We start from the raw sequence: 110,093 nt of genomic DNA on the forward strand, positions 1-110,093 counted from the left end.
CCAGCGTGGCGTCCCAGTCGATCGCGGCGGGCGCGCCCGGCACGTTGTCGCCGTGCGGGTCGGCCACCACGTGGGCGGCGGCGAACGCGACCCGCGAGGTGTAGGGCGACGGATGCGCGGCCCATGCCCGCGGCTCGTTCAGCTCGATCTCGCGCCACCCGCCGGCGGTCGGCAGCGCGAGGCGGGTGCCGGTGCCCGTGCCCGTGCCGGCGCTGCTGCCGGCACTCACGAGCGTCACGACGACACCGCCTGGATCTCGACGCGACGCCCCTCGTTCGACGACTGCAGCCCGGCGTCCACGAGCTGCAGCCCGCGCACGCCGGCAGCCAGGTCGTAGGGGTGCGGGCGGCCGGCGGCGACGTCCTGCAGGAACTGCTCCCACTGCGCCCGGAAGCCGTTGGTGAACTCCTGGTTGTCGGGGATCTGCGTCCACTGCGAGGGGAAGTCCTGGTCGGTCGGCAGGTCGGGGTTCCAGACCGGCTTCGGGGTGTTCACCCGCGGCTGCACCTTGCAGCCGAAGAGGCCGGCGACCGCCGAGCCGAGGGTGCCGTCGACCTGGAACTCGACCAGCTCGCCGCGGTCGACCCGCACCGCCCAGCTCGAGTTGATCTGCGCGATGATGTCGCCCTCGAGCTCGAAGATGCCGTAGGCGGCGTCGTCGGCGGTGGCCTCGTAGCGGTTGCCCTGCTCGTCCCAGCGCTCGTGGATGTGGGTGACGGCCTTGGAGGAGACCGCCTCGACGCGGCCGAAGAGGTTCTCGAGCACGTAGTTCCAGTGGCAGTACATGTCGAGGGTCATGCCCCCGCCGTCCTCCTCGCGGTAGTTCCAGGAGGGGCGCTGCGCGGGCAGGAAGTCGCCCTCGAAGACCCAGTACCCGAACTCGCCGCGCACGCTCAGGATGCGCCCGAAGAAGCCCGAGTCGATCAGGCGCTTGAGCTTCAAGAGGCCCGGCAGGTAGAGCTTGTCGTGCACGACGCCGTTGATGACGCCGGCCTGCTCGGCCGCGGCGACGAGCTCGAGGCCGTCGGCGACCGTGTTCGCGATCGGCTTCTCGGTGTAGATGTGCTTGCCGGCGGCGATGGCCTGCAGGATGGCGTCCTTGCGGGCACTGGTGACCTGGGCGTCGAAGTAGATGGTCGCGGTCTCGTCGGCGAGGGCGGCGGCCAGATCGGTGGTGTACTCGGCGACGCCGTGCAGGGCGGCCAGCTCGGCCAGCTTCTCGGCGCTGCGGCCGACCAGGACGGGCTCGACCGTGAGCCGGTCGCCGTTCGGCAGCAGGATGCCGCCGTCGTCGCGGATGGCGAGGATCGAGCGCACCAGGTGCTGGCGGTAGCCCATGCGCCCGGTGACGCCGTTCATGATGATGCGAAGCGTCTGCGTCGACACGTCGTTTCCGTTCTCTCGGGCTCTCCGTGCGGAAAGCGCTTTCCAGGTAATTCGACTCTGCCAGACGGGTCCGGCGTTGTCCAGTGGGAGTGGGTGTCAGCCCGCCGCCGGCGTTCCGGCCACGACCGCGTTGTGCAACCGGTCGACGTCGAGCCCCAGCCGCGACGGGCCGGCGATGTTCGTCAGCAGCACGAACGCGACGCCGAGCTCGGGATAGATCCAGAACTCGGTGCCGGCCCAGCCGCCGTGGCCGTAGGTGCGCTGCTCGAGCAGCCCGGGGGCCGCGAAGCGCAGGTTCCAGCCCAGGCCCCAGTCCTGGCCGCGCTCGGCCGGGTAGGGCTCGAGGCGCGGCAGCCCGGTGGTCTGCGGGCGCAGCATCGCGGCGACGGTCGACGGATGCACGACCCGCCCACCGCCGGCCAGCAGCGCCGATCCCAGCGCCAGCAGGTCGGACGCGGTGCCGTACAGCCCCGCCCCCGGATGCGCGAGCCGCTGCAGTGCCGGATAGTCCAGCCCCTGCTCGGCCGCGTCGAACACCGGGTGCGGATCGCAGTCGGCGTCGAACGTCAGCCCGGGCATCCCGGCGTCGTCGGCGAGGCCGTCGAGCTCGTGCCGCAGCGACTCGCCCGTCGCGTGCTCCACCAGCGCCTGCACGCCCGCGAACGCGATGCTCGAGTAGCGCGAGACGGTGCCGGCGGCGAAGTCGGCGTCCGCGCCGAGGAGCGAGGCCTCCAGTCCGAGCGGCGTGTGCAGCGGCGGTTCGGCGATGCCCGAGGTGTGGCTGAGCAGGTGGCGCAGCCGCACGGTGTCGGAGCGGCGGGCCCCGAAGGCCGGACGGGCATCCTGAAGCGGTGTCTGCGGCGTGAGCAGCCCGCGCTCGACGGCCCGCAACGCGGTCAGCGCGACGATCGGCTTCGTGATCGAGAACAGCGGGTAGTGGTCGCCCACCGCGGCCTGCCGCGGCCCGCTCGCGCCGAACGCCTCGAGCTCGAGCACGCCGCCCGCGTCGGCGATGCCGAGCACCGCGGTGGGCAGGATCCCCTCGTCGACCTGGCGTCGGGCCCAGCTCAGCGCGTGCCCGTAGCCGCTCATGCCGTCTCCTCCTCTGCGCCGCCGGGCAGCGCGAACACGCGCACCGGTCCGTCGGCCTCCACGATCGCACGCGGGTCGTCCACCACGACGACCAGGCCGCCCGGGCTCCGCCATGCGCGCCACCACGGGTCGTCCAGCCGGTCGGCGGAGGCGCCCGGCACGGTCACACGGATGCCCGCCCGCCCGGCCATCGACCGCCCCACGGTCGCGGGCTTCACCTCGGCCAGCCACGGCGCGACGCCGTCGAGGGTGCGCCGCTGCGCATCCGGGATCTCGCCCGCCGCCGTCGGCCCCACGTTCAGCAGCAGGCGGCCCCCGCGCGACACGACGTCGGCGTAGAGGCGCGCCAGCTCACGCGGCGTCAGGGTCAGGGCCTCGTCCTCGACGGCGTTGTAGCCGAATGAGAAGCCGAGGCCACGGCAGTGCTCCCAGCCGGTGTCGGTCTCGTTGCCGGTGTCGTGGTCGTACTCGCTGGTTCGGTAGTCGCCGACCGGCGCGCCCCAGCGGTCGTTCACGATGCCCTCGGGCGCCGCCGCGCGGAAGCGTGCCAGCAGCTCCTCGATCGAGGTCGGCCCGGGCTCCTTGCCGGCGTCGGGCCAGTCGATGTCGTTCCAGAGCACCTCGGGCGCGTACCGGTCGATCAGGTCGGCCACCTGCGCGAAGGCGTAGTCGTTGTAGTCGGCGCCGACCGGTCGCAGCCGGCTCACGTCGTCGCTCGAGGTGAGCGGCGGATGCTCCGCGAACGCCCAGTCGAGACCGCCCGAGTAGTAGACGCCGAAACGCATCCCGGCCTCGCGCACCGCGGCCGCGAGGGGGCCGATCAGGTCGCGGCGGGGCCCGCGGGCCACCGTGCTGAGCTCCCCGGCGCCCGGAGCGTCCCAGAGCGCGATCCCGTCGTGGTGCTTCGTGGTCGGCACGACGTAGTCGGCGCCGATCGACGCGAACAGCCGCGCCCACTCGGCGGGGTCGTAGCGCTCGGCCGTCCAGTCGTCGAGGAAGACGGCGTAGGGCGCCCCGCCGTGCACCTCGAGGTGCCGCGCGGCTGCCGGTGAGCCGGCGATCCGGATCGTGTTGGCGTACCACTCGGCATAGGCGTTGTGGGCGAACCACTCCTCGTCGGGCACGGCGCCGAGGGCACCGCTCGGCTCGGCCCAGGCCGGCACCGAGTAGGCGCCCCAGTGCACGAAGACGCCGAGTGTGGCGTCACGCGCCCAGGCGGGCAGGGGGCGGGAGAGCACGCTCGTGGTGACGCTGTCGCGGACGGCGGTGGTCGTGCCGTCGCTCACCGCGTCTCCTCCGGGCCCAGCACGTCGTCGTCCCGGTCCGCGCGCCGCGGACGCTCCGGGATGGCCACCATCGCCAGCACGACGCAGCCGAGCGCCGGCACGGCGAGCGGCAGCAGCTGCCACGTCACGACCACCGCGAAGGCCGCCGTCGCGACCGTGTAGCCCGCGCCCGCAGGGTCGCCGCCGAGAGCCGACGGCACCGCCTTGAAGGCGGCGCGCCAGCCGGTATCCGGAGACCATCGACCGCACGCCGTGAGCAGCAGCAGCGCGACCGCCGCGAGCCCCACCCAGCCGACGAGCCCGACCAGCGGGCCGCCGGGCAACGCGCCCGAGCCGGCCAGGTCGATGTCGAGCAGCAGCACGAGCACGAGCGCCGCCGCGCCGAGGGCCACGATCGCTCCCCCGAGGAACGCGGCCTTGAACTCGGCCCAGGCGACGGCGAAGGTCGACTCCTCGGCCCGCAGGAAGCGGCGCATGTGCCCGGCCCCGGCGGCGAGGGCCGCTGGCAGGGTCACGAGCGGCAGCGACACCAGCGTCACCAGGATGCCCACCGTCAGCACCTCGCCGAGCAGCGCGAAGCGGTTGCGCGCGCCCGGGAACCGCGCGGGCGGCCCCTCCTCGCGAACCGGCCCGCTGCCCGAGTCGGCGGCGCGGCGGGCGGCCCGATCCGAGCGGCGGTGCTGTCTGTCGGTCACGGTCATCAGCCCCCGAGACATCAACCCTTGAGCCCCTGCGTGGCCACCCCGTCGACGAGGAAGCGCTGGAACACGATGAAGAAGATCAGGATCGGCAGGAGCGCGAGGAACGACACCGCGACCGTGGCCCCGTAGTCGGAGGTGCTGGTGGCGTCGTTGTAGAGGCGCAGCGCGATCGGCAGCGGGTATTTCTCGGGCGAATTCACGTAGAGCAGCGGGCCGAGGAAGTCGTTCCAGGTCCAGATGAACGCGAAGATCGCGCTGGTGATCAGGGCGGGCCTGATCAGGGGCAGGATGATCGAGAAGAAGATCCGGGTGTGACCGGCGCCGTCGATGCGGGCCGCCTCGTCCATGTCGCGGGGGATGTTGCGGATGAACTGCACCATCAGGAAGACGAAGAACGCCTCCGTCGCGAGGAACTTCGGCAGGATCAGCGGCACGTAGGTGTCCACCAGCTCGAGCTTCTGGAACATGATGTACTGCGGGATGATGATGACGTGGAACGGCAGCAGCAGCGTTCCGATCATCGCGGCGAAGAGCACGCCGACACCCTTGAACTTGATCCGGGCGAAGGCGTAGGCCGCCAGCGCCGACGAGGCCAGGATGCCGACGACCGCGCTCACCGCGATCAGCAGCGAGTTGCCGAAGAACCGCCAGAGCGGTGTGCCGGCGATGCCGTCGAACACCTTGAGGTAGTTGTCGATGGTCGGGTTCTCGGGGATGAGACCGGGGTTCTGGCCGAACTCGCTCGAGGGCTTGAAGGTCGAGAAGACCAGCCAGACAAGCGGGTACAGGATGATCGCGGTGAGCGCGAGGAGCACCACGAACCAGATGACCGTGTTGACCGTCTTGCGCTTGGGGCGGCGGCGGCGCGGCTGCGGCTCGATCTGACCCTCGAGGAAGGCGGCGCGGTCGACTTCGATGGTGCTCATTTGTTCTCTCCCGCGTAGTGGACCCACGACTTCGAGGTGCGGAACAGGATGAAGGCGATGATCGCGACGACGATCACCAGCACCCAGGCCATCGCCGCGGCGTAGCCCATCTGCCCGTCGGCGAAGCCGCGCTTGTAGAGGTAGAGGGTGTAGAAGTTCGTCATGCCGGCCGGGCCGCCCGAGCCGTTCGAGATGATGTACGCCGAGGCGAACACCTGGAAGGCGTTGATGGTCTCCAGCAGCAGGTTGAAGAAGATGACGCTCGAGAGCATCGGGATCGTGACCGAGTGGAACTTGCGCACCGGACCGGCCCCGTCGACCTCGGCGGCCTCGTAGAGCTCGCGCGGGATCTGCTTGAGGCCCGCGAGGAAGATCACCATCGGGGCGCCGAACTGCCACACCGCCAGCAGGATCATCATCGGGATGACGAGCGAGACGTTGCCGACCCAGCCGCCGATGTTGATCCCGAACAGGCTGAGCGAGGAGTCGACCGGCCCGTTCGAGGAGAACATGGCGCGCCAGACGATGGCGACCGAGACGGAGGCGCCGATCAGCGACGGGGCGTAGAAGGAGGAGCGGAAGAAGCCGGTGCCGCGGTTGCGGTAGTTCAGCAGCATCGCGATGCCGAGGGCCGCGGCGAGCTTCACCGGCGTGCCGACGAGCACATAGACCAGCGTGATCTGCACGGACTGCAGGAACTGCGGGTCCTCGGTGAACATGCGCACGTAGTTGTCGAACCCGACGAACTTCGGGTCGGCGAACAGGTTGTACTTCGTGAAGGAGAGGTACAGGGAGTAGATCATCGGCCCGAGCGTGAGGCCCAGGAAGCCGATCAGCCACGGCAGCAGGAAGGTGTAGCCCGCCACGTTCTCGCGGCGGTTGGCCCGTCGCCGCCCCGGCTTCAGCGCCGGGGTCTTCGGCCGACCGGCGCCCTTCGAGGGGCCGCCTGCTCCGGCGCGGGTGGGCTGCCCTGCGGCAGCCTCTTTCGTGATCGTCACGCGATTTCTCCGATCCCTGTGACGCACTCCGGGCCCGGACACGAGGTCCGGGCCCGGAAGGCGTGGGTGGTTACTGGTTGAGGACGACGTCCATCTCGTTGAAGAACTGGTCGACTGCCTCGTCGACCGTCAGGGTGCCGAAGCCGAGTTCCTGGCCGATCTGGCGGAACTTCTCCTCCAGGGTGCCGGCGCCGACGATCGGCACGGGGGGCGCGTCGCCGAGGCGGTCCTGGATGGACTCCTCGTAGTCGCGGATCTGGGCGTCGAGACCGCCGAGGTCGGCGCCCTCGAGCTGGGTCTCCGAGGCGGGCAGGCCGCGGTTGGTGCCGAAGATGGCGCCGACCTCGGGCGAGTTCACCAGGAAGTTCACGAGCGTGGCCGCGGCCTCGGGGTGATCGGTCTTGGCCGAGATGGTGTGCAGCATGGAGGGCTTCAGGTAGAGGTCCTTCGCGCCTTCCTTGGTGATGGGCGGGGCGACCAGGCCGAGCTCGGTGTAGCCCTCACCCAGGTTGCCCAGGTAGCCGGCACCGAAGTTGTCCCAGGTCAGCTCGCTCGCGGTCTGCGCCGCGTCGAAGCCCGACAGCGGGTAGATCTCCTCGAGCCGCTGCTGCGGGATGGTGATGGCCGGGTCGCGCACCTCGGCGCCCTGCTCCCAGAACTCGGCGAGGCGGGCCTTGTCGAAGCCGGGCTCGCCGTCCTCGCTGAACAGCTCGGCGCCCTCGGCGCGCAGCTGGATCTCGAAGTTCTGGATGCGGCCGGTCCAGTCAGTGCCGCCCGAGATGCCCTGGGCGCTTCCGGCGGTGGTGACCTGCTTCATCCAGTCGGCGTAGTCGTCCCAGCTGCCGCCGCCCTCGTAGCCGGCGACGCCGACCTGCTCGAGCAGCTTGGGGTTGGTGTAGAGGCCCCAGGCGTTGGTGGAGGTCGCGATGCCGGTGGTGGTGCCGTCGACGACCCCGATGCCGAGGATGTTGTCGGCGATCGCGTCGGTCTCGATCGTCGACCCGAGGTAGGGGTCGAGGTCGAGCAGCAGCCCGTTCTCGGAGTACTGGCGGAGGTAGGAGTAGTCGAACTGCATGACGTCGGGCAGACCGCCGCCGGCCGCCTCGGTCTGACGCTTCTCCCAGAACTCGGGGAAGCCCAGGAAGGAGCTGTTCACCGTGATGTTCGGGTACTCCTCGTTGAAGGCGGCGAACGCCTGGTCGTAGAGGTCGGCGCGGACGTCGTTGCCCCAGAAGGCGAAGTTCAGCGTCACCTTCTCGTTCGGGTCGTAGGTCGCGGCCGGCTCGGAGCCCCCGCCGGCGCAGCCCGTGAGCGCGAGTGCGGCGCTGACACCGATCGCCGCTGCGGCGACCGCCGTTCGGCGCTTACGAATTTCGAACATCTTTGTCCTCCTGGAAACGTCTGTGTCTACCCGGTGCTGCGCTCTGTCGGAAGGTTGCCTAGAAAGCGCTTTCCGCAACTGTAACGGAGCACCCGGCGTCGGTCAACACGGAACGGAAAAACGTTTCAAGGCCCTGACCTCGCTAGCTGCGGCGGCCCGACGCCTTCACCTTCGCGGCCAGAGCTGCCGCACCCGCACCCGCCGTCGCGAGGCCGCCGGCGATCGCGGCGATCGGACCGGCGTCGAGGCCGGTGGCGGCGAGGGCACCGTTGGCGCCCCCGCTCCCCGCGGCGGGCGCCGGCACCGGCGCGGGCACCGGAGGCAGCGGAGGGACGGGCGGCACCGGCGGGGCCGGAGGCGTCGGCGCGTGGGCGAAGACCTGATCGAGCCAGGCGTAGACGACCTCGTTGCGCACCTGCGGGGCCATCGGGGCGCAGTGGAACTGCGCGCCCTCGGCTTCGCTGAAGAAGTGGGTGCCGACCGAGGCGGCACCGGTCATCCAGCCCTTCACCGTCGCATCCTGACCCGTGAAGAAGGTGTCGTACTCGTAGCTGAGCAGCAGGGAATGCGCGGTGATCTTGCCGAACAGGGCAGCATCACCGGTGTAGCTGCCGATCGCCGCCAGCAGGCCGATGATGTCCTGCATGACCACTCCGGTGAGGGCCTGTGCGTGGAAGGCCTCCCCGAAGATCTCGCCGCGCTTGTTGAGCAGGAAGCGGTAGTAGGCCTGGCTCATGATCGGCCGCTCGAGGCCGTAGGCGGGGAGGCTGCTGTAGAAGTAGCCCCAGTCCTCGTTGCTCGGCACCTGCTTCAGGGCTTCGTAGGGGGTCGTCGGGTCGTAGAACACCGGGTCGGCGACCACGGCCTTGATCCGGTGCTCGTAGGCGGCGGCCCGCATGACGAGCAGGCCGCCGAAGCTCCACCCGGTCAGCGCGATCGCCTCGGGGTCGGTCTCGGGCTGGGCCAGCACGAAGTCGACCAGCGGGGTGATGACGTCCTCCCAGTACGGCGTGAACGGGATGTCCTGCTCGAACAGCAGCGACCCCTGGCCCGGGCCCTCGAACATCAGCGCGTTGTAGCCGCGCTCCAGCGCGGCGGCGCCCCCGAAGGCATAGGTGTCGACGAGTTGGGCATCGCTGCCGTTGTTGACGATCACGGTGGGCTTCGGCCCGTCGCCGGCCGCGCGGGCCCAGTAGGCGGGCACGGTGACGGTGCGGGCCACCGGGGCGCCCGTGGAGTCGGGGAAGCGCACGGTCATCGGGATCTCGACGCGGGTCCAGACCGGCTCGAGCAGGGTGGCGGCCTCCGCCCAGCAGCGCTGCATGGCCGCGTAGATCTCCGGCTCGCGCGTGGGGGTGCCGGTGCCGAGCACGAAGAAGAGCACGCCGGTGTAGTAGCCGGCCGCGCGCAGGTACTTCGACCGGGCGCTGACGTAGCGGCCTGCCGCCCTGTCGGCATCCGCCTCGCCCGCCAGGCGCGCGGCGAGCGCCTCGAAGGTCGCGTTGTAGGGCTCGTAGACCGGGACGGGCTGCCCGTCGAGGGCGGCCATCGCCGCGTTGACGTCGAAGACGCCGGCGGCGACCTCGCCGACCTCGGCCGCCCCGTACGCGGCCTCGCCGTAGTTGAACTGGGCCTGGAAGTTCAGGTCGGGCTGCTGCGGGAACGGGGTGAGGCCCGAGATCTCCGTCGGGGCCGGTGCGACGGCGGCGGGCGCCGCTGCGCCGAACGCCCCGGCCTGCACGGCCGAAGCAGTCGTCACGGTCGTCGCGGCCGAGGCGGCGGTCGTGGCCTGCGACGCCAGCACCGCACCGCCACCGACGCCGAGAGCGGCCAGCCCGAGGAGGTTGCGGCGGCTCAGGCCCCCGGTCGTCGGCGCCTCGTCCGCCCCGGTCGTCTCGTTCGTCGTCGCGCGCACGCTCATCGTCTACCGCCCCATCGTGGTCATCGCGCGCGCGGGGTCCCGGCTCGCTCCGGGAATCCGCAACCGGCCCCGTGAAGAAACCTAGCGGGTCCCGAAGGCGCGTGTCGGTGGTGTGCGGGAGGATCGGTAGAGCGATCGGGAGGAGGGGGGCTTGCCGCCGATCCTGCACGCCGACGCCGACTCGTTCTTCGCGTCGGTGGTGCTGCGCTCGCATCCCGCCCTGCGTTCGGCGCCCGTGGCGGTGGTGGTGCACGGCTTCGTCGCCAGCTCGAACTATCCGGCGCGCGCCCGCGACGTCATGGGCGGCATGCGGGTGACGGATGCGCTGCGGCGCTGCCCCGAGCTGGCAATGTTCGACGTCCCGCAGGGCGAGGTGGAGGAGACCGCCGACGCGCTGTTCGATCTGTTCGCCGCGTCGGCTGCGGCGGTCGAGCCCGGCTCGATGGAGGAGGCGTTCGTCGACGTCGGGGCGGCCGACGACCGAGCGGCGGTGCGGGCGGCCGCCGAGCTCCGCCGGCTTGCCTGGCAGGAGCTGCGCATCCCCGTGAGCGTGGGGGTGGGCCGCACGAAGCTGATGGCGAAGCTCGCCTCGCGGGCCGCGAAGCCCGACGGACTGCACGTGATCGATGCGGAGACGGAGCGGGGGCTGCGGTCGACGCTGCCCGTCGCGAAGGTCTGGGGGGTGGGCCGGCAGACGCTCGAGCGCCTCGAAGGGCTCGGCGTGCGACGGCTCGCCGACCTAGACGTGGTGCTGCCGGAGCGGCTGCTCGACGCCTGCGGAACGATGATGACGCGGCGGCTGCTCGGCATCCGCGACGGCAGCGACGACGCGACGGTGCGCCCGGTGTCGGGCCGCACCGTGCTCAGCTCGGAGGGGGCGATCGCGGGGTACGCGCGCCGCGACTGGACGGTGGACGAGCTGGTGGAGACGTGCATCCGCCGGGTCTGCAAGCGGGCGATGCGGGCGGGGCTGGCGGCGACCGGGCTGACGATCGTGCTGCGCGGGGAGACCGCGGAGCTCGCGACGGTTCAGGCGATGGGGAAGGCAGTGGTGCTCGCGACGGTGAAGGCGGTGGTGCCGACTCCGACGCCGGCCGACGACCCGTCGCTCTGGATGCGGCTCGCCCGGGCAGAGCTCGCCGCGCTGTCGGAGCAGGCTGTCGCGGACGCCGGCTCCGTGAAGGCGAGCCTGACGGGGCTGCGGCCGCTGGCGGGCATCCCGCCCACCCTGTTCTGAGTCGCGCTCGTCGCCGGATGACGACGTGAGCCCGGCCGAGGAAACGGCCGGGCTCAGGATGGCTGCGCCCGGGGTGCGGTGACCCCGGCGATCAGCGGCTACGCGCTGCGGCGGCGGCGCAGGGTCGCGGCGACGACCAGGATGCCGGCTCCGAGCACGAGGACGACCCCGGCACTCACGGCCACCATCACCGGCAGGCTGCCGGTTCCGGTCAGCGCCAGCGAGCCGCCGCCCGCGGAGTCATCGGGCCCTGACGGCCCGGACGGCGCGACCGGTGTCGCACTCGCCGTGTTCGACGGCAGCGGGGTCTCGGGTACCGCGGGCGTGTTGCTCTCCGGCGGATTGGTCACCGGCGGGTTCGTCACCGGCGGGTTCGTCACCGGCGGATTGGTGACCGGCGGGTTCGTCACGGGCGGATTGGTCACCGGCGGATTGGTCACCGGCGGATTCGTCACCGGCGGGTTCGTCACCGGCGGGTTCGTCACCGGGGGGTTGGTCACCGGCGGATTCGTCACCGGCGGATTCGTCACCGGCGGATTCGTCACCGGCGGGTTCGTCACCGGCGGGTTCGTCACCGGCGGATTCGTCACCGGCGGGTTCGTCACCGGCGGATTCGTCACCGGCGGATTCGTCACCGGCGGATTCGTCACCGGCGGATTCGTCACCGGCGGATTCGTCACCGGCGGATTCGTGACCGGCGGATTCGTCACGGGCGGATTCGTCACGGGCGGATTCGTCACGGGCGGATTCGTCACCGGCGGATTCGTCACCGGCGGATTCGTCACCGGCGGATTCGTCACCGGCGGGTTGGTAACCGGGGGGTTCGTCACAGGCGGGTTAGTAACCGGCGGATTGGTCACCGGAGGGTTGGTCACCGGCGGATTCGTCACCGGTGGGTTCGTCACGGGCGGATTGGTCACAGGCGGGTTCGACGTCGGCGTCGCCGTGTCGCAGTCGCTGCGGGTGAAGACCGTGTTGATCAGCGTCACCGCGCCGGTACGGGCGAGCGCCCGGCCGTCGATCGTGGTGCCCGACTGGGTGCCGATCGACACGAGTGCCATGATGTTCCCGACGAAGACGGTGCTCGTGCCCAGCGTGGCCGAGCTCCCCACCTGCCAGAACACGTTGCAGGCCTGGGCCCCGTTGATCGGGACGACGCTCGACGCCGTCGCGGTCGTCAGGGTCGTCCCGATCTGGAAGATGAAGACCGCGCCCGGGTCGCCCTCCGCGTCGAGGGTCACCGGCCCGGTCAGCCCGACCGAGCTGCTCGCGGTGTACACGCCGGGTTTGAACGTCTGCCCGCCGAGCTCGCCGCCGACGTCCCCGTCGCTGGCCTGGCCGGCGGCCGATTCGTACGCGATGCCGAGGTCGCTCTGCGCCTGGGCGGCTGCGGCGTCACCGGCGTGGGTCTGTCCGCCCACGAGACCGGGCGGGAATCCGTCGATCGCCTCTTTCGGGCTGACACCCAGGCTGTCCGACAGCACGGATGGCCCGGTGTTGGTCACCGCCGAGGCGGCGAGCACCGAGTAGGCGCCGGCGGTGCCGAGATCCGGCTTCGTGGCCACGGCACTGGCCGACTGAGCCCCGAGGACGGCGACCGACACCACACCCGCGACGAGGACAGCGCCGAGAACGGCCGACCTCCGGCTCGTGCCCGTAGTGGAAATCGATGGTCGGCGATGAACGTTGTGGCCTCGCATGAAGCCCCCCTGAATCCCCGACTGCTCCGGGGCATGAATCACACGATGTGAGTGCGCTTGACATTAGCTCTGATCAGGCATTCTCCGAGCGATCCAGGCGTGTTCCCAGCCGTAGACGCGGGTATCAATCCGGCCTGTCCCCTGGCTACGAATATGTTCAATCTGGGGTCGGTTCAGGATGGTCGAAATCGGGTCGGTGACGCGCGTCGGAGGAACTGCCGTCGCGACCTCCGGGTGGCCGAGGTCGAGGGGGCTCTACGCGCCGACGGTCAGCGTGAGGTCGACGACGTCGCCGAGCTCGACGCCCTCGCGGTCGCGCAGGGCCTTCTTCAGCGGCACCACGTAGAGGCCGTCCTTCGGCCAGAGCGCGGTCGGCACCGTCGTGCCGCCGAGGCTGACCGTGACCGGGATCATGCCCCACCCGTAGCTGACCCCCGGCGCCAGCTCGGCGATCAGCTCGCTCGCCTCGGCGGGCACCGTCACGAAGTGGAACGGCGCCGGCCCGCGCCACCACCACACCTCGCCCCGCACCGCGACCTCCATCCCCTCACGATAGAGCGCCCGCACCCCCGACGAGAAGGGTGCCGGCGCGGACGGTGAGGGGCGCCGCCTCGAGCCAGGTCACGCGGGAGGCGCGGGTGGGGGCGGAGTCGATCTCGGTGCCCGTCCAGTGCGGGTGGGTGAAGTGGTAGAGGGTGGCGGCGTCGCCCTCGACGACCACGTCGCCGTGTCGGCCGACGGGCCCGGGACCGTCAATGCCGGCGCCGAGGAGCACCGCGTCCGGGCCGCCCTGGCGCGTCCACGAGACGGCGTCGGTGGAGCGGTAGGCCGCGAATCCGCGCCACTCGTCGACGAGCATCCACCACCACCCGCCGAGCTCGAAGACGTTGGGGCCCTCGTGCGGGCGGCCGCCCACGGCCTCGCCATCGACGCGCCACTCGTGCTCATCGCCGAGGTCGGGGCTCGAGGCGACCCAGGTGGTCGAGTCGCGCGCCTCGTCCTTGTACCAGAGCCGCCAGAGGCCGTCGGGGCAGCGGGCGACGCAGGCGTCGATGACGCGATCCGACGAGAGGGGCAGCGAGCGGATGCGCGTCCAGCGCTCGAGGTCGGGGCTCTGGTACTCGACGATGTGCCGCGCGTGCCCCTCCCACCGATCGGGCACGCCCTCGATGAACGACAGGTACATGCGGTAGCGGGTGCCGTCGTGGATGACCTCGGGCGCCCAGTGCGTGTTCGGTCCCGCGTCCGGGTCGACCTCCGTCGCGGCGTCGGCGCGGGTGGGCGCGCCGACAGCCGGGTCGAGGCCCGGCACGCGTGCGCCGCGGGTGGGCGTGCCGGCTGCCGGGTCGAGGCCCGGCACGCGTGCGCCGCGGGTGGGCGTGCCGGCTGCCGGGTCGAGGCCCGGCACGCGTGCGCCGCGGGTGGGCGTGCCGGCTGCCGGGTCGAGGCCCTCGACCACGCCCGCCGCGCGCCAGTGCCATCCGTCGTGCGACCGCGCCACGCCGATGCGCGAGCCGTGCACCCACGTCACCCCGGGGCCGGTGTCGGCCGGGCGACGGCGGGTGTAGAACATCCACCACTCCCCCGTCTCGTGGTGGCGGATGACCGTCGGATCGGCCGCCCCGTCGGTCACCGGGTCGCGGAACAGCGGGGACGGCCATCCGCTCGGCGAGCCCAGCGCACCGCTCATGGGCGGAGGTCGGTGACGGGGCTCTCGAGCGAGCGGAGGCGCGCCGCGTCGTCGCGCAGGGTCGCCGGGGTCACGGTGCGACCGGTCGCCGCCGACGAGTACAGCGCCGTCACGATCTCGAGCGAGCGGGCCGGGGCCGCGGCGACCGCCGGCAGGGGCGATCCCGAACGCAGGGCGTCGTAGACCTCCCGCACGAGCGGCACGTGCCCACTCCCCTCCTCCATGGCCGGCAGCTCCCACTCCGGCCGCGGCTCCACCCCGGGCGCCGGCGTGATGCGCCAGTGCTCGTGCCCGTGCCCGTAGAGGTGGTCGACGGTGACGGTGGCGAGCTCGGTGTCGATGCGCACCGAGCTGACCTCGCGCGGCGACAGCGCACTCGTGATCACCGACGCCACGACCCCGTTCGCGAACGTCAGCACGGCCGTCGAGACGTCCTCGGTCTCGGTCTCGCGCCCCAGCCGCCAGAGCTGCCCCGACACGCTCGCCCAGTCGCCGAGCAGGTGCGCGAGCAGGTCGATCTGATGGATGCCGTGCCCCAGCGTCGGCCCGCCGCCCTCGCTCGCCCAGGTTCCGCGCCAGGGCACGTCGAAGTAGCTCTGCGGGCGGTACCAGAGGGTCTGGCAGGTGGCCACGAGGGGGCGGCCGAGCGCGCCGTCGGCGAGCAGGGCGCGCACGTGCGCGGCGGCGGTGCCCGTGCGCTGCTGGAAGACGATCGCGAGCTGCCGGCCGGCCGCGGCCGCCGCGTCCGTCATCGTCTCGAGCTCGTCGAGCGAGAGGGCGGCGGGCTTCTCGCAGACCACGTGCACCCCGGCCGCGAAGGCGGCGAGGGCCTGCTCGGCGTGCACCGCGGGAGGCGTGCAGACGTGCAGCACGTCGAGTCCGAGGGCGAGCAGGGCGTCGAGGTCGACGACCGGCTCGACGACGGGTCCGGATGCGCGGCTCCACCGCTCGGCGAAGGCCCTCGCCCGCTCGGGGTCGAGATCGGCGACGCCCACGAGCTCGGCGCCGTCGACGGCGGCGAGGGCCTGGGCGTGCAGCTCGGAGATGCCGCCGGTGCCGACGATGCCGGCGCGGAGCGGGCGGGCCGTCTCGTCGTCGCCGCTGGCGGCGGGGATGGGGTGGGTCACGGGGACTCCTTCGTCGCGAGGGTCAGGGCGTGGGCGGCGAGGCGGGCGGCGCCCTCCGGGTCGAGGGCGCCGTCGGCGATGACGACGGCGTAGCGCGCGCGGAGTTCGGCGCCGGCCGCGACCTCCCACTCCTCGTCGAAGAACGGGGCGGGGCAGAGCCCGGCGTACTCCTCGCTGCGTGCGAACCAGGGCGTCGGATGCCGCGGGTTGCCGGGCAGGTCGACAATCACGATCGTCGAGGAACGGGCATCCGGATGCTCGCCCACGAAGCCGAGCCACGGCGACCTCGTGCCGCGGAGCTCGTCGCCGCCCGCACCGCCGTCGCCGCCCGGGCCGCCCTCGTCGCCCGTGCTGCCCGGGGCGTGCGGCGCCAGGATGCGGCCGCCCGTGAAGGAGGCGGGGCCTCGCCAGAAGAGGCCGCCGTAGCCGGCGTTCGGGCGGCCCTCGGTGGTGGGCGAGCCGAGGGCGACGGACGCGGCGGTGCGATTGGTCATGACCGTGTCGAACACGAGCAGCCAGGCGGTGTCGTCGATCGTCTCGACGGTGAGGTGGCGGGTCTCGTCGAAGAGGGTCTCGCCGTTCTCGGCGAGCCAGTCGAGGCGTTCGGTGATGTGGGCGCGCTGGCCGCTGTCGAGGCGGTCGAAGGCGAGGTGGCGCTGGCGGCCGTTGTTCGGCAGCTGCACGTAGCCCTCGCCGCGGCGGAAGCTGGGGCCGCCCCAGAAGTTCTCGTCGCCGACGACGGGCAGCGACCAGGACAGGCCCTTGTGCCAGACGTGGTCGGCGGGGCGGAGGTCGGTGACGACGTCGCCTCCGCGGGTGCGGAGCGGGGCGAAGTACGGGCGCGGCGACTCGAGCTGCGGGTCGGCGGGACGCATCACGTACTCGGCGAGCACGATCGGGCCGCCCGCGGCGGGCTCGGCGGTCTGGGCGTGTGCGGCGGCGGTGGCTGTGGCTGTGGCGGGAATCGTCGCGGTTCCGGCGCCGGCCGGTGCGGATGGGGGTGCGGCGGCGGTCAGGATGAGGCGGTCGGCGGCCTCGGTGATCGTGATGTCGGTCACCGCGTCTCCTGTCATCGTCGGTCAGGTGTCGTCGTCGGTCAGGCGTCGTTGCCGGTCAGGCGTCGTCGTCGGTCAGGCGTCGTTGTCGGTCAGGCGTCGTTGTCGGTCAGGTCGTCCGACCAGTTGGAAAGCGCTATCCGGGATCGAATGTACACGATCAGCGGCGGAGCGCCACCGGTCGCCACCGGCCGGCGACCTCGACGACCGGCCACCGTGCGTCGACCGTGAGGGGCTCGATGCCCGTGGCGGTGACGAGCACCGTATCCTCCACCTTGGCACCCGGGACGCTCGGGTTCCAGGCGAAGGCGTGGTTCGTCTGCACGACGTCCTCGACGCCGGACGAGGCGCGGGGGTCGCGGCCGGCGTAGCCTGTGGGGCCGCCCTGATGGTGCCGCCGCCACTCCTCCGCGTCGAAGCCCACGCTCGCGTAGGCGGCGGCCCCCGCGGCGAACACCTCCCCCACGGTCGCACCCGGCACGGTCGCGTCGAAGAACGCCGCCTCGACCTCGAGCACCCCCCGATCCGCCTCCCCACCCGCACCCTCCCAGTCCACCCACCGCGTCGCGTTCGCGATCAGCCCGTGCCGCCGCCCGCACACGACGAGCATCGCCCGCTCCCCCAGCGGCCCGTCGGTGGGTAGCGGATGCCGGTGCCGCACCCGCGCGGCCCCGCTCACCAGCACCACCACCGGGTCGATGCCCCGCCCCACGAGGGTGCCCGCGAGCATCGCGGCCGCCTCCCGCTCGCTGCTCGCCGGCGTCACCGCCTCCGCCACGTCGGTCAGCACCTCCGCCACCTCGGCACCCAGCCTCCGGTACCGGCCCAGCTCGCCCGGCAGCAGCGACGCCCGCGCGGCCCGCAGCTCGGCGGCGACGTCGCCCTCCCGAAGCAGCCCGCGCTCGGACCTGCGGCCGGGAGGGTGGGTCGGCATGTGGGCTGCTAGCCCCGCGGGCAGCAACGGCTCGTGCCAGGGCACCCGCGTCACGTGGGCGGCGTCGTCGGGATGCAGCTCCTCGGCGAGCATCCGCTCGGCCTCGTTCTCGAACACCCGGATCTCGTCGCCACCCGGCCGCACCATCACCGCCGCGACCGGGTCGCCCATCAGCGACACGTGCGTGCGCGCACCGTCGAGGTACCACGTCACCGCCGCGTGCGAGCTCAGCAGCAGCCCCTCGGCGCCCTGCCCCTCGAGCAGCGCGAGCACTCGCTCCCGCTTCGCGGCCCGGTCGGCCGCGCGCACCACGGCCCTCACGCCGGCACCTCCGACTCGGCAGGAAGGGCTTCACGCACGCCAGTCAAACGCCGAGCCGCCGGCGGCGGCGCCGTGCTCGCGCGGTGCTCGAGGCGGGGGCGGAAGAGCAGCGCGTGCTCCGACGGCTCCCCCGCGATCAGCGCGCGCAGCCGCGACCAGACCTGCGCGCCGAGCTCGCTCCGTGGCACCGACATGCTCGTCAGCGGCGGTGTCGCATACCGCGCGAGCGGCACGTCGTCGAACCCGGCGACCGAGACGTCGTCGGGGATGCGCAGCCCGAGCTCCGCGAGCCGCGGCATCAGCCCCAGCGCCACGAGGTCGTTGAACGCGATGACCGCGGTGGTTCCGGCGCGCACCGCGGCGGCGACCGCCTCGCCGGAGCGGTAGCCGTCGTCCAGGCGGGATCCGCACGGGAGCGTGTCGACGCTCACCCCGGGGAGGGCGGTGACGGCGTCGCGGAGGCCGCGCATCCGCTCGGCCTGCGACGAGCTCGCGTCGGGCCCCGCGAGGAAGACCAGGCGCCGGTGACCCAGGGCGGCCAGGTGCTCGACCAGGTCGCGCATGCCGCGGGCGTAGTCGACGCCGACGGTCGGCACCGCCGGGTCGTCGAGACTGCGGTTGACCACGACGGCCGGCGCCAGCAGGGGGGCGAGGGCGCGCAGCTGGGAGGCGGGCATCCGCGGGGCGCAGAGCACGATGGCGTCGCAGCGGTGACGGGCCTCGCGCGCGATGGCTGCCTCCTCGCCGGCCTGCTCGGCGGTGTCGGCGACCAGCACGCGGTAGCCGTCGGCCGCGGCGGCGAGGCTGAGCCCCTTCAGGATGCCCTGGAAGAGCGGATTCTCGAGGTCGGGAACCACCATGGCGACCGTGTCGTTGCGGCCGTGCACGAGGCTGCGGGCGGCGATGCTCGGGGTGTAGCCGAGGGCCGAGACGGCGTCGTGCACGCGGGCGGCGATGGCGGGGTCGACGTTCTGCTTGCCGTTCAGCACCCGCGACACGGAGGCCTGGGAGACGCCGGCGCGCAGGGCGACGTCGGCGATGGTCGTGGCTCTGGTTCTGTCGGCCATCTGTCCTCCGTCTCGAGTCGCCGTCCGGCTCGGAAATCGCTTACTCACTGTAGTGGCGCGGTTGCCGCGGCGGCCAGTGCTCGCCTAGGCTCGGGTGAGAAAGCGGTTTCCCAAGCCCGCCCGGTCGCCGAGCCTGGCGGGTCGTGCGGGTCGTGCGGTTCGAGCGGGTCGCCGAGCCTGGCGGGTCGAGCCGCCGCCTCACCGTCGAAGCAGAAGGAGCAGCGGATGCACGTGGTCGTCACCGGATCGTCGGGCCGCCTCGGCCGCAGCGTCGTCGCGGGCCTCCTCGCCCACGGCCACCGCGTCACGGGCCTCGACCGCGCGCCCGCAGCCCCACCCGTCGCCACTCCGGCGAGCGCCGCACACGACACCCCGGAGACCGCCGCCGCGCCCGACACCACCACGGCGGCGAGCGCGCAGCCCGCCGCCGCGCTCGACACCACCACCGCGGCGAGCGCGCAGCCCGCCCCCGCGCCCTACGCCGAGCACCACCTCGACCTCCGCGACGCCGACGCCCTCGACGCCCTCTTCGCCGAGCTGCGCCCCGACGCCGTCGTGCACCTCGCCGCCATCGCGGTGCCGTTCAGCGCCCCCGAGCTCGAGATCCTCGGCACCAACACGACCCTCGCCTACACCGTCTGCGCCGCCGCCGACCGCGCCGGCGTCGCCCGCACCCTGGTCGCCAGCAGCCCCACCGTGCTCGGCTACACCCTCCCCACCTGGCGCCCCCGCACCCTCCCGCTCGACGAAGACAGCCCGGTCGAACCGGCCCACGCCTACGCCCTGTCGAAGGCCGTCCTCGAGGAGGAGGTGCGGATGTTCGCCCGCACCTCCCCGCACGTCTTCGGCTCGTTCCGCCCCTGCTACGTCATCTCGCCCGAGGAATGGGCCGGCGCCCCCACCCAGCAGGGACACACCGTGATCGACCGCCTGCGCGACCCGGCCCTGGCCGCCGTGAGCCTCTTCAACTACGTCGACGCCCGCGACGCCGCGGACTTCGTCGACGTGTGGCTGCGCGCCGACCCCGCCGCGATCGACGGCGAGTGCTTCTTCGTGGGTGCCGCCGACGCCCTCGCTGTCGAACCGGTCGCGTCCCTCTGGCGCGAGCACGCCCCGACCCTCGGCGAGGCGGCCGACGCGCTCGGCCCGGGCGCCCCCGTCTTCTCCGTCGCCAAGGCAGAGCGGATGCTCGGCTGGCGCCCCTCGCGCACCTGGCGCACCGAGCTCCCGAACCCGCCGGCGGCCCTTGCCGCGCATCCATCGACCACCGAAGGCCCCGGCCCGACCTCCAGCCCGACCATCGAAGAGAGAGCAGCGCGATCATGAGCGACGCCGACGCCCCCACCACCGCCGACACCGGCGCCGTCACGACGCCGGCAGCCCCCGCACCCGCGCTCGCGTTCGACGGCGTGCTGTTCTTCCCCGTCACCCCGTTCGGCGCCGACGGCGGCATCGACCACGGGATGCTCGCCGACCACGTCACGAGCCGCCTGCCCTTCGGGCCCGGCGCGGTCTTCCCCGCGTGCGGCACGGGCGAGTTCCACGCCCTGGGTGCTCGCGAGGTGGAAGACGTCGTGCGCACCACCGTCACCGCCGTCGCCGGGCGGGTGCCGGTGCTCTCGGGCGCCGGCGGGCCCCTCGGCCACGCGATCGACAACGCCCGGAGCGCCGAGGCCGCCGGGGCCGACGGCCTGCTGCTCCTGCCTCCCTACCTCGTCTCAGGCACCACCGACGGGCTCGTCGCCTACGTCGAGGCGGTGCTCGCCGCCACCTCGCTGCCCGTCGTGCTGTACCACCGGGGCACCGCCCGCTACACGCCGGACGCCGTGCGGCGCCTGGCCGCGCATCCTCAGGTCGTCGGGTTCAAGGACGGCACGGGCGACATCGGCGCGACCCAGGAAATCGTGCTGGCCGCCCGTGCCACGGGCCGCGAGCTGCAGTTCTTCAACGGGCTGCTGACGGCGGAGCTGACGCAGGGGGCGTTCCGCGGGATCGGCGTGCCGCTGTACTCGTCGGCGGCGTTCGCGATGATCCCCGAGCTGGCTGCGCTGCACTACGCCGCCTACACCGCGGGCGACGAGGAGACGCGACTGCGGCTGCTGGAGGAGTTCTACGTGCCGCTCGTGCGGCTGCGCGACGAGACGCCCGGGTTCGGGGTGTCGCTGATCAAGGCAGGGCTGCGCATCCGAGGGCTCGCGGTCGGCTCGGTGCGGCCGCCGCTCGTCGACCCGACGGCCGAGCAGGAGTCGCGGCTGGCGATCCTCCTCGACGCGGGCCTCGCTCTCGCCGCCGAGCTCGCACCCCCGGCCGCGATCGCCCCGGCCGGGGGTGCGACGACCGCCGCGGCCGCTCCCGTCGCCACCGCGTCCGTCGACACCCCGCGATGACCGCTCGCATCGAGAGCCTCGCCACGCGGCTCATCCGGGTGCCGCTGCAGCGGCCGTGGGGCCCCGACGTGACGTCGATCTCGATCGTCGAGACCGTCGTGCGCGACACCGGCGGCGCCCGGGGCTACGGATTCTCGTGGACGCCCTCCATCGGCGCCGAAGCCGCCCGGGCCCTCCTCGACAACGACATCGCCCGTTTCGCCGTCGGCCGCGACACCGACCCCGGGGCCCTCTGGCCCGAGCTCTGGGCGCACCTGCACGAGGCCGGATCCGGCGGGCTCACCACGATCGCCATGGCCGGCCTCGACCTCGCCCTGTGGGACCTCGCGGGTCGCCGAGCCGGCCGCTCCCTCACCGCCCTCCTGACCGACGGGCCGCCGGCCGAGCCCGAGGTCTACGGCAGCGGCGTCAACCTGCACTACCCGCTCGCGGAGCTCGTCGCCCAGGCCGAGCGCTGGGTCGCCGCGGGCTTCCGCGCCGTGAAGATGAAGGTCGGCAGCCCCGAGCTCGCCGACGACATCGCCCGCGTGCGGGCCGTGCGCGAGGTGATCGGCCCCGACCGCCGCCTGATGATCGACGCGAACCAGCGCTGGGACCTCGAGCGGGCCGTCCGCGCCCTCGACGCCCTCGCCGAGTTCGACCTCCGCTGGATCGAGGAGCCCCTCCGCGCCGACGATCTCCCCGCCCACGAGGCCCTCCGCGCCCGCACCTCCGTGCCGATCGCCCTCGGCGAGAACGTGCACACGCGCTACCGCGTCGAGGAGTTCCTGCGCGCCGGCGTCGTCGACGTGCTGCAGCCCAACGCGGTGCGGGTCGGCGGAGTGACCCCCTTCCAGCGGATCGCCGCCCTCGCCCGGTCGCGCGGCGTCGAGGTCGCCCCGCACCTCCTGCTCGAGCTCTCGGGCCAGCTCGCCGCCGCCTTCCCGCCCGCCGCCTCCCGCCCCCTCGTCGAAGCGGTCGAAGACGCCGGCTTCGCGCACCTCGGCATCCTCGCCGGGCCCTCCCCCGTCGTCGTCGACGGCGACCGGATGCGCGTGACCGACCATCCGGGCCTCGGCCTCCGCTTCACCGCCGAGCCGGCCCACGCCACCTCCACGGCCGCCCCCACGGCCGAACCCACCCTCACCCCGCGAACGGACACCCCATGACCCTCGTCCACGAGCCCACCACCTCCGCCGCCGAGCTCGACGCGATCGCCGAACGGGCCCGCCGCGCATCCGTCGCCCTCGTCGCCACCCCGGCTGCCGACCGTGCCCGCTGGCTCCGCGCCGCCGCCGACGCCCTCGACGCCGCCGCCGACGAGCTGGTCGAGCTCGCCGACCGCGAGACCGCCCTCGGCCGCCCCCGCCTGCCGGGCGAGCTCGCCCGAACCACCGCGCAGCTGCGCCTGTTCGCCGACGCGATCGTCGAGGGCTCCTGGCTCGAGGCCGCGATCGACCACGCCGACCCCACCGCGGTGCCGCCGCACGGCGACCTCCGCCGGATGCTCCGCCCCCTCGGCCCGGTGGGCGTCTTCGGCGCCTCGAACTTCCCCTTCGCCTTCTCGATCGCCGGGGGCGACACCGCGTCGGCGCTGGCCGCCGGATGCCCGGTGATCGTGAAGGCGCACCCCGCGCATCCGCTGCTCTCGCACCGCACCGCCGAGATCGTCGACGCCGCCCTCACCGCGGCCGGCGCCCCCGAGGGCACGTTCGCGCTGATCGAGGGGCGCGACGCCGGCACCGCGCTCGTGACCCATCCCGCCGTACGCGCCGTCGGCTTCACCGGATCGCTGCACGGCGGCCGCGCGCTGTTCGACCTGGCGGCGGCGCGCCCCGACCCGATCCCGTTCTACGGAGAGCTCAGCGCCCTCAACCCCGTGCTCATCACGGCCGCCGCGCTCGAAGTGCGCGCCACCGAGCTCGCCGAGGGCCTCGCGGGCTCGTTCACCCTCGGCGCCGGCCAGTTCTGCACCAAACCCGGCGTCGTGCTCGTGCCCCGCGGCTCGGGTTTCGCCGACCGCGTGGCCGAGGTGCTGGGTGCCGGCGCCGGCGAAGGCACCCGGATGCTCTCGGCCGCCATCGCCACAGGCTTCAGCGACGGTGTGCGGGCCCTCGCTGCCCACCCGTCGGTGCGGGTCGTCGTGGGCGGCGAGGCGGCGTCGGTGGCGGCGGCGGAGAGCGGCCGCGCATCCGTCGCCGTGTTCGAGACGACGGCCGCGACCGTGCTAGCCGACCCGGAGGCGCTGCTGGTCGAGTGCTTCGGGCCGGCCACGCTCGTGATCGAGTACGACGACCGCGACGAGGCGCTCGCCCTGCTCGCCGCGATCGGCGGGAGCCTCACGGCGACCCTGCACGCCGAGCCCGGCGAGCCGGTCGACGATCTCGTCGCGGCGATGACCGCGGTCGCGGGGCGCGTGCTGTTCGCCGGCTGGCCGACGGGGGTCGCCGTGACGTGGTCGCAGCAGCACGGGGGGCCGTGGCCGGCGACGACGTCTCTTCACACGTCGGTGGGGGTGACGGCGCTGCGGCGCTTCCTGCGGCCGGTCGCGTACCAGGACGCCCCCGATCCCCTGCTGCCGCCGGAGCTGCGCGAGTCGAACCCGCTCGGCATCCCCCGCCGGGTCGACGGGGTGCTGACGCTCGCCTGAGCCCCGCGCTCTCGGCAGACGCCTTCCCCTGGGCCGCCCGCGCGCCTAGGGTGTCGGCATGGATGCGCGGCCGGTCGACGTGGTGTTCGTCCACGGTGCCGGCGAGGGGGCTTTCGACGCCGACTCGCTGCTCGCTGACAGCCTGGCCCGCCGCCTCGGCGCCGGCTACTCCGTCACGATGCCGCGTCTGCCCGCCGACGACGACTCCGACGACAGCGGCTGGCTCCGGATGATCGACCAGGCCATCGCGGCGGCCCACCCGCCCGTGGTGCTCGTGGGCCACTCGGCGGGCGGCTACCTGCTGCTCAAGGCACTGGCCCGACGGGCGCCCGGCGCATCCGCCCTCGACGAGCCCCGCGCGCCCGTCACCGACGTGCCCGGCGCCTCCGCCCTCGACGAGTCCCGTGCGCCCGTCACCGACGCGCCCGTCACCGACGCGCCCGCCTCCGTCGCTCTCGTCGCCGTGATCGCGGCCCCCTACCCGGGCGGCGACCCCGACTGGACCTTCGACGGCTTCGACCTGCCGGCCGACCTCGCGACGCGACTGCCGCGCTCAGCCGAGATCCTGCTCTACGCGAGCGAGGACGACGAGGTCGTGCCCGTCGCCCACCGCGACCTCTACGCGGCCGCGCTCCCCCGCGCCGTCACCCGCACCACGACGGGCGGCCACCAGCTGGGCGACGACCTGTCGCTCGTGGCCGCCGACATCCGTGCCCGCGTGCCCCGCCGCCGCCCGCGCCACCCCTCCCCGGGCCGCACCCTCCGCTGATCCCTGCCCACGCCGCAGACGGCGCCGAAGCCGCCGCACCCGCCGCAGCCGCTGCCGCTGCTCGTGCCCCTCGGCCTACCCGCCGCGACCCGCCGCCGCTTATCGGGTCACCGCGCCGGGTCGGAGCACCGGCGTCAGCTGCTCCGCCGCAGCAGGTAGGTGTGCTCCCCCGCCAGCACGACCTCCGACCGCTGGTTGTGCACCGTCACCCGCGCCGTGACCACCCCGTTCGGGCCGTCGGGCGTGAGCGCCGTGATCTCGAGCTGCGAGTAGAGGGTGTCGCCCGCGTGCACCTCGCCGAGGAACTGCGCCGACACCCCCGTGAAGGCGATGAACACCTCCCCGATCACGTGCGGGAACAGCGTCGCCCCGGGCGCGGTGAACGCCAGCACCTGCAGCCCGTGCACGACAGGGGCCGGGTGCCCGTGGGCCTTCGCCCAGACCTCGTCGTAGTGCACGGGATGGTTGTCGGCCGAGACCGCCTGGAAGGCCGAGGCATGGGCGTCGGTGAGGGTGCGGCTCGGCGCCCGGAACACCTCGCCGATCACGAGCTGCTCGAAGGTGCGGGGCGGCACGATGGCGAAGTCGAGCGGGTCGAAGGCGGTGTCGGTCATGGTGTCTCCTCTTTGGTCGATGGAACGGTCGGTGTCGGCCGATCGGGTGCTATCGGTGGAACTGGCGCTGTCGGCGGAACGGGTGCTGTCGGTGGCGCGGTGACGGACGGATGCGGGTGCCGGGGCACGGCGATCGAGACGAGGTGGTCGACCGCGGGCGCCGACCTCGACAGCGCCCGGGCGGCGTCGCTGATCTCGGTGTCGTAGCCGGTGGTGCGCGAGCGGTGCTGGCTGAGGTGCTCGCGCCACGAGCCGACCGTGAAGGCCTCGACGATGAATCCCGGATGCTCGCGGTCGTCGTAAAGGGTCCAGGTGCGTGCCCCGGTGCGGCGCCGGCTCTGCTCGACCCGGCGCATCAGCTCGAGGAAACGGGGGCGATCGGTGTCGGCGATCTCGTAGCGCACGATCACGAGCGTGCTGCCGTCGGGATCGAGCGGCGGCCGATCGCCCGGAGCATCCGGGACAGCCTCAGCATCGTCGGGCCCGGCCGGCAGCTCGACCGGCGGCACGTCGGTGAGCGGCATCGGCGCGAGCGCCCGGCTCTTGCCGGTGGTCGGCAGCAGCGGACGGAACAGCAGCCACACCGCGGTGAGCACCACCACCCCGCCCGCCCCGGCGACGGTCACGGCGACCCCGATCGACGTCCCGAGCGCACCGGCGACGGTCGCCCCGAGCGCGGTACCGCCGAAGAGCACGAGCTGGTACACCGACAGCCCCCGCGTGCGCACCCAGGCCGGCAGGAACGACTGCACGGTGCCGTTCAGCGTCGCGATCACGCCGATCCAGGCGAGGCCCACCAGCACGAGCACCGGCAGGGTGATCAGCAGGGTGTCCGACAGCGCGACCCCGGCGATGCCGAGCCCGTAGAGGGCGCTCGTCGCGGCGATCAGCCGGCTGGTGCCCCACGCGTCCCGCAGCTTCGGGATGAGGAACGCCCCGCCGATCGACCCGACGCCGAGGGCGGCGAGCAGGAGGCCGTAGCCGTTCGAGTCGAGGTTCAGCCGAGCATCCGCCAGCACCGGCAGGAGGGCCCAGAGCGCGTTAGCCGGCACGATGAACAGCAGCAGCTGCAGGTAGAGGCGGCGCACGACGCCGGCGTGCGCGACGTAGCGGAGGCCGGCCCGGGTGGCCGAGAAGAACGGCTCGCGATCGGCCTTCGGCGGCCGGTACCCGCGCCACAGCACGAGCACCAGCAGCAGGCCCGCGAAGCTCGCGGCGTTCAGCGCGAACACGAACGGGATGCCGAGCGACGCGATCGTCAGCCCCGCCAGCGCCGGCCCGATCGCCCGCGCCACGTTCACGCCGATCGACGACAGCGAGGCGGCGTTCGCGATGAGCTTGGTCGGCACGATCTCGGGCACGATCGCCTGGTAGGCCGGCAGCTGCACGGCCGAGGCGGTGCCGAGTGCGAAGGTGAGCGCGAGCAGCAGCACGGGGGTCATCGCGCCGGCGGCGGTGAGCAGCGCCAGCGCGAGGGCGGTCAGGGCCTGGATGCTCTGCACCCCGATCAGCAGCAGCCGCCGGTTCGCGAACTCACCCAGCACACCGGCGGGGATGCCGAACAGCAGCACCGGGGCCGCCGACGCCGTCGAGACGAGCGCGATGACCGCAGGCGAGGCGTGCTGCTCGACCAGGAACCACTGGGCGCCAACCGTCTGCATCCAGCCACCGATGTTGCTGATCAACCCGGCGATCCACAGCCAGCGGAAGATCCGCACGCCGAGCGGCGCGAGCGCCCCCACCCGCGCGGCGCCGCCCGCCGCCTGCGCTGCCGCGCCGCCCGTCGCCACCGCGCCGGCCGCCGCCCTCGCAGCGCCGCCCGCCCGCGCCGCCATCAGCCCGCGCTCCCCTCCGGCCCGGTCAGCTCACCGCCGCGAAGGCCGTCTCGATGACGTCGACGACCTCGTCGGGCTTCGCGATCATCGCGAGGTGCGGTGCCGCGAGCTCGGTCACCGCGCGCATCCCGGCGCGCTCGTAGCCGAAGCGCTCCACGTCGGGGTTGATGGTGTGGTCGTCGGCCGAGACGATTCCCCACGCGGGCGTCGTCTTCCACGCCGCGACCGGAGCCGCGTCACCGAAGGCCGCGGCGGCGAGCGGCCGCTGCGAGACGGCGAGCACCTGCGCGGTCTCGAGCGGGATGCCCCCGGCGAACACGGCCGGGAAGGCGTCGATCTTCACCGAGACGTCGGTGCCCGGCTCGGCCGCACCGCTCGGGAACGGCGTGTACACGAGGTTCGCGGCGAGGTCGGAGTCGGGGAAGCGCCCCTGCAGCTCGCCGAGGCTCTCGCCCTCGTCGAGCGCGTAGCCCGCCACGTAGACGAGGCCGACGACGTTCTCGGCCGCGCCGGCGACGGTGATCACGGCCCCGCCGTAGGAGTGGCCGACGAGCAGCACCGGCCCGTCGATCTGCTCGACGAAGGCGCGGATGTACTCCGAGTCGCCGATCAGGCTGCGGTTCGGCACGGCGGGCACGAGCACCGCGCGGCCCTTGTCGAGCAGCCGCCGGGTCACGGGGGCCCAGCTGGCGGCGTCGGCGAAGGCGCCGTGGATGAGGACGATGGTGGGTTCGCTGGTCATGGTTCTGCCTTCTCTGCGAGCACGCGGGCGCGCCGCCGCACGGGCGACGGGTCCCGTGGTGCTGGTCCGGTGGGATCCGGCCGGCGCGTCGACGCCCGGCCGTGGCACCGACCCTACGATCGCTCCGGCCCCCGGCGCCTGTCCCTGCCATTACCACTCAGCGCCCACAGGGCAGGGAGCACCGGCGACGGCCCCCGTCGGCCGAGAAGTCCGGCGCCGGTCAGCCGAGGAGGCGGAGGTCGGGGATGCGGACGGGCTCGCCCGTGGCGAGCGAGAGGTTGCCCGCGATGCCGACCGAGACCGCCTTGACGCCGTCGGCGAAGCCGGCGACGCGGCCGAGCGGCTCGTCGACCGCGACCCGGTGGAAGAGGTGGTCGAGCAGGTAGGCGTCGCCGCCGCCGTGCCCGCCGATGCCCTCGGGGATGTCGACGACCCGCGCGCCCTCCCAGTGCCGCTGCACGACGAGACGCTCCGAGTCGGGGCGCACGTCGTCCTCGGGCGAGTAGCCCGGGTTCGCGCTCGGGTCGACGACGACGCGGCCGTCCTCCCCGATCAGCACCGCACCGCGTTCGACGACCTCGAGCTCGGCCCGGCCCTCGGTGCCGCTGACCGAGACGCGGTAGCCCTCCCAGGGCGAGTGCGCGTTCAGCGAGTAGCTCAGGGTGGCACCGGAGTCGTAGTCGACGAGAGCGGCGAGGTTGTCCTCGATGGTGATGCCCGGGTCGAAGACGTCCCGGTCGCGCAGGTAGCCGTCGTGGTGCTCGTTGTCGAGGTAGAGCTCCTTCATGCGGGCGTCGGCCGTGAGGTCGAGGGCGAACGGGTCGCCGGTGACCCCGGTGCCGCGGGCGGGCCGCTCGCCTAGGCCGCGGGCGGCGGCGTTCGCGGCGCCGTAGAAGCGCAGGCCGCCGCTCGCGAACACGCGCACGGGAGTCGCCGCGATCCACCAGTTCACCAGGTCGAAGTGGTGCGAGGCCTTGTGCACGAACAGCCCGCCCGAGTTCGTCTTGTCGCGGTGCCAGCGCCGGAAGTAGTCGGCCCCGTGCACCGTGTCGAGCGCCCACTCGAAGTGCACCGCGGTGACCCGCCCGATGGTGCCGTCGGCGATCACCGAGCGCAGCGCGCTGTTGCGCGGCGAGTAGCGGTAGTTGAACGTCGTGATGACCTCACGGCCGGTCGCCTCGATCGCCGCGGCGATGCGGCGCACGCTCTCGACGTCGATCGTCAGCGGCTTCTCCACGACCACGTCGGCGCCCGCCTGGAGCGCCCGCACCACGTAGTCGGCGTGGGTGAAGTCGGGCGTGGTGACGATCACGCGGTCGATGCGCTCGTCCACGATCATCCGCTCGAGCTGGTCGGGCGTGTAGCGCTTCGGTGCCCGGATGCCCGCCGCCGTCACCTGGCGCTCGTAGACGTCGAGGCGGCCGGGGTTCACATCGCTCCACGCGACGAGCTCGGCGACGTCGGCGTGCGGGCCGGTGAGGCCCCGCACGTAGAGGTCGGCCCGGCCGCCGGTGCCGATGAGTGCATATCGTTCGGTCTGGGCCATGGCGCTCTTCCTGGTTCTGGCGCCTGCGCGCCGTCGCGTTCGAGAAAGCGCTTGCCGAGCATCCGTCGCCCGTCCGGGGTCAGAGCGTCAGTACTGCGAGAAAGCGCTATCCCAAGTTGTACCAGGGGCACGCTGAGACGGCAAACGTCCCCGACATCGCGGCCCGGGGGCGATAGCATCGGGAACGCTCGGGCAACGACCCGCCCGGGCCATCCGGCACCGGAGGAACGCATGACCGGGAACACCCCCGACGGCCCCACGGCACCCCCGCTCGACGCGGGCGCGCGCCGCAGCTCGCCCGCGACGCTCGAAGACGTCGCGCGAGCGGCCGGAGTCTCGCTGGCCACCGCCTCCCGCTCGCTGAACGGCAGCAGCCGCACGGTGAACGCCGCCTACCGCAGCAAGGTGCTCGACGCGGCGGCGCGGCTGAACTACTCCCCCAACCTCTCGGCGCAGGCCGTGGCCCGCGGCAGCACGATGACCGTGGCGCTCGTGGTCGCCGACATCACCGACCCGTACTTCTCCTCGATCGCGGCCGGGGTCGTGGCCGAGGCCGACCAGGGGCGCCTGATCGTCACCATGGCCGCCACGGAGCGGGACTCCGAGCGCGAGCTCGAGATCGTGCGGACGCTCCGGGGGCAGCGGCCGAAGGTCATCATCCTGGCCGGGTCGAGGCGCGAGGGTGACCCGTCGCAGGCCGCGCTGAAGAGCGAGCTCGAGGACTACGAGCGCGCCGGCGGGCGGGTCGTGCTGATCAGCCGCAACGAGCTCGGCTTCCGCACGGTGCAGATCGACAACGCCTCGGGGGCGTCCGCTCTGGCCGCGTCGTTGGTCGAGCTCGGCTACCGCCGCTTCTCGGTGCTGACCGGCAATCGCGAGCTGAAGACGGCCGCCGACCGGCTCGACGGGTTCACGACCGGGCTGGAGCGGGCGGGCATCCGGGTCGAGGCCGGACGCGTGATCCAGAGCGCATTCACGCGTGACGGCGGCTACGAGGGCATGCAGGCGCTGATCGCCGCCGGGGTGCAGCCCGACGAAGCGGTGTTCGCGGTGAACGACGTGATGGCGGTCGGCGCGCTGTCGGCGCTTCGGGATGCAGGGCTCACGCCGGGCGCCGATGTCGCGGTCGCCGGGTTCGACGACATCCCGACGGTGCAGGACGTGTGGCCGACGCTGACGACGGTGCGCGTGCCGCTCGTCGAGGTGGGGCGCACGGCGCTGAGGCTGGCGCTGGAGGAGACGGACGCGGCCGCCGTGTCGTCCGCCTCCCCCGTCGCCACCTCGGTCGTGGTGCGCGACAGCACGCCGCGCCGCCCCTGACGCGGCCCTACGCCGACTGCACGCGGTGCAGCTCCGCGTAGCGGCCCCCGGCCGCGAGCAGCTCGTCGTGCGAGCCGACCTCGACGATCCGGCCCCGCTCGAGCACCACGATGCGATCCGCCGAGCGGATGGTCGACAGCCGGTGCGCCACCACCAGCGTGGTGCGCCCCTGCATCAGCCGCGCCAGCGCCTCCTTGACAGCGGCCTCCGACTCGGGGTCGAGCGCGCTCGTCGCCTCGTCCAGCAGCAGCACCCGCGGGTCGCGCACCAGCGCGCGGGCGATCGCGATGCGCTGCCGCTGACCACCCGAGAGCCGGGCGCCGCGCTCGCCGACGACCGTGTCCCAGCCCTCGGGCTGCGACGCCACGATCTCCAGCGCGTTCGCGTCGCGGAGCGCCGCCCGCACCGTCTCGTCGGGCACGGGCCCCAGCCCGTAGGCCACGTTCTCCCGGATCGACCCCTCGAACAGCACCGACTCCTGCGGCACCACCGACACGAACCGCCGGAACGACCGGAGGTCGAGCGTCTCCATGTCGACCCCGTCGAGCAGCACCCGCCCCGACGCCGGCCTGAGGAACCCCAGCACCAGGTTCAGCATCGTCGACTTGCCCGACCCGCTCGAGCCGACGAACGCGATGGTCTCCCCCGGATGCACGTGCAGCCCGATCCCGCTCAGCGAGTCCGTCTCGGCACCGGGGTACCGGAACGACACGTCGTCGAGCTCCAGCTCGCCCCCCACCCGCGCGACGGCGACCTTCCCCTCGTTGTGCTCCAGATCCGGATCCTGCAGCACCTCCGCCATCGACCGGATCGACTCCGTGCCCCGCGCCACGATCGGCAGCAGCATCAGCAGGTTCGTCATGCTGCTCGTCAGCAGCGCGAAGTACGAGCTCAGCAGCACCACCTGCCCGGCGGTGATCGGCAGCCAGCCGCTGATCGACACCCATGCCGCGAGCACGAGACAGCCCACCCCGAGCAGCTGCAGGCTCACCCACGACAGCGACGCGAACCGCCCGTTCAGCAGGTCGAGGCTGAACCCTGCGGTGCGCACCCCCTCGGCCCCGTCGGCCACCCGCCGCACCGCCGTGCCCTCGACGCCGTGCGCCCGGGTGATGGGCATCAGCGTCGCCATCTCGCCGACCCGCGACGAGAAGTGCTCCATCTCGCGCCGGAACGTCTCGTTCCGCCGCGCCGAGCGCTTGCCGAGCACGTACCGCAGCATCACCGCGATCGGGATGGTCAGCGCGTACACCGGCAGGAACGCCGGCACGTTGATCGCCGTCATCGTCACGGCTCCCGCGAGCACCATCACCGACGAGAGCAGCGGATGCGCGGTCTGCTGCAGCATCAGCTCGACGTTCTCGACGTCCCGCACCACCTTGGTCTGCACCACCGACGAGCTGGCCCGCGAGTGGAAGCCGATCGACAGGTTCTGCAGCCGGGAGGCGAGCCCGTTGCGGAGATCGGCGCCGATCTGGCGCACCGCGGTCATGAACAGCTTCGTGTACATGACGTGGTTCGGGTAGTTCTGCAGCAGCGCCACGAGCGCGACGGCCGTCCAGATCGCGAGTGAGCTCATCGGCCCGCCGTCGACCACGATGTCGATCACGGCGCCGGTGATGACGGGCAGCAGCCAGAGCGGGATGTCCTTCAGCACGAAGAACAGCACGGCGACGGTCACGCGGCGGCGGTGCATCCCGAGCAGGCGCAGCACGGTGCGGCCCGGATGCGCGCCGTCGACGATCCCGTCGATTCCGTGCCCGGTAAGCGCTTTCTTGGCCATGGCCTCATCCTCCCATCCGTCGCCCCGTCGCCGCACCCCCGGCAGACGCACGGATTCCCGCCGCCGAGCCCGTGGAGGCGTCGGCGGCGGGAATCCGTGCGTGAAGGCTGCCGCTACTTGCAGCTCAGCGCTGCGTGGGGAACCGAGTAGCTCGAGTGGTACCCCACCCCGTCGACGAACGAGTACGCCGTGACGCTCGCCGTGCCGGCCGGGACGCTCACCGCGCCCGAGCCGACCAGCGAGTACGCCGCCTTGCCGGCCGCGACCGCGGTCACCTTCTTGTCCGTGCCGAGCACCGAGAGCCGCACATCCGCCGGCCGACCGGAGTCGTTGTAGGCGTAGACGGCCACGTGCGCCGTGCCGTTGACGCACTGCGACTTGGCGTTGACGGCGAGGCGCACCGGCTGGGATCCGGTGACGACCGCGGTCGCCGACGGCGCCGAGACCGCCGACGGGCCGATGTCGCTGAGCGCCACCACGCCGGCCGTGTACGAGCCGGCCGGCACCGAGGCGGCGGCGAAGGAGGCTCGCAGAGCATCCGCCCCCACCGTGGTCTCGATCGGGGAGCCCGCCCCGTCGACCGGGGTCAGCGTCACCCGGTACCCCGTGAGCGCGGAGGTGCCGGGCGAGGCCGGCGCCTTCCAGGTCACGTTCACCCCGGCGCTGTCGACGCCGATGCCCGGCGCCGCGACCGGCATCGGCGGCGCCGAGAGCGGCACGTTCGAGAACGCTATGTCGGAGGCGAGGTAGAACGAGGTGTAGCTCGGCTGGTTGTAGGTGGTGTTCTGGCGCGCGACCTCGACCCGGTACTGCGGGTCGTGCATCAGCGTGTACAGCTTGTGCGAGGTCACCTCGGTGCTGACGTGGATGTTCAGCGCGCTCGAGTCGGCCGAGCGCAGGATCAGCTCCTCGCGCCAGTCGCCGAACACGTCGGCGACCAGGTTCGCCGTGCCCTTGGTGCCGTTGTTCGTGCGCTCGCCGGTGGCGGTGAGCAGACGGCCGCGGGTCCAGTCGTCGATCGTCGGGGTCGCGTCACCGCTGCCGTTCACGAGCTGTGTGGTGAGGTCGCCCGCCCAGCGGATCGACTGGTTCGTGCCCGGGATCGCCGTGCCGAGGCTCTCGCCCGACGCCGAGCGGAGGCGCGTGGCCCAGGTCTCGAGCCCGGGCACGGCGGGGTCGACGTCGCCGACCATGCCGCGGCCGGTGTCCTTGCCGCTGTACTCGCCGTAGATCAGCTCACCGGTGGCGGCGTCGCGCAGCGCGTAGCCGTGCGGCGCGTAAGCCGCTCCCTCGTGCACGGTGAAGATCTCCAGGCCCGGTCGCGCCGGGTCGATGTCGGCCACGTGCATCGCGTCGCCATGGCCGAGCTTGGCCTCGGTACCGGGCGCCGCACTGCCCTCGGGCAGCGTGTCGTAGGAGCTGTAGAGCAGGCTGCCGTCGTCGTCGAGCGTCGCCGATCCGTAGACGATCTCCTGCCTGCCGTCACCGTCGACGTCGGCCGCGCTCAGCGAGTGGAAGCCCTGCGTCGTCAGCCGGCCCCACTCCGGGCTCGTGCCCTCGCGGCCGTGCGGCGAGTCGTTGAACGGGTTCGACATCGGCACGAAGCCGCTGTCGACGAGGAAGCGCTGGGCGAGGTTCTCGCCGTCCCAGTCCCAGGCCGCGACGGTCGCGCGGGTGTAGTAGCCCCGGGCGAACACGGCGGACGGATGCTCGCCGTCGAGATACGCGACACCCGCCAGGAAGCGGTCCACCCGGTTGCCGGGCTCGATCCGCGACATGGCGTAGTCGCCCCAGAGCAGCCCGTCGTCGGTGCGTCCGGGGGTGTACGGCACGGTCTGCAGCTCGGCACCGGTGGCTCCGTCGAAGACCGTGAGGTACTCGGGGCCGTCGAGGATGAAGCCCTCGAAGTTCCGCAGGGCGTTGCGGGCGCTGCGGGAGGGCGCGTAGACGTCGATGAAATGATCGACGAGTTCGCGCGCATCCGCTTCGCTGAGGGGGTAGTCGTGCGTGACGGGGATGCCGAAGGCCTCCTCGAGCGTGGCCGGCCAGGTGCCGTCGACGACCTCGGGGCGGGTCGACCAGCCCTGGAAGACCTCGACGAGGTGGTCGGCGTACTCGGCTGCGCTGAGCCGGTAGTCGTCGTCGTTGCCGTAGCCCGCCGCCACGTCGGACTCGGGGAGGGTGACGAAGGCGTCGTTCGTGACGGTACCGCCCTCTCCGTAGCCCGTCGACTTCGTGCCGGGCGCGGTCTTCGTCATGAGCTCGGCGCGGCCGTCGCCGTCGAAGTCGTAGACCATGAACTCGGTGTAGTGGGCACCGGCGCGGATGTTCACGCCGAGGTCGATGCGGTTCAGCAGCGTGCCGTCGAGCTCGTAGGTGTCGAGGAAGACGGTGCCGGTGTAGCCGACCTGGGAGACGTCCTTGGCGTTCGACGGATCCCACTTCACGATGAACTCGTAGGCGCCGTCGCCGTCGACGTCGGCCACCGAGGTGTCGCTCGCGGAGTAGGTGTAGGCCTCGCCGGCGGGGGTGACGCCGTCGGCGGGCTTGGTGAGCGGGATGCTCGTGACGGCGTCGCTCGTGCCGCTGGTGCTGCCCGCCAGTGCTGTCGCCGTCCTGCTCTGGGCGCCCTCCTGTCCGCCGAGCACGGGGGCGACGGTGTAGCCGCTGTCGGCCGTGCCCTCGGGGTCGTGGAAGTTGGTGCTGTCGGTGACGTCGGCGATCTTCGCGCCGTCGCGGTAGACGGCGAAGTCGGCGCCGGTGAGGCCGGTGTTGTTCGCGCCGTAGGCCTCGCTCTTCAGCAGGCGCCAGCTGAGGAAGACGCCGTCGCTCGTGGGGGCGGCGACGAGGCCGCGGTCGAGCGCCTCGAGCTTCGGGGTGCCGGGGGTGGCTGCCGCCGCCGCCGCTGCGGTTGCCGGTGCTGCTGATGCTGCGCCTGCCGTCCCAGCCGTTGTTCCGGTCGCCGGTGCCGTCCCGGCCGGTGTCGCGGCGAACGCGGCCGGCGCGGCCGTCAGAGCGAGAGCGGCGGCGGTCACCCCGACCAGTCCCGCGCGTCCTGCGCGTCCCGCAAGTCCTGCGCGTCCCGCACGTTTGAATCGATTCATCATTGAACCCCTATCACCGGAAAGCCCTTTCCCGATTGCGGGCCAAACTACCACCCCCCTTTGGGGGAGGTCAACGGTCTGGACTCACCTCGTCCGCGACGTCATCCGCGACGCCGGGCGACCGCGTCGGCGATCGCGGCCACCGCGAGCAGCACCCCGTTCCACAGGGCCGCCCCGACGAGCGCGGCGATCGGCAGGATGACGATCCCGTACTGCTGCTCGCTCCACAGCGCCGACAGCGCGAGCACGGCGAACCCGATCGTCCCGACCCCGGCGACCACCCGCGCCACCGCCGCCACGACGCGCGCGGGCCCGGCCGGCCCCGCCGTCCGCCGCCGCGCCCCGCGCACGCCCACCCACATCGTCGCCGCGCCCGCCACCAGCAGCACGACCGGCACGACGAACAGCAGGGCGGCGGCTCCGGACATGGCGCGAGCCTATCGCCGCCCCCGCCATCCGTCACCGATCGACAGCGCCGACGCGCCACGCACTGCCGAGCCGAGCCACCGAAGCCGCTGGCCGACAGCGCCGACAGCGCCGACGCGCCACGCACTCCCGAGCCGAGCCACCGCACGGGGACCACCGGCCGATAGCGTGGAGCCCATGGAAGCGAGAGCAGTCACCGTCGGCGTCCCCGTGCGAGACCTCGAGCGGGCGATCGAGTGGTACCGGGCGGCGTTCGGGCTGGGCGAGCCCGATCTGGTGCCGATGGAGGGTCTCGCCGAGTTCGACCTCGGCGCGTTCTGGCTGCAGCTGGCCGCCGCGCCCGAACGCGCGGGCCGCGAGGGCCTGACGGTGAACATCAGCGTGGCGGATGCCGGCGGCCTCCGCGACGACCTCGCCGGCAAGGGGCTCGAGGTCTCCGAGCTGCAGCGCTTCGAGGGCGTCGTCGAGTTCTTCGCCCTGACCGACCCCGACGGCAACACGATCGGCTTCGTCACCGAGCTCGCCTGACCGGCGACGAGGCCCCCGCGTCGACGGCGCAATCCCCGCGTCGACGGCGCAGGCCAGCCGCCTAGTGCTGCTCCGGCCCCGCCGGCCCCCCATGACCCGGGTCGTCGTCGGGCGTCTGCCGCCAGGCGTGCCGTGTGCCCCAGAAGACCATCGCCACGGCCAGGATCGCGAACGGCACCCCGACCAGCCAGTTGTCCATCGTCAGCCACAGCGCCGCGGCGAGGACGAAGAACACGACCCCGGTCGCGACGTGCTGCTGCGAGGTGCTGTCCGACGATCCGCTCATGCCTCCACGCTACGAAGACCCGGCCGGCCGCGCATCCCCCGCGCGACGGATTCACCCCTCCGGCGGCTGCTCGATCAGCGTCAGCTGCGTTCCGTCAGGATCGATCAGATACCCGGCCCGCATTCCCCAGTCCTGCCGCCGCACCGGGTGCAGCCGCGGCATCCCGACCGTTGCCTCAGGCACACCGGATGCCCGGATCGCCGCATAGAGCTCGTCGACGTCGCCCACCCGAACGGTGCACATCGCGCTGCTCGAGTGCGGATCGAGACCCGGCGCGGCGTAGAACTCGAGCTGCACCGACCCGCGGGCCAGGATCATCCACCCCTCGTCCCGGAACACCCGCCCGAACCGGAAGGCCCCGTAGAACGCCTCGGTGCGGGCGAAGTCCCGCGACGGCAGATTCGGCACGGCCCGATCGATTCCCGCTGTCATGCGCCCATGCTGTCACGGCACGCGGCGGCCGTCACCTCCGCCGGACCCGCCCGTGCCGTCAGAACCACGAAGCCGCTAGAGCCACCCGTTCTGCTCGGCGATCCGCGCCGCATCCGCCCGGTTGCGCGCCCCCGTCTTGCCGATCACCGCCGAGAGGTGGTTCCGCACCGTCCCCTGCGACAGGTGCAGGATGCGCGCCAGATCCGCGATGGACCCGCCCGTGCGCGCGGCCGCCAGTACGTCGGTCTCGCGCTCGGTCAGCGGCGAGTCGCCCTGCGCGAGCGACTCCGCCGCGAGCGAGGGATCGACCACCCGGAAGCCGTTCGCGACCCGCCGCACGGCGTCTGCGAGCTGCGCCGACGGGGTGTCCTTCACGACGAACCCCGACGCCCCCGCCTGCATGGCCCGCACGAGGTAGCCGGGCCGGCCGAACGTCGTGACGATCAGCACCCGGCAGGAGGGCAGCGCCGCCCGCAGCCCGGCGGCCGCGGCGATGCCGTCCAGCCCGGGCATCTCGATGTCGAGCAGGGCGACGTCGGCCTCCGCCGAGCGGGCCGCGGCCAGCACCTCGTCACCGCGCCCGACTTCCGCCACCACCTCGATGTCCGACTCGAGCGAGAGCAGCGCGGCGAGCGCCCCGCGCACGAGCGCCTGGTCATCGGCGATCAGCAGCCTGATCACGAGCGGATGCCCGCCCGCGCCCGAGGCAGCGTCACCGTCAGCGCGAAGCCCCCGAGCTCCCCCCGCCCCACCTCGAGCGTCCCCCCGACGGATTCGACGCGCTCGCGCAACCCCCGCAGCCCCGTGGACGGCGCGGCCGACGGTCCACCGACCGCCGTCACGACCGGGCCCGTGCCGTCGTCGTCGATCGTGACGGAGTCCTCGGCGATGCGGATCCGGCACCGGCTCGCACCCGCGTGCCGGACGACGTTGGTCACCCCCTCGCGGATCACCCAGCCCACGAGCTCCCGCTGCGCGGCGGGAACGACGTCGGTCGACGAGGGCAGCTCGGCCCGCACTCCCGCGGCGTCGAGGGCGCCCCGGGCGGCGGCGAGTTCGCCGCTCGCGGTGGTGCCGCGCACGCCCGACACGGTGGCCCGCACGTCGGCGAGCGCACCCCGGGCGATCGTCTCGACGTCCTGGATCTCGGCCCGCGCTCGGCCCGGGTCGACGTCCAGCAGCCTCGCGGCGAGCTCCGACTTCACCGTGATCACGGTCAGCGAGTGACCGAGGATGTCGTGGATGTCCCGCGCCACCCGTCCGCGCTCGCGCTCGGCGGTCACCGCCTCCAGTTCGGCCTGCGTCGCACGCAGTTCGTTCACCACGGCGATGGTGCGCGCGAACGCCGACATCATCAGCGAGATCGACAGGATGATGACGGGCTGCACCAGCAGGGCATCCGACCACGGCTCGGTCAGCACCCGCACGACCAGCGCGCCGAGCGTGAGCGCCAGGATCGCGGCGATGGTGCGGGGCCACGAGAAGACGCACATGCCGACGGTCACGCCGACGTAGGTCCAGAGCCCCACGACGTCGGGCCCCAGCCAGGGCACGAACAGCAGCGTGAGGGCGAGCACGGCGAGGCAGACGACGACCCTCCCGCGCGTGCCGAAGGTCCACGCCACCGGCGGGGCGGCCAGGAAGCAGACACTGAACAGCAGCACCAGCGCGATGCCCGTGGCGTTCTCGAGCGGCGCCCCCGGCTCCCGGAGGATGGCGGGGACGGTCGAGAAGACCCAGAACAGCGAGAACGTCGCCCCGAGGTACCAGCTGAAGGCCCGCCGGGACGCGAGCGCCCCGGGAAGAGCGGTGGTGGGGTCGGGGCCGGCCCCGGCCGGGCGGATCGGCCACCCCGGCCCGAAGCGGCGCGGCTCACGGATCTTCGTCACGCGCCCACCCTAGAGGGCCGGCCGCGCATCCTCAGACCCGCTTCGTGTCAGGGCGGAAGAACACGACCGTGCCGACCAGGAACACCGCGAACCAGACCAGCGCGTTCACGAGCGCGCCGAGGTCGAAGCCGTCACCGGTCAGCGGTGCCCGCGCCAGCTCGCTGATGCCGTACACCGGGGTGAAGGCGGCGATCGTCTGCATGAAGTCGGGCATGCTGCTGACCGGATAGAACAGGCCTCCGATGAACGCGAGAAGCACGATCGCGAGACTCGTCACCTGCGCCGCGTTCTCACCCGGCACGAGGTAGCCGACCATCAGACCGAGGGTCGTGAACACCGCGCTGGCGAGCAGCCAGCCGACGAGGCCCGTCGCGATCCACTGCACGGGGGTGAGCTGGATGCCGCTGATCGCGCCGACCAGGTAGGTGGCCACCACGGCGACCAGCCCGAGCAGCATGCCGGCGATCATCTTGATCACGACGTTGACCAGGGGGTTCAGCGGCGTGAGCCGCAGCTGCCGGCTCCAGCCCTGTGCCCGCTCGACCGCGACTGAGGCACCGGTCTGCGTGGCGGACATCATCGCGCCGTACATGGCCATCGAGACCATGATGAACGCGGCGACGGACGGGCCGCCGTCGGCGATCGCGGTGCCGGTGAGCGGGGTGTCGCGAAGGGGATAGCCGATGATCAGGAACATCATCACGGGGAAGATCAGGGTGAAGATGAGCGTGCGCTTGTTGCGGAGCTTGCGGGTCAGCTCGATGCGCAGGTAGGTCAGGGTGAAGCCGCCGAGCGGTGGCACGCGGCGGTCGAGGCGCACGGGGTCGACTGCGGCGGCTGACGCTCGGGCTTCGGTGGTGGTGGCAGCCGAGGCGGCGTCGGTCATGCGGATGCTCCTTCTGAGGTGAGGGCGAGGAAGACGCTCTCGAGGTTCTGAGCCGTGATCTCCAGGTCATGGGCGGCCGTGCGGGTGAGCAGGTGGCGGGCCAGGGCGTCGGAGTCGCTCGTGTGCAGGGTGACGCGGTCGCCCTGTACCGTCACGTCGTCGACGGCGGGCAATGCGGCGAGCATCCGGAGGTCGGCATCAGGCAGGGTGACCTGCACGATGCGTCCCGAGACGAGGTTCTTGATCGCGGCGGTGGCGCCGTCGGCCACGATCGCGCCCCGGCTCATCAGTACGATGCGGTCGGCGTACTCGTCGGCCTCGTCGAGGTAATGCGTCGCGAAGAGCACCGTGCGACCGCGGTCGGCGTCGGCGCGGATGGCGCTCCAGAACGCCCGCCGCCCCTCGACGTCCATCCCCGTGGTGGGCTCGTCGAGGATGAGCAGGCCGGGGTCGCTGAGGAGCGCCATGGCGAAGCGCAGCCGCTGCTGCTGGCCGCCCGAGCACAGGCCCACGCGGCGCCCCGCGATCTCGCTGATGCCCGCGCGCTCGAGCACCTCGGCGACGGGGCGGGTCTCGGCGAACAGGCTGGCGGTGAGGTCGAGGGTCTCGCGCACGGTGAGATCCTTCAGCAGGCCGCCGGTCTGCAGCACGGCCGAGACGAGCCCCCGCGCGATGGCGGTGCGGGGGGCGAGCCCGAAGACCCGTACCTCACCGCCGTCGGGGTTCGTCAGGCCGAGCAGCATGTCGATGGTGGTCGTCTTCCCGGCGCCGTTCGGGCCGAGGAACGCGACGATCTCGCCGGGGCGCACGGTGAGGTCGACGCCGGTGACGGCGCGCACTCCACCGAAGCTCTTCGAGAGGGAGGCCGCCTCGATGGCGGCGACGGAAGGGGAGGTCATGCCTCCACCCTGCCGACCCGGCCGCCCGGATGCGCCTGCGGACTGTCACGCCCCACCCATGACATCCGTCACTCGCCCCGCGGCACCGTGGCGGACGCGGCGGCTATGACGGGGTCGGCGGCTGCAGGGATTGGGCGAGCATGACGATGATGCCGCTGGGGCCGCGGAGGTAGGTCAGCCGGTACCGGTCGAGGTAGGTGGCGACGCCGCGCAGAGGGTGGCAGCCATGACGGGCGGCGACGGCCAGCGCCTCGTCGATGTCGTCGACCGAGAACGCGACCCGGTGCATCCCGATCTCGTTGGGGAGGGTGGGCGAGGTCTCGATCGCGTCGGGATGCAGGTACTCGAAGAGCTCGAGCTGGCCGGCGCCGTCGGGAGTGACGAGGATCGCAATCTTCGCGTGGTTGCCGTCGAGGCCCACGGCCATGTCGGCCCACTCGCCGCTGATCGTGTCGCGGCCGGCCACGGTGAGGCCGAGGTCGGTGAAGAACGCGATCGCCTCGTCGATGTCCCGCACCGCGATGCCCACGTTCTCGAGCCTGATCGCCATGGCCCCACGCTACGAGCCCCAGCGCCCGAGCGCCAGGGCCCGAGCCCCAGGGCCCGAGCCCCAGGGCCCGAGGCCCAGCGCCCGAGCGCCAGCACTGGTCCCATCACCGGCACCCCGCGCATCCGGTCGAGCCCCGCGGGGGACGGACGAGCCCGGCTCAGCCCAGGTTGATCGCGACGACGAGCCCCACGAAGCACAGCGTCACGAACCCCACGACGAGGATCGTGCCCGCGCTCCACGAGGTGCGCAGCCTCCCCCTCCCCGAGTCGACGTGCCGCGCCCCGCCGTCGGTGACCGCCGCGCCGATACCCGGCTCGCCTCGCGCGACCCGCTCGTCGCGCCACCGCCCCCAGCGCTCGATCCGGTCGTCGAGCGCGTCGACGGCCGCGGCGAGCGCCTCCCACCGCTCGGCCCGGTCGGTGACGAGGTCGCGGGCGCTGATCAGGAACATCCAGTCGTCGACGATCTCGACGTCGAGGCCGCGCAGGTGGTCGACGAGCCGGGCCATCACGTCGGGCGTGAACAGGTACAGCGCATCCCGCTCATACCCCTCGGGGCTGTACAGCCGGAAGTACCGGTCGAAGTCCCCCTCGAGCTGGAGCACCTGCGTCTCCCGCAGCGCCGCCGAGGTGTGCAGCGGCCGCCGCGGCCCCTCCTCGCTCTGCAGCAGGATGTTCGGCAGCGCCACCGGCAGCCGCAACGCGCAGTACCCGCCGAACTGCGGCGCCGTGTTCTCCATGGTCGAGTTGATCAGCTCGTAGTTCGCGAACTCGACCCCGCGCTCACCCGGCGTGCGCAGCACGCGGTACAGGTTAAGGGCGCCGCGCCGCCGGAACGGCGAGCCGAGAGCGGCCTTCGTCGGCCCCGGGCTGTACGTCATGCCGTTCGCCGCGGCGAAGCCCATAAGCCTATGGTGCACGCGCGGCCGGGGGCGACGCCGCCGCAGGCGAACCCACGCCCATCCGCAGATCACCCCGGCGAAGAGCATCAGCCCGCCGATCACACTCTGCACCATCACCGCCTGCACGACGTCGGGGCCGCCCTCGCCGATCGTTGCGACGACGACCAGAACGAACGCCAGCAGCCCGATCGGGGCCGTGACGGTGGCGAACCCGAGGACGAATCGACGGAACACACCCGCGAGGTCGCGCGCCTCCGGGTGCGCAGCGACGAGGGCGCGCCACGAGCGGCCCACGTCACGGCGGTGCACCGGTTCGGCGAGTGCGGTCGTGTCGATGGGTGTGGTCAACGCCCGCGCGGTCGTCCGGCCCCCGTTCGCGTGAGAATGCGCCACCAGACGATAGTGACCCGAACGACGGCGGCCCGCCAGGCGGCCGGCACGGTCATCCGCCCTACTGGTCGAAGAGAGGGTCGGCGGCCAGGTCGCGGAAGGCCTACCGGGCATCGGGCGGGCAGATGCTGCTGCTGCTGTCGGGGTGCTGCGGTCGCCCGGCTGCGATCAGCGGGCCGCGGCGGCCTCGCGCAGCCAGTGCTGGGCCCGCCCGATCAGGGCCTCCGCCACCGGCGTCTCCTTGGCCCAGTTCTCGAAGCCGTGCGGCGCCCCCTCGACGATGTCGCTGGTCACCGGCACCCCGGCACGCGCGAGCGCCTCGGCGTAGGCGCGGTCTTCGGCGGCGAACAGTTCGATGTCGCCCCAGGTGAGGAACGCCGGCGGCAGCCCCGCGAGGTCGGTGCGACGTCCGGGTGCCGCGTACGGAGGCACCGTCTCGGCACCGACCGGGCCGCCGAAGTAGCCCGACCAGCCCTCCCGGTTCGCGGCGTTGTCCCAGACGAAGTGCTGCTCGGCGTCCAGCTCGGGGCGGGCGGCGGTGCGGTCGTCGAGCATCGGGGCGAAGAGCCACTGCGCGCACGGCTGCACTCCTCCGTCGTCGGCGAGGCGCTGCACGAGGGCGGCGGCGAGACCCGCCCCAGCGCTCTCGCCGCCCACCGCGAGGCGCCTCGGGTCGATGCCGAGCGAGGCGGCGTGGTCGAGCATCCACCCCCACGCGGCCCGCACGTCGTCGTGGGCCGCGGGGAACGGATGCTCGGGAGCGAAGCGGTAGTTCGCCGAGACGATCACCATGCCGAGCCGTTCGGCGGTCGAAAGGCAGAGCGCCTCGTCCTGCCGGGCGTCGCCGAAGAGGAGGCCGCCGCCGTGGATCCAGAGCAGCCCCGCCCCGCTCAGCGACCCCTGCGGCCGGTAGACCCTCAGCCGCACCGCGCCGGCCCGCGCTCGCTCGACCTGCACCGCCTCGGACTTGGGCACCGGCATCAGCCGCACCGCAGTGCGTACGAGCCACCGTGGCGCGGACACCTGCGCCCGCTTCATCGGCTCCCGCAGCTCGGGCAGCACCCGCTCGACGTCCATCGCCGCTCCTCTCGCTCGCGTTCCCAACCTAGCCCTTCCGGACACTCTTGTCCGGAAGCCTCAGCGAGCAACCGCGCCGGTCAGGCGATGAGCACCAACGCGAACGCGAACAGCGTGAGCGCCCACAGCACCAGCACCCCCGACGCCACGGTGCTGTGAACCGCCACTCCCCCACCTCCGAGAGCCGCGGATGCCCCCATCGCCCGCACCCCGAACACCAGCCCCGCAACACCGAACCCGACGCAGCAGAGCAGCATCGACACGAAACCGCCGACGACCGTACCGGTCAGCGCCACCCCGGCGGCGGTCGCCCAGATCGACGTGGCCATCACGACGAAAAGCAGCACTAAACCAATGCGCAGCAGAAGCAGCGCCCGTCTGGCCAGGGCATTCGCTCCTGGCCAGAACGCGCGCGCATGCGCCTCGCCGAACAGTCCGGGCTTGGCAGCACGGTGGTCGAACTTCGTCCAGCTCGCGCCCGACCACCAGCGCTCGCGCGCCGGGTCTTGCGGGTCGGCGTACCAGCCGGGCGGAAGCAGCACGCCCTCGGTCTGATCGCTCATCGCCAGCCTCCTCCACTGACGCCATCGCCGGGCGCCTCCGCGATTGTGGCATGGCCCTCCCGGCCGCCGCGTACGCTCCCGACGAATAATCGGGGGTACGGCGACCATAGTGGCGGCGGTACCCCCGATTATTCGTCCGGAGCGTACAGACGGGTGCCGCGGTCAGCGCCAGTGGGCGAGTTCGATCGCCAGGAGGGCGCGGGCGCGCGCGATCATGCCGCGGACCGTCGAGACCGGGAGGCTGAGGCGTCGGGCGATCTCGTCGTAGCTGAGGTCGTCGAGCTGGCGGAGGTGCCAGCAGCGCCGTTGCGCGTCCGGCATGGCGTCGAGCACCCGCCGGGCGTCGGCCGCGAGCGAGGAGCGGCGCGCCGAGTCGTCGGGGTCGGGCTGGTCGGCGGCGAGCATCCGGTGCTCGAAGGGGTCGCCGTCTCGGGTGCGCACCGCCGCCGTGCGGAGGCGGTCGTAGCTGCGGCGGCGGGCGGTGGTGACGAGCCAGCCGGCGATGGACTCGCCGTCGATGACGCTGTCGGCATGGGTCCAGGCGGCGAGGAAGGTCTCCTGCACCACGTCATCGATGTCATCTGTGCTTCCGAGGGCGCGGTACGCGACCTGGCGGAGCAGGCCGGAGTAGCGCGTGACGATCAGCGCGAAAGCCCGGTCGTCGCCGGAGGCCGCCCGCACGACGAGCACACGGTCCGAGTCCCACGAGAGGTCGTCGAGCGGACTCGGCGGCGCGACCGACGGACGACGGGTGACGATCGGGGCACTGGTTCTGGGTGACATGCGAACTCCGGACATTTGATCAATACGTGTGCATGATTCGTCGCGAGTCGACCGCCCGCTTGGCCCGCCCGTGCCCCCAGTAGAGGGGAGGCCGACCGAGGGGCGCCTTGACCTGGAGCGCGGTCCAGGATGCACCATGGCTGCATGGCCTCCATCCCGCTCCCCACGCTCGACGCCGACATCCCCGACGAGGGCCTGTCGATCGGCGCCGTCGCCGAGGTCACCGGCCTCAGCATCGACACCCTGCGCTACTACGAACGCGCCGGGCTCCTGCTCGACCCCGCACCCCGCGACCCGGGCGGCCGCCGGCGCTACCGCCGGAACGACCTCGACTGGATCGCCGGCCTGATCATGCTCCGCGAGACCGGCATGAGCATCGCCGACGTGCGCCGCATGGCCGAGCTCAGCCGCGTCGCGGGCACCGAGGCCGAGCGGCTGGTCGTGCTCGGAGAGCACCGGATGCACGTGCTCGACGAACTCGCCCGCACCCGCGCCCATCTCGCCGCCCTCGAGTCGAAGATCGCGGCCTACACCGAAGCCGTCTCCCGGAAGGACACCGAATGACCACCCCCATCCCTGCCACCCCTCCCACCTCCCTCGTTCCGCTGGGCGACGGACTGACCGTCTCGCCGATCGGCCTCGGCGCGATGGGCATGAGCGCCTACTACGGTCCGAGCGACGAGGCCGAGTCGATCGCCACCCTGCGCCACGCCCTCGACCTGGGCGTCACCTTCATCGACACCGCCGAGGCCTACGGTCCGTTCGAGAACGAGAAGCTCATCGCCCGCGCACTCGGCGACCGCCGCGACGAGGTCACCATCGCGACCAAGGCCTCGACCGAGACCGACGACGACGGCACCACCCACGGCCGCAACGGTACGCCCGCCTACCTCCGCAAGGCCGCCGAGCGTTCGCTCCGCCACCTCGGGACCGACCGCATCGACCTCTACTACCTGCATCGCGTCGACCCCGATGTGCCCATCGAGGAGAGCGTCGGCGCCCTGTCCGAGCTCGTCGCCGAGGGCAAGGTGCGGCACATCGGGCTCTCGGAGGCCTCGGCGTCGACGATCCGCCGGGCGCACGCCGTGCATCCGCTCGCCGCCGTGCAGTCGGAGTTCTCGCTCTTCGCGCGCGATGTGCTGCACAACGACGAGAAGGCGACCATCGACGAGCTCGGCATCGGCTTCGTGGCCTTCTCGCCGCTCGGCCGCGGGTTCCTGACGGGTGGCATCCGTTCGGTGGACGACCTCGACCCGGCGGATGCGCGGCTGACCCTGCCTCGCTTCCAGCCCGCCGCCATCGCTGCGAACCTGACCCTGGTCGAGCGAGTGGAGACGATCGCGGCCGAGAAGGGGGCGACGTCGGCGCAGATCGCGCTGGCGTGGCTGATGGCGCAAGGGGTCGTGCCGATCCCCGGTACACGGCGGCGCAGCCGCCTGGACGAGAACGCCGGGGCCATGGCGGTGAGGCTCGATGCGGCCGACCTCGCGCGGCTCAGCGAGTCGCTGCCGGAGGACGAGATCGTGGGAACGCGCGACTACGTGGCGCATGCCCCGGGCGTCGATCGCTGAGGCGATGCTCGGCGGCGGCTGCGGTCGCTGAGGCGGGCTTTTCGGCAACGTGGACTCGGCGGGATGGCGGGAGTAGCCTCCCGGCATGTGCAGGAACATCCGCGTGCTCCACAATTTCCAGCCGCCCACGACCGATGACGAGGTGCGGGAGGCGGCCCTGCAGTTCGTGCGCAAGGTGAGCGGCTCGACGCATCCGTCGCGGGCGAACACGGCGGCCTTCGACCGGGCCATCGACGAGATCGCGGCCGCCACCCGCCGCATGCTCGACGAGCTCGTCACGAACGCGCCGCCGAAGAACCGCGAGGATGAGGCGATCAAGGGCCGCGAACGCCACGAGAAGCGCATGGAGCGCGAGGTGCGCATCCGCACCGCGGCGGTCTGACGGGCCGCCGAGGACGCGGGGGGCGCGGGGGGCGGGCCTAGCGGCCTAGGGGCGAAGGGCCGACGAGGGTGCTCGGGCCCAGCGGCGTAGGGCCGACGAGGGCGCGCGGGCCTAGCGGCGCAGGGGCGAAGGGCCTCCGCGCAGGGGCGGGGGCGGGCGCCCAGAACGGCGGGGCGCCGAGAACTCTGGGGCGCCTAGAACGGCGGAGCGTCTGGGAGGTGGATCGGGCCGCCCGGCGAGCGCGGGCGCTGGTGCGCTCGGGGTTGCGGGGCGGGTGGGGAGTGGTCGGGCGGGCGGGTGGTGTGTCGGGCGCCCGACGGGGAGGTCCAGTGCAGCGCCCGGGCCTCGCCCGCCTTCACCTCCCACCCCGTCTGGTGCTTCACGGTGTGGTGCCGGCGGCAGAGGGCGGCGAGGTTGTCGAGGCTGGTCTCGCCGCCGTGGGCCCAGTCGGTGGTGTGGTCGACGTCGCAGCGGTCGGCACGGCGGGCGCAGCCCGGGAAGCGGCAGGTCTCGTCGTCGAGCACGACGGCGGCCCGCAGATCGGCCGGCACCTTGTAGCGGTCACGACCGACCGAGAGGCGCTGCCCGGTGACGGGGTCGGTCAGGATGCGCAGGAACGACGGCGCCCCCGCAGCCAGCCGCCGTGCGGTCTCGAGCGGGATCGGCCCATAGCCCCGCAGCTCGCCGCCCTCGTCGGAGCGACCCAGCAACGACAGGGCCGGCACGGTCACGACGATGTTCGCGGTGATCCCGCGAGCACGCGCGGAGGTGTCACCGTCGCGGTGCAGAAGCAGTTCGACGAGACCGTCGGCCCGCAGCTGGGCATGCGTGCGCGTCTCGTCGGGCGAGCGCAGGGCGCGCCCGAGCTGGTCGAGCGTGTCGTCGATGGCGAACGCGGCGACGGCCGGCAGATGACAGACCACCGTCGCCATGCCGTCGCGCTCCTTCTCGACCCACACCGCCCGCTCCTCGCGCGCTTCACGGTGGCGCACGTCGATCGACTCGGGGTGCATCCGCTCTCGCACGGCCCGCGCATGGGTGGCCAGCTGGGAGGGCGTCTGCGTCTCGGCCTTCGCGGTCGCCGCCACATCGAACTCGCCCCGCGCCGCCTCGGGCAGCGTTCGCGCCTGCCGCACGACCGCCTGCGCGTGCTGGTAGCTGATGGCACCGCGGGCCAGCGCATCGAGGGTGTGCGGCAGGAACTCCTCGAGCGCCTCGGCCTCGTCGATGCGCTGCGCCGCGGTCGCCTCGGGCAGGCGCAGCGTGGTCGCGATCTCGGCCACCAGCGACCGCCGCGCGTGCTCGAGCGACCCGCCCTCCAGCCCCGCGAGCCAGTGCGCCTTGCGCGCGGCGGCCGCGAGCAGCACAACCGCCTCGGCCTCGAGCACGGCCTGCCGAGCCCGGATCTCGGCCACCGCATCGGCGTCAGCCCCGATCCCCCGCAGCAGCGACTCCCGCGTCTCCAGAACCGAGGCGCCGGCGACAACAGGCCCAGCGGCGAGGGCGGATGCAGAGGCGAAGGAAGGTTTCATGAGCTTGCTTCAATTCTAGTGACAGCGAAGCCCTCCAGCAAGCGATTCCCCAGATCACGCAACAATTGATCCCATCCCGACCACACCCTTCGAGGGCAAGCGCGAAGCGCGCGGCAGCACTTGACGAACTGCCGCGCGCTCCGCGCTTGCCCACCAGATGATCGGGTCGCCTCCCCGATAAACTCACGCCCATGGTCGACCAGGTCACCACGGCTTACTCCCAGAGATCAGCCGAGTACACCGAGCTCTTCGGGTCGATGCGGCACGTGCATCCGTCAGACCTCGCCCTCGTCACCACCTGGGCCGCGAGCGTCGACGGCCCGGTCATCGATGCCGGCTGCGGGCCCGGCCAGTGGACGGCCTTCCTCACCGAACGAGGCCTGTCAGCCCGCGGCGTCGACCGGGTGCCCGAGTTCGTCGCCCGCGCGCGCCGCAGCTACCCCGGCGTGCCCTTCGCGCTCGGCAGCCTCGACGCGCTCGACGCCGCCACGGGTTCGAGCGGGGGTGTGCTCGCGTGGTACTCGCTCATCCACCGCGAGCCGTCGACGATCCAGGATGCTCTGCAGGAGTTCCACCGCGTGCTGAAGCCGGGCGGCGCCCTCCTGATCGGCTTCTTCGAGGGTGCCGCGCTCGAGCCCTTCGACCACGCCGTCGTGACGGCCCACCGCTGGCCCGTCGACCGCCTCGCGGCCGAACTCGAGCTCGCCGGGTTCGGCGTGCACGAGAAGCACGTGCGCGTCACCGCGGGTGAGCGCCCCCAGGCCGCGATCTGGGCGCGGGCCTGAAGGCGGGCGGGGGTCAGCCCGCGCCCCACCTTGGGATCGCAGCTCGGTAAGCGGATGGACCGCCGGCGCTCGGTCACGTCGAGGGGGTCGGCTCCTCCCTGCGGCGGGACTGTGCGACGAAGCGGCGGAGCGCCGAGTAGCGGAACTCCTGATAGAGGCCGTGCAGGACGGCGAGCAGCGCCGCCGTTCCCAGACCGATCAGGATGGACGGGGTCGTCTGCGAGGTGGACTGGACGACGAGGATCGCGACGCCGGCACCCGCCACCATCGAGTTCACGATGGCGATCACGGTCGCCGTCGGGAAGAACACGCCCACCCACGACTGCCGGCGACCGATGGGCAGCATCTCGTTCGGGCCGTGCGGGCCGGTCGGGCGCGGGAAGTACCGCGCCGCTCCCGGCAGCGTCGTGGCGTAGACCGCTCGGATGCGCTGGATCGCCTCGAGGGCGGCGACATCCTCGAGCGAGATCTCGACGAGCCGCTCGTACGAGAAGAGACCGAGGAGGAAGATCACCGGGATGACGACCATGAGGAACCCCAGCGCGTAGTCGGTCTGTGCCAGGAACCCGAACGCGACGAGACTGCTGGAGAGAGTCGTGAGGTACAGGGCCGCACGACTGCTGGCCTCGCTCACGGTGATGCCTCGGGCGGATTCGAGCACGAAGTGCTCGTTCATCAGGGCGCTGTAGAAGGCCCCTGCCCGGTCGGACAGCGCCTCGATGGCCTGGTCGGCGGTCGGGAGATCGCCGACCGCCGCCGGCTGGGGACTGGAGCGAGCTTGTCCGTCAGTCACCGGCCGCGGCCTCTCGCACGGAGAAGAGGTTGCCGAACGGGTCGAGCAGCTGACACAGCCGCTCCCCCGTGAACACGGTCTTGGGCCCCCGGTGCGCGACGGCGCCGTGAGCGGTCCACTCCTCGACGAAGGCGTCGACGTCGGGAACGGTCCAGTACGGGCTGGTGCCCGCCGGGCCGGGCGCGTTGAGCTCGTCCCTCCGGTGCAGCGTCAACCGCGTCCCGTCGAGGTCGAAGGCCACGAGCGCCCCTCCTCGCACCACGGGCTCACGATCGAGTCGTGCCGTGTACCAGTCGACCGCCTCGTCCAGGTCGTCGACGAAGTAGAAGACGTTGCCGACGCCCGCGAACTCCACCCGGGTCACGCCCGGACCGCCGAGAAGACGTCGTGGAGGAAGGCCAGGGACGGACCGATGGCCGCCTCCGTGTACCCCTCCGCATGGTGGGTGCCGGGAATGAGCTGGAGCGTACTGGCGACCCCTACCTCCGCCAGTGCCGCCTGCATCGCACGAGCGTCGCTCACCGGCACGAACTCGCCCAGCGAGTTGGCCAGGAACACCGGGCCGCCCGTGGGCGAGGCATGGCGGGCGGTCGACGCCTTCGTCAGCAGGCTGCGGTCGCCGCCGACCTCGTCGAGGATCGTCCAGCGCAGGAACGCGTCGTTCCGGCCCGTCTGGTTGATGTCGGCGCTCTTCATGGCATTGAGATCCTGCGTGGTCGGCGTGGCGGGAAGATCGTCGGTCTGCTCGACGATCGCGAGGAGGTCGAACATCCCCGACCAGCTGACCGCAGGCCTCCCGGTGGCGATGCTCGCCTCGACCACGAGGTTTCCGCCGGCCGAGCCGCCGAAGAAGGCGAGCTTGGTGCGATCGAAGGCCCGGTCAGACGCGAGAGCCCACTGCGCGGCGGTGAGGACGTCCTCCTTGCTCGCAGGGAACGTGTGTTCCGGGGCCTCACGGTAGTTCGGCGCGAAGACGATGTAACCGGCGTCGACGAGCTTCGTCGCGAGCGACACCTCTTTGCTCTTGTCACCGCGGAACCAGCCACCGCCGTGAACCAGCACGATCGCGGCTCGATCCGAGTCGGCCTCCGCCGAGACGTCCCTGCTGTAGATGTCCATCAGCAGCGAGACCTGCCCGACTGCTCCGTACTCGACATCGAGAACCACCGACTGCTCGTCCGACACGGGGACCCCTTCCCGAGCTGCGGCGGATGCCGCGCTCGAGCCAGAGCCTAGAGGCCCGTGCGGCGCCGAGGGTCACCCTGCGAGGGCCACCAAGACGCACGACCGCGTGCCGCAGACCCACGCGGCCGGGAAACACGAAAGGCCCGGAAGACCGGGCCTAGCTTGCTGGGGTACCTGGACTCGAACCAAGAACAACTGAACCAGAATCAGCCGTGTTGCCAATTACACCATACCCCAATGGCCTTCACCGGAGTTCGGGCCGTCGTCTACCCTAGCCTATCCGCGGCCGGGCGCCAAAAGCACCGCGAGCGTCCCACGCACCGGGCTCAGAGTGCCCCGCCCACCGGGCTCAGAGCGGCGCGATCACCGCGTTCCGCACGTGCTCGTAGACCACCGAGGTGCGCACGTCGGCCACCTCCGGCCGCTCGGTGAGCCGGTCGATCACGAACCCGTAGAGGGCCTCGTTGTCGGGCACCGCCACGTGCACGAGGAAGTCCTCACTGCCCGAGGTCACGAACACCCCGATCGTCTCCGGCAGCTCGCTCACCCACGACCGGAACCCCTCGATGTTCTTCCGGGACGGCGGCCGGATGCGCACCGCGATCATCGCCTGCACCCCGCGTCCGAGCGCGGCGAGGTCGACGGCGACGGTCGATCCGGTGATGACACCGCGGTCGCGCAGGGCCCGCACACGGTCGAGTGCGGTGGTCGGCGCCACCCCGACCGAGGCGGCGAGGTCGCGATTGGTGCGCCGTGCATCCGTCTGCAATTCGCGCAGGATGGCCGTGTCGAGTGCATCCAGCGAAGTCATTCGGCCCCTTTCTCCGTACGATGTACGGCATGATTGCGTGAGTGTCGTTCGGGTGAATACTATCGCCGCAGTCGGCCGTGTGGGCCGGCAGCACATCGAGCACTGAGCACGGAGAGAACGACGGATGCCCGCGACCCCCGCCTACCGCCCCGAGGAGATCCTCGCCCACGAGTCGACCCGTTCGGCGCGACTGAAGTGGGTGGTGGTGGTCGACACGGCCCTCGAACCCGGACGCCTCGCCAACGCCGTGGCCTGCGTCGCCGCGGCCACCGGGGAGGCGGTGCGGGGGCTGCAGGGGCCGGGTGGTCCTGACGCGAGCGGGGCCGAGCATCCGGGACTCGCCTGGGCCGGCTGCACGGTGCTCGGCGCCGGGGCCGAGCAGCTCGCGACCGTGCGCGCCAAGGCCGTGGCGGCGGCCGCCTCGGCGGAGACGGATGACGATGCCGTCTGGATCGCGGACATGCCGCTCGCGGCGCAGACGACCCGGGTCTACGACGAGTACCTCGCCGAGCTCGCACGCACCGCACCCGAGCAGCTGCAGTCGCTCGCGCTCAGCATCGTGGGCCCGCGGGCCACCGTCGACCGCATCGTGAAGAAGCTCAAGCTCCTCTGAGCGTGGTGGATGCCCGTTCCGAGCGCTAGGCGCTGAGCGCGATCTCGGCGCCGGCGCCGGTCTCGCCGCCGGCGGCCAGGCCGTAGGCGCTCTGCAGGATCCACGCCAGCGCTGACCCGTGACGCGGGTCGAACCGCGCCGCCCGGCGCCACACGTCGACGAAGACCTCGAACGCCACGTCCTCGGCCTCCTGGGGATCGGCGACGAACCGGCGGATGAATCCGAGCAGGCGCGGGGCCACGCGATCGTAGAGGTCGGCGAAAGCGTCCGCGTCCCCGCTCGCCGTGCGCACCAGCAGCCCATCCAGCGACGGAATGCTCGGGAGGCCTGCCTGGTCCGGGGTCACGCTCCACTGTGACATGACGCCGAACTCGATGCATCCGTATCGACCGGGAACCTGGCGATCGTCGCTCTGCGGCACCGGACGCCGTCGTGGTGCGGACGGTAGGCTCGGCGCCATGGATGCTGCGCCGCTGCTCGTGAAGGTCTGCGGGCTCCGCACCGAGGCCGCGATCGACACCGCGGTGGCCGCCGGGGCGGACGCGGTGGGGTTTGTCGTCGCCGCGGGGAGCCCCCGGTTCGTCGACGCCGCCACCGCGCGACGGCTGGTCGAGCACACCGCCGGCCGCGTCACCACCGTGCTGGTGACGAAGGGGCTGACGCCGGAGGACGCCGCGGTGGCGGCTCGCGCGGCGGGCGTCGACGTTCTGCAGGTGCACGGATTCGATCGGGGGGAGGTGGGCCGGGCATCCGCTCTGTTCCCCCGCGTGTGGCGGGCGACGTCGTCGCTCGGCGCGGACGACCTGGGGTCGTGGGGCGAGGAGCTGCTGCTGATCGACTCGCCGCGGCCCGGATCGGGTGAGCGCTGGGACCTCGGCGCGCTTCAGGTGCGGAGGCCCGAGGGGGCGTGGCTGCTCGCGGGCGGGCTGGACCCGACGAACGTGGGCCAGGCGATCGCGGAGGCCGCGCCGAGCGGGGTCGACGTCTCGAGCGGGGTCGAGTCGGCTCCGGGCGTCAAGGACCACGATCTGATCGAGCGCTTCGTCGCGGCAGCCCGGGCGACACCGTGAAGACCGTCGAGGAGTTCATCGCCGCGCTCGACCCCGGGCAGCGCGAGCAGGTGGTCGAGCTGCGGCGCGTCATCCTGGCCCTGCCGGTCGAGCTCGACGAGCACATCAAGTGGAACTCCCCCAGCTACGTGCACGACGGCATCGACCGCATCACGATGAACGTGCGGAACAAGGCGGGGGCGGTGCAGCTGATCCTGCACTTCGACACCGCGCGGCCCGAGGTGCGGAACGCGCCGCCGGTGATGGCCGACGAGACCGGGCTGGTGCGGTGGCTGTCCGACATCCGCGGGGTGATCACGGTGCCGCCCGGCACCGCGGTGAGTGCGCTGGAGCCCGGACTCTCCTCGGCGCTCGAGGGCTGGCTGCGCATCCGCTGACCCGCTCGGAGGCGTTCGTTCCGACGCTGGTCGCACGCGGGGCGGTGCAGAACTGAACAGCTGTCGGAACATCCGGGATCGCGCTCTCAGCGGCCATTTCGTGGCGTTATGGTGGAGCCACTCTTCACCCCCCGAAGAGCGGGAACACTGAACGCGGAGGTCGATCATGCCGTTTGTGACCACGGACGATGGCGCAGAAATCTACTACAAGGACTGGGGCGACCCCGACGCCCAGCCCATCATGTTCCACCACGGCTGGCCCCTGTCGTCGGACGACTGGGACGCCCAGATGCTCTTCTTCCTGGCCGAGGGCTACCGCGTGATCGCGAGCGACCGCCGTGGCCACGGCCGGAGCAGCCAGATCGGCACCGGCCACGACATGGACCACTACGCCAGCGACGCCTCGGCCGTCGTCGAGCACCTCGACCTCCGGAACGCCATCCACATCGGTCACTCGACCGGTGGCGGCCAGGTCGCCCGCTACGTCGCGCAGTACGGAGAGCCCCAGGGCCGCGTGGCCAAGGCCGTGCTCGTCTCCTCCGTTCCGCCGCTGATGGTGCAGACCGACGCCAACCCCGAGGGCACCCCGATCTCGGTCTTCGACGGGTTCCGCAGCGCGCTGGCCGCGAACCGCGCCGAGTTCTACCAGGCCGTCGCCTCCGGCCCGTTCTACGGCTTCAACCGCCCGGGTGCCACGCTGTCCGAGCCCGTCGTCGCCAACTGGTGGCGCCAGGGCATGACCGGCAGCGCGATCGCCCACTACGAGGGCATCAAGGCCTTCTCGGAGACCGACCAGACCGAGGACCTCAAGGCCATCTCGGTGCCCGTGCTCGTCACCCAGGGCGACGACGACCAGGTCGTGCCCTACAAGGACGCCTCGCTGAAGCAGCACGAGCTCCTGCAGAACTCGACCCTGAAGATCTACGAGGGCTACCCGCACGGCATGCTGACGACCCACGCCGACGTGATCAACCCCGACCTGCTCGCCTTCATCAAGTCGTAGCAGCTCGGCCGTTCGAAGAGGTGCACCACCGGCTCGCCGGGGTGCACCTCTTCTGCGTTCGGGCACCCCTCAGCCTGCGAGGATGGGCGGGTGCAGCACAGCGAGGCGCCCCGGCGGGCCGACGTGACGACGGTCGAGATCGTGGGCGGGCCTGAGCGGCTCACGGTGGGGTTGCACGAGTACGACCCCGGGTGGGCGACCGTCTTCGAGACCAACCGGCGTCGAATTCAGGATGCTCTCGCCGGGGCCCGCGCCGGCAGCGAGCCCGTCGTGATCGAGCACATCGGGTCAACCTCGGTGCCGGGGCTCGCGGCGAAGCCGATCGTCGACATCGTCGTGGCGGTCGGCGACATCACCGCCGAGGAGGACTACCTCGACCCGCTCCTCGCGGCCGGCTACGTGCTCCGCGTGCGGGAGCCGGGCCACCGCCTCGTGCGCACGCCCGAGCGCGACGTGCACGTGCATGTCTATCAGCTGGGCGACCCCGCGATCGCGGGGTACCTGCTCCTCCGCGACCACCTGCGCGCCGACCCCGCCGATCGCGCCCTCTACGAGGGCACCAAGCGCGCCCTGATGGCGCGGAGCTGGGCCGACATGAACGCCTACTCCGACGCGAAGACCGAGGTCATCGTCGCCATCAAGGAGCGGGCGCGGCGGGCCGCCGGGCTCAGCGACCGACCCGCGTGAAGAGGCCGGGGTAGTCGGTGACGAAGCCCTCGTCGTCGACCTCGACGTCGCGCACGAAGCTGCCGTCGAGGGACTCGTAGCGGTAGGTCGAGGGCGCGATCCGCGTGTAGCGCTGGCGGTCGGCCGAGACGTGCAGCGACGGGATGTCGATGTACGCCGTGGTGATCTCGGCGCTCTGGCCGAGGGCCAGCCCGAGCCGGCGGATCGGCAGGGTGTTGCTGAAGGGGGTGGCGCTCAGATCGACGTCGACGGCGTCGAGGAGGTGCACGAGCATCCGCCCGTCGTCGCCCTGCCAGTGACCGTCGCCCGTCGACCACAGTTCGAGCGAGCGGCTCGTCGCGGTGTCGGCGACCGTGACGTAACGGGTGCGCCAGGCCTCGTCGCATTCGATGCGGTAGAACACGTCGAAGCCTCGGGGATCGGTCTCCGAGGGTTCGGCGGTGATGTGGCCGACCGCGGTGGCACCCGTGGGGGTCAGGGTGAGGGTGAGCCCCTCGAAGCCCGGCCTGGCTGCCGGCACCCAGGCGAGGGAGCGGGTGACGATGTGCACGACGGACCTCCTCGCGCTCGAACCTACTCCCCTGCCGGTCCGCTCGCCGGGCCCGTCGCCGCGCCGCGCGCCGCGCGGCGCTGGCGGAGGTAGGCGATCAGCGCCGACCCGACGGTGAGCACAACGATGCCGATCAGCACCCATTCCATGTACTGCTGCACGACCTCGGCCACCTCGGGGATGCCGCCGAGCGCGTAGCCGAGCCCGATGATCGCGGACGACCAGATCAGGGCGCCGAGGGCGTTGTAGGCCGAGAAGTGCGAGCGCTTCATCCGGCCGACACCGGCGGCGACCGGCGCGAAGGTGCGCACGACGCCGATGAACCGTGCGATCGTGACGGCCCAGCCGCCGAAGCGGTCGAAGAAGGCCTGGGTGCGGTCGACGTTCTTGCGGCTGAAGAAGCCCGAGTCGCGCCGCTCGAAGATGCCGGGGCCGGCGCGCTTGCCGATGGTGTAGCCGAGCTGGTCGCCGAGGAAGGCCGCCGCGAAGACGGCGAGGATGACGACCGGCAGGGGCAGCGGGATCGTGCCCGTGAAGGTCAGCAGACCGGCGAAGAACAGCAGGGTGTCGCCCGGCAGGAAGAAGCCGATCAGCAGCCCGGTCTCGGCGAACACGATCACGCACACCAGCAGCAGACCCCACAGTCCGGCGCCCTGGATGGCGTCCTGGAACCCGAAGATGTCTCCGGGCGCCATGGCCGGGCTCACAGGGGGCCGAGGAGGTGGCGGGCGACGGCCGCGGCCGTGCGGGCGCCGGCTCCGGCGGCGACGATGAGCTGCTGCGGGCCCGGGGGTGTGAGGTCGCCGGCCGCGTAGAGGCCCGGCACCGAGGTGGCGCCCACGGCGTCGACCACGAGATGGCCGTCGGCGTCGCGCTCGAGGCCGGTGAGCTCGGCGAGGTGGGCGTCGGGGACGGTCCAGGTGGGGCGCACGAAGCCGCCGGTGCGCGGGATGATGGTCCCGTCGGCCAGACGCACGCCGGTCAGGCCCGACCGGTCGCCCTCGAGGTCGTCGATCGGCCGGCGCTCGACCACGATGCCGCGGGCGGCGAGGGCCGCCTCCTCGGCCTCGGTCACCGCGTCGCTGGCACCGTTCGTGAAGACGATCAGGTCGTCGGTGACCTGCGAGACGATCAGGGCCCGCTCGGCGAGGTCGGTCGCGGTGCCGATCAGCGCCAGCGGCTGGTCGCTCTTCTCGAACAGGTCGCAGGCGAGGCAGCTGTGCAGGGCGGTGCCGTAGTAGGCGCGGATGCTCGGCAGCGCCGGCAGCGTCTCGGCCAGCCCGTGGGTCAGCACCACGACCGGCGCGGTGACCACCCGGTCGGCCGAGCCGCGCACACCGCGGGAGGTGACGGTGAACCCGCCCTCCCCCGGCGTGATCGTGCCGACGAGCCCCTGGTGGAACTCGGCGGTGGGGTAGGCAGCGAACTCCTCGCGCCCGAGGGCCCGCAGCTCGAGCGGCGAGACGCCGTCTCGGGTGATGAAGCCGTGCGAGATGAGGGTGGCCGAGTGGCGGGGCCGATTGCTGTCGAGGATCAGCACGCGGCGCCGGGCGCGCACGAGGTTGAGGCCGACGGACAGGCCGGCGGGGCCGCCGCCGATCACGATGACCTCGTAGCGGTCGCCGTCGAAGCCGCGCACGGCCTCGGCGGGGCCCGCGGCGGCCGCGGCCGCGCCCGAGACGCCCGCAGGCGCGCTCGTCACAGCGCCGCCACCAGCGCCTCGAGCCGCGCGATCGTCTCGGCCTTGCCGAGGATCTGCATCGACTCGAACAGCGGCGGCGAGATGCGCCGCCCCGAGAGAGCGACACGCAGCGGCCCGTAGGCCGCGCGCGGCTTCAGGCCCAGCCCGTCGATCAGCGCCGCGGCGAGCGCGGACTGGATGGCCTCGTGCTCCCACTCCGACTCCGGCACGTCGAGGAGCCCGGCGATGGCCGCGTTCAGCACGAGCCCGGCGTTCTCGGGCAGCGACTTGCGCGCGTCCTCGTCGTAGGCGAGCGACGCGGCCGGCACGAAGAACGACGCCATCAGTGCGGGCGCCTCGCCGAGCAGCTGCATGCGCGTCTGCACGAGCGGGGCGACCTGCTCGAGCACGTGCTGCTGCGCATCCGTCAACGGAACCGTCACGATGCCCGCCGCCTCGAGGTAGGGCACGAGACGCGACGCGAAGTCGGCGGGTGCGAGCAGCCGGATGTGGTCGCCGTCGATCGACTCGGCCTTCTTCAGGTCGAAGCGGGCCGGGTTCGGCAGCACGTCGACCACGTCGAACGCCGCCACCATCTCCTCGAGCGAGAACACGTCGCGGTCGGGCGCGAGCGACCAGCCGAGCAGCGCGAGGTAGTTCACGAGGCCCTCGGGGATGAAGCCGCGCTCGCGGTGCAAGAACAGGTTCGACTCGGGGTCTCGCTTCGACAGCTTCTTGTTGCCGTCGCCCATCACGTAGGGCAGGTGGCCGAAGCGGGGCACGAAGGTGGTCACGCCGATGTCGATCAGCGCGTGGTACAGGGCGATCTGGCGTGGCGTCGACGAGAGCAGGTCCTCTCCGCGCAGCACGTGGGTGACGCCCATCAGCGCGTCGTCGAGCGGGTTCACGAGCGTGTAGAGCGGATGCCCGTTGGGCCGCACGATCACGAAGTCGGTGAACGACCCCGCCGGGAACGTGATCTCGCCGCGCACGAGGTCGTCGAACGACAGGTCGGTGTCGGGCACCCGCAGGCGGAGCGCCGGCTCGCGGCCCTCGGCGCGGAAGGCCGCCTTCTGCTCGTCGCTGAGCGTGCGGTCGCCGTTGTCGTAGCCCAGCTGCTTCGCGCGGCCGGCGGCCTCGTTGCGGGCGTCGATCTCCTCGGCGTTCGAGAAGCTCTCGTAGACGTGGCCCGACTCGAGCAGCCGCGCGATGACGTCGCGGTAGATGTCGTAGCGCTCCGACTGCCGGTAGGGGGCGTGCGGCCCGCCGATGCCGGGCCCCTCGTCCCAGTTCAGGCCGAGCCAGGTGAGCGCGTCGACGAGCTGCTCGTAGCTCTCCTCTGAGTCGCGGTTGGCGTCGGTGTCCTCGATGCGGAAGATCATCTTCCCGCCCGTGTGGCGCGCGTAGGCCCAGTTGAACAGGGCGGTGCGCACGAGGCCCACGTGGGGCGTGCCGGTGGGGCTCGGGCAGAAACGCACGCGCACGTCGGCGCCCGTGGCGGTGGAGAACGGATGCTCGGAGGACTGTGCTGGTGACGATGCGCTCATGACCCGCCGATTCTATCGGGGGTGGCAGGCTGGAGGGATGTCCCCCACCGCGAAGAGCGCCGCTCGCGACGTCAGCCGCAACCCGGTGTTCCGCGTGGTGGCGCGAAGCGGTTTCGCCGTGAACGGCATGCTGCACATCCTGATCGGGCTGATCGCGATCGGCGTCGCGCTGCCGGGTGTGGGAGGCGGCGAGGCCGACCAGTCAGGGGCGCTCCGCCAGCTGGCCGAGACCCCCGGTGGGCTCTTCGTGCTCTGGGCGTCGGTCGTCGCGCTGTTCACCCTGGGGCTGTTCCAGATCGTGTCGCTGCCGCTCGTGCACGCAGGAGGCACGGCCAAGACCTGGGGTCGCCGGTTCAACGAGGCCGCCAAGTCGGTCGTCTACGTCGTGCTGGGCGCCACGGCGCTGATCTTCGCACTGGGCGGCTCGACCAGCGGCTCCGACACCAGCCAGACGCTGAGCGCCCGGCTGCTCGCGACCCCCGGCGGGGTCTTCCTCCTCGTCGCCGTGGGTCTCACGGTGGGCGGCTTCGGCATCGGCTTCGTGGCGATCGCGGTGCGCCGCGGCTTCCGCAAGCTGATCGTCGTGCCGGGCGGCGCGGCCGGGCGGGTGGTGCTCGGCCTCGGGGTCGCGGGCTACGCCTCCCAGGGCATCGCCCTCGTGGTGGTCGGGGTGCTCTTCGTGGTCGCGGCGGTCAGCTCCGACTCGGCCACCGCCTCGGGCCTCGACGGAGCGCTCAAGGTGCTGGCCGAGCTGCCGTTCGGCGTCGTGCTGCTCGTGGCCGTCGGCATCGGCTTCCTGGCCTACGGGCTGTTCCTGATCGCCCGGGCGAGGCTCGCGAAGCTCTGAGGGATGCGCGGGGCTGAGCGGTTGCGCTACGCCGCCGAGCGCAGCGACTTCAGCCGCGCGAGCACCTCGGGCGCCGAGCGGTCGAGCAGCGAGCCTCCCCAGCGCAGCCCCAGCACGAGCAGCCCGCCACCGAGGCCGAGGCCCACCGCGAGGGTGAGCCAGCCGAACAGGGCGGAGTCCAGTGCGAGGCTGAGCACCGCGAGCACCACAGCGGGGATCGTGAGCAGCAGGACGATCCCCCAGGTCGCGAAGCCCGAGAGGGCGGTCGTGAAACCGGCGCCGGGTGCGGACTTAAAGGGGTTGTCCCCCGCCTGCGGCACCGGGATCACGATGCGCGCCGAGGAGACGCTGACGACGGCGAAGCCGCTGAGCAGCGCGGCGGCCGACAGCCCGAGCAGCATCGGCAGCCGGTCCCAGGCACCGATGACACCCACCGGGATGACCGTGCCGAGCAGCACCAGCGGCACCGAGATGAGCGCCAGCGCCCCGATCCGGCCGAGCCGGTCGTCGAGCCCGCGCACGCCGTCGGCGACATGGGTGGCGAAGGCCGTGCCGTCGAAGGAGATGTCCGCGTAGAGCGCGATGCCGAGGAAGAAGGCGATGATCGGGCCGGTGAGGGTGAAGACCCACTCCCCGGAGCCGTTCGCCGAGTAGAACCAGAGCAGCACCGGCACGAGCGGCACGGTGATGAGCTGGCGGGCGTACCGCGGGTCGCGGCGCCAGTAGGTGAGGGCGCGGGCGGCCACGGCACCGGCCGGCGTCGCGGGCAGCAGGCCGAACATCCCGGTCTTCCCCTTGGCGACGCGCCTGGCCCCGGACGCCGGCGGGGTCACCAGGGCCGCGGCGAGCGCCGCCCGCCAGACCACGAGCAGCACGGCCAGGGTCGCGAGGGCGATCACGAGCTTCACCAGGGCGGGCCCCCAGTCGCCGATGGCGACGTCGGCGGCGATCGCCCACGGGGCGCCGAACGGCGTCCAGCCGACCACGCGGGCGATCTCGGGCAGCTGCTCTGCCGAGACGGCGAGGGTGCGGCCGAGTCCGATGATGATGGGCCCGAGCAGGATGATCGGGATGAACACCAGCACGCCGCCGAGCTCGCGGAACCGCCGCTTGGACTGCAGCGTCGTCGACAGGGCGGCCACGGCCCGCGAGCCGACCACGCAGATCAGCAGCGCGATAAGGCCGCCGATCACGGCGGCGACCGCGGCGAGCGGGGAACGGATCCAGCTCGCGGCCGTCGCGACCGCGGCGATGGCGGTCACGATGCCGGGCACGCCCAGCACCCCGGAGAGCGTGAGCCCCGCCAGCAGGGTGTTCAGCGGCACAGGGAAGACCGAGAGCCGCGCCGGGTCGAGGGTCTGGTCGATGCCGAACGCGAACAACGGCACGACGATCCAGCCGAGCACCACGACGGCGCCGACGAGTACGAGCACGGTCGAGGTCAGTTCGACCGGCGCGAAGGCGAGCGCGATCAGCCCGGCGACGACGCCGAGCAGCAGTCCGAGCCCGTAGAGGCCGCCGATGATCACGGCGACGAGCTGCCAGGGGCTGCGCTTCAGCGAGTTGCGGAGGACGAGCAGCCGCAGCCTTACGAGCGTCGCAACCATTCCGGCCCCTCCGCGTGCGTGCGGCCGCCGACGAGCTCGACGAACCGGTCCTCCAGGGTCGAGTCGCCGCGCACCTCGTCGACGGTGCCCGCGACGAGCACCCTGCCGTTCGCGACGACGGCGACGTGGTCGCACATGCGCTGCACCAGGTCCATCACGTGGCTGGAGACGATGACCGTGCCGCCGTTCTGCACGTAGCCGGCCAGGATGTCGCGGATGTTCGCGGCCGACACCGGGTCGACCGACTCGAACGGCTCGTCGAGCACCAGCAGGCGCGGGGCGTGCACGAGCGCGCACGCGAGCGCGATCTTCTTCGTCATGCCGGCCGAGTAGTCGACCACGAGGGTGCCGGCGGCCTGCTCGAGGTCGAGCAGCTTCAGCAGGTCGGCGACGCGCTCGGCCACCTCGGCGCGCTCGAGGCCGAAGAGCAGTCCGTTGTAGGTGACGAGCTGCTCGCCCGTGAGCCGGTCGAAGAGCTTGACGCCGTCGCTGAGGTTGCCGATCAGGGCCTTGGCCTTCAACGGTTCGCGCCACAGGTCGACGCCGTGCACGAGCGACTGCCCCGCATCCGGCCGGAGGAGGCCCGTGGCCATCGAGAGCGTCGTGGTCTTGCCTGCGCCGTTCGGGCCGACGAGGCCGTAGAACGAGCCGGTCGGGACCGTGAGGCTCAGGTCGTCGACGGCGAGCTTGTCGCCGAAGCGCTTGCTGAGACCGTTCAGCTGCAGCGCCGGTGCTGATGGATCGGACAAGGCATCCCCCAGATGTCGTCGTATCGGTACCCCCAACTCTGGCCGAACTCGCAGGCTGCGACAAATGCCCACGCCCAGAGGCGGCATACGCTCGGAGGATGGCCACCCCGCGCAGCTCCGAACGGCGGGACCGCTGGCGCTCGCACCTGCTCTCCACCCTCTCGGGGCAGAGCGACGGCCGGCCGGCCTGGGTGCAGGCCATCGCCGAGGGCGACGACGTCGGCTACTTCGGCCCCGGCTCCGCGTCCTGGGCGGTGCACGGCGGCATGGCGACGATGGTGGCGGGCATCCGGGCCCTGCTCATGCAGACGCTGCACCCGGGCGCGATGGCGGGGGTGCACGACTGGTCGCGCTACAAGGAGGACCCGCTCGGCCGCCTCACGGGCACCATCCGCTGGCTCGTCACCGTGACCTTCGCCGACACGGTCGTGGCCGACCGCGAGTCGGGCCGGGTCGCCCACTTCCACGAGCGGGTGCGCGGCGAATACGTCGACAACCACGGCGAGACGGTGCCCTACACGGCCGGCGACCCCGAGCTGCTGTCGTGGGTGCACGTGGTCTTCACCGACGCCTTCCTCGCCAGCCACACCCTCTGGGACGCCCCGATCCCCGGTGGCGCCGATCAGTACGTGCGCGAGTGGTCGAAGGCGGGCGAGCTCATCGGTGTGCAGGATGCTCCGCGGAGCGAGCGCGAGCTCCGCGCCCAGCTCGAGGCGTTCCGGGCCTCCGGGGTGCTGAAGAGCGACGAGCGTGTGCGCGAGGCGGTGCGGTTCATCCGCCGCCCGCCGCTCGCGAAGGGCTTCCTGCCCGCCTACCGCGTCATGTTCGCCGGCGCCGTGGCGTCGCTGCCCAAGGAGTACCGGCGGATGCTCGGCCTCCGCCGCTCGCCCCTGCCGGTGATCTGGGCCACCGGCCGCGTGCTCGCCGTGGTGCGGCGCGTGATGGGCAGCGAATCGTCGTCGGAGGAGGCCGCGCTGTCGCGCATCCGTCGACTGGAGCGGGAAGCGGCCTTGTAGTCTTCGGCAATGGCGATCACCCTGCACGACGTCGCGCGCCGCGCCGGGGTGTCGATCAAGACGGTGTCGAACGTCATCAACGACTTCCCGCACATCCGTCCCGAGACCCGGGCGAGGGTGCTGGCCGCGATCGAGGAGCTGGACTACCGCCCCAATCTCACGGCTCGCGGTCTGCGATCGGGTCGCAGCGGAGCGATCGGCCTCATCATCCCCGACCTCCGGAACGCGTACTTCGCCGAGCTGGCCGGGGCCGTGATGACGGCAGCGCATCAGCGCGGCCTGTACGTGCTGATCGAGCAGATCAGCGGCTACGACAAGGAGTCGGAACTGGCCGTCCTGCGAGGTCCGCGCATGCAGATGGTCGACGGGATCCTGCACAGCGTGCTCACCCTCGACGACGAGGACGCCGGGATGCTCGACATCCCGACCCCGCTGGTGCTGCTCGGCGACCGCATCTACGGCGGACCGACCGACCATGTGACCATGCCGAACGTCGCCGGGGCCCGAGCCGCGACGCAGCACCTGATCGGGCTCGGCTGCCGGCGTGTCCTGGCGTTCGGGGCGCACCAGGACGAGGTCGCCGGTTCCGCCGCCCTCCGTCTCCGCGGATACCTCGAAGCCATCGAGGCCGCGGGGCTGCCGGTGCGGCCGGAGCTCATCGTCGACGTGCACGACTGGCACCGCTTCGACGGCGCGGAGGCCATGCGGGCGGTCATCGCCTCCGGTCTCGACTTCGACGGAGTCGTGGCCTTCAACGATCCGCTGGCCCTGGGAGCGCTGCGCGTCGTGCAGGAGGCCGGGCTCCGGGTGCCCGACGATGTCGCGATCATCGGCTTCGACGACATCGACGAGACGCGGTACTCGCTGCCGACGCTCTCGACGATCGATCCCGGCCGTGACGAGATCGCAGAGGTCGCCGTCGGGTGGCTCGTCGAGCGCATCGAGGCTCCGCGGGGATCGATCGCACCGCGTGAGCACGAGACGCAGGTGCGGCTCCTGAAGCGGGAGTCGACGACTCGCTCCTGAGAGGCCCTTGACGGCGCCGAAGGCAACGGGCCAGGATCGTTTACAACGTTTACCCGACAGCGCTGTCGCTGTCGCCTCTCGCGCCCGCCCGTCTTCCGAAGGACAGCCATGGTCACCGCACGACTCACCATCGACCCCCACTTCACCGTCGGCTTCGTCAACCGGCGCCTGTTCGGCTCGTTCGTCGAGCACCTCGGCCGCTGCGTGTACGACGGCCTCTACGAGCCCGGCCACCCCACGGCCGACGCGGAGGGCTTCCGGCAGGACGTGATCGAGCTCGTCAAGGAGCTCGGCGTCTCGACCATCCGCTACCCCGGTGGCAACTTCGTCTCGGGCTTCCGCTGGGAGGACAGCGTCGGACCGGTCGCCGAGCGGCCCCGCCGGCTCGACCTCGCCTGGCACTCCACCGAGACCAACGAGGTCGGTCTGCACGAGTTCTCGAGCTGGCTCGACAAGGTCGGGAGCGATCTCATGCTCGCCGTGAACCTCGGCACCCGCGGCACCCTCGAGGCGCTCGACCTGCTCGAGTACTCCAATCTGCCCGGCGGCACGACGCTCAGTCAGCAGCGCATCGACAACGGCCGCACCGACGCGTTCGGCGTGCAGATGTGGTGCCTCGGCAACGAGATGGACGGACCGTGGCAGCTCGGCCACCGCTCGGCCGAGGACTACGGCAAGCTCGCCTCGCAGACCGCGAAGGCGATGCGGCAGCTCGACCCCTCGGTCGAGCTCGTCGCCTGCGGCTCCTCGAGCGCCCACATGCCGACGTTCGGCGAGTGGGAGCGGGTCGTCCTGACCCACACCTACGACGACGTCGACTACATCTCCTGCCACGCCTACTACCAGGAGAAGAACGGCGACCTCGGCAGCTTCCTCGCCTCGGCGGTCGACATGGACCACTTCATCGACTCCGTCGTCGCCACCGCCGACCACGTGAAGGCCGTGCTCGGCTCCTCGAAGACCGTGAACATCTCCTTCGACGAGTGGAACGTCTGGTACCTCGACCGCTACGAGAACGTCGACAAGATCGAGGGCCTCGACAACTGGCCGGTCGCCCCGCGGCTGCTGGAGGACGCCTACTCGGTCGCCGACGCGGTCGTGTTCGGCAACCTGCTGATCTCGCTGCTGCGCCACGCCGACCGGGTCACCAGCGCGTCGCTCGCGCAGCTCGTGAACGTGATCGCTCCGATCATGACCGAGCCCGGCGGGCCGGCCTGGAAGCAGACCACCTACTTCCCGTTCGCACTGACCTCCCGGCTCGCCACGGGCGAGGCGCTCGACGTGAAGCTCGAGGCCGACAGCTACGACACCGAGGTGTACGGCACCGTGCCGCTCGTCGACGCCGTGGCGACCCATGACGCCGCGGCCGGCACCACCTCGGTGTTCCTGGTGAACCGCAGCCAGAGCGACCCGGCGACGGTGAGCATCGACACCGCCGCCCTCGGCGCGGTGACCGTGCGCGAGGCGCAGACGCTGGCAGACGCGGACACCTCGGCGAAGAACGTGCTGGACGACCCGGAGCGCGTCGGCCTGTCGGCGACCGAGGGCATCGAGGTGCGGGACGGCGGTCTGACGCTCACCCTGCCCCCCGTGTCGTGGACGGCGATCTCGTTGGGCTGAGCGACCCGGTAGAGTCGAGGGGAACCGCGGCCGTCGGACGCCGCGATCGGAATGAGGAGATCGAACGTGACGACCGTGGTCCTGCCGCCGAAGCCGCGAACGCTGCTGGCCGCCCCTGTGAAGGGCATCGTCGCCGTGGTGCTCTGGGTCATCGCGATCGCCCTCTGGGTCATCGCCCCGAACATGACCGACCCGCGCTGGGGCGCGTTCCTCATCGACATCGGCATCGTGCTGGCCTCGGTCGGCTTCGCCGCTCCGACGCTCACGTACTCCACGCCGCTCCGCAACACCCTCATCGCGGGTGTCGCCGCCATCGCGCTGTTCGCGCTGGGCGACCTCGGCGAGATCCTCGTGATCAGCTACATGCTGCGCATCCTGGTGCCCCTGCTGGCGCTGTTCTCGGCGCTGTACGCCGTCGTCGGCCGCGTGCGGGTCTGGTACAACTAGCGCCTGCCCGCCCGTAACGCACTCGTTCGGGCGCCGAAACACGGCCGTCACACACGCGCCCTAGATTCGAGCCATGAGGTCGTCGCACGAGTCACTGGGGTTCTGCCAGTGGTTCTGCCTGCGCCGGCAGAGCGGTCACCACAACACCGCCGTCTACTCGTTCAACTCCTGACCGCGCCCCGCGTCGAGGCACCGGTCCGCCCATCGGGCGGCTGATCCTCCGCGGGACTGCTCCGTCCCCCGCAGGGCCTCCAGCCCTGTCAGGGACCCCTGCGCGCCCAGTGAACGATTCCTCCAGACGGGGTACACCCATGCGACTCGACGACGTCTGCATCGTGAACAGCGATGTGACCGCCTCCGACGACTTCTACCGCGACACGCTCGGCCTCGAGCGGCGGATGCGCAACGTGCGCTTCGCCGATTTCGTGTTCGACAGCGGGCCGCGGCTGGCCATGTGGCTGCGGCCGAGCATCGCCGAGACGGTGGGCCCGGCCTATCCGTCCCGGGCGGGGCTGCCGTTCCGCGTGGTGCTCGAGGTCCCGGATGCCCGGCCCGGCCCGGTCGCGGACCCCGACGGGTTCGTGCTGACGCTCGCGCCCTCGGTCGCGGGCGGCACCGGGGGCGGCACCAGCCGTCTCGCCGAGGTCGAGCTCGCGGTGTCCGACCCGGAGGTGACGGGCGGGTTCCTCGAGACCCTCGGGTTCTCGAGGGCATCCGGAGACCCGCTGCGCTACGACGGAGGCGACGGCACCGTCATCGCCCTCGTCGCGGCCGCCTCGCTCGCCGCGGCCGCCTCGATCGACGGGTCGCCCCGGCTCGCGGAGTTCGCGCAGAACGGCGGGCACGTGATGCTCGCCGTCGAGTTGGACACCGGCGAGCAGGTCGACGCCCTCTACGAATCGCTCACCGCACGCGGCCTCGCCGCCTCCGGGCCCCCCGCCGTCTACAAGTGGGGCGCCCGGTCGACGTACTTCGTCGATCCCGACGGGTACATCTGGGAGATCTACGCATGGGTCGAGACCCCGCGCTGATCCCCGTAACTCCCCCTGCACCACATCATCTGCACCACTCCCATCCAAGGAGCACACTCATGATCCGATCCACTTCGTCCACCTCGTTCATCGGCGGGGCCCGGGCCACCCGGTTCGGCGCCCTCGGCGCACTCACCGCCACGGCCGCCCTCGTTCTGGCGGGCTGCGCCTCCGCCCCGAGCGACGCGGGCGGCGCATCCGGAACCGCCTCGTCGGGCGAGACCGAGGCCCTTCCCTGCATCGTCAGCGACCAGGGCGGCTTCGACGACCAGTCGTTCAACCAGCTCGGCCTCGAGGGCGTCACCATGGCGGCCGAGGCGCTCGGCACCGAGCACATCGACGTCCAGTCGGAGACCGAGAGCGACTACGCGCCGAACATCGCGAGCCTCGTCGACCAGGGCTGCACCACCATCGTCACCATGGGCTATCTGCTCGCGGCGGCCACCGAGGAGGCGGCGACGGCGAACCCCGACGTGCACTTCATCATGGTCGACGACAACACCATCGCCGCCGACAACGTCAAGCCCGTGGTCTGGGACACCTCGCAGGCCGGCTTCCTCGTCGGCTACGCCGCGGCCGACTACACGACGACCGGCAAGGTCGGCACCTACGGCGGGGCGCAGATCCCGCCCGTGACGCTCTACATGGACGGCTTCGCCCGCGGCGTCGAGTACCACAACACCCAGAAGGGCACCGACGTGCAGGTCGTCGGCTGGAACCCCGACACCCAGGAGGGCCAGTTCACCGGCAACTTCAGTGACATCAACGCGGCGAAGGTGCTCTCGCAGGGCATCCTCGAGCAGGGTGTCGACGTGATCGTGCCGGTCGGCGGGCCGATCTACCAGGGGGCGGCGCAGGCCATCCGCGAGTCGACGACGCCGGTGGCGCTCGTGGGCGTCGACACCGACATGTATCTCAGCGACCCCGAGTACGACGACATCTGGTTCTCGTCGATCGCCCGGGACATGCCGAAGTCGATCTCCGAGGTCATCCAGGCGTCGGCGACGGGTGACTTCTCGAACGAGCCCTACGTGGGCACGCTCGAGAACGGTGGCGTGCTGATGAGCCCGTTCCACGACTTCGAGTCGAAGGTGGCGCCGACCCTGCAGGGCGAGCTCGACACCATCGAGGCGGGCATCGTCGCGGGCGACATCACCATCGACACCCCCTCGGCCCCGTAGGCGATCGTGCACGAGCTGATCTGCATCACCGACCCGGGGCAGGAGCAGGCCGTCGCGCTGCTCGCGATCCTCGCCTCGCCCGAGGACTTCCACGTGCAGGCGATCGTCGCCGGCGCCGGCAACACGACCCTCGAGAACACCGTCGAGAACGTGTTCAAAGTGCTCGAGCTGGCGGGGCCCGGGACGGATGCTCCGCAGATCCCCGTGCACCGCGGCGTCGCCCGGCCCCTCCTCCGCCCCCTCGTCACGGCCGCGCACGTGCACGGCGAGACCGGACTGGACGGCTATGCCTTCCCGCCCGTGCAGGGGCGGGCGTCGGAGGAGCCGGGGGTCGCCGCGATCATCCGCCTCTGCCGCGCGGCTCCTCCGGGCGGCATCACCATCGCGCAGTTCTGCAGCATGACCACCCTCGCCGTCGCCCTGACGGAGGCGCCCGACATCGCGGAGCACATCGACCAGGTCGTGATGATGGCGGGCGCCTACTTCGAGGTGGGCAACATCACGCCCGCGGCGGAGTTCAACGTCTTCGTCGACCCGCACGCCGCCGCCATCGTGCTCGGGTCGGGCATCCGTCTGGTGATGCTGCCGCTCGACGTCACCCACCAGTTGCGGAACACCCGCGAGCGGCTCGACGCGTTCTCGGCCCTCGGCACCCGCTGCGGGCGCGCGGTCGACGAGCTGCTGACCTTCTCGCAGGTCTTCGACCTCGAGAAGTACGGCTGGGACGGCGCCCCGCTGCACGGCCCCGTCGTGCCGCTGTACCTGCTGCGGCCCGAGCTCTTCCACGGGCGTTCGATCAACGCACGGGTCGAGACGGGCAGCGAGCTGACGATGGGGATGCTCGTCGCCGACTGGTGGGGCGTCACGGGCCTCCCGCCGAACGTGTTCTACGCCCGCGACGTCGACGCCGAGCCGTTCTACGCCGAGCTCACCGCCCGCATCGCGCGGCTGCCGTAGTGGAGCGGGCTACGGTCGAACCCATGCGCACGCCCCCACTCCCGCAGACGCTGTGGCGGAACGCCCTCGTCATCGCGCTCGACGAGGCGCACGGGGCGACCCCCTTCCGGGCCGACGTGCTGGTCGAGGGCGCCGACATCCGGGCGGTCGCCGACGTGTCGCTGCCCGGCCGCCCGGTGCCCTCACCCGGCACCACCGTCGTCGACGCGAGCGGGCTGCTGCTGACGCCCGGGCTGGTGAACGCGCACACGCACTCGTGGGAGATCCTGCTGCGGGGCACGAGCGCACCGCTGCCGCTCGAGGTGTGGACGCTGCTCAGCTACCCGCCCACCGGGGTCGCGCCGGTGCCGTCGCGGCTCGTGCATCTCCGCACGGTGGTCGCCGCGCTCGAGTCGCTGCGGGGCGGCGCCACCACGCTGCTCGACGACACCGGCGAGCTGCCCGGCCAGACGCCGGCCGGCATCGCGGAGGTCTTCCGGGCGTACGACGCCACGGGCATCCGCGCCACCTGCACCGGAACCGGGATCGACGTGCCCATCGTCGACCGCCTGCCCTTCGCCGACGAGGTGCTGCCCGCCGAGGTGCTGGCCGCGAGCCGCGACTCGATGCCGCCGAGCGCCGTGGTGCAGGAGGCGTTCTTCGCGTTCTCGGCCGAGGCGCGGATGCTCGCCCGGCCGTACCCCCGCATCCGCTACGCCCTCTCGCCGAGCGCCCCGCAGCGCGTCACCGACGAGTTCCTGGTGCGGGCGGCGGACCAGGCCCGCGAGCACGGCGAGGTGCTGCACACGCACCTGCTCGAGACGAAGCTGCAGCAGACCCTCGCACGCGGCCGCTATCCCGGCCGCACGATCGTCGAGCACCTCGACGCACTCGGCGTGCTCGGCCCGAACCTCACCGCCGCCCACGGCATCTGGCTCACCCCGCACGACCTCGAGCTGCTGGCGGCCTCGGGCGCGACCGTCGCCCACAACCCGATCTCGAACCTCAAGCTCGGCTCGGGCACGCTGCCCTGGCGGGCGATGCACGACGCGGGCGTGCGGGTGGCGCTCGGCTCCGACGGGGCCTCGAGCAACGACACGATGCGGATGCTCGACGTGCTGAAGCAGACCGCGCTCGCCCACACCCTGGGCGACCCCGACTACCGGCGGTGGCCGCTCGTCTCCGAGGTGCTGCACGCCGGAACGGTCGCCGGCGCCCGCGCCGCCGGCTGGAGCGACCGCACCGGATCGCTCACCCCCGGACTCGCCGCCGACATCGTGGTCTACGACCTCGCCGCGACGACCGCGTTCACCCCGCTGAACGACGCTGCACAGCAGCTCGTGTTCGCCGAGAACGGCGCCTCGATCGCCGAGGTGTGGGTCGACGGACGGTGCGTGCTGCGGGGCGGCCGCAGCACGCTGGTCGACGAGGACGCGCTGCTGGCGGAGTTCCGCGCGGAGGCGTCGGCGTACCTCGAGGCGCAGCTGCCCGAGTGGCGGCGGCTGCAGGAGTCGCTCGAACCCGCGATCCGGGAGGCCTACTTACGAGCCTGGTCTCCGGCGGGGTAGGCTGTCGGTCTGACCAACCCCCGTTGGTGTGGTCGGTCCCCTTCCCTCGTGCCCCCGGGCTGCGCTGTGCGCCCGCGGGCCCCGCGCTCCCCGGTGCGCGGCAGGGCGTGGCCGATCCGAGGCTGAAAACCTCCGGCATCCCCGCATCCGCATCGAAGCCCGGAGGTCACCTCTATGTCCCGAACCGTCTCATCCGCCCGAACCCCGAACCGGTGGTGGGCCCTCGTCGTGCTCGCACTCACCCAGCTCGTGGTCGTGCTCGACGGCACCATCGTCAACATCGCCCTGCCCCAGGCGCAGGAGCAGCTCGGCCTCAGCGACGTCGAGCGCCAGTGGGTCGTCACGGCCTACGCGCTCGCGTTCGGCGCACTGCTGCTGCTCGGCGGCCGCATCGCCGACTACTGGGGCCGCAAGCGCACCTACCTCGTCGGCATGCTCGGCTTCGGCGTCGCCTCCGCCTTCGGCGGACTGGCGCAGAACGGCACCGAGCTCATCCTCGCTCGCGGGCTGCAGGGCGTCTTCGCCGCGCTGCTCGCCCCCGCCGCGCTGGCCCTGCTGACCGTCACCTTCCCCGGCGGCCGCGAGCGCAACACCGCCTTCGCCGTGTTCGGCACGGTCGCGGGTGCGGGCGCCGCCGTCGGCCTCGTGCTCGGCGGCGTGCTCACCGAGTTCGCCGACTGGCGCTGGTGCCTGCTCGTCAACGTCTTCTTCGTGATCGTCGGGCTGATCGGCGGCATGCTGCTGGTCAAGGAGTCCAAGGCCGAGGGCGACAACCGCTACGACGTGCTCGGCGCCATCACGGTCACGCTCGGGCTCGGCTCGCTGGTCTACGGCTTCAGCCTGGCCGAGGGCGGCTGGGGCGAACTCGACACGATCGGCTTCCTCGCGCTCGGCGTCGGCCTCCTGGTGCTCTTCGTCGTGATCGAGCGCCGCGTGGCGCAGCCGCTGCTGCCGCTCCGGATCGTCACCAACCGCGTGCGCGGCGGCGCCTTCCTCGTGCAGGCGATCGTCGGCAGCGTGATGATCGGCGCGATGCTGTACCTGGCGTTCCACCTGCAGATCGTGCTCGGGCTCGACCCGCTGCCCGCCGGGCTCGCCAGCCTGCCGATGACCGCGGTGATCATGGTCGTCGCGCCCATCGCCACCAAGCTGCTGCCCGCGATCGGACCGCGCCCGCTGATGATCGGCGGCCCTCTCATCGCCGCCGCCGGCCTGGTCTACCTCAGCTTCATCACGGCCGACGGCTCGTACCTCGTGCAGGTGCTGCCCGCGCTGATCGTGATCGGCGTCGGCATGGCGATGGTCTTCGTGCCGCTGCAGAACCTCGCGCTCTCGGGCGTCGCCCCGCACGACGCGGGAGCCGCCTCGGCCACCGCGAACTCGGCGATGCAGATCGGCGGCTCGATCGGCCTGTCGGTGTTCACCGCGATCTACGCCTCGGCCGTGTCGGGCTTCTCGCCCGCCGCCGGCACCGCGGCCGGGGTCGCGCAGCTGCAGGCCTTCACGAGCGGCTACTCGGCGGCGTTCCTCGCCTCGGCCGTGGGCCTCGTGCTGGCGTCGATCATCGCGGCCGCGCTCATCCGCGGCTCGAAGGAGGAGCTGCTCCCCCAGGCAGCCGACCCCTCGTCGGCCGCGCTGCCCGTGCACTGACCCTCGGGCCCGCACGGGCATCCGATCGACTCGGCCCTAGCCGTCGTCAACCCTCGGGTTCTCGAACGGCTAGGGCCGAGTCGATTTCCGCGCTACGCGCTCGTCGCGTCGGAGACCTCGCCGACGAGCTCCTCGATGATGTCCTCGAGGAAGAGCACGCCCGTGACCTCGCCCGCGGCGGTCAGCGAGCGGGCCACGTGCGAGCCGCGGCGGCGCATGCCCTCGAGGGCGTCCTCGAGATCGGCGTCGCGCGCCACCGAGGTCAGGCGACGGATGCGCTTCCCGGGCACGGGCGCGTCGAAGGCGTCGCCCGCCAGATCCATCACGTCCTTCAGGTGCAGGTACCCCTCGGGCTCCCCCGCCGCATCCGTGAGGATGTAGCGCGAGAAGCCGTGCGACGCGACCGCCCGCTGGATGTCCCGCGGGGTCGCCCCAGCGGGCAGCAGCACCATCTCGGCGATCGGCACCTCGACGTCGCGCACCTTCTTCGTCGTGAACTCGAACGCGGCGGTGAGAGTGCCCGACGCATCCGTCAGCACCCCCTCGCGGGTCGACTGCTCCACGATCGACGCGACCTCGTCGAGGGTGTACGAGCTCGTCGCCTCGTCTTTCGGCGTGACCCGGAAGGCGCGCAGGATGAGGTTGGCCAGCCCGTTCAGCGTCCAGATCACCGGGCGCACGACCTTCGACACGAACACCAGCGGCGGCGCGAGGATGAGCGCGGCGCGGTCGGGCACCGAGAAGCTGAGGTTCTTCGGCACCATCTCGCCGAACACGACGTGCAGGAAGGTCACGAGCACCAGCGCGATCACGAACGCGACGCCGCCGATCAGCTCGGGGCTGAGCGGCGTGAGCGCGAGCGGGTACTCGAGCAGGTGGTGGATGGCCGGTTCCGACACGTTCAGGATGACCAGCGAGCACACCGTGATGCCGAGCTGGCTGGTGGCCAGCATGAGCGTGGCGTGCTCCATTGCCCAGAGCGTCGTCTTCGCGGCCTTGCTGCCGGCCTCGGCGCGCGGCTCGATCTGCGAGCGGCGGGCCGAGATCACGGCGAACTCGGCGCCGACGAAGAAGGCGTTGACGACGAGCAGCACGACGAGCCACACGATTCCGGGAACGATGTCGTTCATCGCTGCTCCTCCAGTCGGGCGTCGAGAAGGGTGGCGGGGGCGCCTTCGGCGGGTGTGCCCTCGGCCGGGCTCGCGGTCGCGGCGTCGGCGGGCAGCTCTTCGGGGATGAAGCGCAGCCGGTCGAGCCGCAGCCCGTCGACGCGTTCGACCCGCAGCACGCCGCCCTCGATTCCGATCTCGTCGCCGAGCTCGGGCAGGCGGTCGAGCTCGTCGATCACGTAGCCGGCGACGGTCTCGTGGTCGTCCTCGGTGGGCACACGGATGCCCGTGCGGGCCTGCAGCTCGTCGGGCCTGAGGCTCGCGTCGAACGTGATCGAGCGTCCCGTGCGCACGATGCCCGCACGGAGGCGGTCGTGCTCGTCCTCGAGCTCGCCGACGAGCTCTTCGACCAGGTCCTCGAGGGTGACGATGCCGGCCGTACCGCCGTGCTCGTCGGTCGCGATCGCGATCTGGAAGCCGTTGCGGCGCAGGAGGCCGAGCAGCGTGTCGATGCCCATCGATTCGGGCACGAAGAGCGGGTCGACCATGAGCTCGGCGACGGGGACGGCCTGCCGGGCATCCGGATCGATGCCGAAGCCCTGCTTGACGTGCACGACGCCGACGATGTCGTCGACGCTCGTGCCCGTGACCGGGAAGCGGGAGAATCCGGTGCGCTGCGCGAGCGCCACGACGTCGGCCGCGGTGTTGTCGGGGGTGACGCTCGCCATGCGCACGCGCGGGGTCATGACGTCGGCGGTCTCGCGTTCGGAGAACGTGAGGGTGCGGCCGAGCAGCGTCGCGTGGTCGGTGTCGAGCATGCCCTCCAGGGCGGAGCGGCGCACGAGCGAGCCGAGCTCCTCAGCCGAGCGGGCGCCCGAGAGCTCCTCCTTCGGCTCGATGCCCATCGCGCGGATGAGCGCGTTGGCCGTGTTGTTGAACAGCAGGATGACCGGCTTGAAGACCGTCGTGAAGAGCACCTGGAACGGCACCACGACCTTCGCGGTCTGCCGGGGCAGCGCCAGCGCGAAGTTCTTCGGCACGAGCTCGCCGATGACCATCGAGAACAGGGTGGCGATCAGGATGCCCAGCACCGCCCCGATGCCGGGGACCACCGTCTCGGGGATGCCGACGCCGGTCAGGGGCTCACGCAGGAGCGAGGAGATGGCCGGCTCGAAGGTGTACCCCGTGAGCAGGGTGGTGAGGGTGATGCCGAGCTGCGCGCCCGAGAGGTGGGTCGAGGTGATGCGCAGGGCGGAGATGGTCGATCCGAGCCGCTTCTCGCCGCGCGCCTGGCGCTGCTCGAGGTCGTGGCGGTCGAGGTTGACCAGGGCGAACTCGCTGGCGACGAAGAACCCGGTGCCGATGGTCAGCACGAGGCCGATCGCGAGCATGATCAGCTCAGACAAGGGTGGGCCCCCTGCGAATGAGCGCGCGGGCTACACCTATCGGGTGAGCGCCGTGGTTCCGGTCGGCAAGGGGCACGGGTCTGTGATGGGGAGGGTCGTCCATGCCGTCCAGCGTAGTGGGGGCGGCTGGAAAAGCGCCCGGACGGCGGTGGGCGCGGGCTCGGACGGGGTGAGCGGGCGGGGTGGCGGGCGGGCGGGGTGCCGGGCGGGCGAGCGGCGTCGGTGTGCGGGCGGCTCTCAGCGCGCATCCGGGATCATGGAGGGGTGAACGTCTTCCACCCGCCGTGCGGGCCCGTCCAGGGGCGGCGTGACGGCGACGTCGTGCGGGTGCAGGGCGTGCCGTACGCGCACGCCGAGAGGTTCGAACGGCCCGTGCCGGTCGAGGCCTGGACGGATGTGCGGCCCGCCGTCGAGCCCGCGCCCGCGTGCCCTCAGCCGCCGAACGCGTTCCTCGACGAGGTGCTCGGCACCCGCTGGGGCGAGCTCGCGGCCGACGAGCACTGCCAGCGGCTGACGATCACGCTGCCCGGCGATCTCGGCGAGGGCGAGCGGGTGCCGGTGATGGTGTGGATCCACGGCGGCTCGTACACCTCGGGCGCCGGCGACCTCGCGATCATGGATCCGGCCCCGCTCGTGCGCGAGCAGCGCGTGATCGTGGTCGCGGTGACCTACCGCCTCGGCCTCTTCGGCTACCTCGCCTCGGGCGAGCGGCCGGCGAACCTCGGCCTCCTCGATCAGCTCGAGGCGTTCCGCTGGGTGCAGCGCAACATCGCCGCCTTCGGGGGCGACCCGCGCCGGGTCACGGCGTTCGGCGAGTCGGCGGGCGGTGACGCGGTGGCGCATCTGATGACGCTCCCGGAGGCACCCCGGCTCTTCACGCGGGCCGTCGTCCAGAGCGCGCCGCTCGGCATCGCGCGTGGCCGGGCCCGGATGAGCGAGGCGATGGGTCGGGTGGCAGCCGCGGTCACGCCCACGATGGACGCCTCCGAGGTGGTCGCCCTGCAGGAGCGGGTCGCCGCCCCCGCCAAGCGCTTCGGGCTGCTCGCCGGGATGCCGTTCGGCACGCAGTACGGGCACGATCCGCTGCCGCCCGAGCCGCTCGTCGAGGCGGCGTGGCGGGCGGTGGCGCCGTCGATCGAGGTGCTCGTCGGCAACACGGCCGAGGAGGCGCGATTGTTCGTGGCGCGGGTTCCGGCGGTGAAGCGGCTGGCCGCTCTCCCCGTCGTGGGCCGGGGCGTGCAGCGGATGCTCGTCGCCCTCGTCACCAGCATCGTCTACGGTCGCCCGGCGGCACTGTTCGCGCGGCGGCACGCACGGGCCGGCGGCGTCGCCCACCGCTACGTGATCTCCTGGGCGGCCCCCGGAAACCCGTACGGCGCCTGCCACACGATCGACCTCCCGCTGCTCTTCGGCACCTGGGACACCTGGTCGCGCGCGGCGCTCGTGGCGGGCGCGACGCCGGACGCTCTGGCCGCGGCCGCCCGCGAGGTGCGGCGGGTGTGGGGCGACTTCGCGTACGGCCGCCTCGCCGCCGCGGGCGCGGTGCCGGGCGCCCTGCGCCACTGGCGCGTCTGACGCAGCCCCGGCCGTTCGGGCGGAAGGCGGACCGGGCAGGTCTCTTCAGGTGAGCAGCGTCAGGCCGGTCGCGTCACGGCCGGCGGTCGCGCGGGAGGCCCGCCACCACGAGGTCGTAGGAGTTGACGATCAGGTCGAACACGAGCTCGCCGTCGGTCTCGGGGCCGAGCGTGACTGTCACCCAGTGCCGCTTGTTCATGTGGTACCCGGGCCGGATGTACGAGTGGTCGCGCACGAGCGCCTCGGCGTGCGCCGGAGCCGCCTTGAGCGTGACGGTCTCGACCTCGGAGTCGAGGTCGGTGAGCGCGAACACCTTGCCCACGACCTTGGCGACCGCGGTCTGGGGCCCGAACGGACGCTCGTCGGTGGTCGCGGGCAGCGCGGCACAGGCGTCGAGCACGTCGGCGCGAGAGGTGATGGCCATGGAGGGAGGCTAGCGCGAACCCCCGACACGAGCATCCGCCCCGCAATTCGACACCTGTGCGAGGATGGCCCCACGACCGAAGGAGGCGCCCGTGCCGATGCCACCCGGTCGCAGGCTGCTCGGGTTCACCCTGGCCTTCTCCGCGGTGATGCTGACGGGATGCACGTCGGCAGCGAACTCGCTGGCCGCGCTCGAGGCCTACCAGCGTGACCGTGTCGACACCGACGTCCTGCCCGACGAGCTGGTGACCCTCTTCGCCGACTCGATCGATCCCGAGTCGACCCGGCTGCTGTTCGAGGATGACCGCGTCACCCTCTACGCCGCGTCCGCGGCCGACGAGGCCGAACCGATGAGCGGCACGTCCGCCTGTCTCGTCGTGGCGGGCGACGACCCGGTCGCCGGCTGCTCGCTCAGGCCGGGAGCACGTCCCGACGGGCGAGGGCGCCCGGGCAGGGCACGGCCACGAGGTCGCCCACCGCGAGGTCGGCGGGGAGCGCCAGCACGGCGCCGCCCGGGAGAGTGAGGTCGCGGGTGCGGCACGCCGAGGCCCGGCCGATCAGGCGCGCCTCGGACAGCACAGCCGGAACCCGCTCGACGTCGGCGTCGAGCTCCAGCCGCCCGCCCGTGACCGCCAGCACGGTGGCCACCACGACCGAGCTCTGCGCCAGATCGGACGGGCGGCCGTGGGTGCCCGGCACCACCGCCGCCGCCACGTGCACGCACGGGCTGCCGCAGACCTCGACGAGGCGGCGCAGCGAGACCCCCGAGACGACGACGTCGGTGATGGTCGGCACGGTCCACTCGGGCCACCGGCCGATCGCGAACGGGTCGGGGATGCTGAGGCGGAGCGTGGGGAGGATCGACGTGAGGGTCATGTGACAGGTCTACGCCGGGCGGATGAGCGTGCCGGCGCTCCTCACGCGATCCTGACGCCGCGCCCGCCGATCCTCACGCGCCGCTCACACGACGGCGCCCCGGCGGTGGGATGCGGTTGGATGGGGCCATGTCGACGACGATGCCAGCCCTGACCGATCTCGAGTGGAGCCGCGGGCCCGGGGAGGCGGCCGTCGACGGCGGCACCCTCACCCTGACCGCCGCGGCCGGCACCGACTGGACCAACGACGCCGGCGGAGCCGAGCCCCAGCACCGCGCCACGAGCCTCGGCTTCGTGCCCGAGGGCGACTTCCGGCTCTCGGCCCGGGTGCGCGTCGAGGGCGAGCGCACCACCTTCGACGCCGGCGTGCTCGCCGTCTGGATCGACGAGGCGCACTGGGCCAAGATCTGCTTCGAGTGGTCGCCGCAGGGCACCGCGATGGTGGTCAGCGTCGTGACGAACGACTTCTCCGACGACGTGAACTCGACCGACGTCGACGGCGACTCCGTGTTCCTCCGGGTGTCACGGGTGGGGCCGGCGTGGGCGTTCCACTCCTCGTCCGACGGGGCCGAGTGGCGTTTCGTGCGCGTGTTCCGGCTGGCGGGCGAGGGGCCGGTGCACGTCGGCTTCCTGGCCCAGGCGCCGATGGGCGAGAGCTGCACGGCGGTGTTCGACGAGATCGCGTTCGTGCCCGAGACGCTCGACGAGCTGCGCGACGGGTCGTAGCGGCCACGACCCCCGCCGTTCATCCGCTGTTCGCCGACGCCCGCTACGGTGCCGACGTGACGCTGTTCAACGGCTGGGCCGTTCCCGCCGACCTCGACGACCTGCTCAAGCACTCGGTGCTCGACGACGATGACGACGACCCGGTGCTCCTCGGCACCGACGGCGCCCCCGTCGACACCTGGCGCGAGGGCTACCCCTACGACGAGCGCCTCGACCGCGCCGACTACGAGGCGGGCAAGCGCCTGCTGCAGATCGAGCTGCTGAAGCTGCAGAACTGGATCAAGCTGCACGGCCGCCGCCTCGTGATCGTGTTCGAGGGCCGCGACGCCGCCGGCAAGGGCGGCACGATCAAGCGCTTCACCGAGCACCTGAACCCGCGCGGCGCCCGGGTCGTGGCGCTCGAGAAGCCGACGGAGCGGGAGTCGTCGCAGTGGTACTTCCAGCGTTACGTGCAGCACCTGCCGGCCGCCGGCGAGATGGTGCTGTTCGACCGCTCCTGGTACAACCGGGCGGGCGTCGAGCGCGTGATGGGCTTCTGCACCGACGAGCAGTACGACGAGTTCATGCGCCAGGCCCCGCTGTTCGAGAGCATGCTCACGGGCGACGGCATCGATCTCGTGAAGCTCTGGTTCTCGGTCTCGGCCGACGAGCAGCGCACCCGCTTCGCCATCCGCATGGTCGACCCGGTGCGGCAGTGGAAGCTCTCGCCGATGGACCTCGAGTCGCTCGACAAGTGGCAGCGCTACACCGCCGCGAAGGAGGCCATGTTCGCCGCCACCGACACCGCCGACGCGCCCTGGACGGTGGTCAAGAGCAACGACAAGAAGCGCGCCAGGCTCGAGGCGATGCGGCACGTGCTGAGCCTCTACGACTACGACGGCAAGGACGAGTCGATCGTGGGGCGGCCCGATCCGCTGATCGTGGGGTCGGCCGCCGACGTCTACGAACGCGGCGAGAACGAGGCGGCGACGCCGGCACCGGGCGACGGCGCGGATGCGACGCCGGGCGGGCCGTCGTGGTGACCCCGCAGGTGCACGTGCGCTGGGTGCCGCTGCCGGCATCCGATGCCGAGGTTCCCGACGTGGCCGCCCTGCTGCCCCTGCTCAGCGACGAAGAGCGGATGCGCGCCGCCAGCACCCCCGACCCCGACGTCGCGGCGCGATTCGTGCTCGGGCGCGTCGCCGTGCGGCACCTCGCGGCCGAGCTCGCGCGCCCCGCCCCGGGTGCCGTGGCGCCGACGCCGGACGAGGTCACCGTCTGGGCGCTCTGCCCCGACTGCGGCGGACCGCACGGCCGCCCCCACGTCGACGTGCGGAAGCCCAAGGGCCGCCCCCTCAGCATCAGCATCGCGCACTGCGCGGCCGGTGTCGCGGTCGCGGCGAGCTGGTCGGGCGCTGTCGGCATCGACGTCGAGCTCGCCGACTCCCCGGTCGAGGCCATGGCCGCGATCGCCGCGCTGGTGCCGCCGGCCGCCCGTCCCTCGGGCCGCTCCTGGGACCCGGTGCAGCACTGGACGCGCATCGAGGCCGTGCTGAAGGCCGACGGACGCGCCCTCCGCGTCGACCCCTCGGCCGTGCTGCTCCGCCGAGACGCGGGCGCCCTCACGGCCACCGTCGCCGGAGACCCGCCGCGCCCCGACGGCGAGGCCGCGCCGGTCTACGCCGTGGCCGACCTGCGCCTGGACGACGCGGTACGGGCATCCGTGGCCATCCTCCCCCGCAAGCCCTCGGCCAAGCCCACGGTGCCCGTGGTCACCTGGCGCCCGCTGCTGCTCGCGGCCCCCCTCCCCGCCTGACCGGCCTCACCCGCCTCCCCCGTCGGGTGAGTCGCGGCGAAGTGCGACCTTTTGCCGCGACTCGCGCCGATTCGCGACACTCTGCCGCGACTCAGCGGCCCTCGCCTGGCGTCAGGGCAGGGGCGGGAGGGGCGTGGCGTGCAGCCACGCCGCGAACAGGGGCGCCAGGGGGCGGCCCGCGACCGCGGCCGCGTGCGCCGTGAAGGCCGCGGTGTCGGCGCTGCCGTGGCGGTGGGCCGCCGTCCATGTGCGCAGCACCTCGAAGAACGCCGCGTCGCCGATCGTCAGGCGCAGGGCGTGCAGCGTCAGCGCCCCGCGCTTGTAGACGCGGTCGTCGAACATCGCGACCGGTCCGGGGTCGGCGACCACGAGGTCCTGCGGGGCGGCCGCGAGCATCCGGTGGTGCTCGCGGGCCAGCGCATCCGCCGAGGGGCCGCCCCGCTCCTCCGACCACAGCCACTCGGCGTAGCAGGCGAAGCCCTCGTTCAGCCAGATGTCGCGCCAGGCCTTCACACCCACGCTGTTGCCGAACCACTGGTGCGCGAGCTCGTGCGCGATCAGCCGGTCGCTGCCGTGCCGACCGTCGACGTGGTTCGCCCCGAAGATCGCCATCGCCTGCGCCTCGAGCGGGATCTCGAGCTCGTCCTCGGTCACGACCACGGCGTAGCGGGAGAACGGGTACGGCCCGAACACCCGCGCGAAGAAGCCGATCATGTCGGGCAGCCGGGCGAAGTCCTCGTCGACCCGCGCCCTGAGCTCGGCCGGGTGGTACCGGTCGACGGGCACGGGGCCCCGGCTCGACCGCACCGTGTAGTGCCCGATCTGCACGGTCGCGAGGTAGGCCGAGGTCGGAGCATCCTGTTCGTAGAGCCAGCTGCTGCGGCCGCTGCGACTGGTGCGCTCGATGAGCCGCCCGCTCGCGGCCACGGTGTAGCCCTCCTCCACGGCGACCCGGATGCGGTAGGCCGCCTTGTCCTCCGGCCGGTCGTTGCAGGGGAACCACGTCGACGAGCCGATCGGCTGCGACGCCGTGAGCACGCCGTCGGCGAGCTCCTCCCAGCCGAGCGGCCCCCAGGTGCTGCGGCGCGGACCCGGCCGACCGCCGTACTCGACCCGCACCGTGAAGCGCTGCCCGGCGGGGATCGGTGAGGGCGGCCGAACCGACAGCACGTGCGAGCTCTGCGACACCCGGGCAGGGCGGGCGCCGTCGACCTTCACCTTCGAGGCCTTGAGCTTGGAGAGCCCGAGGTCGATGCGGTCGAGGTCGACCACCGCCACGGCCGTGATCACGGCGACCCCGTCGAGCCGGTTCGTCTCGACCCGGTAGTCGAGGTCGAGGTCGTAGAGCTCGACCCGGTACGACCAGGTGCCGACGCCCGGCGTGTAGGGGTCGCCCGAGAAGGCGACGCCGCGGCCGGTCACGAGCCGCCCTGCGCCGAGAGCGAGTCAGATCCAGGCCCAGACCCAGACCCAGGCGCAGCCGGCGCCGCGCCGGCACCCCGCCCCGCCAGTGCCGCCCACCGGTACTCGGCCGTCCGCACCTCGCGCCAGGGCCCGATCGGGTTCCCGCTCCAGCGGCTGCCGGCCGGCACGGTGTCGCCGCGCATCACGAGCGACGCGGGCCCCACGGTGCCGTCGGCGGCGATCCGCGCCGCCGGCAGGATGACGCTGTGCGGGCCGAGGGTCGCCCCCCGGTCGAGGTCAACGGTATCGAGGCTCATGATCCGATCATGGAACAGATGCGTCTGAACCACACATCCCCGGTTCACCGTCGACGCATCGGCGAGGGTGACGAGGTCGGCCTCGGGCAGCCAGTACGTCTCGCACCAGACGCCCTCGCCGATCCGCGCGCCGAGGCTCCGCAGCCACCAGACCAGCGCGGGGGTTCCGGTCGCGGCCTGCGCGAACCAGGGCGCCGCGACCATCTCGGTGAAGGTGTCGGCGACCTCGCTGCGCCAGACGAAGCTCGACCAGAGCGGATGCTCGCCCCGCCGGATCCGCCCGATCAGAACCCATTTCGCCGCCGTGCTGACCCCCGCGGCCACCGCTCCGGCGACCAGCAGCACGACCCCGCTCAGCACCACCGCGAGCCACAGCCCCACGGAGGCGAGCGCGGCGAGCGCGAACACGGCCGCCAGCCCGATCGCGCAGGTGACGATCACGGGCACCACTCGCAGCAGCTCACACAGGATGCGCGCGACCCGCAGCCGCGCGGGCGGCGCGAAGGTGCGGCTGAGATCGCCCTCCGCGGCCGTGCGGCGCAGCCGCACCGGCGGCGAGCCGAGCCACGACGAGCCGTTCTTGGCCTTCCGCGGCGCCGACGAGAGCACGGCGACGAGGCCGTCGCGCGGCACCCGGTGCCCCGGCGCCGCCATGCCGGAGTTGCCGAGGAAGGCGCGTTCGCCGATCTCGGCGCGGGCCACGTGCATCCAGCCCCCGCCGAGCTCGTAGGAGGCCACGAGGGTGTCGTCGGCGAGGAACGCCCCGTCGCGCACCGTCGTCATCGCCGGGATCAGCAGCACCGTCGACGCCTCGACGTCCCGCCCGATGCGCGCACCGAGCAGCCGCAGCCAGACAGGGGTGAACAGCCCCGAGTAGAGCGGGAAGAGCAGCGTGCGGGCGAGGTCGAGCAGTCGCTCGGTCGACCAGATCTGCCAGCCCACGCGCCCGCGCACCGCGTGCACGCCCTCGGCGACCCCGAGGCCGAGCAGCCGCGTGATGCCGACGACGAGCACGGCCAGCACGACGCCGGCGACGAGGGTGCCGGGCACCACCGCGGCGAGGCTCCGGATGGCCGCGTCGCCGAGACCGCCCGCTCCCCGAGCGGCCGCCAGCACCACGAGGGCCCCGGCCGCGAAGGCGACGACGGGCACCAGCGCGAGCACCAGCGACGAGACGCCGTAGGCGATCAGCCACGCGGGCCGGCGGGCCGGCCGCTCCTCGGGCCACCAGCCACGCGCCTTCCCGACCCGGGCGGCGGGCGAGCCGGCCCAGCGCTGACCCGACGGCACCCGGCCGAACACCGACGAGCCCGGCTCGATCTCGGCCCGCTTGCCGATGCGGGTGCCGGGCAGCAGCGTGCTGCGGGCCCCGATGCTGGATCCGGCCCCGATGCGCACCGCGCCGACGCGGAGCACGTCGCCGTCGACCCAGTACCCCGAGAGGTCGACCTCGGGCTCGACGGCGGCGCCCCGGCCGATGGTGAGGAAGCCGGTGACGGGCGGCAGGGCGTGCAGGTCGACGTCGTCGGCGATGCGGGCGCCGAGCGCACGGGCGTAGAGCGCGATCCAGGGAGCCCCGGCGAGGCTGACGGCCCCCACCTGATGGGCGATCTGCTCCGCGAGCCAGAGCCGCAGGTGCCAGGAGCCGCCCCGGGGATGATCACCCGGCTGAAGCCCGCGCAGCAGCAGCCGTGACGCCACGACCGAGATGCCCATCCGGCCGAACGGCGTGGCGAACAGCGCGAGCCCGACGATCAGCGCCCAGAGCGGCACGGTCGGCAGCCAGTCGAAGCCACCGAACGGCACCAGGATCGCGGAGGCCGTGAAGAGGTAGACCAGCCAGCGCAGCCCGGCGAGCACGAACAACGGGATGCCGAGCACGGTCTGCAGCACCTGCATGCGGCGCGGGGTGGGCGCGACCGGCTCGCGGCCCGGCCCGGCCGGGGTACCCGCGGCATCCGCTTCGTCGGAGCGCGAGCGCAGCTCGTCGGCCATCGCACCGAGCCGCGGGTGCGCGTAGACGTCGGCGACGGTGAACTCGGGGTCGATCTCGCGCACTCCGGCGACGAGCTGCGCCGCGGCCAGCGAGCCGCCGCCGAGGTCGAAGAAGTTCGACCGCTCGTCGGTGACGGATGCTCCGAGCACACCCGTCCACAGGGCCGCGAGGCGCGCCGTGAAGGGGTCGTCGATCCCGGGGGCGTCTCCCGCGCCGATCGGCGCGGCACCCGGGAGCGGCCACGGCAGCGCCTTCTTGTCGACCTTGCCCGAGACCCGAACGGGCAGCTCGTCGAGCACGGCGATCAGCGGCACGAGCGCCGCGGGCAGCTCCTCGCGCAGGCGCGCGACGGCGGCCTCGCGGTCGAAACCCGGGGCCACGACGTAGCCGACGAGCATCGCGGTGCCCGCCGCCGTCTGCTGCACGGTGACGGCGGCGCCCGCGACCCCCGGCAGCGCCTGCAGCGCGGCCTCGATCTCGCCGAGCTCGATCCGCCGGCCGCCGACCTTCACCTGGTCGTCGGCCCGGCCCTGGAAGACGAGCCCCTCGGGGTCGTAGCGCACGAGGTCGCCCGAGCGGTAGGCGCGCTCCCAGCCGAGCGACGGCATCGGCGCGTACTTCTCGGCGTCCTTGGCGGGGTCGAGGTAGCGGGCGAGCCCCACTCCCCCGATGATCAGCTCTCCGGATGCTCCGGGCGCGACCGGCTCGCCGTTCTCGTTCACCACCGCCAGCTCCCAGCCGTCCAGCGGCAGACCGATCCGCACGGGGCCGTCGCCGCCGAGAGGGGCGGCGCAGGCGACGACGGTGGCCTCGGTGGGGCCGTAGGTGTTCCAGACCTCGCGGCCCGGGGTGGCGAGGCGCTGGCCGAGCTCGGCCGGTACCGCCTCGCCGCCGAAGATCAGCAGGCGCACGTTCTCGAGCGACTCCGCCGGCCAGAGTGCGGCGAGCGTCGGAACGGTCGAGACGACCGAGATGCCGCGGGCGGTGAGCCAGGGCCCGAGGTCCATACCGCTGCGGACGAGCGAGCGCGGGGCGGGCACGAGGCAGGCGCCGTGCGCCCAGGCGAGCCACATCTCCTCGCAGGAGGCGTCGAACGCCACCGACAGCCCCGCCAGCACCCGGTCGCCCGGGCCGAGCGGCTCGTCGACGACGAACAGGCGCGACTCGGCGTCGACGAAGGCCGCGGCCGAGCGGTGGCTGACGGCGACGCCCTTCGGGGTGCCGGTCGATCCCGAGGTGAAGATGATCCAGGCGTCGTCGGCCGGGGTGGGCGGCGAGAGCACGGGCAGGCTCGCCGTGCTCGGGTGGGGGTCCCGGGCATCCGCGTCGACGAGCGCGACCTCGGCGGCGGGCGCCGTGCGGGGGCGGTAGCGCAGCGAGCCGGTGAGCACCCCCACCACGTCGGCCTCGCCGAAGACCAGCTCGGCGCGCTCCTCGGGGTCGTCGACGTCGACCGGCACGTACGCCGCCCCCGCCGCGAGCACCGCGAGGATGCCGACGTACAGCTCGCGGTGGCCCGAGGCCATCCGCACGCCCACCCGGTCACCCCGCCGCACACCGGCGGCGTGCAGCTCGGCCGCGACGGAGATCACCCGCGCCATCAGCTCGCGGTAGCTCAGCGCGCCGTCGCCGTCGTCGAGGGCCGAGGCCTCGGGATGCGCGGCGACGGTCTCCCGCAGGATGTCGACGAGCGTGCGGGCCGGAGCGGCCAGCGCGCTCCGGTCGAGCGTGGGCTGCGCGGTGGTCATGCGCCCATGGTGGCGACGTCAGGTGAACAGCAGGAGACGATCGGTGAACGCCGCACCGTCAGCTGCCGAAGGCCCAGGGTTCACGGTCGCCGCGGAGGCGCGAGGCGAGGGCGGTCGCCTGCTCGTCGGTGAGCGAGGCGACGTAGTCCAGGATGCCGCGGGCCCGCCCGAAGCGCGCCAGGGCCACGGGGTCGGTCGTCGGGCGGCCGGCACCCCGACCCCCGGCACCCGGGGCGTCGGCGTCCTCGGGCAGCCACTCGGGAGCATCCGCCCGCAACCGGAAGTACCCGTCGGTCGCGAGCTCCACGAAGTCGAGCAGCTTCTGCGGAGCGCGGGCACCGTCGCGCGGGTCGTCGAGCCAGGAGTCGAGCTCGGTGACGAGGGTGTCGAGCACCCGCGCCTGGCCGCGCTGGTAGGTGGCGAAGTCGGGGCGGTCGATCACGAAGCGGGTGTGCACGAACTTCAGCACGGTCACGTCGTGCCAGGCGTCGGGCAGGAGGGACACATGGCCCGAGCGCACGTTCGGGTCGGCGAGCACGAGCACCGAGCGCTGCAGGCGGCCGATCCACGACGACACGAACGACTCGATCGCCCGCTCGGTCTGGCTGGAGCCGTCGAAGGGCACGGCCAGGAGGCCCTCCACGAGCTCGGTCGCGACGCGCTGCACCGAGGCGCGGAAGGTCTCGTCGCTGGCGATCCAGGGGTCGCGGGAGACGATGCGGCGGCGCAGCAGCTCGAGGGAGTGCCCGGGCGTGCGGTTCCACAGCTCGTCGGCGTCGAGGGCGGCGAGCGCCGTCTGATCGCGCAGGAAGGTGCGGAACTCCACGGCGACTGCGGCCTGCTGCAGCACCCCGGCGCGGTAGAAGTCGTCGAGGTCGTGCAAGGAGTAGGCGATGTCGTCGGCGACGTCCATCACCGAGCACTCGACCGTCTGCTGCCAGGGAGCGATCGCGTCGAAGCCACGGCGGGCGTCGAGCAGGTCGGCGAGGTCGAGGCTGTAGGCCGAGAACTTCGGCGGGGCGGTCTCCCAGCGACTCACGGTCGATCCGCGCGGCAGGAGAGTGGGATCGTCGGAGTCGATCTCGGGTCGGCAGAGGGTGCGGCCCCACGGGTACTTCAGCACCGCGGCGCGGGAGGCGGCGGTGAGGTTCAGCCCCTCCTCGACGGTCTCGCAGACGTCGAGCACCGAGAGGATGCGGAACGACTGCGCGTTGCCCTCGAAGCCCTCGGCCAGGCCGAGGCGGTCGCGGGCGAGCCGGTCGAGCACCTGCTCACCGAGGTGCCCGAACGGCGGGTGGCCGAGGTCATGGGCGCTGGCGGCCGCCTGCACCACGACCGGGTCGCAGCCGCCGAGGCGGTCGACGAGCTCGCGCTGGGCGGCATCCGTCGTGGTCAGCTGCATCGCGATGGCGCGGGCGACCGCGGTGACCTTGATCGAGTGGGTGAGCCGGTTGTGCACGACCTGGCCGACGCCCGACGGCGAGATGACCTGGGTCACGGCCGACAGCCGGGCGAAGTAGGGCGAGAAGCGGATGCGCTCGAGGTCGACCCGGTACTCGGGGAACTCCTCGCCGGTGGCGAAGCGGTCGACGGGTTCGGCGATGCGTCGCCGGCGGCGGTTCTCGTCCATCCGCCCAGCCTATTGCGCGGGCCCGATCCGGAAGCGCGGGCGCTATTGCGCGGGCCGGATCGGGCCGCGCGGGCGCCGTCCGGAAAAAGATCGCCCGAGGTGCATCCGAATCGCAGCGACCGCGGGAAGAGCCTTTCGTAAGCAGTTTTCTCTCGGCCCCCCGGGGCTCGACCAGGAGGTACTCATGCAGAAGAAGAAGATCCCCGCCGCCATCGCTGCCGGCGCGCTCATCGCCCTCGGCGGTTCGCTCGCCGGAGCACTGCCCGCCTCGGCCGCCGACGGCGACGCCAAGCTGTCGGTGCTGCACGCCGTCCCCGGCCTCACCGTCGACGTCTACGTCAACGACGCGCTGACGCTCGACGACTTCACCCCGGGCAGCCTCGCGGGCCCGCTCGACCTGCCGGCCGGCACCTACTCCGTGGCCATCACGGCGGCGGACGCGGCCGACGCCTCCGCCCCCGCCATCGGCCCGGTCGACCTGCAGCTGGCCGCCGGCGGCAACTACACCGCGGTCGCGCACCTCACCACGGCCGGTGAGCCGACGGCGACGCTCTACACCAACGACACCTTGACGCTCGCCGCGGGCGAGGGCCGACTGACCGTGCGTCACGACGCCGCGGCTCCCGCGGTCGACGTGCTCGCGGGCGGCAGCGCCGTGGTGAGCAACCTGTCGAACCCCGACGAGAAGGTGCTGAACCTCCCGGCCGGCACCGTCTCGGCCTCGGTCGCGGCGACCGGCACCACCACCCCCGTGATCGGCCCGGCCGACGTGAACGTCGCTGAAGGCGTCAACACGATCGTCTACGCCTGGGGCAGCCTGGAGGACGGCAACCTCGCGCTGGCCGTGCAGACCATCGACGGCCTGCACTCCGACCCGAGCGGCGTACCCGCCGGATCGGCCGGTCTCGTGGCCACCAACCGCCCGGCCGACCCGACCGGGCTCGCGATCGGCGCATCCGCTCTGCTGGTGCTCGCCGCCGGCGCGGGTGTCGCGCTCCGCCGCCGCAGCGTCGCGAAGGCAGCGCGCTGACGCGGTCGGGCACCCGACGGGCCGTGGCGCGGGCGGGTGCACCCCTCGCCCTCGCCGCGGCCCTCGTCGCCGGGGTGGTGACCGGATGCTCTGCACCGGCGTCCACAGCCGTCACCGCCCCGGCGACCTCCCCCGACGGCTCCCCGGCGGCGGTCGCACCGACCGCCGCCCCCGCGCCCGCCTCCTCGCCCGCTGCCGTGGCGCCGGCCGTGCCCGAGGTGCCCCGCACCGACGCTGCGCTCCCCGCCTCGATCCCCGCCGTGCCCGAACCGGCGCGGGTCGAGGTGCCGGCACTCGGCATCGACGTGTCGGTGCTGCCCGAGGGCATCGACGACGCCGGAGCCCTGGCCCTGCCCGAGGACCCGGGGGTGGCCTCGTGGTACCGCTACGGTCCGTCGCCGTTCGGCGACGCGGGATCGTCGGTGATCGCGGCGCACGTCGACTCGCTCGAGTACGGGCTCGGAGACTTCGCCTCGCTGGCCGGTGCGGCACCGGGAACCGAGGTCGTGGTGAGCGCCGTCGACGGCTCGACCACCGCGTTCGCCGTGGTCTCCGTCGAGACGGCCGACAAGACCGGAGTGCCCTGGGCCACCGTGTTCGACCGCACCGGAGAACCCCGGCTGACCCTGATCACCTGCGGAGGCGAGTTCGACTACGGCACGGGTCACTACCTCAGCAACGTCATCGTCACGGCGGCACCGGTCACGTGAGGCGGCGGCGACACTATGCTCGGACACACGACGGCCGTCGCGCCCACCGTGCCCGCTCGGCACGAGCTGCCCCCAGCCGCAGCAGAGCGGCGCGACGAGGCACCGCGACGACGAAGGCGATCCTCTGACGTGAGTGAGCAGCACCCCGACGGCCGGGCACCCGCCCGGCTCTCCGCGGTGCCCTCGGGCGGGGCGGTGCCGGCGGGCGGGGCGGTGCCGGCGGGCGGGGCGGTGCCCTCAGGCGGGGCGGTGCCGGCGGGCGGGGCGGGGCCGGCGGGCGGGGCTTCGCCGGAAGGCGCCCACGCGCATCCGGAGCCGCTCGACGACGAGGCCCTGCTCGCGGGTCGCTTCGCCGCGGGCGACGAAAATGCCCTGGCCGAGGTCTACACGCGCTGGTCGCGGCTCGTCTTCACGCTCGCGCTGCGCTCGCTCGGCGACCATGCCGAGGCCGAGGACGTCGCCCAGAAGGTGTTCGTCGCCGCCTGGCGCGGGCGCTCGGGCTTCGACGCCGGGCGCTCGGGGCTCGCCGCGTGGCTCGTCGGCATCACCCGGCACTGCATCGCCGACGCGCACGAGGCCCGCTCGCGGCGGCTGCGCACCGAGGAGGCCCTCGTCGGCGGCGCCGTGCTCACCGCCCTGGTGCGCGAGCGCGACGACGAGACGGCGGCGGTCGCCGAGCGGCTGATGATCGCCGAGGAGCTCGAGCGTCTCGAGCCCCTGCCCCAGCGGGTGATGCGACTGGCCTTCTTCGACGACCTCACGCACACCCAGATCGCCGATACCCTCGGTCTGCCGCTCGGAACGGTGAAGAGCCACATCCGTCGTTCCCTGGTTCGGCTACGAACACGTTTGGAGGTGAGTGATGAGCCATATCGATCCTGACACGCTGGCGCTGCTGGCGATGTCGGAGCTGGAGCCGAACCCGGTCGAGCGCCGGCACCTGATGGAGTGCGACGAGTGCGCGTCCGAGCTCGCCTCGCTCGCCCGCACGGCGTCGGTGGGGCGCGCCTCGGCGGGGATGTCGTCGGTGGCGCCGTCGCCCGAGCTGTGGCAGCGCATCCGGGCCGAGCTCGGGCTCGACGGGGCTGCTGCCGGTGGCGGTGGCGGTGGCGATGACTCTGCCGGCGGAGCTGCCGGTGCCGGTGGAGCTGCCGGTGCCGGTGGAACTGACGGTAGCGGTGCCGTGGCCGGGCCTGTCGGGCCTGCCGCACGGTCGGGCGAGTCCGCGGCGTCGATCACCCCGATCGCGCCGGTCGCCCCCGCCACATCCCCGCGCGAACCGCAGCTGCCGTTCGAGCTGCGGGAGCCGGTCGAGCTGCACACCGAGCGCGGCCGCCGGCGGGGCGGGCGGCGCTGGCTGCCTGTGGTCGCCGCGGCGGCGATCGTCGGGCTGGTCGGCGGCCTCGGGATCGGCGCCTGGATCGGCACGACGTCGACCCCCTCGGGCGCGGTCATCGCGCGAGCCGTGCTCGACCCCTTCCCGGGGTGGCCGGATGCGCGGGGCAGCGCCGTGGTCGAGGAGCTGCCCGACGGCAGCCGCCAGGTCGTGGTCGACGTGGACCGGGCGGTGACGACCGCGTCGGGCGCCGACCCGTTGCGCGAGGTGTGGCTGATCGCGGGCGACGCCTCGGGGCTCGTCAGCATCGGCTTCCTCGATGGCACCTCCGGCCGCTTCGCGGTGCCGGACGGCCTCGATCTCGCGGTCTACTCGCAGGTCGACGTCTCGGCCGAGCCCGACAACGGCGACCCGGCCCACTCGGGCGACTCGATCGTCCGCGGCCCGCTCCGCCAGGGCTGACGCCCGCTTCCGACGGCGGTCAGGCCATCAGGCCGGGTTGATCAGGTCGGTGTGGCTCATCAGGCTGTCGTCCGCGCCCACGGCGAACGCCTCCACCGCCTCGAGCGCGAGCACGGCGTCGATCAGGGCGCGGCTGCCCGCCACGATCGTGGAGTCCCAGTCGATCTCCGAGGCCAGCACCCAGGCGTGGTCCCCCGGCCAGATCAGCTGCGGCATCGGACCTTCGAACGGCGGCCTCCACCCGATCTCCGCATCCCACGGCCACTCCGGGTCGGACAGCTCGGCGAGAGGCCCCTCGAACAGCCCGTACGCACGCCCGGGCAGCTCGAACCGGGCACCCGCGAAGACGACACCGGTGCCCCAGCCCTCCCACACGGCGAGCGTGACGGCATCCGTCGTCGTGGCCGCGGCGAGCGCCGGCACCAGTGCGGCGAGCAGCCGGGGGTCGAGCCGCCCGGTCGGCGGTGCGGTCACCCGCCGCCCGCCGAGCTCCACGTCACCCCGCAGCTCGTCGACCGCCGCGACCCGGTGCCACTGAGCGAGCGGATGCACGACCCGCCCCGTGCGCGCCGCGACCTCCGCCCAGCCCCACGACCCCACGGGCGCGCCAGCGGCGTCATCGACCTCCACCGGATGCAGCACCCGCGCGTACGCCTCGAACTTCCGCCCGGCGACGCCGCCGACGCTCCCCCACCCGCCGAGCCGCGGTTCGAGCCAGGCTCCGGGGTCACCGCTCTCGACTGCTCGCATGCCTCATCTTCCCGTGCCAGCGCGCACGGAGGCCAGTACCCAGGCGCGGCTCACGCGATGTCGATCGCGACCACATGGGCGCGGCGTGCGCGCGGACCGCTCAGACGGTGTCGCCCGCGACGGCGTCGTCTCCGCCGGCGGCGCTGCGGGTGCCCGCCTGGCGTTCGGACGCGTCGGCGCCCGGCGCGACGACCTCCTCGGGCCCGTCGCCCGCCAGCTCCGCGGCGACCTGCTGCGGCGAGCGGGGCTCGGTGAGCTCACCCGCGTCCTGGTCGTGGATGCTGTAGCCCTGCTCGTCCGGCAGCTCCGGAGACCCGCCCTGGCCGACGCCGGGGGCGATGCCGGCGCGGCTCAGCTCCTCGGTGGAGGGCAGCTCCTCGCGCCGCCCGTTGCCCGCATCGGTGATCCGAGTGTTCTGCTCGTCGGTGTTTCGCTCGTCGGTGTTTCGCTCGTCGGTGCTCTGCTCATCGGTGTCCATGCCGAGCAACCTACGCCGAAGCGGGCAGCCCGCCACCCGCACCGAGGCGCCGGCCGAGCTCCCGCCCCAGCGCATCGCCCGAGGCCCACGCGGTCGACACCGAGGAGCGCTCGCCCCAGGCGTCTCCGCACACCCCGACCGCCCCGAACAGCCCGAACGGCTCGGCGTGCTGGCGCGAGGGGTTCGCGAACGTCCACCGGTGCACGACGGCCGACACCGGCGCGACCTCCAGCTCCAGCAGCGCGCGCACGGCCTCGACCACGGCGCCGGCGGCGGTCTCCGGATGCTCGAGATGCTCCCGCGCGAAGTCCCCCGTCGTGTGCGCCACGAGCACCGGCGCCCCGTCGCCCTGCCGGTCGCCGTCGTCGGCGACGAACGCCAGCACGGGCGACCCGTCGACGAACGCCCCGTGCAGCTCCGACGGCCAGCGCCGCTCGTCGTACGTCAGCACCACGGACAGCGTGGGCTCCCACGCGTCGGCACCCGAGAGCTCCTCGCGCGCGGGCGACCCCGGCGAGAGCATCCGCCCCGCCTGCGGATCGGGCACGGCGAGCACGACGGCCTCGAACTCAGACCCGTCGACCACCACCCCGCGGCCGGCCACCCCGGCCGCACCGGCCGCACCGACCGCGCCGGCCGCACCGACCGCGGCAGTCGCATCGGTCGCACCAGTCGAGTCAGCCGCCTCGGCCACCTCGACCGCACTCACCTCGTGCGTCAGCTCGATCGCGACACCGTCGGACTCGAGCGCGGCGGCCAGGTCGGCCGCGAGCGAGCGCAGCCCGGCGGTGGCCGCGTAGCGCATCGGCCCCGTCTTGAGCTCGCGGGACACCACGGCGCCCGAGTCGCCGACGGTGAGCGCCGAGAAGGTGTCGGTCCACTCGCGCACCAGTCCGCGCCGGCGCCACGAGGTCACGAGCGCCTCGAACGCCGAGTCCTCGGGCACGGTGAAGTACCGGGCGCCGATGTCGGCCGGCCGGCCCTCGACCCGCTTGGTGGCGAGGCGCCCCCCGGGCACGCGCCCGCGGTCGACGACCCTCACGGCGATGCCCGCGTCGTGCAGCGTCCGCGCACAGGCGAGCCCCGAGATGCCGGCCCCCACGACGAGCACCTCCCGCCCGGCGTCGGTCGAGGCGGACGCGGACTCGGGTGCGGAGCTCATCCCCCCATCCTGGCCCGGGGATGCCGGATGCGCGCCAGGGAGGGAGAGTGGAGCATGACCGAGAAGAACGAGACCGAACGCGACGACGCGAAGAAGGAGTTCGACGAGGCGGTCACGATGACCGCGGGCGAGCTCGAGGAATGGCTGGACACCGACGAGTCGAAGTCGGTGGGCCAGAAGGAAGGCGGCGGGAGCGGTGAATCGGTCGGCCACCACTCCGGCCGCCGCATCATCGAGATCCTGCACACGAAGAAGGCCGACCTCAGCGACGACGACGTCGCCCACATGAAGAAGGTCGTCGGCTACGTGCACCGCCACCTCGCCCAGCGCCCCGACGGCGACGTCACCGACACCCCGTGGCGCTGGTCGCTGATGAACTGGGGCCACGACCCGCTGAAGAAGGCGAAGAAGAAGTAGCAGGAGCACCACCTGCCCCGAACGCACGAACGCGCCGCCCCTCCGAGGAGGCAACGGCGCGTTCGGCGGGGGACGACTAGTTCTTGAAGGCGTCCTTGACGTTCTCGCCGGCCTGCTTGACGTCGGACTTGGTCTGGTCGGCCTTGCCCTCGGCGACGAGCTCGTCGTTGTTGGTGACCTTGCCGACGGCCTCCTTGGCCTTGCCGGCCAGGTCCTCGGCGGCGTTCTTGATCTTGTCTGCTGCGCTCATGATGGGTTCTCCTTCTGTTCGTGATGTGGGGCCCGGCGGATGCCGGGCCCGGTGGGGGTGTGGCTAGCGGCGGGTCAGCTTCCTGGCCGCGTGCTTCGCGGCTTCGGCCCTGGTTCCCGCGATGTAGGCGGTGATGCCCACGGCGACGACGATGACCCAGTGGATCGGCTTCGACATGTCTGTTCCTTCCTGCCCCGAGGGGCGCCTGCCGGTGACCGGTGGGGACGGCCTGCGGCTACTGCAGCCGCGTCGAGCCGCTGACCCGGGCCCGGAAGCCGCCGCTGATCTGCACGAGAGCGGGCAGCTCCCGGCCGAGCAGCTGGTCGAGGGCCCGCAGGCTCGATTCCACGATCGCGGAGGCGTCGGCCGGCGACACCCCGCGGCGGCAGGTCACGGAGACCTTCAGCGTGGGGGTGCGCTTGACCCGGTAGGTCGACACGTGGGAGGTGACGAACTCGGGACGGGCGGACAGGGCATCCTGGATCGCGTCTTCGGCGACCTTCGACGAGATCACGGTCTGCCCGTGCTCGCCCACGGTCTCGTCGACGACGGTGCCCGTGCGGCCGTGACCCTGCCGCAGTGCGAACACCACGAGCAGCACGACCGCGAGCACGATGACGACCAGCACGGCCGGCATGATCCAGCTGACGCCGGTGTCGCCGAGCGGGGTGGACTGCAGCCAGGTGCCGACCTGGTCGCGGATCGGGTCGGCCGAGGCCTTCCAGCCGTCCCGCACCGCGGGGAGCAGCACGGCGGTGGCCGCGGAGGCTCCGACGGCGACGAGCAGCAGCCCGACGACCAGCAGCAGCAGGCGGTTCAGGGCGCGGTTGGTGCTGTTCATGCTCCGACCTTTCCGTTCTCGCGCACTCGGACGCGGCTGGACACCGACCGGCGGAGGCCGTAGCCGGTCAGCTCGCGGTCGACGGCCGCCGAGACCGAGGACCGGTCGACCGGGATGCCCGAGGTGGGCACCAAGTCGACGACGGCGAGGCGCTTGGAGACCGAGACCGTCGTGTGGTCGGGGTCGACGTCGGCGGCGAGCGAGGCGTGGCGGGCGAGGGCCGAGGCCACCACCTCGCTGTCGACGATCGTGGCGGCGCGCTCGGTCTCGAGCACGTGCCGCGGCCGGCGACCGGGGGCGAGCGCCAGCACGATCAGCACGAGGCCGATCACGACGGCGACGACTCCGGCGGCGACGACGATCGCGGCGGGCGCCTCGGGCAGGCTCACCGCGGAGGCGAACATGTCGGCGGGCGCCACCAGCAGGGCCGGCAGCCCGAGCAGGGCGATCACGACCTCGGTGCCGACCCAGGCGAGGGCGACGACGATCAGCACGGCGACGACGATGGCCGCCGTCGACCGGGGCGAGTGCAGCTCGCGGCGGGTGATGCGGCGGCGCACGGACTCGGTGCTCATGCGACCCTCTCCTCGGTGCGGATGTCGATTCCTGTGACCTTGACGGTCACGCGGGCGATGGACGACCCGGTCAGCTGCTGGACGCGGGTGCGGATGGTCTCCTGCGCCGCGGCCACCCGGTCGAGGATCGGGCCCCCTGACCGGATGACCGACGACGGCTCGCGCTCGACCCTCGACAGCGCCACCACCCGGATCGGGGTGGACACGGTGAGGGCGAGAAGGCCCCGGCTGTCGGCCAGGTCGACGCCCACCTTGGACGCCGAGACCCCGAGGGCCTCGGCCGTCACCGCGGCGACGACCCGGTTCAGGGCCTTCGACGCGATGCGGTTGCGCCCGCGACGGACGGTGCCGGCCGTCGCGGGGAGGGACGCCGCCGATCCGGCCGGCGCGGCCGGACGCTCAGCGGTGATCGTCATGACGAGGTGCGCTTTCCGCGGAACGCGTCGACGACGCGCGAGACGTCGAGCTCACCCGAGACGACCCGGCCCACCGCCGCCCCGATCGCCATGGCGATCGCGACGAAGAAGAAGGCCCAGAAGCCGATGATGACCCACGTCAGGGCGAGCACCGCCCCGACGAGGATGCCGGTACGGGTCGCGGTCACAGGACTCGCGCCTCGGCTGCGTCGTCGTCGGCGTCGTCGGAGGGCAGGTGCACGTCGTTGACGGTCACGTTGACCTCGGTGACCTCGAGCCCGACGATCGACTCGACGGCCTGGATGATGTTCTGGCGCACGCCGTCGGCGACGTCCTGGAGGGGCGCGGGGTACTCGGCGACGATGGTCACGTCGACCGCGACCTGCGTCTCGCCGACCTCGACGGTGATGCCCTGACCGAGGTCGGTGTTCGAGATGGCGTCGCGGATCGCGCCGAAGGCGCGGGCGGCGCCGCCACCCAGGGCGTGCACGCCGCGGGACTCGCGAGCGGCGATCCCGGCGACCTTCGACACGACGTTGTCGTTGATGACGGTCTTGCCGAGACCGGTGTCGGTCGAGGTCGCGGCGGTGGCGGGGATTCCGGCCGGCGTGGTGGTGGTGGCCATGTTCTGCTCCTTGTCGTGGGGCCCGTGGGTCGGGCCTGTTCGCTTCATGACTAAGACGGGTCGAGTTCGCAGATCGTCACGCCGGTTCGCAGAAACTTTCCCGGCGCGCCGGCCGGAGGACCGAGCGTCTGCAGCCGGCGGGTACGACCGGCTGCACCGACAGCTTGGCACGAAAGAATTCAGTGCGCCTAGTAGTTAGACCATCTAGGCACTCTGGGCGGTGATCATTCGCATAGTGGCTCCGTCGTCGTCGAGCCCGAGCGTCACCGTCAGGGAGCCGAGTTCGCCGAGATGCGTCGCGTGGGTGCCGCCGCAGGCGATCGAGGCGTGGCCCTCGGGCAGCTCGCACTCCCAGAACCGGCGCGTGGAGAGCCGGCGGTCGTCGCGGCGGATGCGCACCGCGGCTTCACCCGTCACCCACTCGGCCAGCGTGCCGTTCACCGCCGCGGCGACGGCGTCGAGCTCGGTCACGAGGCGCGCCGAGTCGAACCCGCGCTTCCGGAGCGACTTGCCCAGCCGGTACTCATCGAGCGAGCCGTGCGGGCGGATGCGCGAGGACGCGATCGCCGTCTGGTCGAAGTCGGGGCTGCCGAGCGCGTCGGCCGCGATCTCCTTGCTCCAGAACCCGGTGAGCGCCCGGTTCAGTGCCAGCGAGGCGAGGTGGCAGGAGGTGTGGCCGAGCGAGAGGGCGCGGCGGTGCTCCTCGTCGACCTCGGCCGTCACGGTGTCGCCCTCGGCGATCGGGGCGTCGGCGTCGACGATGTGGGCGACCACGAAGGCCCAGCCCTCGGTGCCGAGCCGCACGGGCAGCTTCTCCCCCAGGTGCAGCTCGACTCCGTCGCTCGCGGCGATGCGGCAGTCGAGCACCGGCGCGGGCCCCGCCTCCGTGACGAGCACGCCGAGGTCGGGGCCCTGGTCGGGCCAGGTGGGATCGAGCGGATGGAACGGGGTCGCGTCCAGCAGCACGGCGGCACGGCCATCCGGGAGCGGTTCACGGTGCAGCACCGTGCTCGTGCCGCGGGTCTCGCCGTCTGGGTAGCCGATCAGGGTGTCGAGGGTGGGAAGAGCCATACCGGAATGGTAGGCGCGGCAGCCCGGGCTCAGCGGTACCGGTAGAACCCCTCGCCCGACTCGACGCCGAGCTTGCCCTGGTCGAGGTAGTGCTCCTTGAGGTACGCGGCCCAGGCCTGGGATCCCTCGTCGGGCCGCGCCGAGGCGATCGCGTACGCGGTGCGGAGGCCGACCACGTCGAAGATCTGGAACGGCCCGAGCGGCGCCCCGGTGCCGATGCGCCAGGTGGCGTCGACGGTCTCGGGCTCGGCCACGCCCTTCAGCACGAGCTCGGCGCCGGCGTTCAGCAGCGGCACGAGCAGCGAGTTGAGCACGTAGCCCGGCTGCTCCTTGTGCAGCTGGATCGGCACCATTCCGATCTCGACCGCGAAGGCCACGACCCGCTGGTAGACGGCCGGGTCGGTCTCTGGCGTGCCCATGATCTCGGCGGTGTTCTGGCGCCAGATGTGGTTGGCGAAGTGCAGGGCGAGGAAGCGGTCGGGCCGGCCGGTCGCGTCGGCGATCGCGCTCGGCAGCAGCGTCGAGGAGTTCGTCGCGAACACCGTCGACTCGGGCGCGGCCGCGGCGATCTGCGCGTACACCGAGCGCTTCAGCTCGACGTTCTCGGGCACGGCCTCGATGACCAGCCCGGCGTGCGAGACGGCCTCGGCGAGGTCGGTCGAGAAGCGGATGCGCGTCAGCGCCTCCTCGGCCGCCGCCCGCTTCTCGCGCCCGCTGTCGGCCACGTACTGGTCGACGATGGCGTCGAGGCGGTGCCGCGCCGCCGCGATCGCGTCGTCGCCGACGTCGTAGCTGACGACGGGGATGCCATGGTTGGCGGTCTGGAACGCGATCTGCGCGCCCAGCACGCCGGCACCGAGGACGGTGACCGATTCGAAGACGGGCATGGTGCGGCCTTTCTGTCTGGATGCGGTCACCGTAGCGTGATGGTGGCGCGATCGGGGGAATCCCCGGGGCGTTGACATGCGGCGTCCGAGGTGGGCGCGTGCCGTCCCGGAGGAGGTCGTCGTGCACACCGTGGACGTGGTGGTGGTCGGCGCGGGGCTCGCGGGCGTCGGGATGGCCGCGAGGCTGCGGCGCGCGCATCCGGAGCTCGATCTCGTCGTGCTGGAGGGGCGCTCGGCCATCGGCGGCACGTGGGACCTGTTCCGGTATCCGGGTGTGCGCTCGGACTCGGACATGCACACGCTCGGCTACCCGTTCCGGCCGTGGACGGACGAGCGGTCGATCGCGCCGGCGGGCGTGATCCGCGACTACGTGCGGGAGACCGCCGAGGAGGAGGGGGTGCTGCCGCTCATCCGATTCGGGCAGCGCGTGACGGCGGCCTCCTGGAGCAGCGCGACCGGACGGTGGCGGGTCGAGGTCGACGGCGGTGAGCCGCTGGAGTGCCGGTTCCTCGTGCTGTGCACCGGGTACTACCGGTACGAGGCCGGGTACACGCCCGACATCCCGGGGCTCGACGACTTCGCGGGCCGTCTGGTGCATCCGCAGCACTGGCCCGAGGGCCTCGATGTCTCAGGCCGGCGGGTCGTCGTGGTCGGCAGCGGGGCCACCGCGGTCACCCTGGTGCCGGCGCTAGCCGCAGCGGGTGCCCGGGTGACGATGCTGCAGCGCTCGCCGAGCTACGTGGGCGCGGTGCCCTCGCGCGACGCCTTCGCGAGACGGGTGGGGCGGATGCTCCCGCCGGCCGTCGCGCACCGGATCGTGCGGGCGAAGAACGTGGCCGTCTCGACCGCGATCTACCGCTTCGCGCGGCTGCGGCCGGCCGCCATGCGGTCGATCCTGCTCCGCCGGGCCGCCGCCGCGCTGCCCGCTGGCTTCGACCTCGCGCACTTCAGCCCGCGCTACGACCCGTGGGACGAGCGGCTCTGCGCGGTGCCCGACGGCGACCTCTTCGCCGCGCTCTCGGGCGGGCGGGCCGAGGTGGTCACCGACCGCATCGCGAAGGTGGTGCCCGAAGGTGTCGAGCTGGCCTCGGGGCGGATGCTCGGGGCCGAGCTGCTGGTGACCGCGACGGGGCTCGTGCTGCAGCCGCTCGGTGGCATCCGTCTCACCGTCGACGGCGCCCCCGTGGACGTCTCGACGAGGTATGCCTATCGCGGCATGATGCTGTCGGGCGTGCCGAACCTGGCCTTCACCATCGGCTACGTCAACGCCTCCTGGACCCTGAAGACCGACCTCGTGGCCCGCTACGTCACGCGCCTGCTCACCCGCCTCGCCCGCACCGGCGCCGCCTCCGTCACCCCGCAACCGCCGGCCGACGGGGAGACGGTGAGCGAGGCCGAGCCCATGCTCGGCCTCGCCTCCGGCTACTTCCGCCGCGGCACCCATCTCCTCCCACGCCGAGGACGTCGCGGCCCCTGGCGCGTGCGCCAGGACTACCTCCGCGACGTCCTCTCCCTGGCCCACGGCTCCCTCCGCCGCGGCCTCCGCTACCGCTGAGTTCTGTTTGACGAAACAATTCTGTCTTACTAAACTCCCGTCATGGAGTTCCAGTTCACCCGTTCATCCCGCAAGCACCGCATCGGGCGCGGGTCGGCGAAGGCCGCGCTGGTGGCGGCCGGCGCCCCGGAACTCCTGGACGACGGCAAACTGAAATGGGTCGGCACTGACGAGCGCGACCGAGAACTCGAGATAGTCAGAGTCCCGATCGAGGCTGAGAATCTCGTCCTCATAATCCATGTGATGCCCACCACGTTCCAGACAGGAGTGACCGATGACTGACCCGAAGAACTTCGTCGTGACCGAATCGACAGAGTTCCATGACGAGGAGGCCGACCTCGAGGCGCACGACTACCGGGGCCCCGACGGTGAGCGCCTGACCGAGGACGCCACCGAGCGCTACACCGCTCAGCGCCGAGGCGCCGGGCGCCCATCGCTTGGTGACAGCGGAGGAACGTCCCCCAGCGTGGCGTTCCGGCTCACCGCCGAACTGCGAGCCGAGGCTGAGGAGGTCGCCCGACGCGAAGGCCGCCGGGTCTCGGCGATCGCCCGTCAGGCCCTGGAGGAGTACATCGCCAACCACCGGGCCAGCTGACGCCGGAAGGCCCGGTGCCGAACGAGCACCGGGCCATCGCCGCTAGCGGCGGGTGGGGGCCGTGGGCTCCTCGAGGGGGCCGACGATGGCCGCGATCGACGCCGTCGAGGGGCGCTCGTCGCGAGCGGCACCGGCCGGGGCGTGTTCGCGGGCGACCTCCGCCTGCTCGTCGGCGCCGAGGTGGTCGTCGGCGCTCATGGTCGTCTCGTCGAACGGCCGCTCTCCGGCCAGCACGGCGGTGAGCTGCTCGCGGTCGAGCTCCTTCGTCCAGGTGCCGACGAGCAGGGTGGCGACGGCGTTGCCGGTGAAGTTCGTCAGCGCGCGGGCCTCCGACATGAAGCGGTCGATGCCCACGATCACGCCGACGCCGTCGACGAGGTCGGGCCGGTGCGCCTGCAGTCCACCGGCGAGGGTCGCGAGGCCCGCTCCGGTGACGCCCGCGGCGCCCTTGGAGGCCAGCATCATGAACAGCAGCAGCGAGATCTGCTCGCCGAGCGCCAGCGGCGTGCCCATCGCGCTGGCGATGAACAGCGACGCCATCGTCAGGTAGATCGCTGTGCCGTCGAGGTTGAACGAGTAGCCGGTCGGCACCGTGATGCCGGCGACGGGCTTCGAGACGCCCACGTGCTCCATCTTGGCGATCAGGCGGGGCAGCACGACCTCGCTCGACGAGGTCGAGACGATCAGCAGGTACTCCCGGCCGAGGTACTTCATCAGCTTGAAGATGTTCACCCGGGCGACCGCCCAGAGCAGCGAGCCGAGCACGACCACGATGAACAGCGCGCAGGTGATGTAGAACGCGATCATCAGCGTGCCGAGGCTGATGATGGCCTGGAACCCGGTGGCCCCCACGACCGCCGCGATGGCGCCGAACGCCCCGACCGGTGCGACCCACATGATCATCCCGAGGATGCGGAACACCAGCGCCTGCAGCTGCCGGATCGCCCCCAGGATCGGCGCGCCCTTCGCCCCCATCTTCTGCAGCGCGAACCCGACGAGCAGCGCCACGAACAGCACCTGCAGGATGTTGCCCGCCGTCAGCGACGACAGCAGCGAGGTCGGGATGATCCCCAGCACGAACGCGGTCGGGTCGCTCGACTCGGCCGAGGCGGGCGCCTCGTACTCCGTCGCGCCGATCATCAGGCCCTCACCCGGGTGGATGATGTTGCCCACCAGGAGGCCGATGCCGAGCGCGAAGGTCGACATCACGATGAAGTAGCCGAGCGCGAGCCCGCCGACCTTGCCCACCGTGGCGGCCTTGGCGATCGAGCCGACGCCGAGCACGATCGTGCAGAAGATGATCGGCGCGATCATCATCTTGATCAGCCCCACGAAGGCCTCGCCGATCGGCTTCAGGCCGACCGCGAACTCGGGGGCGAGCAGGCCGAGCGTGGCGCCGGCGATCACGGCGACGATCACGGCGATGTACAGGTAGTGCGACGAGTCGATGCGCCGCCGCTTGGTGCGCGGGGCGGTGCCGGTGTGGAGCGCCATTGCTTCCTCTTCCTCGAGATCCGTCCGGGTCACGTCGGGTGCCCGGTCGACCCAGGATGCGCGCGAGGCCGCCCCCGCCTGGCATTGTGTTCATACTGGTCACGAGAGGCGAGGGCGACATGATCCGACGATGGAGCATCGCGGCGAAGCTGTTCGCCCTGCAGCTCGTCGTCATCCTCGCGCTCACCGCCGCCGCCGTGCTGCTCAGCTGGGCGGATGCGCGGGCCGACGTGGAGCGCGACGCCGCCGCCCGCTCGCTCGCCGTCGCCGAGACCCTGGCACAGGACCCGTTCGTGCAGGACGGGGTGCAGAGCGCAGACCCCACCGCGGCCCTGCAGCCCTACGCCGTCGACGTGATGCGGGCGGCCGGCATCGACTTCGTGACCATCATGGGGCCCGACCGCATCCGCTTCACCCATCGCGACCCCGCCGAGATCGGCAAGCCGTTCCTCGGGAACATCGACCGAGCACTCGCCGGTGAGGCGTTCACGGAGACCTACACCGGCACCCTCGGCCCCTCCGTGCGGGCGGTCGTGCCCATCGAGGACGACACCGGCGAGGTCGTCGCGCTCGTCTCAGCCGGCATCACGGTCTCGGCCACCCAGGTCGTGCTGGGCACCCGCATCGCGACCGTTCTGCTGGCCGCCGCGGCGGCGCTCGTGATCGGCGCCTTGGCCTCCTGGGCGCTCAGCCGCTACCTCCGCCGCGTCACCTGGGGCCGTGGCGCCGAGGAGATGAGTCGCATGTTCGCCTACTACGAGGGCGTGCTGCACTCCATCGGCGAAGGCCTGGTGCTGCAGAACACGAACCGCGACGTGGTGCTCTACAACGACCGCGCGGCCGAGCTGCTCGGCCTGCCGACGCTCCCCCGCCGCCAGGCTCCGGATGCGCGGCCGCAGCCACTCGCCCGCCTCACCCTGCCCGAGCCGATGCGGGCGGTGCTGGCGGCCGACGACGTGGCGGTCGACGAGATCGTGATCACGCCGACGCACGTGCTCGTGGTCGACCGCGACCGCATCGTGTCGGGGCCGGACGGCGGAGCATCCGCCCGCTTCATCGGCACCGTCACGACCCTGCGCGACCACACCCGCCTGCAGGAGCTCACCGGAGAGCTGGCGACCATGACGACCCTCTCCGACGCGCTGCGCTCGCAGGCGCACGAGTTCGCGAACCGACTGCACACGATCATCGCGCTGATCGAGCTCGACCGACCCGCCGAGGCCGCCGAGCTCGCGACGAGCGAGCTGGCGATCAGCCAGCAGCTCGCCGACCGGCTGCTGACCGCCGTCGAGGAGCCGGTGCTGCTCGCCCTGCTGCTCGGCAAGTCGGCGCAGGCCGCCGAGCGGGGCATCGGCTTCGAGGTCGGCATCCCGTCCCGCATCGGCGGCGGATCGTTGCCCCCGCAGGAGCTGATCACCGTCGTCGGGAACCTGATCGACAACGCCTTCGACGCCGTCGCCGGCACACCTGATCCCGTGGTCTCGGTCGACATCGACGGCGACGACCCCGGGCTGCTCCTGATCGAGGTCTCCGACAGCGGTGCCGGCCCCGATCCGGCGGCGGCCGAGGGCCTGTTCGAGTTCGGCGCCACCACGAAGACGGCGACGGATGCCCGCCCCACCGGCCGCGGCATCGGACTCGCCCTGGTGCGGCAGTCGGTCGCGCGCCTCGGCGGCCGCATCACGGTGGACGGCTCGCGCTTCACGGTGGAGCTGCCGCGGTGAGCGCGATCCGGGTGCTGGTCGTCGAGGACGAGCCGCTCACCGCCGAGGCGCACGCCGCCTACGTCGGGCGCCTCGAGGGCTTCGAGCTGGCCGGGGTGGCGCACACGGGCTCGGCGGCGATCCGGGCGCTGCGGGCGGCAGCGGGTGCAGCGCAGCCGGGGGCCGCGCCTTCGGACGACGCGCAGCCGGGCATCGACCTGATCCTGCTCGACGTGAACCTGCCCGACACGACCGGCATCGAGCTCTGCCGGCACCTGCGCGCCTCGGGCATCGAGACCGACGTCATCGCGGTGACCGCGGTGCGCGACGCGGCCGTGGTGCGCTCGGCCGTGTCGCTCGGCATCGTGCAGTACCTGATCAAGCCCTTCACCTTCGCGTCGTTCGCCGAGAAGCTCGGCGCCTACCGCGACTACCACTCGCGGCTCGCCGACTCGGTGGTCACCGACCAGTCCGAGATCGACTCGTCGTTCGCGGCGCTCCGGAGCTCCTCCGGCGGCGACCTCCCGAAGGGCCTCACCGCTGCGACCCTCGGGCAGGTGCGCGAGGTGCTGCGGGGCGCGGCCCCGGCGGGCCTGTCGGCCACCGAGCTCGGAGCGCGGCTGTCGCTCTCCCGCGTCACGGCCCGGCGCTACCTCGAGCACCTCACCGACACGGGCGCCGCCGTGCGCGGCCAGCGCTACGGCGCCCCCGGCCGCCCCGAGGTGGAGTACCGCGCCGCCGGCCGCTGACGCGCCCGGCCGGAGTAGGGTCGCGAGCATGAGCGACGAGAAGCGTGACTGGGTGGCCGAACACGAGCACGAGCATCCGGAAGCCGCCGGCGAGGAGCAGGCCGCCGAGGCCTCGCCCGCGCAGGGCGAGCTGGCCGCCGAGCTGCGGAGCATCCGCGCCGTCGGCGAGGACCGGCGGTGACCGGGGAGGCCACCGCTCCCCCGCTGCTCGCGCTCGGCGACGAGCACTTCGTCTCGCTGACGACCTTCCGGAAGAGCGGCGAGCCCGTGTCGACGCCGGTCTGGATCGTGCGCGACGGCGACACCCTGCTGGTCACGACGCCCGACGACACGGGCAAGGTGAAGCGCCTGCGCAACGACCCGCGCGTGGAGCTCCGGCCCTGCAGCCGCATGGGCGCCGTGAAGGAGGGCGAGCCGGCGCGGCTCGGGCTCGCCGAGATCGAGCGCGACGAGCCCTCGGTGAAGCGCGGAGGCGGGCTGTTCCAGCGGAAGCACCCGCTGGAGTACCGGGTGTTCATGCTCGTCGAGCGCATCGCGGCGAAGCGGCAGAAGCCGCGCGTGATGCTGCGCATCCGCCCGGCCTGACCGGGCCGATCGGGCCCGCAGGGATCAGCTCACCGGGTCGCTGCTCACCGGGTCCGTCGGGTTCGCCTTGCCCACCAGCAGCGGGTCGCTCGGCGTGAACGGGAAGTCGGGCAGCTCGTCGACCGGCACCCCGAAGGTCGCCGCGAGCACCGGCCGCGAGAAGGCCGAGGCCGAGGCGCGGTAGCCGATGTCGCCCGGCGTCGGTTGGTCGAAGAAGATCAGGAAGTGGATCTCGTCGTCGCCGATCACCTCGATCTGGTGCGGGTAGGCGCGCGGGATGAAGTACACGTCGCCCGGGCCGAGCAGGTAGGTGTCGACGGAACCGTCGGGGTCGAGGATCGACATCCGCGCCCGTCCCTCGTGCACGTAGCCCATCTCGGCGGTCCGCGGGTGCCAGTGCGGCTCGCGCATTCCGTCGTCCTGGATCGTGAGCGAGTACATCGACAGGTTCTCCAGAGCCGGCCAGAACTGGGTGCGCGCGGTCTTCACCCAGGCGAAGGGCGGGTCGAGCGGCGGGTTCTGGGCGCCGAGGTCGTACTTGTGCGGATTGCCGAAGCCCGCGGTGTCGGGCACGACGGCCGGGCCCTCGCGCTTCACGAGGTCGGCGGAGCCGGTGTCGCGCACCAGGGGGCGGAAGGCCGAGGCCGGGAGGTCGTAGGTGTTGCCGAGCACCGCATCCGTCATCGTGCCGAAGGCCGCGTGCAGCGAGAAGTCCTCGGGGCGCTCGTGCGAGAACGCGACCACCACCTCGCCGGTGTCGTCGCCGATGTTCTCGATGTGGTGCAGCGCGCCGGAGGGGATGGTGAACATCTGGCCCGCGGTGATGGTGAACGACGAGAACACGCTGCCGTTCTCGAGCAGCGACACCAGCAGGGTGCCCGAGAGGCAGTAGCCGAGCTCGTCGGCGTTGGCGTGCCAGTGCGGCTCTCGGATGCTGCCGGGCTCGAGCAGGAGCCGCTTGATCGACAGGCGCGTAAGGATCGGGAAGGTGTCGGCCGTCAACCGGGTGATCGACCCGAGCTCGCTGTCGTGCTGAGGCTCGGCTCCGGTGAGGGAGCGCACGTGGCGGGAGGCGGGGGTGGTGGACATCGTCGGCTCGCTTTCGTTCGGCGTGCGGCCGACGCTACGGCACGGGCATCCGCTCGTCACTGGACGATCGTCGGGCCTCGTCGCTCGGAGCGTTCACCGCAGCCGGGCACCCACCCGCCTGACGAGCGACCCGGTGGCGTCATTCCTCCCCGGGCACCGGCGGCCCCGTGCGCCAGCGCAGCACGGCGGCAACCCCGGAGGGCAGCGAGCCCGAGACGTCGTCCTGGGCATCCGGGGCCTCGCGGCTGTCGGTGAACAGCACCGTCGCGTCGGTGAGCACCGCCGCGCGGCTGAGCGCGACCGGCGCGGGCACCCGGTCGAGCACCTCGGCGCCGAGGGCGTCCTCGGGGGCGGCGGCCACCCACGGCTCGGTGGCCAGGGCGAGCAGCTCGTGCTCGCGCAGGCGCTCGGCGTCGATCAGGAGGGTTTCGACCTGCGCCGAGGCGAGGGCGTGCACGACCCCGCCGAGTGTGCTCTCCACGCGGTTGTCGCCGCGGCCCTCGTGCAGGGCGAGCAGGTCGAGCACCGCCTTCTTGTCGTCGGCCAGGATGCGCGCGATCTCGTTGTCGAGATGCTCGTCGAGCGCCTCGCTGCTCGCCCCGTCGGCGTGGGTGTCGACGGGCACGACCGTGAGGATGGCCCGCGACTCGGCCGAGAGCTCGCCCTCGAGCAGCTGACGGGCCCGGATGTCGCCCGCGATCGTGAGCAGCCGCGGCCGGTGCTCGTGCACGACGCGGTCGATCGTGGTCGCGAGCTCGGCCTGGGTGCGCCGCCAGATCTCCTCGGTGTGGTTCTGCAGGCGGTGGTGCCGCCAGCCCCCGCCGCGGCGGATCTTGTGCAGCGTGTCGGTGCGCCCCTGGTGCTCCTCGTCGACGACGGGCTCCGTCTCGTCGAGGCGATACAAGCGGATCTCGCCGCCGTCCCGCGCCGTCTCGACCACCACGTGCGCGAAGTCGCCCGGCCGGTGCTCGAGCAGCGGCACCAGGTCGGGTACCGGCCGGTAGGCCACGAATTCGGGCTCGGTGGCGCGGCCGGGCAGCAGCGCCTGCACCACCACCTCGCCGTCGTGCACGAGCACGAAGAGGCACCGCTCGCCACCGGCCGGGTCGGCGGTGGCCATGGCCTCGGCGACCGCGTCGACGTCGGCTTGCGGCGCACCGGCCGCCGCGAGCCGGTCGGTCGCGCTGATCCGCCGCTCCTCGTTCACGCTCGGCGGGTCGGCGGTGTCGACCGAGATGTCGAGGTAGACCTGCGACCAGGGGCCGGATGCCCGGTACACCGATGCGGGCAGGGCCGCCGACTCGAGGGTCATGCGTCGGCCTGCCGACTGCCCGAGGCCTCGCGGAACACCCTCACCAGCTCGCGGGTGAAGTCCTCCATGTCGTCGGGGGTGCGCGAGGTGACGAGCGTCCAGCCGCCCGCGTCGTCGACGTGCACCGACTCGTCGACCCAGTCGGCGCCGGCGTTGATGATGTCGGTCTGCAGCGACGGGTAGCTGGTGAGGGTCTTCTCGGCCAGCTGGCCGGTCTCCACGAGCGCCCACGGGCCGTGGCAGATGGCCGCGATCGGCTTGCCGGCGTCGATGAACGCGGCCACCAGGTCGATGCCGTCCTCCTGCAGCCGCAGGTTGTCGGCGTTGATGGTTCCACCGGGGATGATCAGCGCGTCGAAGTCATCGGCCGAGACCTCCCCCATCAGGGCGTCGGGCGTGAAGGTGCGACCCGGATCCTTGTCGCCGACGAGCGACTGCACCGGGGAGTCCTCCACCGCGACGATGACCGGGTCACCCCCGGCGTCCTCCACGGCCTGCCGGGGGTCCGCGAGTTCGGCCTCCTCCACGCCGTAGTTCGTGACGAGCAGTGCGATCCTCTTACCGTCCAATGCGGGCATGATGCGTCCTTTCTCTGCTGAACCGGTATTCACCACCGAGGGAACTCCTCGCACCGATGGCCGCCAGGGGGTTGACGGGGGCGCCGGCGACCGTCGTGGGAGTGTCGCGGGCTCCGGTGTCGGCGGCTCGGGCTAGTGTCGCCAGCACCATGAGCAGCACCGGATTCGCGACCATCGACTTCGAGACCACCGGGCTGTTCGCGGCGGGAGACGACCGCGCGGTCGAGATCGCAGTCGTGCACTCCGATCCCGACGGCACGGTCACGGGCCGGTGGGACACCCTGATCGACCCGGGGCGTGGGCCCGGCCCGACGCGCATCCACCGCATCACGGCCGAGCACCTCTCGGGCGCCCCGACCTTCGGCGACATCGCGCCCGAGCTGCTCGGGCTGCTGTCGGGGCGGGTGCTCGTGGCGCACAACGTCTCGTTCGACCAGCGGTTCCTGCTGGCCGAGCTGGGGCGCATCGGGTACCGGCTCGAGAATCCACTGGTGTCGCTATGCACGATGCAGCTGGCCCGCCACTACCTGCCGGGCCTCCGGCGCGGGCTGTCGAGCTGCTGCGAGGTGCTCGGCATCGACCTCGAGGGGGCGCACCGCGCATCCGTCGACGCGCTCGCCACCGCGAAGCTGCTCGCCGCGTACATGGCGCACACCGACGACCGCTCGGGCTGGCACGCCCTGGCCGCGAGCGCTGCCGCGCGGCCGCTGCCGGCGCTGGCGTCGCGCGGGGTGGCGTGGTACCCGCGGGAGCGGGCGGGCGAGCCGCTGGCGCTGCGCTTCGGCTGAGCCCGGCCCACGGCCGGTCGCTCGCTCTGGCGTGGCGGCCGGGCGAGCCTGACCCTCGGTGGAGCCTGGCCCACGGCCGGTGGTGCCGCAACCCCCTGACGGCGGGCGCGGAGGCGTGCCTAGCGTGAGGGCATGAGCGATTCGAGCACGGCCGCAGACCCGGGTTCGGCCGACCAGGGGTTCGCGCCCCGCCGCGCCATCGTCA

General features: G+C 72.6%; 113 protein-coding genes and 1 tRNA gene (2 of these 114 only partly in view). 45 read left to right on the forward strand and 69 right to left on the reverse strand.

Going from position 1 to position 110,093, the window contains the following annotated elements:
- From BJ984_RS16650 to BJ984_RS19140, 9 genes are all read right to left on the reverse strand, one after another.
- Positions 1–238, reverse strand: partial view of a dihydrodipicolinate synthase family protein gene (locus BJ984_RS16650; RefSeq protein ID WP_271206515.1) — the 5' end (the start) only. 974 nt of this gene lie to the left of the window's left edge; only the first 238 of its 1,212 coding nucleotides appear in the window; the start codon lies at positions 236–238; its stop codon lies beyond the left edge, outside the window.
- Complete coding sequence (locus BJ984_RS16655; protein ID WP_218870618.1) at positions 235–1,359, reverse strand: Gfo/Idh/MocA family protein; 1,125 nt, start codon at positions 1,357–1,359, stop codon at positions 235–237. The genes BJ984_RS16650 and BJ984_RS16655 overlap by 4 nt, the downstream gene beginning before the upstream one ends.
- A gap of 123 nt (positions 1,360–1,482) precedes the next feature.
- A complete protein-coding gene (locus tag BJ984_RS16660) occupies positions 1,483–2,478 on the reverse strand; it encodes a serine hydrolase domain-containing protein (protein ID WP_179548955.1) in 996 nt (331 codons plus the stop codon).
- Positions 2,475–3,764, reverse strand: coding sequence for an alpha-L-fucosidase (locus tag BJ984_RS16665; protein ID WP_218870106.1), 1,290 nt, complete (start codon positions 3,762–3,764; stop codon positions 2,475–2,477). The genes BJ984_RS16660 and BJ984_RS16665 overlap by 4 nt, the downstream gene beginning before the upstream one ends.
- Positions 3,761–4,459: a DUF624 domain-containing protein gene (locus BJ984_RS16670; protein WP_373877428.1), complete on the reverse strand. Its 699-nt coding sequence runs from the start codon at positions 4,457–4,459 to the stop codon at positions 3,761–3,763. Before BJ984_RS16670 ends, BJ984_RS16665 begins: the two co-directional genes overlap by 4 nt.
- A gap of 20 nt (positions 4,460–4,479) precedes the next feature.
- On the reverse strand, positions 4,480–5,391 hold the full coding sequence (locus tag BJ984_RS16675; protein ID WP_173184284.1) for a carbohydrate ABC transporter permease: 912 nt from the start codon (positions 5,389–5,391) through the stop codon (positions 4,480–4,482).
- Positions 5,388–6,296, reverse strand: coding sequence for a carbohydrate ABC transporter permease (locus BJ984_RS16680; protein ID WP_246306845.1), 909 nt, complete (start codon positions 6,294–6,296; stop codon positions 5,388–5,390). Before BJ984_RS16680 ends, BJ984_RS16675 begins: the two co-directional genes overlap by 4 nt.
- Before the next feature lie 163 nt (positions 6,297–6,459).
- Positions 6,460–7,770, reverse strand: coding sequence for an ABC transporter substrate-binding protein (locus BJ984_RS16685; protein WP_179548957.1), 1,311 nt, complete (start codon positions 7,768–7,770; stop codon positions 6,460–6,462).
- Positions 7,771–7,912: 142 nt separating this feature from the next.
- Positions 7,913–9,685 carry an alpha/beta hydrolase family protein gene (locus BJ984_RS19140; protein WP_179548958.1) on the reverse strand — a complete coding sequence of 591 codons (1,773 nt, stop codon included), beginning with the start codon at positions 9,683–9,685 and terminating at the stop codon, positions 7,913–7,915.
- A 157-nt stretch (positions 9,686–9,842) separates the two neighbouring features.
- Here BJ984_RS19140 and BJ984_RS16695 point away from each other — a divergent pair, with 157 nt between their 5' ends.
- Positions 9,843–10,928 carry a Y-family DNA polymerase gene (locus tag BJ984_RS16695; RefSeq protein WP_179548959.1) on the forward strand — a complete coding sequence of 362 codons (1,086 nt, stop codon included), beginning with the start codon at positions 9,843–9,845 and terminating at the stop codon, positions 10,926–10,928.
- 98 nt (positions 10,929–11,026) lie between these two features.
- Here the strand turns inward: BJ984_RS16695 and BJ984_RS16700 are convergent, their stop codons facing one another.
- The 7 genes from BJ984_RS16700 to BJ984_RS16730 all read right to left on the reverse strand — a co-directional run bounded on the left by BJ984_RS16700 (position 11,027) and on the right by BJ984_RS16730 (position 18,822).
- A complete protein-coding gene (locus BJ984_RS16700) occupies positions 11,027–12,493 on the reverse strand; it encodes an ice-binding family protein (protein ID WP_271206514.1) in 1,467 nt (488 codons plus the stop codon).
- Between the two features lie 390 nt (positions 12,494–12,883).
- Entirely contained in the window at positions 12,884–13,171 is a 288-nt protein-coding gene (locus BJ984_RS16705) for a DUF1905 domain-containing protein (RefSeq protein ID WP_179548961.1), read from the reverse strand.
- 4 nt (positions 13,172–13,175) lie between these two features.
- Complete coding sequence (locus BJ984_RS16710) at positions 13,176–14,318, reverse strand: glycoside hydrolase family protein (RefSeq protein WP_179548962.1); 1,143 nt, start codon at positions 14,316–14,318, stop codon at positions 13,176–13,178.
- Positions 14,315–15,445, reverse strand: a complete 1,131-nt coding sequence (locus BJ984_RS19145; protein ID WP_271206513.1) for a Gfo/Idh/MocA family protein — start codon at positions 15,443–15,445, stop codon at positions 14,315–14,317. The genes BJ984_RS16710 and BJ984_RS19145 overlap by 4 nt, the downstream gene beginning before the upstream one ends.
- Complete coding sequence (locus tag BJ984_RS18780; protein ID WP_179548963.1) at positions 15,442–16,503, reverse strand: DUF6807 domain-containing protein; 1,062 nt, start codon at positions 16,501–16,503, stop codon at positions 15,442–15,444. Before BJ984_RS18780 ends, BJ984_RS19145 begins: the two co-directional genes overlap by 4 nt.
- Positions 16,504–16,660: 157 nt before the next feature.
- Positions 16,661–17,755, reverse strand: coding sequence for a M24 family metallopeptidase (locus BJ984_RS16725; protein WP_271206512.1), 1,095 nt, complete (start codon positions 17,753–17,755; stop codon positions 16,661–16,663).
- The gene (locus BJ984_RS16730) at positions 17,752–18,822 is read right to left on the reverse strand and encodes a LacI family DNA-binding transcriptional regulator (RefSeq protein WP_179548964.1); all 1,071 of its coding nucleotides are present in this window, start codon (positions 18,820–18,822) and stop codon (positions 17,752–17,754) included. The genes BJ984_RS16725 and BJ984_RS16730 overlap by 4 nt, the downstream gene beginning before the upstream one ends.
- A 225-nt stretch (positions 18,823–19,047) precedes the next feature.
- Between BJ984_RS16730 and BJ984_RS16735 the strand changes: the two genes are divergently transcribed.
- The 5 genes from BJ984_RS16735 to BJ984_RS16755 are packed head-to-tail and all read left to right on the forward strand — an operon-like array spanning position 19,048 to position 24,607.
- Positions 19,048–20,148: an NAD-dependent epimerase/dehydratase family protein gene (locus BJ984_RS16735; protein WP_179548965.1), complete on the forward strand. Its 1,101-nt coding sequence runs from the start codon at positions 19,048–19,050 to the stop codon at positions 20,146–20,148.
- Positions 20,145–21,209: a 5-dehydro-4-deoxyglucarate dehydratase gene (locus BJ984_RS16740; RefSeq protein WP_179548966.1), complete on the forward strand. Its 1,065-nt coding sequence runs from the start codon at positions 20,145–20,147 to the stop codon at positions 21,207–21,209. The genes BJ984_RS16735 and BJ984_RS16740 overlap by 4 nt, the downstream gene beginning before the upstream one ends.
- Entirely contained in the window at positions 21,206–22,357 is a 1,152-nt protein-coding gene (locus BJ984_RS16745) for a mandelate racemase/muconate lactonizing enzyme family protein (RefSeq protein ID WP_179548967.1), read from the forward strand. Before BJ984_RS16740 ends, BJ984_RS16745 begins: the two co-directional genes overlap by 4 nt.
- Positions 22,354–23,838 (forward strand): aldehyde dehydrogenase (NADP(+)), encoded by a 1,485-nt coding sequence (locus BJ984_RS16750; RefSeq protein ID WP_179548968.1) that lies wholly within the window; start codon positions 22,354–22,356, stop codon positions 23,836–23,838. Before BJ984_RS16745 ends, BJ984_RS16750 begins: the two co-directional genes overlap by 4 nt.
- 58 nt (positions 23,839–23,896) lie before the next feature.
- Positions 23,897–24,607, forward strand: a complete 711-nt coding sequence (locus BJ984_RS16755; protein WP_179548969.1) for an alpha/beta hydrolase — start codon at positions 23,897–23,899, stop codon at positions 24,605–24,607.
- 134 nt (positions 24,608–24,741) lie between these two features.
- On the opposite strand, the gene BJ984_RS16760 is transcribed toward BJ984_RS16755, so the two are convergent.
- From BJ984_RS16760 to BJ984_RS16775, 4 genes are all read right to left on the reverse strand, one after another.
- Entirely contained in the window at positions 24,742–25,221 is a 480-nt protein-coding gene (locus tag BJ984_RS16760; RefSeq protein WP_179548970.1) for a MaoC family dehydratase, read from the reverse strand.
- Complete coding sequence (locus BJ984_RS16765; RefSeq protein WP_179548971.1) at positions 25,218–27,056, reverse strand: MFS transporter; 1,839 nt, start codon at positions 27,054–27,056, stop codon at positions 25,218–25,220. The genes BJ984_RS16760 and BJ984_RS16765 overlap by 4 nt, the downstream gene beginning before the upstream one ends.
- Before the next feature lie 25 nt (positions 27,057–27,081).
- Positions 27,082–27,798 (reverse strand): alpha/beta hydrolase, encoded by a 717-nt coding sequence (locus BJ984_RS16770; protein WP_179548972.1) that lies wholly within the window; start codon positions 27,796–27,798, stop codon positions 27,082–27,084.
- Positions 27,799–28,018: 220 nt separating this feature from the next.
- Positions 28,019–29,344, reverse strand: a complete 1,326-nt coding sequence (locus BJ984_RS16775) for a Gfo/Idh/MocA family protein (RefSeq protein ID WP_179548973.1) — start codon at positions 29,342–29,344, stop codon at positions 28,019–28,021.
- A 231-nt stretch (positions 29,345–29,575) separates the two neighbouring features.
- Between BJ984_RS16775 and BJ984_RS16780 the strand changes: the two genes are divergently transcribed.
- Positions 29,576–30,664 carry a LacI family DNA-binding transcriptional regulator gene (locus BJ984_RS16780; protein ID WP_179548974.1) on the forward strand — a complete coding sequence of 363 codons (1,089 nt, stop codon included), beginning with the start codon at positions 29,576–29,578 and terminating at the stop codon, positions 30,662–30,664.
- 7 nt (positions 30,665–30,671) lie between these two features.
- Here the strand turns inward: BJ984_RS16780 and BJ984_RS16785 are convergent, their stop codons facing one another.
- From BJ984_RS16785 to BJ984_RS16795, 3 genes are all read right to left on the reverse strand, one after another.
- Complete coding sequence (locus BJ984_RS16785) at positions 30,672–32,447, reverse strand: ABC transporter ATP-binding protein (RefSeq protein WP_179548975.1); 1,776 nt, start codon at positions 32,445–32,447, stop codon at positions 30,672–30,674.
- Positions 32,448–32,560: 113 nt separating this feature from the next.
- Complete coding sequence (locus tag BJ984_RS16790) at positions 32,561–35,482, reverse strand: rhamnogalacturonan lyase family protein (RefSeq protein WP_373877427.1); 2,922 nt, start codon at positions 35,480–35,482, stop codon at positions 32,561–32,563.
- A gap of 170 nt (positions 35,483–35,652) precedes the next feature.
- Positions 35,653–35,979, reverse strand: coding sequence for a hypothetical protein (locus BJ984_RS16795; RefSeq protein WP_179548976.1), 327 nt, complete (start codon positions 35,977–35,979; stop codon positions 35,653–35,655).
- Between the two features lie 175 nt (positions 35,980–36,154).
- Between BJ984_RS16795 and BJ984_RS16800 the strand changes: the two genes are divergently transcribed.
- Positions 36,155–36,505: a VOC family protein gene (locus tag BJ984_RS16800; RefSeq protein WP_179548977.1), complete on the forward strand. Its 351-nt coding sequence runs from the start codon at positions 36,155–36,157 to the stop codon at positions 36,503–36,505.
- 61 nt (positions 36,506–36,566) lie between these two features.
- Here BJ984_RS16800 and BJ984_RS16805 read toward each other — a convergent pair whose 3' ends face one another.
- The 11 genes from BJ984_RS16805 to BJ984_RS16855 form a co-directional block, all read right to left on the reverse strand.
- A complete protein-coding gene (locus BJ984_RS16805) occupies positions 36,567–36,791 on the reverse strand; it encodes a hypothetical protein (protein WP_179548978.1) in 225 nt (74 codons plus the stop codon).
- Positions 36,792–36,842: 51 nt separating this feature from the next.
- Positions 36,843–37,223, reverse strand: a complete 381-nt coding sequence (locus BJ984_RS16810) for a bleomycin resistance protein (protein ID WP_179548979.1) — start codon at positions 37,221–37,223, stop codon at positions 36,843–36,845.
- A 75-nt stretch (positions 37,224–37,298) separates the two neighbouring features.
- Complete coding sequence (locus BJ984_RS16815; RefSeq protein WP_179548980.1) at positions 37,299–37,904, reverse strand: response regulator transcription factor; 606 nt, start codon at positions 37,902–37,904, stop codon at positions 37,299–37,301.
- Complete coding sequence (locus BJ984_RS19150; protein WP_271206511.1) at positions 37,901–39,112, reverse strand: sensor histidine kinase; 1,212 nt, start codon at positions 39,110–39,112, stop codon at positions 37,901–37,903. The genes BJ984_RS16815 and BJ984_RS19150 overlap by 4 nt, the downstream gene beginning before the upstream one ends.
- A 31-nt stretch (positions 39,113–39,143) precedes the next feature.
- Entirely contained in the window at positions 39,144–39,998 is an 855-nt protein-coding gene (locus BJ984_RS16825) for an ABC transporter permease (RefSeq protein ID WP_179548981.1), read from the reverse strand.
- Positions 39,995–40,897 (reverse strand): ABC transporter ATP-binding protein, encoded by a 903-nt coding sequence (locus tag BJ984_RS16830; protein ID WP_179548982.1) that lies wholly within the window; start codon positions 40,895–40,897, stop codon positions 39,995–39,997. Before BJ984_RS16830 ends, BJ984_RS16825 begins: the two co-directional genes overlap by 4 nt.
- 103 nt (positions 40,898–41,000) lie before the next feature.
- On the reverse strand, positions 41,001–41,447 hold the full coding sequence (locus BJ984_RS16835) for a VOC family protein (protein WP_179548983.1): 447 nt from the start codon (positions 41,445–41,447) through the stop codon (positions 41,001–41,003).
- A gap of 157 nt (positions 41,448–41,604) precedes the next feature.
- Positions 41,605–42,696 (reverse strand): hypothetical protein, encoded by a 1,092-nt coding sequence (locus BJ984_RS16840; protein WP_179548984.1) that lies wholly within the window; start codon positions 42,694–42,696, stop codon positions 41,605–41,607.
- 210 nt (positions 42,697–42,906) lie between these two features.
- Positions 42,907–43,815 (reverse strand): alpha/beta hydrolase, encoded by a 909-nt coding sequence (locus BJ984_RS16845; protein WP_179548985.1) that lies wholly within the window; start codon positions 43,813–43,815, stop codon positions 42,907–42,909.
- 80 nt (positions 43,816–43,895) lie between these two features.
- Positions 43,896–44,378, reverse strand: a complete 483-nt coding sequence (locus BJ984_RS16850) for a DUF2510 domain-containing protein (RefSeq protein WP_179548986.1) — start codon at positions 44,376–44,378, stop codon at positions 43,896–43,898.
- Positions 44,379–44,540: 162 nt separating this feature from the next.
- Positions 44,541–45,161 (reverse strand): RNA polymerase sigma factor, encoded by a 621-nt coding sequence (locus BJ984_RS16855; protein WP_179548987.1) that lies wholly within the window; start codon positions 45,159–45,161, stop codon positions 44,541–44,543.
- 144 nt (positions 45,162–45,305) lie between these two features.
- Between BJ984_RS16855 and BJ984_RS16860 the strand changes: the two genes are divergently transcribed.
- From BJ984_RS16860 to BJ984_RS16870, 3 genes are all read left to right on the forward strand, one after another.
- Positions 45,306–45,725 (forward strand): MerR family transcriptional regulator, encoded by a 420-nt coding sequence (locus BJ984_RS16860; RefSeq protein ID WP_179548988.1) that lies wholly within the window; start codon positions 45,306–45,308, stop codon positions 45,723–45,725.
- Complete coding sequence (locus BJ984_RS16865; protein ID WP_179548989.1) at positions 45,722–46,732, forward strand: aldo/keto reductase; 1,011 nt, start codon at positions 45,722–45,724, stop codon at positions 46,730–46,732. Before BJ984_RS16860 ends, BJ984_RS16865 begins: the two co-directional genes overlap by 4 nt.
- An 85-nt stretch (positions 46,733–46,817) precedes the next feature.
- Positions 46,818–47,114 carry a DUF2277 domain-containing protein gene (locus tag BJ984_RS16870; RefSeq protein ID WP_179548990.1) on the forward strand — a complete coding sequence of 99 codons (297 nt, stop codon included), beginning with the start codon at positions 46,818–46,820 and terminating at the stop codon, positions 47,112–47,114.
- 194 nt (positions 47,115–47,308) lie between these two features.
- Here BJ984_RS16870 and BJ984_RS16875 read toward each other — a convergent pair whose 3' ends face one another.
- Positions 47,309–48,646, reverse strand: coding sequence for an HNH endonuclease signature motif containing protein (locus BJ984_RS16875; protein ID WP_179548991.1), 1,338 nt, complete (start codon positions 48,644–48,646; stop codon positions 47,309–47,311).
- Between the two features lie 191 nt (positions 48,647–48,837).
- On the opposite strand from BJ984_RS16875, the gene BJ984_RS16880 reads away from it, so the two are divergent.
- Positions 48,838–49,431 (forward strand): class I SAM-dependent methyltransferase, encoded by a 594-nt coding sequence (locus tag BJ984_RS16880; protein ID WP_179548992.1) that lies wholly within the window; start codon positions 48,838–48,840, stop codon positions 49,429–49,431.
- Positions 49,432–49,504: 73 nt separating this feature from the next.
- Here the strand turns inward: BJ984_RS16880 and BJ984_RS16885 are convergent, their stop codons facing one another.
- The 5 genes from BJ984_RS16885 to BJ984_RS16905 form a co-directional block, all read right to left on the reverse strand.
- The gene (locus BJ984_RS16885) at positions 49,505–50,224 is read right to left on the reverse strand and encodes a hypothetical protein (RefSeq protein WP_179548993.1); all 720 of its coding nucleotides are present in this window, start codon (positions 50,222–50,224) and stop codon (positions 49,505–49,507) included.
- On the reverse strand, positions 50,217–50,588 hold the full coding sequence (locus BJ984_RS16890) for a VOC family protein (RefSeq protein ID WP_179548994.1): 372 nt from the start codon (positions 50,586–50,588) through the stop codon (positions 50,217–50,219). The genes BJ984_RS16885 and BJ984_RS16890 overlap by 8 nt, the downstream gene beginning before the upstream one ends.
- Complete coding sequence (locus BJ984_RS16895) at positions 50,585–51,343, reverse strand: alpha/beta hydrolase (RefSeq protein ID WP_179548995.1); 759 nt, start codon at positions 51,341–51,343, stop codon at positions 50,585–50,587. The genes BJ984_RS16890 and BJ984_RS16895 overlap by 4 nt, the downstream gene beginning before the upstream one ends.
- A gap of 231 nt (positions 51,344–51,574) precedes the next feature.
- Positions 51,575–51,646: transfer RNA gene (locus BJ984_RS16900), tRNA-Gln, on the reverse strand.
- Positions 51,647–51,758: 112 nt separating this feature from the next.
- Positions 51,759–52,220 carry an Lrp/AsnC family transcriptional regulator gene (locus BJ984_RS16905; RefSeq protein WP_179548996.1) on the reverse strand — a complete coding sequence of 154 codons (462 nt, stop codon included), beginning with the start codon at positions 52,218–52,220 and terminating at the stop codon, positions 51,759–51,761.
- Between the two features lie 124 nt (positions 52,221–52,344).
- Here BJ984_RS16905 and BJ984_RS16910 point away from each other — a divergent pair, with 124 nt between their 5' ends.
- Complete coding sequence (locus BJ984_RS16910) at positions 52,345–52,833, forward strand: DUF2000 domain-containing protein (RefSeq protein WP_179548997.1); 489 nt, start codon at positions 52,345–52,347, stop codon at positions 52,831–52,833.
- 25 nt (positions 52,834–52,858) lie between these two features.
- Here BJ984_RS16910 and BJ984_RS16915 read toward each other — a convergent pair whose 3' ends face one another.
- On the reverse strand, positions 52,859–53,194 hold the full coding sequence (locus BJ984_RS16915) for a sigma factor (RefSeq protein WP_179548998.1): 336 nt from the start codon (positions 53,192–53,194) through the stop codon (positions 52,859–52,861).
- Positions 53,195–53,291: 97 nt separating this feature from the next.
- On the opposite strand from BJ984_RS16915, the gene BJ984_RS16920 reads away from it, so the two are divergent.
- The 4 genes from BJ984_RS16920 to BJ984_RS16935 all read left to right on the forward strand — a co-directional run bounded on the left by BJ984_RS16920 (position 53,292) and on the right by BJ984_RS16935 (position 55,970).
- Positions 53,292–53,903 (forward strand): phosphoribosylanthranilate isomerase, encoded by a 612-nt coding sequence (locus BJ984_RS16920; protein ID WP_246306482.1) that lies wholly within the window; start codon positions 53,292–53,294, stop codon positions 53,901–53,903.
- Entirely contained in the window at positions 53,900–54,280 is a 381-nt protein-coding gene (locus BJ984_RS16925; RefSeq protein ID WP_179548999.1) for a DUF1801 domain-containing protein, read from the forward strand. Before BJ984_RS16920 ends, BJ984_RS16925 begins: the two co-directional genes overlap by 4 nt.
- A 166-nt stretch (positions 54,281–54,446) precedes the next feature.
- Positions 54,447–55,283, forward strand: a complete 837-nt coding sequence (locus BJ984_RS16930; RefSeq protein WP_179549000.1) for an alpha/beta fold hydrolase — start codon at positions 54,447–54,449, stop codon at positions 55,281–55,283.
- A gap of 90 nt (positions 55,284–55,373) precedes the next feature.
- Positions 55,374–55,970, forward strand: coding sequence for a GrpB family protein (locus BJ984_RS16935; protein ID WP_179549001.1), 597 nt, complete (start codon positions 55,374–55,376; stop codon positions 55,968–55,970).
- Here BJ984_RS16935 and BJ984_RS16940 read toward each other — a convergent pair.
- Genes BJ984_RS16940 through gltX form a run of 4 tightly spaced genes read right to left on the reverse strand, consistent with a single transcriptional unit; the run spans position 55,951 to position 59,748 of the window.
- The gene (locus BJ984_RS16940; protein ID WP_179549002.1) at positions 55,951–56,520 is read right to left on the reverse strand and encodes a putative glycolipid-binding domain-containing protein; all 570 of its coding nucleotides are present in this window, start codon (positions 56,518–56,520) and stop codon (positions 55,951–55,953) included. The two genes, BJ984_RS16935 and BJ984_RS16940, sit on opposite strands and share 20 nt — an antisense overlap.
- A gap of 23 nt (positions 56,521–56,543) precedes the next feature.
- Positions 56,544–57,215, reverse strand: coding sequence for a DedA family protein (locus BJ984_RS16945; RefSeq protein ID WP_179549003.1), 672 nt, complete (start codon positions 57,213–57,215; stop codon positions 56,544–56,546).
- A gap of 8 nt (positions 57,216–57,223) precedes the next feature.
- Positions 57,224–58,159 carry an NAD(P)/FAD-dependent oxidoreductase gene (locus BJ984_RS16950; protein WP_179549533.1) on the reverse strand — a complete coding sequence of 312 codons (936 nt, stop codon included), beginning with the start codon at positions 58,157–58,159 and terminating at the stop codon, positions 57,224–57,226.
- 59 nt (positions 58,160–58,218) lie between these two features.
- A complete protein-coding gene (gene gltX, locus BJ984_RS16955; RefSeq protein WP_179549004.1) occupies positions 58,219–59,748 on the reverse strand; it encodes a glutamate--tRNA ligase in 1,530 nt (509 codons plus the stop codon).
- 37 nt (positions 59,749–59,785) lie between these two features.
- On the opposite strand from gltX, the gene BJ984_RS16960 reads away from it, so the two are divergent.
- Complete coding sequence (locus BJ984_RS16960) at positions 59,786–60,595, forward strand: DUF1206 domain-containing protein (RefSeq protein WP_179549005.1); 810 nt, start codon at positions 59,786–59,788, stop codon at positions 60,593–60,595.
- Between the two features lie 26 nt (positions 60,596–60,621).
- Here the strand turns inward: BJ984_RS16960 and BJ984_RS16965 are convergent, their stop codons facing one another.
- Together BJ984_RS16965 and BJ984_RS16970 are read right to left on the reverse strand one after the other, a co-directional pair.
- Complete coding sequence (locus BJ984_RS16965; protein WP_179549006.1) at positions 60,622–62,202, reverse strand: transporter; 1,581 nt, start codon at positions 62,200–62,202, stop codon at positions 60,622–60,624.
- A complete protein-coding gene (locus BJ984_RS16970; protein ID WP_179549007.1) occupies positions 62,184–63,038 on the reverse strand; it encodes an ABC transporter ATP-binding protein in 855 nt (284 codons plus the stop codon). Before BJ984_RS16970 ends, BJ984_RS16965 begins: the two co-directional genes overlap by 19 nt.
- Before the next feature lie 11 nt (positions 63,039–63,049).
- Between BJ984_RS16970 and BJ984_RS16975 the strand changes: the two genes are divergently transcribed.
- The 9 genes from BJ984_RS16975 to BJ984_RS17015 all read left to right on the forward strand — a co-directional run bounded on the left by BJ984_RS16975 (position 63,050) and on the right by BJ984_RS17015 (position 73,426).
- A complete protein-coding gene (locus BJ984_RS16975) occupies positions 63,050–63,967 on the forward strand; it encodes an oxygenase MpaB family protein (RefSeq protein WP_179549008.1) in 918 nt (305 codons plus the stop codon).
- 9 nt (positions 63,968–63,976) lie between these two features.
- A complete protein-coding gene (locus tag BJ984_RS16980) occupies positions 63,977–64,993 on the forward strand; it encodes a LacI family DNA-binding transcriptional regulator (RefSeq protein ID WP_179549009.1) in 1,017 nt (338 codons plus the stop codon).
- 108 nt (positions 64,994–65,101) lie between these two features.
- Positions 65,102–66,613, forward strand: a complete 1,512-nt coding sequence (arfA, locus tag BJ984_RS16985) for an arabinosylfuranosidase ArfA (protein WP_179549010.1) — start codon at positions 65,102–65,104, stop codon at positions 66,611–66,613.
- Between the two features lie 66 nt (positions 66,614–66,679).
- Entirely contained in the window at positions 66,680–67,060 is a 381-nt protein-coding gene (locus BJ984_RS16990; protein WP_179549011.1) for a hypothetical protein, read from the forward strand.
- Between the two features lie 311 nt (positions 67,061–67,371).
- Positions 67,372–68,091, forward strand: a complete 720-nt coding sequence (locus BJ984_RS16995) for a VOC family protein (RefSeq protein ID WP_179549012.1) — start codon at positions 67,372–67,374, stop codon at positions 68,089–68,091.
- Positions 68,092–68,150: 59 nt separating this feature from the next.
- Entirely contained in the window at positions 68,151–69,272 is a 1,122-nt protein-coding gene (locus BJ984_RS17000; protein ID WP_179549013.1) for a BMP family lipoprotein, read from the forward strand.
- A gap of 6 nt (positions 69,273–69,278) precedes the next feature.
- Positions 69,279–70,229 carry a nucleoside hydrolase gene (locus BJ984_RS17005; protein WP_218870110.1) on the forward strand — a complete coding sequence of 317 codons (951 nt, stop codon included), beginning with the start codon at positions 69,279–69,281 and terminating at the stop codon, positions 70,227–70,229.
- Between the two features lie 23 nt (positions 70,230–70,252).
- The gene (locus BJ984_RS17010; protein WP_179549014.1) at positions 70,253–71,776 is read left to right on the forward strand and encodes an amidohydrolase family protein; all 1,524 of its coding nucleotides are present in this window, start codon (positions 70,253–70,255) and stop codon (positions 71,774–71,776) included.
- 174 nt (positions 71,777–71,950) lie between these two features.
- Positions 71,951–73,426, forward strand: coding sequence for an MFS transporter (locus BJ984_RS17015; RefSeq protein WP_179549015.1), 1,476 nt, complete (start codon positions 71,951–71,953; stop codon positions 73,424–73,426).
- 92 nt (positions 73,427–73,518) lie between these two features.
- Here the strand turns inward: BJ984_RS17015 and BJ984_RS17020 are convergent, their stop codons facing one another.
- Both BJ984_RS17020 and BJ984_RS17025 read right to left on the reverse strand, forming a co-directional pair.
- Complete coding sequence (locus BJ984_RS17020; RefSeq protein ID WP_179549016.1) at positions 73,519–74,556, reverse strand: hemolysin family protein; 1,038 nt, start codon at positions 74,554–74,556, stop codon at positions 73,519–73,521.
- Complete coding sequence (locus BJ984_RS17025; protein WP_179549017.1) at positions 74,553–75,941, reverse strand: hemolysin family protein; 1,389 nt, start codon at positions 75,939–75,941, stop codon at positions 74,553–74,555. The genes BJ984_RS17020 and BJ984_RS17025 overlap by 4 nt, the downstream gene beginning before the upstream one ends.
- A gap of 264 nt (positions 75,942–76,205) precedes the next feature.
- Here BJ984_RS17025 and BJ984_RS17030 point away from each other — a divergent pair, with 264 nt between their 5' ends.
- A complete protein-coding gene (locus BJ984_RS17030; RefSeq protein ID WP_179549018.1) occupies positions 76,206–77,516 on the forward strand; it encodes a carboxylesterase family protein in 1,311 nt (436 codons plus the stop codon).
- A gap of 73 nt (positions 77,517–77,589) precedes the next feature.
- On the opposite strand, the gene BJ984_RS17035 is transcribed toward BJ984_RS17030, so the two are convergent.
- Both BJ984_RS17035 and BJ984_RS17040 read right to left on the reverse strand, forming a co-directional pair.
- Entirely contained in the window at positions 77,590–77,940 is a 351-nt protein-coding gene (locus BJ984_RS17035) for an MmcQ/YjbR family DNA-binding protein (RefSeq protein ID WP_179549019.1), read from the reverse strand.
- Between the two features lie 410 nt (positions 77,941–78,350).
- Complete coding sequence (locus BJ984_RS17040; protein ID WP_179549020.1) at positions 78,351–78,815, reverse strand: hypothetical protein; 465 nt, start codon at positions 78,813–78,815, stop codon at positions 78,351–78,353.
- Positions 78,816–78,943: 128 nt separating this feature from the next.
- On the opposite strand from BJ984_RS17040, the gene BJ984_RS17045 reads away from it, so the two are divergent.
- The 3 genes from BJ984_RS17045 (at position 78,944) to BJ984_RS17055 (ending at position 81,335) form a co-directional block, all read left to right on the forward strand.
- Entirely contained in the window at positions 78,944–79,540 is a 597-nt protein-coding gene (locus BJ984_RS17045) for a DUF1349 domain-containing protein (RefSeq protein WP_179549021.1), read from the forward strand.
- Positions 79,541–79,656: 116 nt separating this feature from the next.
- A complete protein-coding gene (gene ppk2, locus BJ984_RS17050) occupies positions 79,657–80,562 on the forward strand; it encodes a polyphosphate kinase 2 (RefSeq protein ID WP_271206608.1) in 906 nt (301 codons plus the stop codon).
- A complete protein-coding gene (locus BJ984_RS17055; protein ID WP_179549022.1) occupies positions 80,556–81,335 on the forward strand; it encodes a 4'-phosphopantetheinyl transferase family protein in 780 nt (259 codons plus the stop codon). The genes ppk2 and BJ984_RS17055 overlap by 7 nt, the downstream gene beginning before the upstream one ends.
- Before the next feature lie 111 nt (positions 81,336–81,446).
- Here BJ984_RS17055 and BJ984_RS19155 read toward each other — a convergent pair whose 3' ends face one another.
- The 3 genes from BJ984_RS19155 to BJ984_RS17070 are packed head-to-tail and all read right to left on the reverse strand — an operon-like array spanning position 81,447 to position 88,430.
- The gene (locus tag BJ984_RS19155) at positions 81,447–82,757 is read right to left on the reverse strand and encodes a M1 family metallopeptidase (RefSeq protein ID WP_179549023.1); all 1,311 of its coding nucleotides are present in this window, start codon (positions 82,755–82,757) and stop codon (positions 81,447–81,449) included.
- Complete coding sequence (locus BJ984_RS17065) at positions 82,754–86,800, reverse strand: Pls/PosA family non-ribosomal peptide synthetase (protein ID WP_179549024.1); 4,047 nt, start codon at positions 86,798–86,800, stop codon at positions 82,754–82,756. The genes BJ984_RS19155 and BJ984_RS17065 overlap by 4 nt, the downstream gene beginning before the upstream one ends.
- A gap of 58 nt (positions 86,801–86,858) precedes the next feature.
- Positions 86,859–88,430, reverse strand: a complete 1,572-nt coding sequence (locus tag BJ984_RS17070; protein WP_179549025.1) for a deoxyguanosinetriphosphate triphosphohydrolase family protein — start codon at positions 88,428–88,430, stop codon at positions 86,859–86,861.
- Positions 88,431–88,614: 184 nt separating this feature from the next.
- Here BJ984_RS17070 and BJ984_RS17075 point away from each other — a divergent pair, with 184 nt between their 5' ends.
- The 4 genes from BJ984_RS17075 (at position 88,615) to BJ984_RS17090 (ending at position 91,968) form a co-directional block, all read left to right on the forward strand.
- Complete coding sequence (locus BJ984_RS17075) at positions 88,615–89,460, forward strand: DUF4397 domain-containing protein (protein ID WP_179549026.1); 846 nt, start codon at positions 88,615–88,617, stop codon at positions 89,458–89,460.
- A gap of 23 nt (positions 89,461–89,483) precedes the next feature.
- Positions 89,484–90,170, forward strand: coding sequence for a class F sortase (locus BJ984_RS18980; RefSeq protein WP_179549027.1), 687 nt, complete (start codon positions 89,484–89,486; stop codon positions 90,168–90,170).
- A gap of 129 nt (positions 90,171–90,299) precedes the next feature.
- Positions 90,300–91,052, forward strand: a complete 753-nt coding sequence (locus BJ984_RS18805; protein WP_309298947.1) for an RNA polymerase sigma factor — start codon at positions 90,300–90,302, stop codon at positions 91,050–91,052.
- Positions 91,033–91,968 (forward strand): anti-sigma factor domain-containing protein, encoded by a 936-nt coding sequence (locus BJ984_RS17090; protein ID WP_179549029.1) that lies wholly within the window; start codon positions 91,033–91,035, stop codon positions 91,966–91,968. The genes BJ984_RS18805 and BJ984_RS17090 overlap by 20 nt, the downstream gene beginning before the upstream one ends.
- 27 nt (positions 91,969–91,995) lie before the next feature.
- Here BJ984_RS17090 and BJ984_RS17095 read toward each other — a convergent pair whose 3' ends face one another.
- The 3 genes from BJ984_RS17095 to BJ984_RS17105 all read right to left on the reverse strand — a co-directional run bounded on the left by BJ984_RS17095 (position 91,996) and on the right by BJ984_RS17105 (position 94,358).
- Positions 91,996–92,718 carry a hypothetical protein gene (locus BJ984_RS17095; protein ID WP_179549030.1) on the reverse strand — a complete coding sequence of 241 codons (723 nt, stop codon included), beginning with the start codon at positions 92,716–92,718 and terminating at the stop codon, positions 91,996–91,998.
- Positions 92,719–92,818: 100 nt separating this feature from the next.
- Positions 92,819–93,196: a hypothetical protein gene (locus BJ984_RS17100; protein WP_179549031.1), complete on the reverse strand. Its 378-nt coding sequence runs from the start codon at positions 93,194–93,196 to the stop codon at positions 92,819–92,821.
- Between the two features lie 10 nt (positions 93,197–93,206).
- Positions 93,207–94,358, reverse strand: a complete 1,152-nt coding sequence (locus tag BJ984_RS17105) for an NAD(P)/FAD-dependent oxidoreductase (RefSeq protein ID WP_179549032.1) — start codon at positions 94,356–94,358, stop codon at positions 93,207–93,209.
- Positions 94,359–94,412: 54 nt separating this feature from the next.
- On the opposite strand from BJ984_RS17105, the gene BJ984_RS17110 reads away from it, so the two are divergent.
- A complete protein-coding gene (locus tag BJ984_RS17110; protein ID WP_179549033.1) occupies positions 94,413–94,775 on the forward strand; it encodes a DUF3140 domain-containing protein in 363 nt (120 codons plus the stop codon).
- Between the two features lie 76 nt (positions 94,776–94,851).
- On the opposite strand, the gene BJ984_RS17115 is transcribed toward BJ984_RS17110, so the two are convergent.
- The 8 genes from BJ984_RS17115 to BJ984_RS17150 form a co-directional block, all read right to left on the reverse strand.
- Positions 94,852–95,025, reverse strand: coding sequence for a CsbD family protein (locus tag BJ984_RS17115; RefSeq protein WP_173184127.1), 174 nt, complete (start codon positions 95,023–95,025; stop codon positions 94,852–94,854).
- Positions 95,026–95,260: 235 nt separating this feature from the next.
- The gene (locus BJ984_RS17120) at positions 95,261–95,866 is read right to left on the reverse strand and encodes a hypothetical protein (protein WP_179549034.1); all 606 of its coding nucleotides are present in this window, start codon (positions 95,864–95,866) and stop codon (positions 95,261–95,263) included.
- Positions 95,863–96,441, reverse strand: coding sequence for a DUF6286 domain-containing protein (locus tag BJ984_RS17125; protein WP_179549035.1), 579 nt, complete (start codon positions 96,439–96,441; stop codon positions 95,863–95,865). The genes BJ984_RS17120 and BJ984_RS17125 overlap by 4 nt, the downstream gene beginning before the upstream one ends.
- Positions 96,438–96,857, reverse strand: a complete 420-nt coding sequence (locus tag BJ984_RS17130; protein WP_179549036.1) for a hypothetical protein — start codon at positions 96,855–96,857, stop codon at positions 96,438–96,440. The genes BJ984_RS17125 and BJ984_RS17130 overlap by 4 nt, the downstream gene beginning before the upstream one ends.
- Positions 96,854–97,045 carry a DUF2273 domain-containing protein gene (locus tag BJ984_RS17135; RefSeq protein WP_179549037.1) on the reverse strand — a complete coding sequence of 64 codons (192 nt, stop codon included), beginning with the start codon at positions 97,043–97,045 and terminating at the stop codon, positions 96,854–96,856. The genes BJ984_RS17130 and BJ984_RS17135 overlap by 4 nt, the downstream gene beginning before the upstream one ends.
- Positions 97,042–97,482, reverse strand: a complete 441-nt coding sequence (locus BJ984_RS17140) for an Asp23/Gls24 family envelope stress response protein (protein WP_179549038.1) — start codon at positions 97,480–97,482, stop codon at positions 97,042–97,044. Before BJ984_RS17140 ends, BJ984_RS17135 begins: the two co-directional genes overlap by 4 nt.
- Before the next feature lie 204 nt (positions 97,483–97,686).
- A complete protein-coding gene (locus BJ984_RS17145; RefSeq protein ID WP_179549039.1) occupies positions 97,687–98,553 on the reverse strand; it encodes an alanyl-tRNA editing protein in 867 nt (288 codons plus the stop codon).
- A 29-nt stretch (positions 98,554–98,582) separates the two neighbouring features.
- Complete coding sequence (locus BJ984_RS17150; RefSeq protein ID WP_179549040.1) at positions 98,583–99,440, reverse strand: 3-hydroxyacyl-CoA dehydrogenase; 858 nt, start codon at positions 99,438–99,440, stop codon at positions 98,583–98,585.
- A 121-nt stretch (positions 99,441–99,561) separates the two neighbouring features.
- On the opposite strand from BJ984_RS17150, the gene BJ984_RS17155 reads away from it, so the two are divergent.
- Genes BJ984_RS17155 through BJ984_RS17165 form a run of 3 tightly spaced genes read left to right on the forward strand, consistent with a single transcriptional unit; the run spans position 99,562 to position 101,590 of the window.
- The gene (locus BJ984_RS17155; RefSeq protein WP_271206510.1) at positions 99,562–100,995 is read left to right on the forward strand and encodes a flavin-containing monooxygenase; all 1,434 of its coding nucleotides are present in this window, start codon (positions 99,562–99,564) and stop codon (positions 100,993–100,995) included.
- Positions 100,996–101,037: 42 nt separating this feature from the next.
- Positions 101,038–101,277: a hypothetical protein gene (locus BJ984_RS17160; protein WP_179549042.1), complete on the forward strand. Its 240-nt coding sequence runs from the start codon at positions 101,038–101,040 to the stop codon at positions 101,275–101,277.
- A complete protein-coding gene (locus BJ984_RS17165; protein WP_179549043.1) occupies positions 101,270–101,590 on the forward strand; it encodes a hypothetical protein in 321 nt (106 codons plus the stop codon). Before BJ984_RS17160 ends, BJ984_RS17165 begins: the two co-directional genes overlap by 8 nt.
- A 42-nt stretch (positions 101,591–101,632) precedes the next feature.
- On the opposite strand, the gene BJ984_RS17170 is transcribed toward BJ984_RS17165, so the two are convergent.
- The gene (locus tag BJ984_RS17170) at positions 101,633–103,084 is read right to left on the reverse strand and encodes a cation:dicarboxylate symporter family transporter (protein WP_179549044.1); all 1,452 of its coding nucleotides are present in this window, start codon (positions 103,082–103,084) and stop codon (positions 101,633–101,635) included.
- Between the two features lie 119 nt (positions 103,085–103,203).
- On the opposite strand from BJ984_RS17170, the gene BJ984_RS17175 reads away from it, so the two are divergent.
- Genes BJ984_RS17175 through BJ984_RS17190 form a run of 4 tightly spaced genes read left to right on the forward strand, consistent with a single transcriptional unit; the run spans position 103,204 to position 106,121 of the window.
- Positions 103,204–104,808: a sensor histidine kinase gene (locus BJ984_RS17175; protein WP_218870112.1), complete on the forward strand. Its 1,605-nt coding sequence runs from the start codon at positions 103,204–103,206 to the stop codon at positions 104,806–104,808.
- A complete protein-coding gene (locus BJ984_RS17180) occupies positions 104,805–105,536 on the forward strand; it encodes a response regulator (protein ID WP_179549045.1) in 732 nt (243 codons plus the stop codon). Before BJ984_RS17175 ends, BJ984_RS17180 begins: the two co-directional genes overlap by 4 nt.
- A gap of 28 nt (positions 105,537–105,564) precedes the next feature.
- Entirely contained in the window at positions 105,565–105,717 is a 153-nt protein-coding gene (locus BJ984_RS17185) for a hypothetical protein (protein ID WP_173184113.1), read from the forward strand.
- A complete protein-coding gene (locus tag BJ984_RS17190) occupies positions 105,714–106,121 on the forward strand; it encodes a PPOX class F420-dependent oxidoreductase (RefSeq protein WP_218870114.1) in 408 nt (135 codons plus the stop codon). The genes BJ984_RS17185 and BJ984_RS17190 overlap by 4 nt, the downstream gene beginning before the upstream one ends.
- A gap of 24 nt (positions 106,122–106,145) precedes the next feature.
- Here the strand turns inward: BJ984_RS17190 and BJ984_RS17195 are convergent, their stop codons facing one another.
- The 3 genes from BJ984_RS17195 to BJ984_RS17205 all read right to left on the reverse strand — a co-directional run bounded on the left by BJ984_RS17195 (position 106,146) and on the right by BJ984_RS17205 (position 109,100).
- Positions 106,146–107,210, reverse strand: a complete 1,065-nt coding sequence (locus BJ984_RS17195) for a cupin domain-containing protein (RefSeq protein ID WP_179549046.1) — start codon at positions 107,208–107,210, stop codon at positions 106,146–106,148.
- Positions 107,211–107,349: 139 nt separating this feature from the next.
- Positions 107,350–108,522, reverse strand: a complete 1,173-nt coding sequence (locus BJ984_RS17200) for a baeRF2 domain-containing protein (RefSeq protein ID WP_179549047.1) — start codon at positions 108,520–108,522, stop codon at positions 107,350–107,352.
- The gene (locus BJ984_RS17205; protein ID WP_179549048.1) at positions 108,519–109,100 is read right to left on the reverse strand and encodes a DJ-1/PfpI family protein; all 582 of its coding nucleotides are present in this window, start codon (positions 109,098–109,100) and stop codon (positions 108,519–108,521) included. Before BJ984_RS17205 ends, BJ984_RS17200 begins: the two co-directional genes overlap by 4 nt.
- 149 nt (positions 109,101–109,249) lie before the next feature.
- Here BJ984_RS17205 and BJ984_RS17210 point away from each other — a divergent pair, with 149 nt between their 5' ends.
- A complete protein-coding gene (locus tag BJ984_RS17210) occupies positions 109,250–109,888 on the forward strand; it encodes a 3'-5' exonuclease (RefSeq protein ID WP_179549049.1) in 639 nt (212 codons plus the stop codon).
- Between the two features lie 132 nt (positions 109,889–110,020).
- Positions 110,021–110,093 carry the 5' portion of an SDR family oxidoreductase gene (locus tag BJ984_RS17215; protein ID WP_179549050.1) on the forward strand. It continues 755 nt past the right edge of the window, so only the first 73 of its 828 coding nucleotides appear in the window; its start codon is at positions 110,021–110,023; its stop codon lies beyond the right edge, outside the window.

The sequence above is a fragment of the Herbiconiux flava genome (genome assembly GCF_013409865.1).
GTDB lineage: Bacteria > Actinomycetota > Actinomycetes > Actinomycetales > Microbacteriaceae > Herbiconiux > Herbiconiux flava.

Coding starts and splice junctions, on each gene's coding strand:
- BJ984_RS16855 (WP_179548987.1), bottom strand. CDS start 45,161: ATGTCACCCAGAACCAGTGCCCCGATCGTCACCCGTCGTCCGTCGGTC.
- BJ984_RS17210 (WP_179549049.1), top strand. CDS start 109,250: ATGAGCAGCACCGGATTCGCGACCATCGACTTCGAGACCACCGGGCTG.
- BJ984_RS17010 (WP_179549014.1), top strand. CDS start 70,253: ATGCGCACGCCCCCACTCCCGCAGACGCTGTGGCGGAACGCCCTCGTC.
- BJ984_RS16795 (WP_179548976.1), bottom strand. CDS start 35,979: ATGTCCGGAGCCGCCGCCCTGCTGTTCGTCGTGCCGGTCGTGCTGCTG.
- BJ984_RS16995 (WP_179549012.1), top strand. CDS start 67,372: ATGCGACTCGACGACGTCTGCATCGTGAACAGCGATGTGACCGCCTCC.
- BJ984_RS16785 (WP_179548975.1), bottom strand. CDS start 32,447: ATGGCCAAGAAAGCGCTTACCGGGCACGGAATCGACGGGATCGTCGAC.
- BJ984_RS16730 (WP_179548964.1), bottom strand. CDS start 18,822: ATGGCCGACAGAACCAGAGCCACGACCATCGCCGACGTCGCCCTGCGC.
- BJ984_RS16965 (WP_179549006.1), bottom strand. CDS start 62,202: ATGGTTGCGACGCTCGTAAGGCTGCGGCTGCTCGTCCTCCGCAACTCG.
- BJ984_RS16930 (WP_179549000.1), top strand. CDS start 54,447: ATGCCGTTTGTGACCACGGACGATGGCGCAGAAATCTACTACAAGGAC.
- BJ984_RS17045 (WP_179549021.1), top strand. CDS start 78,944: ATGTCGACGACGATGCCAGCCCTGACCGATCTCGAGTGGAGCCGCGGG.
- BJ984_RS17145 (WP_179549039.1), bottom strand. CDS start 98,553: ATGGCTCTTCCCACCCTCGACACCCTGATCGGCTACCCAGACGGCGAG.
- BJ984_RS17110 (WP_179549033.1), top strand. CDS start 94,413: ATGACCGAGAAGAACGAGACCGAACGCGACGACGCGAAGAAGGAGTTC.
- BJ984_RS17205 (WP_179549048.1), bottom strand. CDS start 109,100: ATGCCCGCATTGGACGGTAAGAGGATCGCACTGCTCGTCACGAACTAC.
- BJ984_RS17075 (WP_179549026.1), top strand. CDS start 88,615: ATGCAGAAGAAGAAGATCCCCGCCGCCATCGCTGCCGGCGCGCTCATC.
- BJ984_RS16660 (WP_179548955.1), bottom strand. CDS start 2,478: ATGAGCGGCTACGGGCACGCGCTGAGCTGGGCCCGACGCCAGGTCGAC.
- BJ984_RS17175 (WP_218870112.1), top strand. CDS start 103,204: ATGATCCGACGATGGAGCATCGCGGCGAAGCTGTTCGCCCTGCAGCTC.
- BJ984_RS16780 (WP_179548974.1), top strand. CDS start 29,576: ATGACCGGGAACACCCCCGACGGCCCCACGGCACCCCCGCTCGACGCG.
- BJ984_RS17105 (WP_179549032.1), bottom strand. CDS start 94,358: ATGAGCTCCGCACCCGAGTCCGCGTCCGCCTCGACCGACGCCGGGCGG.
- BJ984_RS16805 (WP_179548978.1), bottom strand. CDS start 36,791: ATGAGCGGATCGTCGGACAGCACCTCGCAGCAGCACGTCGCGACCGGG.
- BJ984_RS16740 (WP_179548966.1), top strand. CDS start 20,145: ATGAGCGACGCCGACGCCCCCACCACCGCCGACACCGGCGCCGTCACG.
- BJ984_RS16860 (WP_179548988.1), top strand. CDS start 45,306: ATGGCCTCCATCCCGCTCCCCACGCTCGACGCCGACATCCCCGACGAG.
- BJ984_RS17195 (WP_179549046.1), bottom strand. CDS start 107,210: ATGTCCACCACCCCCGCCTCCCGCCACGTGCGCTCCCTCACCGGAGCC.
- BJ984_RS17150 (WP_179549040.1), bottom strand. CDS start 99,440: ATGCCCGTCTTCGAATCGGTCACCGTCCTCGGTGCCGGCGTGCTGGGC.
- BJ984_RS16685 (WP_179548957.1), bottom strand. CDS start 7,770: ATGTTCGAAATTCGTAAGCGCCGAACGGCGGTCGCCGCAGCGGCGATC.
- BJ984_RS16905 (WP_179548996.1), bottom strand. CDS start 52,220: ATGACTTCGCTGGATGCACTCGACACGGCCATCCTGCGCGAATTGCAG.
- BJ984_RS16745 (WP_179548967.1), top strand. CDS start 21,206: ATGACCGCTCGCATCGAGAGCCTCGCCACGCGGCTCATCCGGGTGCCG.
- BJ984_RS17130 (WP_179549036.1), bottom strand. CDS start 96,857: ATGACGATCACCGCTGAGCGTCCGGCCGCGCCGGCCGGATCGGCGGCG.
- BJ984_RS17095 (WP_179549030.1), bottom strand. CDS start 92,718: ATGCGAGCAGTCGAGAGCGGTGACCCCGGAGCCTGGCTCGAACCGCGG.
- BJ984_RS16755 (WP_179548969.1), top strand. CDS start 23,897: ATGGATGCGCGGCCGGTCGACGTGGTGTTCGTCCACGGTGCCGGCGAG.
- BJ984_RS16910 (WP_179548997.1), top strand. CDS start 52,345: ATGCCCGCGACCCCCGCCTACCGCCCCGAGGAGATCCTCGCCCACGAG.
- BJ984_RS16850 (WP_179548986.1), bottom strand. CDS start 44,378: ATGAGCGATCAGACCGAGGGCGTGCTGCTTCCGCCCGGCTGGTACGCC.
- BJ984_RS16875 (WP_179548991.1), bottom strand. CDS start 48,646: ATGAAACCTTCCTTCGCCTCTGCATCCGCCCTCGCCGCTGGGCCTGTT.
- BJ984_RS16675 (WP_173184284.1), bottom strand. CDS start 5,391: ATGAGCACCATCGAAGTCGACCGCGCCGCCTTCCTCGAGGGTCAGATC.
- BJ984_RS16920 (WP_246306482.1), top strand. CDS start 53,292: ATGGATGCTGCGCCGCTGCTCGTGAAGGTCTGCGGGCTCCGCACCGAG.
- BJ984_RS16865 (WP_179548989.1), top strand. CDS start 45,722: ATGACCACCCCCATCCCTGCCACCCCTCCCACCTCCCTCGTTCCGCTG.
- gltX (WP_179549004.1), bottom strand. CDS start 59,748: ATGAGCGCATCGTCACCAGCACAGTCCTCCGAGCATCCGTTCTCCACC.
- BJ984_RS17200 (WP_179549047.1), bottom strand. CDS start 108,522: ATGACCCTCGAGTCGGCGGCCCTGCCCGCATCGGTGTACCGGGCATCC.
- BJ984_RS16835 (WP_179548983.1), bottom strand. CDS start 41,447: ATGGCGATCAGGCTCGAGAACGTGGGCATCGCGGTGCGGGACATCGAC.
- BJ984_RS17120 (WP_179549034.1), bottom strand. CDS start 95,866: ATGAACAGCACCAACCGCGCCCTGAACCGCCTGCTGCTGCTGGTCGTC.
- BJ984_RS17160 (WP_179549042.1), top strand. CDS start 101,038: ATGGAGTTCCAGTTCACCCGTTCATCCCGCAAGCACCGCATCGGGCGC.
- BJ984_RS17035 (WP_179549019.1), bottom strand. CDS start 77,940: ATGGCCATCACCTCTCGCGCCGACGTGCTCGACGCCTGTGCCGCGCTG.
- BJ984_RS16830 (WP_179548982.1), bottom strand. CDS start 40,897: ATGACCTCCCCTTCCGTCGCCGCCATCGAGGCGGCCTCCCTCTCGAAG.
- BJ984_RS17070 (WP_179549025.1), bottom strand. CDS start 88,430: ATGGACGAGAACCGCCGCCGGCGACGCATCGCCGAACCCGTCGACCGC.
- BJ984_RS16845 (WP_179548985.1), bottom strand. CDS start 43,815: ATGGACGTCGAGCGGGTGCTGCCCGAGCTGCGGGAGCCGATGAAGCGG.
- BJ984_RS16775 (WP_179548973.1), bottom strand. CDS start 29,344: ATGGCCCAGACCGAACGATATGCACTCATCGGCACCGGCGGCCGGGCC.
- BJ984_RS17020 (WP_179549016.1), bottom strand. CDS start 74,556: ATGAACGACATCGTTCCCGGAATCGTGTGGCTCGTCGTGCTGCTCGTC.
- BJ984_RS16970 (WP_179549007.1), bottom strand. CDS start 63,038: ATGCCGCCTCTGGGCGTGGGCATTTGTCGCAGCCTGCGAGTTCGGCCA.
- BJ984_RS17100 (WP_179549031.1), bottom strand. CDS start 93,196: ATGGACACCGATGAGCAGAGCACCGACGAGCGAAACACCGACGAGCGA.
- BJ984_RS16825 (WP_179548981.1), bottom strand. CDS start 39,998: ATGACCGACGCCGCCTCGGCTGCCACCACCACCGAAGCCCGAGCGTCA.
- arfA (WP_179549010.1), top strand. CDS start 65,102: ATGGTCACCGCACGACTCACCATCGACCCCCACTTCACCGTCGGCTTC.
- BJ984_RS17170 (WP_179549044.1), bottom strand. CDS start 103,084: ATGGCGCTCCACACCGGCACCGCCCCGCGCACCAAGCGGCGGCGCATC.
- BJ984_RS16710 (WP_179548962.1), bottom strand. CDS start 14,318: ATGAGCGGTGCGCTGGGCTCGCCGAGCGGATGGCCGTCCCCGCTGTTC.
- BJ984_RS17165 (WP_179549043.1), top strand. CDS start 101,270: ATGACTGACCCGAAGAACTTCGTCGTGACCGAATCGACAGAGTTCCAT.
- BJ984_RS16880 (WP_179548992.1), top strand. CDS start 48,838: ATGGTCGACCAGGTCACCACGGCTTACTCCCAGAGATCAGCCGAGTAC.
- BJ984_RS17115 (WP_173184127.1), bottom strand. CDS start 95,025: ATGAGCGCAGCAGACAAGATCAAGAACGCCGCCGAGGACCTGGCCGGC.
- BJ984_RS17185 (WP_173184113.1), top strand. CDS start 105,565: ATGAGCGACGAGAAGCGTGACTGGGTGGCCGAACACGAGCACGAGCAT.
- BJ984_RS17065 (WP_179549024.1), bottom strand. CDS start 86,800: ATGACCACCGCGCAGCCCACGCTCGACCGGAGCGCGCTGGCCGCTCCG.
- BJ984_RS17125 (WP_179549035.1), bottom strand. CDS start 96,441: ATGAGCACCGAGTCCGTGCGCCGCCGCATCACCCGCCGCGAGCTGCAC.
- BJ984_RS16980 (WP_179549009.1), top strand. CDS start 63,977: ATGGCGATCACCCTGCACGACGTCGCGCGCCGCGCCGGGGTGTCGATC.
- BJ984_RS16895 (WP_179548995.1), bottom strand. CDS start 51,343: ATGGACATCTACAGCAGGGACGTCTCGGCGGAGGCCGACTCGGATCGA.
- BJ984_RS16655 (WP_218870618.1), bottom strand. CDS start 1,359: ATGAACGGCGTCACCGGGCGCATGGGCTACCGCCAGCACCTGGTGCGC.
- BJ984_RS17040 (WP_179549020.1), bottom strand. CDS start 78,815: ATGACCCTCACGTCGATCCTCCCCACGCTCCGCCTCAGCATCCCCGAC.
- BJ984_RS16915 (WP_179548998.1), bottom strand. CDS start 53,194: ATGTCACAGTGGAGCGTGACCCCGGACCAGGCAGGCCTCCCGAGCATT.
- BJ984_RS16810 (WP_179548979.1), bottom strand. CDS start 37,223: ATGACAGCGGGAATCGATCGGGCCGTGCCGAATCTGCCGTCGCGGGAC.
- BJ984_RS16800 (WP_179548977.1), top strand. CDS start 36,155: ATGGAAGCGAGAGCAGTCACCGTCGGCGTCCCCGTGCGAGACCTCGAG.
- BJ984_RS16765 (WP_179548971.1), bottom strand. CDS start 27,056: ATGGCGGCGCGGGCGGGCGGCGCTGCGAGGGCGGCGGCCGGCGCGGTG.
- BJ984_RS16760 (WP_179548970.1), bottom strand. CDS start 25,221: ATGACCGACACCGCCTTCGACCCGCTCGACTTCGCCATCGTGCCGCCC.
- BJ984_RS16735 (WP_179548965.1), top strand. CDS start 19,048: ATGCACGTGGTCGTCACCGGATCGTCGGGCCGCCTCGGCCGCAGCGTC.
- BJ984_RS16960 (WP_179549005.1), top strand. CDS start 59,786: ATGTCCCCCACCGCGAAGAGCGCCGCTCGCGACGTCAGCCGCAACCCG.
- BJ984_RS17015 (WP_179549015.1), top strand. CDS start 71,951: ATGTCCCGAACCGTCTCATCCGCCCGAACCCCGAACCGGTGGTGGGCC.
- BJ984_RS16945 (WP_179549003.1), bottom strand. CDS start 57,215: ATGGCGCCCGGAGACATCTTCGGGTTCCAGGACGCCATCCAGGGCGCC.
- BJ984_RS16770 (WP_179548972.1), bottom strand. CDS start 27,798: ATGACCAGCGAACCCACCATCGTCCTCATCCACGGCGCCTTCGCCGAC.
- BJ984_RS17140 (WP_179549038.1), bottom strand. CDS start 97,482: ATGGCCACCACCACCACGCCGGCCGGAATCCCCGCCACCGCCGCGACC.
- BJ984_RS16750 (WP_179548968.1), top strand. CDS start 22,354: ATGACCCTCGTCCACGAGCCCACCACCTCCGCCGCCGAGCTCGACGCG.
- BJ984_RS17000 (WP_179549013.1), top strand. CDS start 68,151: ATGATCCGATCCACTTCGTCCACCTCGTTCATCGGCGGGGCCCGGGCC.
- BJ984_RS16975 (WP_179549008.1), top strand. CDS start 63,050: ATGGCCACCCCGCGCAGCTCCGAACGGCGGGACCGCTGGCGCTCGCAC.
- BJ984_RS16870 (WP_179548990.1), top strand. CDS start 46,818: ATGTGCAGGAACATCCGCGTGCTCCACAATTTCCAGCCGCCCACGACC.
- BJ984_RS17090 (WP_179549029.1), top strand. CDS start 91,033: ATGAGCCATATCGATCCTGACACGCTGGCGCTGCTGGCGATGTCGGAG.
- BJ984_RS16705 (WP_179548961.1), bottom strand. CDS start 13,171: ATGGAGGTCGCGGTGCGGGGCGAGGTGTGGTGGTGGCGCGGGCCGGCG.